Raw genomic sequence first — 115,343 nt, forward strand, 5'->3', positions numbered from 1 at the left:
AAAATAAAAATACCGCGCCAAGAAAAATAACTCAAGAAAAAACTCCCCAGTAAAGGAGAAACAATCGGAAAGATACCATTGATCGCCATCAACATGGCAATGAAACGAGTCAATTGAGTACCAGAAAATAAGTCTTTCGCAATTGCTCGTGTTAAAACCACCCCAGTGGAGCTAGCAATTCCTTGAATCAATCGTAATCCTAGAAATAACCAAATATTTGTTACAGATACTGATAATAAACAGGCAATAACAGAAATACCAATACCCCACAACAGTGGTTTCTTCCGCCCAATGCGGTCACTAATTGCACCAATAAATAATGGTCCAAATGCGAGTCCAGCTAAACACATGGTCAAACTTAACTGAACCATTGATGTCGGGATCCCGAAATCTGTTTCTAGCACTGGTAAAGCTGGTAAATAAGTATCAAGTAGCAAGGGACCATATGCGCTTAATGTACCAAGCAAGATAGATAACCACCATATTTTCTTTTTATTTTCAATCATTTCCTTTCACCTCAAAAAGAAAATAGCATGGAAAAATGGAAATATCAATAAAAAACCTAGTAAATTTTCACTTTTTTCAATAAAATGAGAACAATACTCATTTTAGATGTTTTGCCTTAAATAAAAAACGTCGAGATCTGATTGACCTCGTACGTTTTTCTTCATTAATATGACAACAATTACTTAGTTTGTTCATTTTTTTATGAAATAAACTTTTTAATTATTTTTCATTAGTCATCCTAAAATTTGATTATCCAAGATAATTGTTTGCTTTTCAGATGGCAGGTTTTCTGTTGCCCCCTTGATTCGTTCAAGGATGATCGTTGCCGCTGTCTCCCCAATTTTTTCTGTGGGTGGATTAATCGTGACTTGTGGTAAAATACTTTGCTCGCCTTCAGATAAATAGTCATAATGACCAAACAAAATATCTTTACCTACAGAAATACCTTGTTCATTAAAGCATTCTAAGGAACCAAGAGACATATTGTAATTGCTGACAAAAAGTGCCGTTACCTTTTTCGCCAATAATTCTTTTGTTCCTTGATAACCACTCCTTCTAGTATAATCTCCTTCATATATCTCTAGTTCTACTGTAGGTTGATTTTCGATTGCATCTTTCGCGCCTAACAGCCGTTCTTTTGCTGTGTAATCTGTTTGTGGAGCAGTGATATAACCAATCTTTTGATGTCCCTTAGCCATATAATCAGAGATCACTTTTGAGACACTTTCACGATCATTTAATAAAATGACATCTGCATTATTCAATGGATCTGGATAATTCAAAGAGACGATTGGAACATTGACTTGCGCTAATTTTTCCATGTCGATCCATTCTTCACTTGATAAAAAGACAATCAATCCATCAATGGAGTGTTTCAACAAATAATCAATTTTCTCATCCATTTGTTTTTCACTTTTCGAAAAACCACTAAGCAGTATACTATAGCCATTTGCTTCAGCAACTTTTTCAATGCCAGAAACAACTTCAGAGCCAAATCGGCTGGAAATACTATTCATCAGTAAGCCAATGGAAAAACTTCGATTATTTTTAAGACCTTTGGCAATAATATTTTCTTTATAGTCTAAAGCTTTAATCGCTGAAGTGATTTTTTCAACATTTGACTGCCTTAATTGTTGACCATTCAAATACCGCGACACTGTTCCTACTGAAACACCAGCAAGTTGAGCAACGTCTCTAATTGATGCCATTTTTTCCACTCCTACCAATCACAATTGACTTCTGCCTCTTGATCATCAATCATGATTTTTGCTTTTTTGGCGAAATGCCAGCAGTTGTCTGCACCTAAATATTGGAAATCTTCTGGAGACAACTCAAACATCACCGTTTTTTCTTCCTGCGCTTTTAATTCGTGTTTGCTGAAAGCTTTAAGCATCTTTTTACGCTGAATAACGGAACCTCCAAGAAGTTTGACAAATATAAGTGAACTGACTTTGCCAGCAATCGATCCTTTATTTTTAACTTTAACGGATACCGTTATTTTGTCAATATTTGTTTTGCATTGAAGCGCTGAATAAACAAATGGAGTATAGCTTAACCCTTCCCCAAAATCATGTAGTGGACTGCCACTTAGGTCATAATAATCCTCTTGTTTTGAGGCATCTCTCTGATAATAATAGACCGGCAACTGCTGACTATTTCTAGGATAAGTAATACTTAAACGACCACTCGGATTTGATTGTCCAAGTAATGTCTTCGCGATTGCTTTTCCTCCTTCTTGTCCTGGAAACCAACCAATCAAAACAGCATCAGACACTGCTTCAACTAAAGACAAGTCAGAAGGACGACCTTGGATCATTACTGAAACAAGCGGTTTTTCAAGTTTCGCAAGTTCAGTCAAGAGAACTTCTTGCTTGCCTCCTAAAGATAACGAGGCGACATCTACGTTTTCTCCAGAATCCATATTCACCCCTTTGGATGAGACCGCACCATTTTGTAAAAATTCCATGTCAAAGTTTCGCGCACTTGATCCACCTAAAACAGTGATAATTATATCAGCCCCTCTCGCTAGTTGAAGTGCTTCTTTGATTTTTGCTTCTTGTGACACTTCATTTCGGATCTCGCAACCTTCGGCATATGTGACAGTTGCTGAAGAAAACAACTTTTTGATTTCGCGATAAATCGTTTTTTCTAATTGCATTCCTGTTTGTGGGGCTGAATAGTCACCTAACAAGTGATATAAATTGTCTGCATTTGGTCCGATTACTGCAATTTTTTTGCCGTTTGGATTTAGCGGAAGGACACCATTGTTTTTAGTAAGAACTATGCTTTCTTCCGCCAATTGTTGATTTAGTTCTCTTGATTCTGTCCATAATTTTTTCCAGTGGCTCTTTGGATCTTTGATAAAAGGATCTTCAAATAACCCTAATAAAAATTTAATTGACAAAATGCGTCGTACAGCACGATCAAGCATTGCTTCGTCAATCACATTTTCTAAAATACCTTCTTCAATTCTAGTGTAAGTTTCATCCCATAAACTCAAATCAATCCCAGCAGTTAACGCATGACCTGCCGCTTCTGTTTGACTTTCATACACATCATTCAGACGATCTAGAGCAATCCCATCTGCCATGACTAATCCTTGAAAACCCATTTTTCCTCGTAGGTTTTGTTCAAACAATTCATGGTTCACATGACAAGGCACACCATCAATATCATTGTACGCAGCCATTACCCCAACAGCATTACGTGTACTTTTCAATAGCGGTGTATAAACATCTGCAAATTCTCGTCTGCCAATTGGAACAGTTCCAGAATTATGTCCCCCGAGAGCCTCTCCTTGTGCAATACAATGCTTTAAAACTACGCCAATTTGTTCTTTCGACCGATCAATGTCCATCACCCGTTGATCTAAGAAAGTTGTTTTATCAGAAATCAACGACCCTTGAAACCCTTCAACGATTGCTTCACTCATTCGCGCACTAAGAATCGGATCTTCCCCAAAGCATTCTTCTGACCTTCCCCAGCGTGGATCTTTTAATAAATCCAAAGTTGAAACCAAAGCTAAATGTACACCTTTTGCTGCTAATTCTTTTGCCATCAAGTGACTCGTCTGTTTAACAAGTTCTAAATTGAAACTGCTACCACGACCGATATTCGTAGGATAAGAAATGCTTTCAAGTCCTTGGTGTCCATGAGGACATTCTTCGACAATCAAAGCAGGAATCCCCCATCTAGAATGATCAATCACATATGCTTGAACCTGATTTGCTACTTTCCAGCTATCTTTTGCAGCAATGCCGTTTTTGTGATCGACTTTTGACCAAGGATCTGCACGAAATAACCCATAGAGCGCTCCGATTCCTCCACCCCATTGGACATGATTCTTAAATTTTTCGGTTAATTCAATTGTTTCTTGTTTTTTTTCATAACATTCCCATCCATAAAGATGTTGATTGACTTGCCCAACTTTTTCGCTAAGGTTCATTCGTGCTACTAAATCTTCTACACGTTCGCGAATAGTTAACTGTGCATTTTGATATGGATAATTACCCAAGTTCTCCCGCTCCTTCTTGTCTTGCTTTATTTGCAGCTAATACAAATGGTACAAATAAAAAGACGTCTAAAATAATCAATAAAACTGTCAAAATGGCTGCCTTAACATCGCCACCTGTTGCAATAAATGATTGGATAACTGGTGGTGTGATCCATGGGGCTGCAGCAACTGTTTTTTCAATCAAGCCAACACTTGTTGCAACATAAGCAATAACTAAATTGATAGATGGAATAAGTGCACAAGGAATCATGTAGATTGGATTCATTACGACTGGTAATCCAAACATCACAGGTTCAGTAATGTTGAACAAACACGTTGTCAAACCAAACTTAGCGATTTGTCGCTGTTCTTGTCGTTTTGAAACCCACAAAATCGCAATTACCAATGGTAAGATACAACCTCCACCACCAATCAATCCAAATGCATTCGTAAAAGGTTCGGTGATAATATTAGGAATTTCTTTTCCAGCAGAAAAAGCATCCATGTTTTCTTGAATCGATTGTAATAGTGGTGCTTGGCGAATTGGAGCCAAAATACTTGAACCATGCATCCCAAAAACCCAGAGGAAATCAGAGAAAAATTGTAAAAATAAAATACCAGGAACAGACAAGACAAAGGCTTTTAAAGGTGTTTGAATGGCTAATTCAATCAAACTTGGAAAATCAAGACCAGTAAACTTATCCAGTAGAAAAACAAAAATAGCAAATAAAAGAATAACTGCTGTTTCAGGAACTAACGAATTGAATGAAGTGGCAACTGCCGGTGGAACACCATCAGGCATTTTGATTTTTAACTTCTTGATTTTTGCTAGCTTCATAAATAATTCTGTCCCCACAATTGAAGCAATCATCGCTGTTGCTAAGCCAGAAGATGAAGTCAAACTTTGTAAAAATACACCAGTTGCTTCCGCTGTACTACCGTCCACCAAAGTAACATTGCTTTTCAACGGCATCAAAATAAACATAACAGCAACACTTAACACACCCGCGTGAACTGCGCTAAATGCTGGATCATTCATTTCACCAGATCGAATATAATGATTCGCTAAATTCCAGCCGATGTTGTAACACACAACAATCGCTAGAATGCTCATCGTACCATTATTGACGATTGAAGCTAGGTTGGCTAGAAAACTTAAGTCGATCCATTGTTGGACAAAAGCATTAGAAAAAATCAATGCATTCAATAAAACCATGACAGAGGCTGCCATCACGAGTGGCATCGTAATGATAAAACTGTCCCGAATTGCAAGTAAGTGACGCTGGCTGTTCATCTTAGAAACGATTGGTAATAACTTTTCAGATAACTTGTCTACAAAACTCATTAGTAAATCTCCCCCATTTAAATAAGTTGAACCGGTTCAACTTCACTATATCATGACTTTTCTTTTTTGCAATAGTTTTTTTGAAGGCGGATTCATTTTTTTGTTAAATAACTGTTTGCTCAGGCAATAAATCGTACAAAAAAAACAGTCAAAAGAATTAAAAAACTCTTGACCGTTTTATTTGCGATAATTGATTTTTAATTTCTATTATCAATCAACATAACCTTTTGTTCATTTCACGATTCAAATTTTCAAGCCAATCTTCTCATTTTTGTTCTTTTCAAAAATTCATCGCAAAAAGCAGCCACATTTGTCCTTATCACTTCAAAAAAATTTTTCCTGTTGACTATGCCTTCTTCAAGTAAATCAATCAATTCATATTGAACTTCCATCATGTCATAGACCAGTTACAAATTTCCACATATGGCTTTGGATTTTTTGAAAACAAATTGATAATCCGTTCTTATCAACAATCGCAATGCGTTCATTTTGAGAAATCGTTAATTCATCAATAGTTAAGATGCTTTTAGCAACATAATTTTTCAATATTTGTTAACTCAACAGCTAAGTTTTCCATTTTTTCCGTTCCCTTTATGAGGAAAAAGTGTATACAAAAAGAGGTAGCCATAAACCACCCCCTTGATTTCAATCAAAATGACCGAAGGAAAAAAGGATACATTCATCCCCGAAATCACATGTGCTTAAGACTTTTTTATTAACTAAGTGTTGTTAAAAAGTGCACTGCGCAATTTCATGGAAGCAGTTATCCTATTCTCCTTTACTTTTTTACTAAACTATTTCAATGATGACCTTCAAGCCTCAACTACTTGCTGATCATCCTTGAATCCAGTTTTTGCAAAAATCCATAATAGTAACAAAACAGCTACAGTTGATTGGATTCCCAACATTAAAATCAAATCAAAATGTAAAAAACCAACTACCGCAGCAAGAATCGATCCTACACCCAAGACATTCAGCATCAGATTCGCACTTTCTTTAAATGTTTGGATAGAAGAAAACCGGCTTTTTCGGGTCATCCATAAAAAGAGAGAAGCACCAAACAAAATCATGATCGTCATGACTAGTAAGATAAACCCTAAACTTAGACTGTAAGACAAGATAATCACTGGCCGATTGCTGAGATAAAATTGTTCTTCTATAAATCGTTCAAATTCTTGTGGTGTTTGACTCGTCGCTGGCGTAAAAGACGGCCCATAGTTCATCGTATAACTTCTTGTTTGCCCGTTATCTATTTGTTGAATATGCCACTGTGTTTTTTCAAAATTAATAAACGTACCCTTTTGTTGGACACTTTTTGGCAAATTCACACCCACGATTAATTCTTGGTTTTCAAAAATGACAGCTTCTTTCCCCTTTAATTCACCATTGACAACTTGTAAGTGAGAAAACTGTTCCGCACCTGCTTGATCTATCATCTGATTGACCGCTAAAAATTGTTGGCTTGGTATTGCAGTGATCTGATTTGCGTAATAAAGAGTGACTGGAATCGTCATAAAAGAGACTAAAAAGACTAATACTAAGAAAAATTTGGGCCATGAAAGTTCCTTTCGACCAGCAAACAAGCGTTTTGGTCCAGCTAGGCTAGCGAAATAATTAAATGGGAAAGTTTGCATTTCTGATACCTCCTATCCTTTGGTTCCTCCTGAAGTTAATCCTGTAACAAAGTTCTTTTGTAAGAAGAAGAATAACAAACAGATTGGTAAAGCAATCAAGATTGCTCCGGCCGCAAATAACGATACTCTTTGATTCGTTACATCAGAAATAAAGGTTTGTAACCCGACTGCTACTGTTTGGTTCTCAGGTGTACGTAATAAGAATTTTGATAGCATGAAATCACCAAATGGTCCCATGAATGCCCACAAGGCTTGAACGGCGATCATTGGTTTAACTAATGGCAAAACGATTTGAGCGAAAATTCGAAAATGCCCTGCGCCATCTAACTTCGCAGATTCATCAAGGTCAATGGGCACAGTATCAAAATAACCTTTCATCAGCCAAGTATTCATCGGAATCCCCCCACCAATGTAAATCATCGTTAAGAACCAATACTTGTCTAACGCATCTAGTAAGAATGCCATAACATAAAAAGCAGTCAAAGCGGCCATCGTTGGCACCATTTGAATAACTAAGAAAAACATCAAACTTGATTTACGACCAATAAAGCGATACCGACTATACGTATAACCTGCTAATGTTACCACCGTTACTTGTATCACCATTGTTAACACAGAAATAACCAGAGTATTTTTATACCAAGTGCCGTACAATGTTTCATTAAATAAACGTGAAAAATTATTCAACGTCCATTCACCAGATAAGTCCAAACTAAATGCAGCAATGTTCCCTGGTTTAAATGCTGTACTAGCAGTAATCAATAGTGGGTATAAAATAATGATTGAGAGCAAAATCAAGAAAGCATACGTAAAAAAGTGTGATACTCTTCGTTGAAATCTCGCACTAGAATTTATTTTTTTCATCTGCTAATCCCCCATATTGAACGCATTTGTTTTCTTAAAGACAAGCAAAGAAACACAAATTACCACAGCAGAAATAATCAAAGTGATTGCGGAAGCCATTGAATACTGTGGTGATGTCCCTGTTGTCAATTTATAGATCCAAGAGATCAAAATATCGGTTGAACCTGCGCCTCCACCGACACTACCCGGCCCACCATTATTAAATAGATAGATCATCGAGAAGTTATTGAAGTTTCCTGTATATTGAGTGATGAATGTTGGTGCTGCCACTAAGAAAATTGCAGGTAACGTTATATTTGAGAAACGTTTCCAAGCATTTGCCCCATCGATTTTTGCTGCTTCGTACAGATCCTCAGAGATTGATTGCAAGATTCCAGTTACCATAACATAGATGTATGGGAATCCTAACCAGCCTTGAACAAGGATAATTGCTACTTTTGTCCAATTTGGATCTGTTTTCCAAGAAATTGCACCGATATCAACAAAAGGTAGATTATTCAAAAATGGAATGACTTGCGTGTTGATCGCGCCAACACTGTCATTGAAAATGTTAGAGAAACTCATAATTGTAATAAAAGCAGGAACAGCCCATGGTAATAAGAAAATAATACCAAATACACGTTTAAATTTAATAAATTTTTGATGCGCAACTACAGCAGTCAGAACACCTAAGCTAATTTGCAGAGTCGTTGCACACAAAGTCCAGATGATAGTCCAACTGAAAACTGATAAAAAAGTATTTCGATAAGAACTTAAAAAGAAGATACTAAAGAAGTTTTTGAATCCCACCCAATCAATTAGACTTGCAGGAGGAATATGATTAAAATCGTAGTTTGTAAATGCGGTGAATAAAGTAACTAATACTGGAAAAATAATGGTGAAAATCATTAAAAGATACGCTGGTAAAGTCAACAAGTAAGGAAATCCCTCATCAGCAATTGTCAGCAATGTTTCTTTCATCGTTCTATTGATTTTCTGCCCATTTTTTCGCATAGTTGCAACACGGTGTGCATCATAAAGATTTAACGCATAAAAGAGAAAGAAAATGATCGTGATGATCAATTGTAATGTTCCTTCAATCAAAATAAATAACGAATGATCTTCTATAGGGATACTTCCCAGTGTTACTAATCCAACTAATGATTGAAAACCACCAAGGATCATTTGAATCACAAAAATAAGAAAAATACTGAAGAAGGTGACTCCCTTCGCTTTTTGTCCATTTGCTAGCTGACCTAAGCCAGGTATTAGTGAAAAAAGTGTCACTTTATTGACTTGAACTTCATTTTTCGTTCCAGACTGCTTCATCTAAAACGCCCCCTAATCATTTGATTCTAACTAGTTAAAGGGGACGTGACCTGAGCCACTATTCCCCTTCTCCTTTTTTGTCTAGCTTTGTGGAACTGTTAATATTTTTGTTCAATTGCCTCAGTAATTGTTTTCACTGCACTGTTCGCAGATTCTTTTGGTGTTTTAGCACCAGAAGCTGCATCAAACATTAAGTTTTCTGCCCCTGTCCAAACTTCAGCCATTTCTGGGATGTTTGGCATTGCTTGTGCTGTTTCATATTGTTCAATTACCGCAGTTGTCAATTCATCATTTTTGCCTTTAGCAGTTTCGCGTGCACTTTGGTTTGCAGGAATTTCATTGACCATTTCAAAGAATGTTTCTTGGTTTTCTTGATTCGTTACATAATCAAGCCATTTTTGAGCCACATCTTTGTTTTTTGCGTAGTTGCTAACAACCCAGCCTTTACCTCCACCAAATGGTTGGTAAGATTCCCCGTTATCTAATGTTGGAATTTTTGCTACGCCGTAGTTAACTTTACTTTCTTTATACGATTGTGCTTGCCAAGGTCCATCAATAATTGCTGCCGCTTTGTTTGAAGTAAACTGTTGTGTCACAAAGTCGCCAGCACTAGTCACATCTTGCATGCCTTTTGGCCAAACATTTTGGAACCAGTCCGTTGCATAAGTAATTCCTTCGACTGCACCAGCATTATTCAACCCGATATCTGAAGCATCCGTTCCATCTTCACCAAAAACATAACCACCATAACCTGCAAGTAGTCCATATGAATAATAGAAATCAGTCCATTTTGCTAAGAAACCAGTATTTTTTCCTGCTTCTGAATCAAAAGCAAACCGTTCATCTTTCGCAAGATCTTCGACTTCTTTAAATGTTGTTGGTGCTGCATCAATCAAATCTTTGTTGTAATACAAAACAAGTGTTTCAATTACGGCTGGTTCTCCGTAAATTTTGCCGTCATAAGTTACTTGTGCCTTATCTGTTTCATCATAATCTGCTTCATTTCCCAATTTCACTTCCGCCAAGTGACCTTGTTGCCCTAAAGCACCGATTCGGTCATAAGCAGCCATCATCACGTCTGGTCCTTTTCCTGCAGGACCATCGAGAGCTAACGCTTCTAGTTGATCAAACATGTCTTTTTCAACTAATTTTATTTTGACATCATTCTCTTTTTCAAACTTTCCTTTGATCTCATTCATGTAATCGGTATAACCTGAGTCAACAGAAATCGTTAGTGTTTTTTCATCATCTGCTGCTTTACTACTTGATTTCCCGCCACTGCCACAAGCAGCAAGTCCACCAATCACTCCGACTGAAAGCAAACCTAAACCTAACGTCTTCATCATTTTACTTTTCATTTTTTATTTCCCCCTGTATTTTATTTTTCAGTTTTCTTACTAAAATCATTATACTGTTATAAAAAATAATCATGCAACCGCTTTCTCTTTGTTACCGGTAACAAAATATCAGCAGCTAAGAATAAACCCATGTGGCTGAATCTCAATCTTTTCATCCTTCAAAGTATGAACACCTTGTGAAAAAAGTACATCACTTGGTTGTTCTAAGACATACACTTCTTCTGTTTCATTAAAAACAGCTTGGACTTTTTGTTGAGCAAGTTGTCGAGCAAATACAATAATCCCTTGTGTTTCAGGTGATATTTCCCATACAGTTTCTCCCTCAGACAAAATCAAATGCAACCGTTTGCGCAAATGGACAAGTTCTTTCATAAAGGCAAAAAGTTCCAAGTCTTGCTTTTCTTCGTCCCAAATCATACATTTCCGACAATCAGGATCATCATGTCCTGTTAAACCAATTTCTGTTCCATAGTAAATACAAGGTGAACCTTTTTGTAAAAACATGAACGTCATGACAGCTTTCAGCAACTCTTTATTTTCTTCACACATCGTGAGAATTCGCGCTGTGTCATGGGAATCCAATAAATTGAACGTTCCTTCATTGACTTGGTCTCGGTAAAGCATTTGTTGTTGATTCATTCCGCTAATCATTTGCGAAACACTGATTTTCTTTTTCACAAAATAATCTTTGATTGAATCTGTAAATGCATAATTCATTACTGCGTGAAATTCATCGCCTTGCAACCAAGCTTGTGAAGAATGCCAGATTTCACCCAAAATATAGATATCGGGTTTTGCCTCAGTGACTGCTGTATAGAATTTCTTCCAGAAGTGATGATCGACTTCATTTGCTACATCTAATCGCCAACCATCGATATCGAATTCTTCGATCCAATAAGTTGCGATCTTTAAAAGGTGTGCTTGAACCTCAGGATTTGCCGTATTTAACTTAGGCATATGCGGCGTAAACGCAAACGTATCATAAGAAAGTTGTTCTGCGGTTTCTGGCAACTCAGTTAAACGATAATTATCCACCGGAAAAGAATGGATATGGAACCAATCTTTATAAATCGATGCTTCACCATTCTTCACTACGTCTTGCCATTGCGGTGAATCATCGCCCATATGATTGAAAACAGCATCCAACATCACACGAATCCCTCGTTGATGTGCCTGTTCAATCAATGTTTTAAATAACTTTTTATCACCAAAATGAGGATCAATTTCTAAATAGTCAATCGTGTCATATTTGTGATTAGAGGTGGCTTTAAAAACTGGACAGAAGTAAATACCATTGATTCCTAAATCAACTAAATAATCCAGATGATCAATTACTCCTTGTAGATCACCACCAAAGAAATCATCCCGATCAGGTGCTTTACTTCCCCACGGTAATGTATTTTCTGGATCATTACTCGGGTCTCCATTAGCAAAACGTTCTGGAAAAATTTGATACCAAACAGTTTCTTTTACCCATTCTGGCACCTTGAAACGGTCAATCTCTTGAAAATAAGGCATTCTAAAGTACATGTTTGGTTCTGCTAAAAAGCGAGTTTGATAAGGAAATACTCCTTGATCCCCGTAAAAACATTCCGTTTCATCTTTACCAATCACATGAAAACCGTACTGGATTCTTTTAGTATCACTACGGACTTCAAGTTCCCAATAGTCATGCACATTGGTACTCAGTCCTTTTTTCATTGGCACTTCTTCTAAGTACCACTCTTTTGTTGTGAATGTGTACGGATCTCCTTTTATCACAAATACTTTTTCGATGTCATCTTTGCCAGTTCGAAGTCGCAAACGAAGTGCTTCTTTCGTGTACAAATAAGCAAATTCGCTTTCTGGACGATGATAAACTGCTGCAGTGTTCATGTATTTCCTCCTTTTTTACTTCTGAGATAATTTCACTATAAAAGAATCACTCACAAAAGACAACGCTTTCAAAAATGTTAACGATAACAAGTTCTCTTAGCACAAAAAAAGCACGAAAACAGCTCTTAGTTTTCGTGCATGCTTTTTATTGTTTGATTGAATAATGGAATGAATACGTTTGTTTCTGTTCACAAACCTCTTCGATTGCACGCCAATCTATCTCAATTCCTAAACCAACGCCTTGAGGAACAGCAATCCTTCCTTTTTCCATTTTTGCTGGTTCCTTAATGATGTCCTTAGCGTAATAACGATTGGCGGCGGAAATATCACCGGGAAAAGTAAAGCTAGTTTGACTAGCAAACTGTAAATTCAATGCTCTGCCAATGCCAGACTCAAACATTCCTCCAAGCCAAACGAGCAATTGATGCGTTTGACAAAAATCAACAATTCGTAAAGCTTCCGTGATGCCTCCCACGCGTGGAATCTTTAAATTAATTGCTCGACAACTTCCTAATGCATAGGCGGTTTTTACATCCTCTACTGTCCGAATATTTTCATCTAAACAAATTTTTGTCTGAAGTTGTTGCTGCAATCGGGCATGATCGACAAAATCTCTTTGATGAAAAGGTTGCTCAATCATCGCTAAATTTAATTGATCTAATTGTTTAAACAACTCTAAATCAGCTAATGTATACGCTGAATTTGCGTCTGCCATCAGTGTAACATCTGGGAAATTCTCACGAATAGCACTTAGCGGTACGATGTCATACCCCGGTTTGATTTTTACTTTGATGCGCTGATATCCTTGTTTAAGATAACTTGACACTTGTGCAATCAACTCTTCTGTCGTCGCATGAATCCCAACACTGACACCAACCGGAAGCGTTGACTTGTGACTACCAAAATAACTTTGTAAACTTCGCTGTTCACGTTTTGCAAATAGGTCCCAAACAGCCGTTTCTAATGCTGATTTTGCCATGAAATTTCCTTGAATAGTTTGAAACAAGGACCAAACATCTCCCGCCTTTTGCAAATCAGATTGAAATAGACGTGGCACTAATTGTTCTTCAATAAGCTGTCGATCCGCACCAATCGTTTCTTCGATGTAATCGGGTTGTTCAAAAGAAACCAACTCTCCGTATCCTCGATTGCCTAACTCATCTTCTAAAATCAAAAGGTCTAACGGTTTTGCTTCAAGTACACCGTAACTTGTTTGAAAAGGAGTAATTAAGGGGAGACATAGTTGATATCGCTCGATCTTCGTAATTTTCATCACATGTTCCTCACTAACCTTGCATTTTTCTTTCTTCTAACCACTGAGATAACTTGCTTGCAAAAGCTTGTGGCTGTTCGAGGTGCACGCAGTGACCGCTATCTGGAACAACTACCAATGTCGAATGTGGAAGCTGTTGACATAGCCTATTTCCGATAGCCAGAAATTTTGGATCTTGCTCCCCAACCACATATAGAACTGGCTGCTTCAGAGTCGCCAATTCCGACCAATAATTTTTTTGCACACCTGTCCCCATCAACCACAAACTCATTGCCAAACCAAATTTATTCTGACTCAATCGCTCATTTCGAATCTTTTTTTGTATTTTTTTTGGTAACTTTTTTTGACTAGAAAACAATGGAATATTTTGCCAAAAATCCACAAAATCAACGAGGGCCCCGCGCCATAATCGTAACGCTAATTTTTGGTCTGCCTCTTTTCGTTTTTTTCTTTCTCCTTCGTTGATTATTCCCGGAGTCCCCGCTTCTAAAATTACGCCGCAAAGATTATTTGGTTGCTCGATTGCCCAAACTAATGCGACTCTCGCCCCCATAGAATAGCCTAAAACATACCATTGTTTAATCTCTAACTCCTGTATCAACTGATTAAGGTCCTTCACTATTTCAGGCAGTTGATAACGCCACGGATGTACAAAAACACTTGACTCTCCATGCCCAAGCAAATCAATGAACAGAAAATTATATGCCGGATCTCGAAGCAACCGAAACGTTTGCTTTGTTCCAGTGAAACCATGTAAACAAACGACTGTCGCCTTTGAAGGATCATATTTTTGTTGCCAGCTATAAGCATAATTTACTCCACGAATAGTTTTATTCATTTATTTCACCGATTTTTTCTTGGTATTCAGCTATTATTTCTTGCCAAAGGTGCACCGGTTCATCTTGATTTCCAGCGACTTCAATCAATGTCCAACTATCAGTAACCCGGCTTTTCTCAATTGCACATTCAAACTCAGCTAAGGAAGTTGGTTTGACATATTGTCCATCGTACAAGTCAGCTACTTTGTCAAAATCTAATGAAAGTGGTGTTTCAAATAACGGAGTGAAATCTGTTTTATCTAGTTGTTTTTGTGGTAAAAAAGAAAAGATTCCACCACCATTATTATTGAGTAAGACAATCGTGACTGGCAACCGCAGTGAACGGATCATCTGTAATCCATTCATATCATGAAAAAGTGCCAAGTCACCAATCAATAAATAAGTCCGTTGCGTTGTAGCAGCTGAAATTCCGGCTGCCGTTGACACAATTCCATCAATCCCATTGATTCCACGATTACCAAATACTGAATAAGAAGTTGTGCTACTCATTGCGTAGCGATCGACGAAACGAATAGCATTACTATTGGATAAAAAAAGTTGTTCATTGGATTGAAGTAGTTCACTCAGCTTCAAACTGGCACTGCTTTCATTGAATCCTTGAATCAATTCCTCTTTTTGAAGTACGACTTGGGCTATTTTTTCAGCTTGCTTCCAACCTTTTAGCCAACTGGAATCCTTCTGTTTTTCCAATGAAGTCATAGCTAGAGCCGATTGGCAAAAAGCGGAAATTGTGAAAGGTAAAAAGTAATTAGTCACGTGTAATAGGTCTTGCCACTGTTCTTGCTCATCGACTAAAACGAAAGTCGTCGTCTCAATAGCTAGTTTTTGCAAATATAGCAAGACATTTTTCGTAACTGGTAACCGACCAAAACGAATCACTACTTCTGGCTGTTTCACCTTGTTGCTAGCAAAAATCAACTCAGCATGCTTCAAGTAGTTCTCGCTTTGTCTACCACAGGTTGCTAAATTAGTTAACGGATCACCAATGATTGGCCAACCTAATCCCTCAGCAAGCTGGATTAACATTTGTGCTTCTTTTACACTCACTTCATTTCCAACAATCAATAATCCATTTTTTTCGACCCATTTTGCAAGTTCAGGTACCGATTGGTCCACTGTTTCAGATTTCGTCAGTTTCTCACTTTTAAAAGATCGTTCTAACTGAAAGTCTAAATCTGGCAACAACGGCTCACGAAAAGGTAAATTAGCATGTACTGGTCCTACTGGTGTTTGCTGTGCAGTATACCCTAGCTGAATACCTTGCCAGTAACTATAACGTTGCATTGATTCCGAACCTTCCGGGACCGCTAACTCCACAAATTTTTTCACATGTGATCGATACAGTTCTTGTTGATTCATCGTCTGAGGTGCCCCCACTTCACGTAGCTCTGGTGGGCGATCTGCTGTTAAAACAACCAGCGAATGATTGGTCTCTTTAGCTTCACAAATTGCTGGATAATAGTTTGCTGCTGCTGTTCCAGATGTACATAGTAGCCCAACCAATTCTTTTGCCGCTCCTTTTGCCAAGCCTAAGGCAAAAAAGCCTGCAGAACGTTCATCAACATCAATGTAGCATGCAATTTCAGGATCGCGAAAAAGTAATAAAGCTAACGGAGTGGAGCGTGAACCCGGACTAATGACTACTTTTGTTAAACCACCATCTTTCAATCCTTGAATAAAGGCTAACAGATACCCCGTTGTTTCTTGTTTACTCGTCATTGCCCTTCACTCCTCTAATCATTGGTTGGAACTTCAACATTGTTTCTAATCGTTCTGCTTCTGGATCGGAATCATCAACAATTCCACATCCGGCATATAATAACCCCTGATTTCCGCTAAAAACTCCCGAACGAATCCCCACTGCAAACTCACCGATATCTTCGGTTAAGTCAAGCCAGCCAATTGGTGCGCCATAAAGTCCTCGTCCGGCAGTTTCTTTTTCAGCCAACCAATGTAAAGCATCTACCTTGGGTTCTCCACCTAAAGCTGGCGTTGGATGCAATTCTCGAACAACATCTAGTAAACTAACCTGTTCTTTTCTAGCACCCGTAACAGCCACAAATAAATGCTGAATATCTCGGTTTTTTAAAAGACTTTTATTTGAAACGAATAGCTCTCCTTGCGTAAAATTTTCTAGCTGTTTCTTAATTCGTTCTACTACCACTTGATGTTCATACGAATTCTTAGAGTCTTTTAAAAGTTTTTCGCTATTTTTTTGATCTTCTAACTGATTTTCCCCTCGTGGAATCGACCCTGCGATGCCAGCTGTTGCAAACATCGTTTTACTTGCTTCAACGAGTCGTTCAGGTGTTGCACCGACAAAAGTTTGCTGTTTCGCTTCCAATGCAAAAACATAAGTGTTGGGTTGTTGACGCAACAAATTCGCAACAATAGTTTCGAGTGCGATATGCTTTCCCTCAACTTCCATTTGGCGTGCCAAAACAACTTTTCTAAGCGTTGAATTCTTTTTTTTGATTTCCTCGACACTTTCAGAAACCAAGGAAACAAACGCGTCAACATTCCGTTCTTTCGTATTTAAACTCATGCTTGAAGATTCTCTAGGAAGATGTCTGAGTAATTCTACAACTTGATTTTCCAACGAATCAAAGCGTTTTTTTAGTTTTTTAAAAAACTCTTTTTTACATTCACCTTTTTCTTGATAACAAGTCAACGTGACTACGCAGAGATTTTTTCTTTGAGTAAACAAAATTTCAGGTAATACAAAATAACCTTTTTCGAGCTTTCCCCAAAATAATTCTTTTGCACCTTTCCGATCAAACGGAAATGCACCGAATAAAATAGGCGATTCTTTTCGTTCACTTACCAAACAAAACTTTTTTAAAAACTCTTTTTTAAATCGTTCAATCATTCCAAAGTCTGTTTCTTCTTCAAAAAACTGCTTCACAGCGCCCAATCCAATATAGCCTAAGCTATGGTCTGGTGTTTGCCAAAAAAAGCGCGCACCCTGATAGTGATCTGTTTTAGCAAATAACTGCTCAAATGTTTGTAAGGGCAATTCATAACTATAGCTAAAGTAGCTTTTATCAGTTGAAGAAATTTCATCTTGCCAATTACTTAAGTTGATTTTCAATATAATTCACTCTTTCTTCTGTCAGAAATAGTCGTTTCAACGGTTTGCCACTCGCCGTTTTTGGAATACGCGACACACTAAAAATTTCACTAGGATGTTTGAACCTTGCGAGTGGTTGTAAAAGACTTGTCAATTCCTCAGTTGTTAAAGTAACCTCTTCTTTCACTACTAAATAGGCTACTGGTCTTTGTCCCCAGCGGTCGTCTTTACGCCCTACCACTACTGCTTCTTTTATCCACTCACTCTGAAGCAATACAGCTTCGATTTCTGTTGGGTATATGTTTTCGCCACCTGAGATAATCAATTCACTCATCCGACTGTCCACATACAGAAAACCTTCTTCGTCCAGATGGCCTAAATCCCCCGTTCGGAACCAACCATCTTTCGTCCATGATACTTCCTCACGATAGTTTAAATAGTGACTAGCAATTGTCGGTCCCTTTAATAAAATTTCTCCAGTTGGTTGTTGGTCATATTTCATTTCAATTTTCAATTTGGTACCCATCAACGGCACACCAGCAGAACCTAATTTTTCTGATGCTTTTTCCGGTGATAAAGCAATCACTTGTGAACAAGTTTCCGTCATGCCATAAGACTGGATGACCAATAATTTTTTGGCTATACATTGACTTAGCGTGTCCCGATCAATTGGTCCACCACCCAACAACAATTTGGGAGCAGTAAGATATCCTTTTTCCGGAACAAGCGGTAAAAGGTCTTTTAGCATTGTTGTCACAACTGAAAGACAGATTTTTCGTCCTTCTAGTAACTCTTCATGGATTCTTTTTGGAGAAAAATTCGTATGTAAACGAACACTAATGCCTAACACTAATGAACGCAATAAGATTGCTAAACCACTAATATGATACAATGGCAAGCAACAAATCCAGCTGTCAGACTCAGTAAGTTTCATGTTCATCTTGGTTGCTAAAGCACTCGCACGATGGTTTGCAAATGTTTGTGGAACACCTTTTGGTTTTCCTGTCGTTCCAGACGTATACATAATAGAAGCAATTTTTTCCTCATCATAACCAGAATCATGATAGTCAATTTCGTCTACCGCGGGCAATTGTCCTGGACTTGGAAATTCAAGTAAAAAACCAGTGACAGAAATAGGGACATGTTCTGCGATTAGCCACGAGGTTTTAGCATCAGCTAATTGAAATGTGATTTCCTCCGACGTTAAATGTACATTTAGGAACTGAACTTCAAGACCTAACTCCCACAAAGCCAAAATTGTCAAATAGCATTGCACTGAATTTTGACTACAAAGAGCTACTCTTTTTACGTTTTCAGGTATTTTTTCTGAAAAATAAGTTGCGTATCTTTGGACAGATTGGTTTAATGCAGCAAAAGACCAACTTTTATTTTCAAAATAAAAAGCTGGTCTAGTTGGATGAAGCTGTGCTTGTTGCTGCAACCAACTCCTCGGATGCGGTTTATGGGAATTTAGGGAATTGATCAAAATCTGGTTCTCGTTTTTCTTTAAAGGCATCGCGGCCTTCTTGTGCTTCATCCATAGTGTAATAAAGTAACGTTGCGTCACCAGCAAGTTGTTGAATCCCAGCAAGGCCATCCGTATCAGCATTCATAGCAGCTTTAATCATGCGTAGTGCCAACGGACTTTTTTGTAACATTTCTTCTGCCCACTCAATTGTGACATCTTCCACATCAGCTAATGGAACCACGGTATTGATCCAATTCATTGCTAACGCTTCTTCAGCTGTGTATTGTTTGGTCATGAACCAGACTTCTTTTGCTTTTTTATGCCCAACAACCCGCGCTAAATAGCCAGCGCCATAGCCTCCGTCAAAACTACCAACATTCGGACCAGTTTGCCCGAATTTAGCATTATCAGCAGCAATCGTTAGATCACAAACCAGCTGCAACACATTTCCTCCACCAATCGACCAACCTTTAACCATTGCAATTACCGGTTTAGGAATCACGCGAATTAAGCGTTGTAAGTCAAGAACATTTAAACGTGGAACTTGATCATCACCGACGTAGCCCCCGTTTCCTCGAACTTTTTGGTCACCACCTGAACAAAATGCCTGATCTCCAGCTCCAGTTAAAATAATGACGCCGATGTCTTGACGTTCACGACTCATTGTAAAAGCATCCATCATTTCAAAAACAGTTTTCGGAGTGAACGCATTATGAACTTCTGGACGATTGATTGTAATCTTCGCGATTTTTCCATATTGTTCAAATAAAATTTCACTATATTCTTTAATTGTTTGCCATGTTCTCATGATTTTCCTCCTTTAATTCATCTTTTTTATTATACACAAGAACGAAAGAAAACGGTTAAAAATCCACGGAATTTTTAGTAATCTGTTATACTATGAAAAGAATGGAGTGATGCTTTTATGAATTTATTGGAACATTTACAAATAAAAACGCTAGAACTTTCTCCAGAAAAAGTTGTCTTAGCTTTAGACATCCACGCCATTCATTTGCAACCTTATGGCTATCTGCATGGCGGAATCAATGGTGTCCTGATTGAAACTGCTTGTAGCCTTGGCGCAAATCAACACTTAGAGGAACCTCATTTTGCTGTTGGTGTGGATCTGCAAGTAAATCATCTCAATAAAGCACAGACGGGTACTTTAACTGTCATTGCTGCGCCAGATAAAGTTGGACGTTCTTTACAAGTTTGGCAGGCAGAAATTTTTTTAGATCAACAAATAAAAACCGCAGTCGGACGTTGTACCTTAGCTGTCCAATAAAACAGGTGAAGCTTTCAAGTTATTTTTTGAAGAGCTTCACCTGTTTTTGTTTAGCAGAATGATTAATGGTTAACTATTACTGTTTGAACAGTTTGGTACATCACTAAAATGGCACAGAAAATCAATAAAATCCCCATAATTGCTGGTGCTGAATGTCCCAGTGAAACATATAGCTGTCCACCAATCAGCGGGCCGATAACTCTTGCTAACGATTGAATTGCTTGACTTCCACCCTGCACGCGTCCTTGCTCCTGTTGTGTCACTGCTTTAGATAATAAACCATTGAATGATGGTCCAAAAATTGAATCGCCAAAACCAAAAAGAAACATCCCGATAATGAATAGACTTGGTTGACGAAAGATTGCCGAACCGGCAATCAATAGATAACCAATGATTTCAGCCCCCATTCCTAAGATCACGATTTGATGGTCCGTGAGCCATTTTAATAGTCGAGGCATGATTACGCTTTGAGAAAAAATATCTTGGATACCAATTATTGAAAAAACTAAACCAATAACGGTTGGTTGCCAATGAAAAGCATCAATCGTAAATTGAGAGAATACCGCTTGAAACGCACCGTTTGGAATCCAAAGTAAAAAACCCGCGAACAATAGACGACTGACTTGTTTGATAGAAAGAATATTTTTTAACTGGATAAATGGATTTAGTCGACTAGCAGGAATTGTTGTTAAGCGATTTTTTTCTGCTAAACTTTCTGGCATAAAGAAGTACCCAAATAAAAAATTAAGAAATGTCACAAAAGCACCAGCAAACATCGGGATTGCATAACCAAAATGAGCAAGTAGGCCACCAATCGTTGGTCCGAATACCACACCAACACCAGTAGCGGCACTAATCCAACCAAAATATTTTGTTCGTTCCTCAGTTGGAGTAATGTCAGAAAAGTAGGCAAAAATCGTACCGATCGTTCCGCCTGTGAACCCTTCAATTATCCGACCAAGAAATAAAATCCAAAGTGCACCACCTAAACCAAATACTGTGTACCCGATTGATGAACCTAACAAACAAATCAGCAACACAACTCGTCGACCAAACCGGTCACTTAATGCACCTAATCCGGGAGCTGCTAGAAAAACACAGATAGCATAAACAGAAGTCAATGCTGTCACTACCAATGCCTGATTAGCTGGATTGCTGATATAAGGTTGAATTAAAAATGGAATCACGGGTGAAACAATCGTAAAACCCACACCTGAAAGAAAAACTGAGATCAAACCAAAAAGAAAAGCCTTTTGGTCGATTTGTTTACGTGTATCATTTGTATTTTGTTGATTAGAAAACATAAAAACTCCTTTGTTAAAACATTATATTGTGTCCTAGGCAACAAAATATTATTCTTTTTTTGTGTCCTTGTCAATAATTTTTGCGAAAAAAAAATAAAGCGAATGATTCGCTCTATTTTTTAAATCACGATCTTCACTCCTAAATTTACTTCTTATAAATCTAATTTTTCGATTTCCTGATTCAGGTGTTGGTCATATTTGACTAAAAACCGTGCTAATTCTTCATACTGTTGTTCCGTCACTTGATCAAAAATTGCTTGATCTCGTTTTTGAAATTCTTCATGTGTTCGCTCGTGCACATCAAAAACTGCTCGTCCCTTTTCTGTTAATTTGAAGTAAATTTCTTTCTTATTATCAGGTTTTTGGTAGCTTTCGATATACCCTTTTATCACTAATTTTTTAGTTATTTTACTAATCGCACTTCTTGTCATAAACAATGAACTAGCAAGCTTAGTTACATTTGAATCCTGATTCTTTCCAATGAACTCGATACAGTGGACTTCCGATGGTTGGTAGCCTTCTAAACGTTTCTCCATTGTTAATTTATTCAACCATGCCATTTTACTGAAAACATTTCTTGCTTTATCCATAACGGCTGCACTTGTTTCCTCTTTACCCATTTTTTGTCCTCCCGTATGCTTCTTCCTATTTAGTATAGTGATTTTTTGAAGTTGATTCAACTACCCCCACTGCTTTTCAAAGCGAAAGAATTATTCGTCATACCTAACAAAAAATATAAACGGTAGTTAACATTACACAAAAATTAGGTTATAATGAATTACTTAGAAGAACGATTAAAACAAACTGTGTTTAGGATGTGAATAGATGAAACAAACAAAAAAGTTTATTTGGACTTACATAAAAATTCTTTTTGCTTTATTCATTTTAGGCGTAAGTATCAACTTATTTTTAGGTCCGCACCACGTAGCGGCTGGCGGTGTTAGCGGACTAGGAATTTTATTTGAATCAGCTTTCGGCATGAACCGCGCTTTAGTTATTCTGGCTTTGAATAGTCTCATGTTAGTGCTTACCATTCTCTTTTTAGGTAAAAAATTATTTTTAAAAGTTCTTTTTGGTAGCATCGTCTTCCCACTTGTCATTGCCATCGTCCCAGAAACAATGGTGACTTCTGATCGCCTACTATCAGTTATTTTTGGTAGTGCTATTTTTGCCTTAGGTGTAGCAATTTTATACAACAACAATTCTTCTAGCGGCGGAACGACCATCCCTCCTTTGATTTTCAAAAAATATTTCCACTTGAATACGTCTATTGGTTTGCTGTTAACCGATGCTGTGGTAGTTTCTTTAAACTTACTTGTTTTTGGATTTGAAGAATTTCTTTATGCCATCCTTTCCATTGTTATTACTTCAATTGTTATGACTTATATCGAAACTGGTTTAAATCGTAAGAAATCAATTATGATCATGAGTGAGGATTCACTAGAAGAAATACGTGTTCGCTTAAGTGCAGAGATTGGACGTGGTTTGACTTTACTAGAAGCAAAAGGTGGCTATAACCGCAAGTCTAAAGAAGTCTTACTGATTGTCACAACGGATCAGGAATTCACTCGAATCAAACCATTGATCAAAGACATTGACCCCACTGCCTTCGTTATTGCAAGTAATGTCGCTGAAGTTACAGGTAGCGGGTTTACCTACCACCCGATTGAATGATCCCTTTTTATGCTTTTTTTAAGGTTTATTTCTTATTCTTAGGACATCCCAAAACTCCTAATTTTTTCCTTTCTTTTCTCAAAAAATAAGCAGAACTTATCTTTGGACTCAAAGTAAGTTCTGCTTATTTTGATTTCTGTTTAGCTAAATGATTTTCCATTGATAAATGTCGTATAAATATGTTCGTCTTCCGTAGATTCACCTTGGATCAATTGGATGATTTTTTCTGCTGCCAGCATTCCCCAACGATGTTTAGAATAAGAAATTGTTGCTAATGTTGGTGTCAAAAACTCTCCAATTTCGATATGGTCAAATCCAATTAGGCGGACATCTTTTCCTATTTCATACTGCGTTTCTTTGAAAAATTTATACACACCAACTGCCATTTCATCATTGAAAGCAAAAATATCAATTGGAAAATTTGGTTGGCTAGCTAAGATTTTCTTGGCTGCTTGATAACCAGAAGGCTCAGTAAAATCACCTTCAATTGTTTGATAATCAATACCAAATCGTTGTAGTTCTTTTGTGCTAGCGGCTAAACGCTGCTGACTATCATACGCTTTTGTTGAACCTGTAATCAAGTGAACAAATTTCGTCTGTTTCGCAACCATTTCACCGACTGCCAACGTTGCGCCACCTTTATTATCTAACAAGACTTTCCGAACGTGTTCATGAGAAAGTTTACGATCTAACACAACGATTGAATGCCCTCGCTGTGCAAACTGTAAAATCTCCTGTGAATCAAATGTCCAATCTAAAATAATCGCACCGTCAACCATTCGCTCTGGAATAAACAAATGAGATTTCTCTCCACTGCAAACAATCATCTCATAGTCATAAAAAGCTAAGCCTTTTTTGATACCATCTAATAATTCACCATAGAAACTGCCACCATAATCTGCTAAATAAACGCCGATAATATTCGTTTGTTGTCTTTTTAATGTACGAGCAGCCATATTAGGAACGTAGTTTAATTCATCCGCAATTGCTTTGATTCTTTCTCTCGTTTCTTCCGTCACCTTTTGGCTACCATTCAAAGCGTACGAAACAGTAGAGATGGACACTCCTGCTTTTTTTGCGATATCTTTAATTCCTACCATGTTGCTCATCTCCTAACAATAGATATCAATTCGATTTGTTGCTTGTAAATGTGCTAGAATCGCTTGGTTAGCTACTTTTAGTCCCCCGATTCGATAGGGATTCTCTTCATACTCGATTGGTAATTCTTGCTGGTTCAGTATCACTTTTGATTCATCTGAACCTAAATGGTAATGAATAGTAACTGGTTTTCCTAGTAATCGATAATGAAGGCTCAATTGGTCCAACTCAGTTGGCAGTACTGGATCGAAGGTAACACTCTGACTTGTTTCTCGAATGCCCAAAACACTTGAAATCAATTGACCTAAATAAATTCCTGGGCCACTTGAATAAATACGCCAACCACCTTTTACTGGCACACTTCCATCTTTCAGTTTACCAAAATTTGATTCCGCTTCATACCTTGTTTTGAAATCTCCGTCAGAACTACTGAAATAGACATTCGCTTGTCGTAATTTTGCATGCTTTACTTGATTCGTTAAGCCAATAGGATTAATAATGTTAAGCCCATGCCAAGTTTCTTCTGCCTTGCCTAATTTCGCCATGGCTTCTGTAAAACGAATGTGTGCATGTACATATTGCAATCCAATTTCTCTCCCAAAATTAGCAGATTGCTCCGCTCGTTTGAAGTTGGTACTTACGCCACCTTGATAAGCTGCTGGACGATTCATCAGACGAACACCATCAGGAAACTGTAAATGTTTTTTGATAATGGCTAAATGATGTTCCGCTTGTTCTGGTGTCAACAATTCAGCAATCATTCCCCTAGTCATTGGCAACAAACGATAATGGATGCCCGTCTTTTGGTCGTTTGGATGAATCATCAATTCTACCTCGTTCTGCGAATTCATTCGAACAAAGCCTGGCAACGTGTCTGTTGTAAACATATATGTTTCATAATCCTGTTTTATTTTAGCAACTAATTCACTCAAATGCTGACTATAAGGCTGATCAACCTCTCTCAGTAACAGACTCAGCTTGTTAAGTACTTGATAAGTCAGTGCCACTGTCCAGCTGCTTGCCATTGATTTTTTTAATTGATTATCAAACGGTTGTAGCGTATCATCCCAATCACCATCACCGTAACAAGACAAAGCTGTCCCTGGCAAAAAGTGGGATTCAATGTAGTCAATTTCTTTCTTGATGTGCTCCAATAATGTTGCTGTTTCGTTTGTTTTCAAAAAAGTTTTACGATCAGTATAAGGAATATTTTCAGTTAGAATATCCCAGTCACTCGTTTTATCCAAGTAATCTGCGACAACTTTCATTGGCCAAACAATAACATCCCCATGACTCTCATCTGCTTTTTGTGTTTCATAACGATCAAACATAAACCATTGAGGCCAGTTTCCATCATCAGAGAATTGGTTAGCATAAACTTTTTTGATAATGGATGCCACAACTTCTGGTCGATTCACAGCAAAGAAAAATTCAGTTGGTCCCTGCGAAACATCTCTGGTGCCCCATGCGGCTCCGCCATATTGTTCCAAACCATGTGGAGATAAATAATGGACTAACATATTATGAGTGTACCAGCGTGCGAGGATATTCATTTGATCTACCGCTTGCGTTTCGTGCGTCATTTCAAAGTGATTCAGCAACGATTCAATTGCTTCTGTATATTGTAGGTCTTGCGCTGAAAGAGTTGTTACTTTAGCTGGCTCAAATTCACCTGTCAAACTTGCCTCGATTTTAACTGTCACAGTTGCTTGATTTTCAATCAGAAAAATAGTTAGTTTCTGTTCCTCTTTTGGAAGGGCACAGAACAGTGATTCATCTGTCAACTGAAACGGTTGATCCAAAGTGAAGCGATAAGCGAGATCAGGGTAAGTTTGTTGTGTATCTGATTGTTCATTTCCTGTTACCGTCACCACTTGCTTATTCTGCTCCAGCTGGTAAGTTGGTCGTGCTTCATCGGCTCCCATTACCAGTTGGTTAGTAATCGCAAATGTATATTTTTTTCCTTTTTGACTATGGATCTCTGTTCGAACTTCACGGCCATCAACTATGGTATAGGTCGTAATAGTCAAGAGATCATCATTTAATTTATAGTACCAAGTAGCTGAATTCAACCCCATCTCAAATAAAGAAGGCATTGTCAGAATTTGCCACTCATCTCCCTGTTTCAAATAAATTCTTTGACCAGATTCCTTGATAACATTTAAAGCATTTCGGCTGTTGCTCATCAATTTATTCATTGTCGTATTCCCCAGTACCACTTGGGAATTAAAAATTCCTGGCATATATACAGTTGTGCTTAATAATGGTCGATCAACATCTAAGTCAGTACCACTTAATAAGATATGCCCATGTGTCCGCTCCATTGCTCGCTCTTTTGCTTTGGTAACGACATGATGATAATTGGTTGTAAAGAAAGACAACAATTGCTGGTTTTCTTGTTCAACTTGTTTTTTTACAGGAAAATAGGTCAAGATTTCTTCTTCGGTCATTGTTTCACCAACAATCGGGTCACCGAGATGTTTCGTTACTTCTTTTCCGTCAGATGCGGGAAATGTGTTGTCAAAGTTTAACGAATGGTAAGCGGTGATAACTTCATCTATTGAAAAAACTGGTTTTGTTACAGCCGTCACTTGATTTTCCAGTGTCCCACCGTAAAAAACAATCCTTTGACTTTCCTGATCCACGATTAAGCGCTCTGACTGTAACGCAACATAAGCAAATTCATATTGATAAACTTCATTTGCTAAAAATGGTTGAGTCAATGCTTCTGGCTGGTTTGTTTCTTTATAACTCTGTCCAAAAAATTGATAACCGTCTGTTGAAAAAGCAATAGCATTCGTTAAACTTCCAATTTCAACTAAAGGATAATCTGCTCCTTGGATTTGATTTTGGCGCGAAGAAATCGTGATTTTATCATCAATTTTGGTAATGTGGTGATCCAAGTATTGCGACATATATGCCTCGTTCGAACGAACTGCTCCCGGTAATGCATTCCCTAAATCTTGTCCATAAATCACATCTGCTTGTTGTCCTGTTCCTTGCAAAGTGACTTGCCAAAACCACAAACCAGTGTTTGCTACTTGAAAGTCCACTTGATAATTAACTCCTGCAAATTGACCTTTCCATGTCAATTGCTTCTCTTTTTGGAAAAACTGACTATTCGCATTCGAACCAATCATTGGCGTAAATAAAATGGTTTCTTCTTGATAAACTCTTAAATAAAGTTGAGTCAAACTACCATCCAAATAATTCCCCATTAGTTGGTTGATCATCATCTCATGACTTTTGATTTCTGCTAAATCACCTGTTGGCAGAAAAGAAAAACGGATATTTTTTTCTGTCAAATCAATCATTTTTTGTGTCATCATTTATTCTTCCTATCTATTTTTTTAAGTTGAAACGCACTGATGAAACTTCTCGGCTGTTTGGGCCAACCATTGCTTCAAACTCACCCGCATCACTGCTCGTTTCTTGGTTACTGTGTACATATCGTAAAAGCGACTCATCAATCGAAAAAGTTACTGTTTTCTCTTCAAAAGGTGCCAATCGTACTTTTTTGAACCCTTTCAACTCTTTGACTGGTCGAACAACTTCACCAACTAAATCACGAATATAGAGCTGGACCGTTTCTTCTCCCGCATAAACCGATTGGTTTTTGATCGCAACAGAAACCGTGAGCTCTGTTGTCGGTGTCAACTCATCACTAGTTAAAGAAATTTCTGAATAACGAAAATCGCTATAACTTAAGCCAAATCCAAAAGGATATTTTGCCTCATTTGAAACATCTAAATATTTTGAAACATATTTTTCATCAGGTGTGGTCTCAAATGGACGACCAGTGTTATCACAGTTATAATAAATCGGTACTTGACCAACTGTTTCAGGAAAAGACATGCTCAATCGCCCACTTGGATTATATTTTCCCCAAAGAATTTCTGCTAAAGCTCGTCCTCCTTCTGTCCCAGGGAACCAGGCTTCAATGATTCCTTTTGCTGCATCAATTCCTCGTAAATCCAAGGGACGACCATTATATAAAGTGACAACAACTTGGTCATTTACTTGCAAAACTTGTTGGAAAAAGGCTAATTGCGCTCTCGGTAAACGAATATCACTACGACTCGCTGCTTCGCCACTCATTTCTTCTAGTTCGCCTAATGCGATAACAACTTTATCTGCTTGTTTTGCTAACAATAAAGCCTCTTGAATCGCCACAGTCGTCGGTTCTAAATAGTCAAATACTTCGTTTCCAATTAACAATCTATTGCTTAAACTTGTGGCACCTTCGACTAGTGAAATGGCTTCTTCCGATTTTCCTTGCCAAGACCACGCGCCTAAAATTTTCTTAGAAGCAGCAGCTGGACCAACAACAGCGATGGTTTCCTCTTTTTTAAAAGGTAAGATGTCATCATTTTTCAATAACACCATTGATTTTTTAGCAATCTCACATGCGATTGCTCGATGTTCATTTGATAGAACGATTTCTTTTTCTTTTACTGGATCTGCACCACGAAATGGTTGTTCAAATAAACCTAACTCATTTTTCAATTCTAAAATTCGAACGACAGCTTCATCTAATAATTCGACCGGAACTTGACCTTCTTCAATCAACTCGCTTAAATAATTGCTATAGCAAGTCGTCATCATCTCAATGTCTACTCCAGCTATTAATGCTTGCTTGGCTGCTTCTTTCTCGTCTTTTGCTACGCCGTGCGGAATCAGTTCCTTGACCGCTCCCCAATCAGAAATCACAACACCTTGAAAATCAAATTCCTTCCTGAGAATTTCTCTAAACAACCACTTATTCCCTGTCGCTGGAATACCATCCACGGTGTTAAAAGAAGTCATTACTACCTTAGCCCCCGCTTCTAGTGCAGCTTGATACCCAGGAAGATAACTCTCTCTCAGTTGGCGTTCCGACATGTTCACTGTGTTATAATCACGGCCAGCAATTGCTGCTCCATAAGCTGCAAAATGTTTAACACAAGCAGCCACTCGGAAAAAGTCTTCTTTCAAATGCTCTCCTTGGTATCCTTTCACAAAACGTTCGGCAAAACGACTATTTAGAAATGAATCTTCTCCAGTTGATTCCATCACTCTACCCCAGCGAGGATCTCGAACTAAGTCAACCATTGGTGAAAAAGTCACGTGTAACCCAGACACAGCGGCTTCTTTTGCTGAAATCTCTGCCATCTTTTCAGCAGCATCCAGATCCCATGAACTCCCTAAACCTAATGGAATTGGGAAAATCGTTCGAAACCCGTGAATGATATCTGCCATCAAAATAGTAGGGATACCCAACCGATTTTTTTCTAAATATTTTTTTTGGATTCGGATGGCTTCTTCTGCACCCGAAACACCTAGTGTCGTCCCTGCATTGGCAATCGTTGTCTCGGTTAAACCTAAATCAGCCATTGGACCTGTTCGTTCTTCTGCGTTTTCTGAATAAAATTCAGCCGCTAATTGTAACAGTTGATCGATTTTTTCTTCTAACGTCATTTTTTTGAGTAAATCCAGAATCTCTTGTTGCTTCATACGTAAGCTCCTCTATTTATTACCAGACACATTGTACCCATCTAGAATATATTTTTGTAAAAACATAAAGATAATGATGATTGGCACGACCATAAAAGCAGAACCTGCCATTTGTAACGCATAATTGTTTGCATATTGTCCTTTTAATAACTGCAATCCAACTGATAACGTGTAGTATTTTTCATCACTTGCCATAATCAATGGCCATAAGAATGAGTTCCAACCACCAATAAACGTTGCAATTCCTTGAACAGCTAAGACGGGTTTAGAAATTGGTAAAATGATTCTCGTAAAAATAAACCATTCACTTGCTCCATCCAAACGCGCAGCTTCTAATAATTCATTTGAAATTGCCGACATGAACTGTCGGAACAAGAAAATACCATATGCGCCAACTAAACCGGGTAAGACGATCCCTGGCATCGTATTAGTTAAATTCATTGAATTCATAATTAAGTAAACGGGTATCATTGTCACTTGACCAGGAATCATCATCGTGGCTAACACTAGATAAAAAAGTGGTTCTCTGCCCTTAAACTTGTACTTAGCAAAACCAAAACCTGCCATGGCATTAAAAACCATTCCTAAAAAGGAAAAGGCGACAACAATCAGTGTATTTTTCAAATAGGTTGTAAAATCAAACGCATTGAACAATTCAATAAAGTTATCTAAACTAGCTTTTTCTGGAAAGATTTTGGGTGGAAATTGCATGATTTCCATATCCGTTTTTAAGGAAGATAACAACATCCAAATAAACGGCAGCATCCAAACTAGCGCACCAATTGCTAGAACCAGACCCATAACAAATTTTGCTCGTTGATTGCTTTGTAATTCTTTATTCATAACAGTCACACCTTTACAGTTGATTTTCAAAATTGCGTTTTTGCATTCTAAACTGGAATAAAGTAACTAGGATAATCACTGCAAACAAAATGAATGACCCTGCAGCAGCATAACCAAACTTACTGAATTGGAACCCATTACGATAAATGAATAACGCAACTGAAGTCGTGCTATCTAGTGGTCCACCATTCGTCATTACAAATGGTTCTTCAAAAAATTGAAGCCAGCCGATTAAAGTTGTCACCGTTACAAAGAAAGTTGAAAAACGTAATGATGGTATCGTGATATAAAAAATCTGGGCTTTTTTTGAAGCTCCGTCTAATGATGCTGCTTCATATAATTCTTTGGGAATCCCTTGAATTGCTGCCAAAAAGATCAACATGTTCGCTCCAACCGCTCGCCAAACCCCCAAGATGATCAAAGAGATTTTTGCGATTGTTGGATCTGTTAACCAAGGCACAGATGGCAAATGTACTAAAGACAGCAGATAGTTCAAGAAACCAAAACTTGGATTGTAAAGGTAACTAAACACCACTGCAACAGCGACCACGTTGGTAATTGCTGGCGTGTAAAAAATCATTCGAAAAGCTGAAAATATTTTATTTTTTCCAAAGTTAATCATCAATGCTAAACCTAATGACATGACAATGACCAATGGTACACCTAAAACAACATAAAAAATCGTGTTTTGAATGCTTTTTAAAAACACTGGATCGCTGATGATTTCTTGATAGTTATCGAATGAAACAAAATTGATTTTTGACCAATCAGCTAATCCTACCAAGCTCATATCAGTAAAACTAATAAAAAAAGCGACAAAAATCGGAATGATTGAAAAAAGCAAAAGTAAAAGAAGTGCAGGTGCAATAAATAAGTAAGGTGCTTTAAGTGTTCGACTTTTTTTCACTTTCAGGACTTCCTTTCTAGAATGGTGAAAGCCAACATGATTGCCAAAGTTGAGAAACAACCATTAGATTCTTTCGCCGGTTTAATTGAATAAATCGACCTGAGATCGCGACACGAGCTGCTGATCTCAGGCCAATAAACTATTTATTTAGTAAAGTTTCTGTTTCTTGATTAAATGAATCCATTTCTTTTTGAACATCTTGACCACCTAGGTAGATTTGTTCAAAATGCTTCAAATAGTTTTGTGCGATTTCTTCAAATTGTGTAATCAATGGCATTGGTTCTGAATTAAGTAATTGTTCGTTGAAAACACTGTAAATTGGATCATCTTTCAGTTCAGGATTTTCCCAAGTCTTTTTAGCTGTTGGAAGTGCATCTGTCAAATGCATCCACTCTAACTGATTATCTGGCTGTGCCATAAAGTTAATAAATTTCGCCGCGTCATCTTTTTTCTCTGAGTATTCAAAAATAGTTAAGTTTGAACCGCCCATAGATGAGGTATTGTTTTCTTTACTAGGTAATGGTGCAATTGCCCATTTTCCATCAATATCTGGAACAGTATCTTTCACTGTTTTTGCCATCCATGGCCCACTAATGAACATTGGAACCATTGCATCACCAGAAAATGTTTGACTGACATCTAAACCAAGATCTTGTTTAGGTGCATAGCCTTTTTGGATAAAATTGTTCAAGTATGCAACACTCTCAACAAATGGTGCTTGATCAAATTCTGGTTGGTCATCTTTAATCAAAGGTGAGCCATTTTGCCGTGCAAACATGAATCCTAGCGTTTGTTCCTTGGAATCAATGTTGATTCCATATTTATCTTCTCCACGTGCTGCTAATTTTTTCGCAGCATCCGTTAATTCTTCCCAAGTTTTCGGTGGCTCTTTATACCCCACTGACTCTAAGATATCTGTTCGATAAAATAAAACACGTGTTTCTGCTGCCCAAGGAATGCCATAAGACTTTCCATCAAATTGTGTCGTTTCTACAGAACCTTCATAAAAATTATCTGGATTCATTGCATCATACTTATCAATGTAACTTGACATATCAGCTAATGCACCAGCTTCTTGAAATTCAGGCATCCAAGTTGTTCCCATTTGTAAAACATCTGGACCACTCTTTGAAGCTACAGCCGTTAATAATTTGTCATGCGCATTTGACCATGGGATAGACTGAATTTTCACTTCAATCCCCGTTTCATCTGTAAATTTATCCGTCATTTTTGATAACTGCTTTACTTCATCCCCCATTCCCCAAATATTTAAAACTTCGCTATCTTTTGCTGAATTATTGCTTGAACCACATGCCGCCAATCCACCGAGTGCCATTACAGCTGTCAATCCTAATAAGCCAATTTTCTTTGATAGTTTCATTTTTTACTCCTCCATTTTTAGTGAAACGTTTCTACAGGGAGAAGTATACTAGCTTGTTTTTGATTTGTAAAGCGCTTTCTAAAATATTTTTTCCAGAAAAAAAGGATTGAATGCTCAATTTTTTTGATTATAATGAAAGCTGAATCATAAAATAGTATAAACTTTATTGATCAGCATCTAGAAACGTTTCACTAGAAAGGAGCTTTTTATGCATAAAAACAATAAAGATAACGTACCTTGGTGGCAGTCAGCAGTTTTTTATCAAATCTACCCAAAGAGTTTTCAAGACAGCAATCATGACGGAATTGGTGATATCAAAGGAATCATCTCTCGTCTCCCCTACTTACATCAACTAGGAATTGATGCTATTTGGTTATCACCTATTTATTCCTCTCCTAATGTTGATAATGGTTATGATATTGATAACTATTATGAAATTTTAGCTGAATTCGGAACAATGAAGGACGTTGAACAATTAATTGCTAAAGCGAAAACTTTTGGGATACAAATCATTATGGATTTAGTTGTTAATCATACGTCTGATCAGCATCCCTGGTTTTTAGAAGCAGAAAAAGGAAATAAAAAGTATCAAGATTATTATGTTTGGCAGAAAGAACCACCTAATGATCTTCAGTCTTTTTTTGGTGGGACAGCTTGGGCATTCAACGAAAAGCAAAATCGTTATTACTTACATCTATTTTCAAAAAATCAGCCAGATTTAAATTGGGAAAATCCTAATATGCGAGAAGATATTTGGAAAATGATGCGTTTTTGGATCGACAAAGGAATTGGTGGTTTTCGATTAGATGTCATTGATTTAATTGGAAAACAACCTGAAAAAGAAATCTTAGGTGACGGACCAAACTTACACATCTATCTCCAAGAAATGTATCATGAGGCCTTAAAAGAAAAAGATTTAGTCACTATTGGCGAGACAGGAAGTGTGACTCCTGAAACGGCACCATTATATACGGCACCAGAAAGAAACGAACTTTCCATGGTCTTTCAATTCCAACACATGGCATTAGATGAGCAGACCGGACGCTCAAAGTGGGCACTCAAAAAGTTAAGTATTCCTGAACTAAAAAAGGTACTTTCAAAATGGCAAACAGCTCTGCCTGAAAATGCTTGGAATAGTTTATTTTGGAGCAATCACGACCAGCCTCGGATTTTGTCTCGTTGGGGCGATGAAAACTATTCTTTAGAGAGCGGGAAAATGTTAGCAATCCTACTCCACCTGATGCGCGGGACGCCATTTATTTATCAAGGCGAAGAAATCGGTATGACGAATTTCCCGATTTATTCCGCCAAACAAATTCAAGATATCGAAAGTCAAAATTTTTATCAAGATCAACAAAAAGCAGGGATAGCTAAAGAAAAGATTTTTGAATCAATCAATACCAAAGGTCGTGACAATGCGCGCACACCTATGCAGTGGGACGATACGATCTTTGGAGGATTCTCACCTGTTTCTCCTTGGTATCCAATCAATCCTAATCACAAGCAAATCAATGTTGCAGCAAATTTAAAAAATCCTGATTCACTTTTCTATACGTATCAAAAACTGATTCTTTTGCGTAAAAAAAATCCGATTATTATTTGGGGAAGCTATGAGTTATTAAATACTGCTCCTACAATTTTTGCCTATAAAAGAAGTTATAAACAAGAGACTTGGTTAGTCTGTGCAAATTTTTCGGATCAAGAGACCTTCTATTCCTTTTCTGGAAAACCAGAAACAACAATTATTAGTAATTACAATGTGACATATTCTTCAATTGACAACCTTAACTTACGTCCATACGAAACTTTTGTTGTAAAACTTAAACCTTGAACACTCTGCTATTTTTCTATTTACGATTTTAGTAACTAGAAAAATAGCCGTTTTTATTTATAGCAAAATACTTTCAAAAGTAACCGCTAACCATCCTTTTTATTTTGTCATTTTAATTTACCAAATAACTGTTTGATTATCAGAGATAATATAGTAAAATCATTTAATAAAAAAGTTATTTTAAGTTCAAATTTAAATAACTTTCACATGACAAAGTGGCGACTATCGCTACCTGCCAATAAGTGGGAGCAAAAATTATTTAGGAGGAAAAAATGAAAAAGAAAAACGGGATAACTTGGTTGTTTTGGGGGATTGGAATGATTTTATTCATTCAATCAGTAATCAATAGGGAGATAACCACTTCGATGACACTTGGTATCTTACTCTTCGCATTAGCTGGTTGGCAATTAAAACAAATGCCAAGAGGTCAGCGAAAAAAATGGTTGCTTCCCATCATCTTTTCTCTTTCACTGATTATTGGTGCATGTGGAACCGGATCGGCTGTAACTACAGAAACTACCAGTAGTTCGACTCACATAACCAAGTCATCAAAAACAAGTGAATCATCAACGAAAGATACCACCGAGATTTCAAAAGAAAAGGCTAAGCAAAAAGAACTAGAAAAATTAACCAAACATGCACAACAAGAAGTTGAAAAAGCGGAAAAAGAACCAACCAGAGAGCAACTAAAAGTTGCGCTAGCAGCGATTGAAAAAATTCCCGGTGGAAGCAGTACATTAACTGAACGAGCAAATAAGGTTGAACAGACTATCGCCACTGCAGAAAAAAAGGCGGAAGAAGAAAAACGCGTTGCTGAGGAAAAGGCCGCAGAAGCTAAACGTGTCGCTGAAGAACAACGAGTTGCCGAAGAAAAAGCTGCCGCTGAAGCCAAACGTGTCGCTGAGGAACAGGCTGCTGCGGAAGCTAAGCGGATTGCAGAGGAACAAGCAGAACAAGCCAGAATTGCTGAGGAACAAGCTGCCGCTGCTCAAGCTGCTGCTCAACAAAATCAAAATCAGCAAATGGTTTATATTGCGCCTGACTCTGGTCGAAAATATCATTACGATCCAAATTGTCGAGGTCTAAATAATGCAAATTCGGTTGTAAGTATTCCACTGTCTGAAGCACAAGGTTCATATGGGTTATGTGGTTTTGAAGACTAGAAATTAAAATTGAACCACACGTTTTGCGCGTGGTTTTTGCATTCTTTACGAGTAAAACGAGCAAAAGTCTTCACGAATAGAAGCAAAAAAATCCTAGGACTATCTTGTCCTAGGATTTTTCTATTCCTTCCCTATGTGCTTGACTGATAACAGCGTTCCTATTTTCACCCAAATTACTCATTTAAAAAGGTGGTGATTGCTGCTTGATTCATTTGATTATCAATAACCAAAACACTTCCCGCATACTCACTGTTTCCATAGTCCCATGAACCTTCAACGGGCACACTTAATCGATCAATACCTGTTGCGCCACGACCAATCGAAAGTAAATGAGTTGCTAAAAATGTTGCAGTAACATCTGTTGAAGTATAACCAATTGCCTTCCCAGCCGCATAAGGTGCTCGAAGCAGGTTGATTGGATTTTTTAATTGACTGAAAATCGCATTCATCACCTGTTGCTGACGTCTGACACGACCAAAGTCCCCTTCTTCATCCATTCGAAAACGTGCATACTGCAATAAAACATGCCCGTCCATTTTTTGGACCCCTTTTTTGATATCGACACCATCAAGATTCAGGTCTTTCTCAGCATCTAGTTTCACGCCAAACATAAATAAAGCATCAATTACTTTTTCAAATGATTGGAAATCGACTTTTGCGTAATATTGACACTCGATTCCAAAGTTTTCTGCTAACGTTTGCCGAACTAACTCTGCACCGCCATAGGCATAAGCAGAATTAATTTTGTTTTGGCCTACACCAGGAATGTTAACAAAGCTGTCCCGCATAAATGAAACAAGTTTAGGTTTGTGAGCTGGTCCTCTTAACTGTAAAACCATGATCGTATCTGCGCGTCCAGCATCTTCACCCCTTGTGTCACTTCCCAAAATCAGGATATTTTTCGCACCGTTTTCAGACTGAACACCGTTGAAGGTCTCAACTGGCGCATTGGCTAAACTACTATCATGCTCAGCCATAAATTTTCCAGCAAAAAAAGAAATCCCTGAATAAAGTAGAACAAGAATGAAAAGGCCAAGAAGTATTTTCTTCCATGAACGTTTTTTTCGTCCTTTTGGCAGTTGCTGTGATGATTTCTTTTTCCGGAAAAACTTCTTTTTCTCAGTTGGTTGCTGATTAAGTTGCTCATATTCATTGTATTCATCAAACGGTCGGTTCAACTGATTGTTTGATGGATCAAAATCATTCGAAAATGACGGATTATTTTGTTTTTGTCCTATAGGTTGATCTGACTCTCGCTGAATATCCTGCTTTCGTTGACGGCGAGCGAAGAGATTGTCTGTGTGGTTCTTTAAGGATTTTCCTTTATTTTTTTTATTGTGACGGTCCATTCGACTCATCGTATTTCCTCCTAATTACCTAGTGATAGCTCAAGGATACGTTACCTAACAATAAAAAGCATGCTACTTAAGTCCAATTTAATAAAAAATAACGATTTTTTCTTTGAAATACTGCTTTTTTCAGTCGATTTCTTAAAAAAAGGGAGAACAAAACAAGTTCTTGTTTTCCTCTACCTTTTTTACTGGATATTATCTGATTATCGATGATCATGCTAAAGTTTCTACTTAACAGTATGTTAAGATCTCCGACACGATTTCTTGTGGTGATTTGTTCGTCGTCTCAATTTGCAGTGTGGCGACTTCTTGATACAATGCTTTTCTAGTCTGATATAGCGCTGAGAATTCAGCAACTGTTTTCTGTCGTGCCAAAGGTCGCACATTTTTTTGGTCATGAATAACTCTTTGATAAAGTTCAACAGTTGATGCTTCCAAAAAAATAACCGTTGCACCATTTTTTAGCAGTGTTCGATTCATTTGATTTAAAATAATCCCACCACCAGTAGAAATCACTTGTGCTTTTGAATCTATCAATTGTTCTTCAAGTAGCAGTGTCTCAGCTTGACGAAAGCGTGCTTCGCCCTGTTTTTCAAAATATTGTGCAATCGTCGTCGCATATTTTTGCTCGAACAGTTCATCTAAGTCCACTAAAGAAATAGAAAGTTTTTCTGCTAAAAGTGTGCCAATCGTGGTTTTCCCCGAGCCCATAAAACCAACTAACACAATTGGATTATTCATCTGTCACACCTTGGACTAACTTGGCTAAATCACTAAAGAACTGAGGATATGAAATGGCCACCGCTTCCGCTTCAGCTAGTTCGATTTCGCCATCTTCAACTAACAAAGCAGCAATTTGGAGCATCATACCAATTCGATGATCTTTATGACTGGAAACTTGTTGATTTTTTTGGGAAATTTGGAGCGGTGTTGGCCCCTCAATGATGAGCCCATCTTCTGTCGGTTGGATTTTTGCACCCAATTTTGTTAATTCTGTTGCCACTGCATCAATTCGATTGGTTTCTTTCACTTTTAATTCTTCGGCATCATAAATTCGGGTTGTTCCTTTTGCTTGTGAAGCAAGTAACGCAATCACAGGTAGTTCATCAATTAGTCGTGGAATGATTGCTCCTCCGATATCGATACCGTGAAGTTCAGAGGTTTTCACCTGAATTGTTGCTGATTGATTAATAGGATCTTCTTCCGTTAGCTTGATTTGGCCATTCATTTGTTTAACTACATCTAAAATGCCTGTTCGAGTTGGGTTGATGCCGACATTCGTTAGTGTAATTTCACTTTCTGGACACAACAAACCTGCAACAATAAAAAACGCAGCCGAAGAAATGTCACCTGGAATGATTACTTCACAACCTGCTAATTTTTGCGGTCCAACAAGTGTGATCTCTTTGCCTGACTGCTGAATTCGTCCACCAAACTGTTGGATCATTTCTTCTGTATGATTTCTAGAAGGTGTTTTTTCAACAATCTTTGTCGTACCCTTTGCCTGTAAACTCCCAAATAAGATAGCTGATTTCACTTGAGCACTTGCAACGGGCATTTCATATGTGATTGGTATTAGTTGATTGGTAGGTTCAATTTTCAGAGGTAATAGCTCTTTCTCCGTCGTCCCAGTTATTCGAGCGTTCATCTGCACCAGTGGATCAATGATTCGATTCATTGGTCGTTTACTCAATGAGGCATCTCCAATTAACGTTGACGAGAATGCCGCACCAGCTAGAATTCCCGAAACAAGCCGAACCGTTGTTCCTGAATTTCCACAATCAAGCGGACTGGTACTTGGACGCAATCCTTCGATTCCTTTTCCCTTGATATGAATCGTTTGATTTGCTTCCTCAGTTATTTCGACCCCTAAGCTTCGAAATAGCTGCAACGTGGAAAGACAATCTTGTGCTCGCAAAAAATTATGAATAACGGTTTCTCCATAACTGATTGCACCAAACATAATGCTTCGATGAGAAATTGATTTATCTGCAGGTACTTGTAAAGTCCCTCGGAGCTTCGTCTGATTTGTCAGTAACTTCATCTTTTGTTTCACTTCCTAACATAACTAAAATACTTGTTCCCATTAAAACTGAGCAATTCGTTCACGGTACAAGTCAACAGCTTCTTTTAATTCTGTACAAGTATCTGCAGAAAATTTTGTTAAAAATGCTTTCGCTAACTCTGTTGCTACGACGCTTTCGCAAATAACACTAGCTGCGGGAACAGCTGTCGTGTCAGAACGCTCAACACTTGCATGGTACGCTTCTTTTGATTGGATATCGACACTTTGCAATGGACGATACAATGTTGGAATTGGTTTCATTACACCTTGTAGGATAATCGTTTCACCATTAGTCATGCCACCTTCGAAACCACCTAAGTTATCAGACTGGCGAGTAAAACCCCGCGCTTCATTCCAAGTGATTTCATCCATGACTTTTGATCCGGGCAAGTTTGCCATGTCAAAGCCCAAACCAAACTGAACGCCTTTAAACGCATTGATACTCATCACTGCTTGGGCGATTTTCGCATCTAGTTTTTCATCCCAATGAACGTAGCTCCCTAACCCAGCTGGCACATTTGCGACTAACACTTCAACCACGCCGCCCAAAGTATCTCCAGCTTTTTTCGTCTGATCAATTAACTCTTTCATCGCCGTTTCAACTTTTGGATCAGTTACGCGTAATTCCGAATTCTCTGAACGTTCTTTGATTTCTTTTACAGTCAAGTTATTCGGCAACTCGCAGACCAAACCTCCAAGCGCTAACACGTGTCCAGCAACCGAGACGTCTAGCTCCTGAAGCAATTGTTTACAAACGGCACCAATCGCTACTCGCATTGCTGTTTCCCGCGCAGATGAACGTTCCAAAACATTTCGTAAATCACGATGTCCGTACTTCATCCCTCCCACAAGATCTGCATGTCCTGGTCGAGGTCGAGTCACTTGTCGAAGGGTTGCATCCTTTTTGGCAACTTGTTCAGGCGACATCACAGTTTGCCAATTTTTCCAGTCTTTATTCTCAATAACTAATGTCACTGGGGAGCCGAGTGTATACCCATGACGAACTCCTGAAGTAATTTTTACTCGATCCTTTTCTATTTTCATTCTTCCGCCGCGACCATAACCAACCTGACGTCTTGCCAATTCCAGATTAATTTCATCAACAGATAAAGAAAGACCTGCTGGCAATCCTTCGATAATCGCGGTTAATTCTAACCCATGCGATTCTCCGGCTGTCAAAAAACGCATCTCATTTCTCCTCCTTCTTCAAATAATCCAGTAATTCATTTAAGGGTGTCGGTAAAATCGTTGCTTCACCAATTTTATTTAGCACAACTAATTTCACTAGATTCCCTCGTGCTTTTTTATCGTGAGTGATTGCTTCAAATAACGCATGTTCTGACCATTCAGTTGTTTCTTCAGGAAGTTTAAATTTTCGTACCATTTTACGCAAACTTTCAGTTGTTCCTTTTTTTGTTAAGCCTTTTTTTTCCGCGACGCTGGTTAACTGAATCATTCCGATTGCAACAGCTTCTCCATGAGTAATTTTTCCATAACCAGCAGTTTTTTCAACAGCATGACCGATTGTATGACCGAAGTTAAGGAGTAGTCGTTGTCCATTGTCAAATTCATCTGCTTCGACTACCGCTTTTTTAATCGCCAAACAAGCTTCAATTATTTGTTCAGATTGATGAACTATTTCCTCACGCCCATTTATATTCACTAAAGTTTTCCATAAATTTTCGTCCGCAATTGCGGCATATTTGATCACTTCTGCAAGTCCTTCACTCACTCTTCTTGGTGATAACGTCGACAACGTATCCGGATCAATCAATACCCCTTCTGGTTGCCAAAATGCACCAATGATGTTTTTGGCATACGAGGTATTCACTGCTGTCTTGCCACCAATACTACTATCTACTTGAGCAAGTAAAGTCGTCGGGATTTGTAAAAAATGAATCCCCCGCATAAATGTTGCTGCAACAAATCCTGCTAAGTCACCAACTACACCACCGCCTAAAGCAATGATGCCATCACTTCTAGTAAATTGTTTTTCCGTTAATAATTGAAATAGTTTTTCTGCTTGATAGAATGTTTTACTTGCTTCACCCGGCTCGATCACAGCTTTGCTCACTGTGTAACCTGCGTTAGATAACTGTTCACTCACTGTCTGAGCATAAAGTGAATCAACGTTTTTATCTGTTATCAAGCAAATTTTTTGCGGTGACCACAAGGCACTCACCCATTGACCAACTCTCGATAGTGATCCTTTTTCAATAACGATTTCATAAGAATGTTCTGGTAGCTCTACTTGGATACTCATGTTCACACCTGCATTTCCTTTGTCATTAGCTCTTTTATTCACGAATGTCTTTCATTGCTTTTTCTAAAATATGCACTTCTTCCATCATCTTCAGGTACGTTTTTTCGTTCAAGGACTGTGGACCATCTGACCACGCATTAACCGGATCAGGGTGGATTTCAACAATCATGCCATCTGCACCTGCAGCAACACCTGCTCGAGCCATTGGAGGAACCAAATCCCAAACACCAGTTCCATGACTTGGATCAACAATGATTGGAAAATGACTAAGTTTTTTGATCAAAGGGACTGCACTTAAGTCAAATGTATTCCGCGTTGCCGTTTCATACGTTCGAATACCTCTTTCAATAAAAATAATCTGGTTATTGTTTTGGACAGCAATATATTCTGCTGCATTGAGCCATTCATTAATGGTTCCAGAAATCCCTCGTTTTAATCCAATTGGCATCCCTGTTTTTCCAACAGCCTCAAGTAAACGGAAATTTTGCATATTTCTTGCGCCAATTTGTAAAATATCACTATAGTGTGCCACCATTTCAATATGAGCTTCGTCCATTACTTCAGTGATTACTTGCATATCAAATTCATCGGCCGCTTGGCGAATGTATTTCAACCCTTCTTCTTCTAACCCTTGGAACGCATAAGGGGAGGTCCTTGGTTTGAATGCTCCACCACGCAAAATTTTTGCACCGCCTGCTTTCGCCATCCGAGCTGTTTCACGAATTTGATCTAAGCCTTCGATAGAACATGGACCTGCCATGGTAACAAAAGAACCATCCCCGATTTTTACCCCATTCACATCCACAACTGTATCTTGTGGATGAAATTCACGTGAAGTCAATTTATACGTATTTGTAATGCGAACAATTTCTTCTACTCCATCATATCGCTGAAAAGCCACATCTTGAATTTTTCTAGTGTCACCCACTAACCCAACGATTGGTTGCTCATTTCCACGATTCATTTGAACAGCTAAGCCTTCTTCTTTCACACGATTCACGACTTGTGAAATTTGTTCATCTGTTGCATCTTGTTTCATAATAATAATCATTTCTTTTTCCCCTTTATTCAAATAAATCTTTCATGATATCGAGTGGCATTTCGTGATTCGTCCATAACTGAAAAGCCGTTGCACCTTGATATAATAGCATACCTAAGCCATTAAAGGCAGGTGCACCTCGTTTTTCTGCTTCTTTTAATAATTGAGTTTTTTTTGGTAAATAAATTAAATCAATCACAAATAAGTTTTCATGTAAATAGCCAGCATTCGCTAAAGGCGATTGTCCTTCTTTTGCACCCATACCAATATCCGTTGCATTCACTAATAATTCACTTGTCTGTAGATCATATTCGAGTTGTTCCTCATCTGCATAATCAACTACCCGCACGATTGCACTCGTCTGCTCGCCGATTTTTTCAAACTCCTGTTTAACCATTAAAAATCGTTCATTGTTTCTTTTATATAAAACAACCTCTCTAGCACCTTCAAGAGCAGCTTGTACCGTGATTGCTTTAGCCGCACCACCAGCTCCTAGAATAGTTATTTTTTTATCTTTTATCTTAAATTTTGCTGTTTCTTCCATTGCTTTCACAAAGCCAATACCATCTGTGTTATACCCAATCAATTGCCCATTTTGATTAACGATCGTGTTAATTGCACCAATCAGCTGTGCTTCTTGACTTAATTCATCAACGTAAGCGATAGCTGCCGTTTTGTTAGGCATCGATAAATTCACACCTAACATATCCAAGGTTCGAATACTTTCAATTGCTCGTGCCAGATTTGTTTGATCTACTTTAAAAGCTAAATATACCGCGTCAACTCCGCACGATCGAAAGCCACGATTATGCATCCGCGGTGATAAACTATGTTCTGCTGGATTCGCAAAAAAACCTGCAAGTTTTGTTTTACCAGAAATCACGCTTTATCCTCCTTACTGTTTCAAATTACTACTAATTTATTCTTCTCTATTATTCGTAGTGAAGCAAAAAAAGCCACTTAGTGTTCTCGTACTAAACAAAAAGTACAGTAAACGACTACGTGGCAAGATGTCTTGAATTATTCACAAAACGAAAAGCATCCCATGAAACTTATTTAATTTTCACTCAAAGTGTAACCTCACGAAACGCCTAAACTGTCTTAGATTGTACTAAGTATAGGACGAATGAAAGGAGCTTGTCAATTCCTTTTTCACTCTGTCTCACTAACTAAAAAGAGGCAAGGATAATTGGAACTCCTAATCTCTTTCTTTTCATTCTATTTCGTTAAACTAGGATCAAAAGTACAAAAGTTTGAACAAGATTCCACAGTTTCGTAGACAATGACGATGTGATTTTTTTATTTCTGGCCCCTTTTCATGCTAACAATTTGATAGAATCTTCTTTTTAATCAAGAACTTCCTCAAAAAATTGTAACAAATCACTCATTGATAAATTTTCTTTTTCTTGCGCATTCAAATCTTGAACTATTCGTCCCTTTTGTAACACAATCAACCGATTTCCGTAATTTAGCGCATCTTCCATTCGATGAGTGATCATCAAACAAGTTAATTTTTGTTCCGTGATTCGACGGTTCGTTAATTCCATTAATGATTTTGCTGTTTTAGGATCTAAAGCTGTTGTGTGTTCATCCAATAATAATAGCTCTGGTACTCGAATCGTCGCCATTAATAAACTTAACGCTTGACGCTGTCCGCCAGAAAGTTCACCTGCTGGCGTATCTAAATGGGTTTCTAGCCCATTGCCAACTTCTTCACATAATTGATAGAAAAATTCTTTTTGTTTCTTTAAATTTCGTAGTTGTAACGGACGTTTTTGTCCACGTTTTTGCGCTAATAATAAATTTTCAGCAACAGTCATTCGTGGTGCTGTTCCCATTTTAGGATCTTGAAACACACGTGCCAGAAATGCTGCACGTTTTTCTTCAGAATCTTTTGTAATCACTCGATCTTTAAACAAAATGCTTCCTTGAGAAAGTTGTAGCGTACCCGCAATCGTATTGAACAGGGTACTTTTTCCTGCTCCATTTCCGCCTAAGACAGTAATAAAATCTCCTTCGTTGATTGAGAGATTGATTTCTTCAAGCAAAACTTTATTTTCATTCAGTCCATTATTTACAACTTTTTTTCCATTTTTGATGGTTAAGATTGCTGCCATTTATTTTGCCTCCTTCTCAAAACCAGTTTTTAGATTCAATGCTTTTTTCACTTGTGGAATCATCAAGCAAAACGCAAGGATGATTGCTGAAAATAATTTCAAGTAAGTTGTATCAAAACCTAACTTAATGACAATCAAAATCAATAATTGATAAATAATACTACCAACAACAATTGCAATCAACCGTTCCGCCAATGTTAATTCCTGAAAAATCACTTCACCAATAATGATTGAAGCAAGTCCTATAACAATTACACCAATTCCCTTATTCACATCTGCATATCCATCATTTTGAGCAATCAATGCACCAGAAAGAGCAATCACTCCATTGGATAACGTTAAGCCTAAAATTTTCATCCGATCTGTTTTGATTCCCAAAGAGCGAGCCATCGTTTCGTTATCACCTGTTGCAATATAACCTTGACCTAAATCTGTATTGAAGAAAAACAGTAAAATAGAGATAATCACACCTAACGCAATCAAACCCAACAAAACTGTATCAAAATAATTTGGTAAGTGGAGTTTTTGGAAACTATCTTGTAAAATTGGACGATTCAACAAGGATAGATTAGGAGTCTTCATCACATATAAAATCACTGAATTTAAACCTGACATCACTAGAATTCCAGCAAGAATAACAGGAATCTTTCCTTTTGTATAAAGTAAACCCGTTACCAATCCAGCAATCATTCCCGCTCCCACGCCTAAAAGTGTAGCAAAAATCGGTGCGATTCCATTCGTTATCGCGGTCACACAAACCGCTGCACCTAATGGAAATGACCCTTCCGTTGTCATATCAGGAAAATCAAGAATTCGATAAGTCATAAAAATGCCCAGACCCAAAATTGCCCAAAGCATTCCTTGTGAAATAGATGATACGATCATTTGTTTTCCTCCTTTGAGCTTTCCGTTGATTTCGTTACTTCTTGCGTCACGTTTTTAGCTTTTTCTTTTACTTCTTCAGGAATCGTAATACCTAGGCGATCGGCTTGCTCTTGATTAATGATGATATCGCCTTGATTGAAGGTGTAAACAGGTGTCGTTGCTGCTTCACTTTTCCCTAATGCAAGTTTCGCTGCCATTTTGCCACTTTGAACACCTAATTGATATTGATTGATTCCAATTGTTGCCAAGCCACCTTGCTCAACCATTGTATCAACTGATGGGATAACAGGGATTTGCGCTTTATCTGCTTCCTTGATTACTGTTTGCATCGCGTTAGCAATCGTGTTATCCAAAGGTATATAGATAACATCAACAGATTGACTCATGACTTGAACTGTCTGTGCAATCTCATTGGTTGAAGGCACTGCATATTTTGTCACAGTTAACCCAGCTTTTTTGGCAGCATCTTCGGCTTGTGCAACTTGATACTTAGAATTATCTTCCGATGACGCATAAAGGATCCCGATTCTTTTGGCTTGTGGTAACAAAGTTGTTGCTAGTTGGATTTGAGCACTTACAGGTGGCTGATCAGAAACACCAGTCACATTTTTCCCAGGTTTATCTAATGACTCAACTAATCCTGCCCCAACTGGATCTGTTACAGCACCCAATACTACTGGAATATCGCTTGTAGTATTTGCTAACGCTTGTGCTGCAGGCGTTGCAATTCCAATCAATGCCGCTGGATTTGCTTGAACAAGTTGTTGGCTCATCGTTGCTAATTTACTTTGATCAGCTTGACCATTTTGAAAGTTTATTTTAAGGTTCTCTCCTTCCACCAAGCCTTCTTCTTTCAATCCATCTTTGATTCCACGATAAATTTCATCTAATGCTGGATGACTGACATATTGTAAAACACCGATTTCTTTTACTTCCGTTGTTGTGGGCGTTCCATTTTTGGTTTCACCCATTTTTTCGTAGATAAAACTACCGACTAAGTAGATTCCCAGTAGCGCTACGACCGCTATCAATCGTTTATTTTTCATTTTCTCCTCCTGTTAATAACTAGTTATTTTTGCTATGAACGATAACAATGTATCGATAAATTGTCTTATTATTAAGCAAACCCAACAAAAAAAGGACAATTCCTGTTACGGCATTGTCCTTAGTACACAAAAAACCGCATAGAAGTCTCTATGCGGTAGTCAAATTTCTTGTCTAGCATAGATACAAACTTTAGATTGTTCTCTAAAAAGTCGTATCTATGGGAAAGTTCGCCATCAATACAACTCATCTACGCCAGTTACGCCATGCATAATTGTTTCCTAGTAAAGCTTGGTCTGATAAGTTCATTGTGGTTCACCCTTTCGTCAAATATTTGATTTAAGTCTAATTGAAATTTTTTTATTCGTCAATAGAAATATTCACATTGTGTAAATTATTGTGTTGAGTCTGTTGTCATTTCAAGTTCAAGCTTTTTAATATTTGCTAATGGAAGACGATTTAATTCCGGTACTAATTCGTTTGAAACATCTGTGATGCCATCTGCGCCAATCACGACTCGGTTCGTCTCTTTACCTCCATCAAAAAAGATAAATGTTATTTGCTCCCTATTGATCCCATACTCTTTTTCTTCTTTGGCTACGTCATAGACGAGAGGGTAAAAATAAATTTGGCGATTCAATTCTTCCATTTTTTTTGAATCATTTAAAATAGTCAAGACTTGTTCATAGTTTTTGCCTTTTGGTACGCAAAACATGACTGATATCGCTTTGCTATCAGTGATTGTTTGCTTGGCATTACTGTAATCAAACCTTTTGACTTTATCAGAGGTAATCGTTGAATAGACCAAACTATCTACTTGATCTGCCTTGATTTTCTCAGGTAAGAAAATCATTGATCCTGCTAACAACACTGCTAAAAAAAGTAGGCCACCAACACGCCAAAAATATTTGACTGGATTTTCTGCAAATGCATCAGCAAATTCTATCCAGCTTTCTTGTATTTTTTCTTTTATTTCTCCCCAGATAACAAACACCTCGTTTCTTCTCCTTCGATGTTACTTATTCATTTTCTTTATTATACCTAATAAATAAGTATTTTGACGAAAAAATTCGTATCTTTACTCGAAACTTTTTCTATTTATACAAAATATAAGTTCTTTTTCATAAGTCAATCACTAGAAGTTTTCAATGAAAAAGACGAAATCGTTACTAACGTTACACCGTCATTGGTCTTTCTGATTGTTTTTCGTTATAATGAAACTAATTATGAAAAGAAAAGAGGAAGAACTATGTCCTTTGATGGTGTTTTTACCCACGCAATGGTTAGTGAGTTGCGTGATACCTTATTATCTGGTCGAATTTCTAAAATTCACCAACCTTATGAAAATGAAATCATTTTAGTTATTCGCTCTCGCGGAGCCAATCACCGCTTGCTATTATCTGCTCATCCTAGCTATGCACGAATTCAGATTACGCAAATTGATTATCAGAATCCTGATACGCCTCCTAACTTTGTAATGATGTTAAGAAAACATCTTGACGGTGCTTTGTTGGAAACAATCGAACAGGTTGAAAATGACCGTGTCATTCATTTTCATTTTACAAAACGAGATGAACTAGGTGATCTACAAAATATTGTTTTGATTGTTGAGCTGATGGGTCGGCATAGCACAATTGTGTTAGTCAATCGTGAAACCGGGAAAATTCTAGATGCTATCAAACATATCGGAAGCTCTCAAAATACTTATCGTTCACTGATTCCCGGTGTCACTTATGTTGCCCCACCGAAACAAGAACAATTAAATCCATTTTCAGCAGAAAAAGAAAAAATCTTTCAACGTCTTTCTCAGTTAGAACTAACACCAAAAATTTTACAGCAACATTTTCAAGGACTTGGTTTTGATACAGCGCAAGAATTAGCAAGTCGTTTAACTGAACAACCCAATAAAAAAATGGTTGTTTGGGAAAACTTTTTTCAGCAGTTAGATACTAAACTTTCTCCTACTCTTTATGAAGCAAAAAATAAAGAATTCTTTACACCTATTTCCTATCAATCAATCGAAACAACTGCGGATCAAGTAACAAATTATTCAACCTTGAGTGCTTTGCTTGATGGCTTTTATCACGATAAGGCAGAAAAAGACCGCGCCAAACAGCAAGGTAGCGAATTGATCCGTAAAATGGAAAATGAACGTAAACGAAATCAAAATAAATTAAAAAAACGTGAACAAACATTAAAAGATTCCGAAAACGCGGAAGATTTTCGTCGTAATGGCGAACTACTGACCACTTTTATGACTCAAGTCCCACGTGGTGCAACAGAAGTCACCTTGCCGAATTACTACGAAGCAGATCAACCTTTGACCATTAAACTTGACCCTGCATTAACACCTAATCAAAACGCACAAAAGTATTTCCATCGTTATCAGAAACTAAAGAATGCTGTTAAACTAATTGGTCAACAAATCCAAGAAGCAAAAGACGAAATTCAATATCTCGATTCCGTTTTAGCCCAACTTGAAATTGCAGGTCCCATGGATATTGAGGCAATCAAAGAAGAATTAACTGATCAAGGATACTTTAAAAAGAAATCTGCTAAAAAACAGAAGAAAAAGAAACCTTCTCAACCAGATGTCTATTTTGCTGAAGATGGTACTCAGATTCTCGTTGGAAAAAATAACTTGCAAAATGATTTATTAACAATGAAAACTGCTAAAAAAACCGATTATTGGCTCCACGCAAAAAATATTCCAGGCTCACATGTGATTATCAAAAGTAACGATCCTTCTGATGAAACGATTACACAAGCTGCAGAATTAGCTGCTTACTTTTCAAAATATCGTTATTCAGCACAAGTTCCTGTAGACTTGGTTCAAGTGAAACATATCCGTAAGCCAAATGGTTCTAAACCCGGATTCGTTATTTATGAAAATCAAAAAACGATTATCGTGACTCCTGTTGAAGAAGCAATAATAAAAATGAAAAAACAATAGTAAAAAGCCGAGACGATGAATGGTCTCGGCTTTTTACTGGCTAAAATATTAACGAAATTATTTTTTGTGTGTTCCTTCATTCATCAACAAATTTGTTAATCTGTGAATAAAATGCTGTGCTTCTACACTTAGCGTACGTTTGCCAGAATGAATAACACAGAGTTGATTTGGTTGACTATCTGCTAATGGAATAAGCTTTATTTGGTCTTTGATGCCACCAATAACAATTCCTGATCCAGAAGCATAAGCATCTGTTTCTAATACCAAGTTCATCAGCGTGCCACGATCACTGGTATAAACAACGGATTCTTGTGCAGGAATCTCAATTAGATCTTCATAAAAATAGGGGAAATTATTACCATCTTGAGTAAAACGAACTTGAGGATATGCTAACAACTCTTTTTTATGGATTTCTGCTTGTTTTGCTAATGGGTGTCCTTGTCTCAAAAAAATATGCGTGGAAAATGTATGAATCGTTCTGGCAACTAGCTCACCTTGCTGTAAATAACGCATGATCCCAGCTTGATTTTTTTCATTCATGTATAGTACGCCTACTTCACTGTGCTGTTCTCTTACTTCTTCAATCACTTTTGCAGTCGTCGTTTCCATGATTCTGAATTGTTTGATTTCTTGATTGAATTCTGTCATCATTTTTGCAATCAATGGTCCCAAAAAGTCATAATGCTGAGAAGCTACTGAAAACATTTCACGTGTTTCACTAGTTTGATAATAACTTTCAAGTGATTCTAATTGAAGTAAAATTTTTTCAGCACGTTGCAGGAAATCTTGTCCTGCTTCAGTTAAGTATGCTCCTCGATTTGTGCGAGTAAACAAATTGATCCCTAATTCTGTCTCTAATTCTTTGATTCCTGTAGACAAGCTAGGTTGTGAAACAAATAACTTCTTAGCCGCTTCTCGAAAACTACCATTATTCGCAACAGCAATCACGTACTTCATTTGTTGAATATTCATGTATTTGACCCCTCAAAATAGTCAATTTTACGATCATTAAGCGCTTGGAGCGGACGATTGTTAGGCTGTGCATACTGCCCTTCAAATGGCGTCAAGAATTCTTGATTTAATTGGCCAACTTGATCCATAACAAACCACTGGATAGGTCCTGCAGTTGGTGGTGTAGTTAATGAGCCAACATAATGATAGTGGCTCTTCTTTTCAGGGAAAAACACAACTGGATTCATCCAATGTTCATGTGCAGCTAAATCCCAGCGTTCTTCATGATTGCGATCATAAAACCAACCATCCTCGCTTCGCAGCTCATACATGACTCCAACAACCAAGTTTTCTTGACGATGATTCGTGTGGACAAAATGAAATTCAATGTCTTCATGTTTCCCATTTATAATGTGCTCAGAAGGCAGATGGAAATGGATATCTGTCAAATAAAATTTTTCACCTTGATATTCGACATAACTGATTTGGTCAAATGGTACTAAGTGGATCGTGTTTTTAAATTCTTTATCTGTGAATTTTTGACATTGATAGTGAAAAGAAATCGTTTCTTTCACATCACTTACTTCTTGACAAGTAACAAGCGGGATGGGTGATTGCAAGGAAAACTCTGCTCCTTTCGCAAACCAATCGCATAAACTTGCCCAATTCTCTGGTCCTCGCTCGCCCGAGTAGCCCCATTCAACATCCATATTTTTTTTCAACGCTTACGTCCTCCTGAGTCTTTTCATAAAAGTTAGTTCGTTCGTTTTTTTCTTTGTAAAGCGGCGGAAATATCTGCTAAAAACTCTTCTTTTCCAAAAAATTCTTGGTTCAACAATTCTGGAAAGATAAAATCAAAGAAATAGTTTACGCTTGGTCGATGATCGAATTCTTTAATGGTTAAAATCGATTCAATAAACATTTCGCGATAAACTTTTTCAGGATTATTCTTGCTGATTTCATCAAATGATTCATAAAGCAAATCCACTTTGTCCGCGATTGCGAGCAACTCTCCTTCAATCGTGTCATCTTTTCCTTCAAATAATCGACGACGATAAATTTCTTGAAATTCTGTTGGGATTTCTTGATTGATAAATTCATCAGTCATTTTTTCTTCAACTGTGTGTAGCATCCCACGTAGTTCTTTATTTGCATACTTTACAGGTGTTTTGATGTCACCAATAAAGCGTTCTGTGTAATCGTGATTCAATGATTTTTCATATAACAGTTTCCAATCAATCGCCTGCCCATTGGCTTCTTCGATATCACCTAAAACTTGTGCGATTGATGCTACTCGAAACGAATGTGCAGCTACCGTGTGTTCAGTGTGCTTGAAGAAGCCAGGCGCACGAATAATTTTTTCTAAATTGTTTAATCCTAAAAGATATTCATTTAAGCCCATGTTGCCATCTCTCCTCCATACTTTTCCAACAATCATAGCATTTACTCTTTATATCATGCAATTACAAAGAACTAAAACTACCAGTTTTTAACTTTTATTTATCACAAGTTTTACAAAATGTATTTGTACCATTATTTTAGAATAAGAGATACCGATTAAAGAATTTGTTTCAATTTTTATTGATTTGTTTCGTTTTGATTTGAGTTGTTTTCACTTTTCGGAATAAATATATTCCTCTCTTTGGATAACACCTTTTTACTGTTTGTCATGTGCAGCGATTTTAATTAGTTGATCAAGATTGGGTGTTTTCGTACCCGTTTCTTTTTTGAACGCTTCAAAGGAACAAATAATCAACTCGATTTCTGCATAACTACCTTGAGCAGATGCCATCAATGGTGTGGCAAACATTCGTTTCAAACCAATCTTTGTCAGAAATTTATTTCCCAATAAATTTTTCTGAATCTTTGGTACTATTGGATACCCATTTTCTTCTAAGACAGTAAATGCTTCTTTAAAAGCTAAAGCTGTTATAGAAAATATATGATTCATTTCTTGTTTATTTTTCATTTTTTGTCGATAAATAAGATCTAAGCTATTCAGCACCATAATCAATGCCGCATGACTTTTTAGCCAATCAAATAAGGTAGGATCTGATTGCCATTGATAATTCGTTTGAGCAAAAATTTGCTTTAAAAGTTGGGGCATTAGGGAATCATCGGGATCAAGGTAGACTTTCATTTTGCCTCCATTGAAACGTAAAATCATAATTAAGTTTCCTTCCCTTGTTCCACCAGTATTTTGAAAACCAAAAAAGACTTGTTTAGCTGGATCTTTTTGAACGATTTTTTCTTTTAAAATTTCTGGATTCATTTGATTACCAACAAAAATCACTCTTTGACTGTGATTCGCAGCAATTGATTCAATCACAGAATCAAAATCATTGTATTTCATTGTGACAAAAATCAAATCATACTTATCTGTTGGCTCTAGTCTTGAGATTATTTTGATTGTATCTACTGTTCTTTTCATCTGAATAACGTGTTTTAACTCAAGTCCATTTGTTTCTAGCTGTTCCTTCGTCTTTCCTCTAGCAAGGATCGTTACTTCATTCTCTTTATTTTTAGTAAGAATATGTGTAAGATAACTTCCTTGAATGCCTGCACCATAAATTAATAGCTTCATTTTTTCTCCTTTATGAACACCTGTTTATAAATCAACGAACATCCAGTATAATAAACAGACTGGCATCAGCAATCAATCATCAAAAATGATAATATGAAATCAAACCAATTATTGAACGATTTCAGTTACCGACAGACGGAGCAAAACTCTAATATAAAAGACGACAACACTATGAAAATAGTTGTTATCGTCTTTTTATTAAGCATTCCAGTTTTCTGGATCTTTTTTCCAACTTTTTAGCAAATCCAATTCTTCTTCATTGATGTAATTTGCTTCACGTGCTGTTTCAATTAATGTTGAATAATTAGTTAATGTGATCAAAGGTATCTTTGCTTGGGAAAAATTCGTTAATCCTTTGGATAATTCATAAGTAAAAATTGCTGCTACACCTAGCACATTGGCACCTTCACGTGTTGCTGCTTCACAAGCTTCTAACACGCTGCCACCGGTTGAAATCAAATCTTCAATGACAACCATTTTTTGACCTTCGAAAATTCGACCTTCGATTTGATTTCCTTTGCCATGATCTTTTGCTTTGCTGCGAATGTAAACCATTGGTAAATCAAGGATATCTGCAACCCAAGCAGCGTGCGGGATACCTGCTGTTGCTGTTCCAGCAATTACTTCGACTTCTGGAAATTCTGCTTTGATTTTTTTGGCTAAACCATTTGCAATTTCCTGGCGAACCTTAGGATAACTCATCGTGATACGATTATCACAATAAATTGGGCTTTTCAATCCACTTGCCCAAGTAAATGGTTGTGTTGGGTTCAAGAATACTGCTTCAATTTCTAGTAAGTCTTTTGCAATCAATGTTTCAACAGTCATTAGTGTTCGCTCCATTCGTTTTTTATTGTTTGGTAAGCTTCGTAAGGATTTTCTGCTTGTGTAATTGGACGCCCAACTACGATAAAGTTTGCACCAATTTCTCGTGCCCGCTTTGGCGTCACCACTCGCGTTTGATCGCCAATATCTGCACCTTGTGGTCGGATACCGGGTGTCAAACAGACAAATTCAGCAGTTGTAGCATCTTTGATTTTAGTTACTTCCAGTGCGGAAGAGACGACACCATCTAACCCTGCTTCCTGTGCGCAAGTCGCGTAATGGATCACGCTTTCTTCTAAGGGTACTTCAATCAGTTGATCATGATGCATTTCTTCTTCACTTGTCGAAGTCAGCTGAGTGATTGCTAATAATAATGGTCGTTGTTTCCCTTCTGGTGTTCCTGATACTAACCCACGCATCGCAGCTTCCATCATTCGGATTCCTCCGGCGGCATGTACACAAGTGATATCAACGCCTAGCTTCGCTAAACCACGCATTGCTTTTTCAACTGTATTGGGAATATCATGTAATTTCAAATCTAAAAATACCTCGTGTCCTAATTCTTTTAACCAACGGACAATCGCTGGCCCTTCTTGATAAAAGAGTTCCATTCCAATTTTAACAAATAGTTTTTCCTCCTCGGGAAATAATTGTAAAAATTGTTCTACTTCGTTTCGGTTTGAAAAGTCTAAAGCAACAATCGGTCGCTGATTCATTGTTGGCGCTCCTCTCTAACTTCTTGAATAAGTTGTTCCAATGATGAAATACCTAGTTCAGCCATTCGCTGAGGTAAAGCATCAATCAATTTTGGGCAAATATATGGATCTGTAAAATTGGCCGTTCCAACTGCGACTGCACTTGCACCCGCCATAATCATTTCTAATACATCATCAACCGTCTGAACACCACCCATACCAATAATCGGCAGTTTAGAAACACCTGCGACTTGATGAATCAAGCGAATAGCAACTGGTTTAATTGCTGGGCCAGAAAGACCGCCTGTTTGATTCGCTAAAATCGGTTTTCTTGTCTTTAAATCGATACGCATTCCTAAGAGTGTGTTAATCATGGTAAACCCGTCTGCTCCACCTGCTTCAATCGCTAAAGCAATGGGAACGATATCAGTAACGTTGGGCGATAATTTGACATAGATCGGAACCTTAGCAACTTTCTTTACCGCCTGTGTCAGCTGAAAAGCGACATCAGGATCTGTACCAAACGCAATACCTCCGTGCTTTACGTTTGGGCAAGAAATGTTCAATTCGATTGCTTTTACATTAGGTGCGTCACCAATTTTCCCGCAGACTTCCACATAATCTTCTTCGCACGCCCCTGCTACATTGGCAATAATTGGTAGGTCAGGATATTTTTCTAATTCAGGCAATAGCTCATTCATCACAGTTTCTAGTCCTGGATTTTGTAAGCCGATTGCATTCAGCATACCTGATGGGGTTTCAGCAACACGAGGTGTCGGATTACCAAATCTAGCTTTAGGTGTCGTTGCCTTAACCATGATTGAGCCCAATTGATTCAAATCATAATACTGCCCATACTCTTTTCCAAAACCGAAACAGCCACTGGCAGGCATAATTGGATTTTTCAATTCAAGTCCTGGTATTTTTACTGCTAATGATGGTAATGTCATAGAATCACCTCTCCCGCTTTGAAAATCGGACCTTCATCACAGACTTTCACACTTTTTGTTTCGTCTTCTGCCTTATGACACACACATGCATAACAAGCACCGATTCCACACGCCATGCGTGATTCTAAAGAAAGTTGAACATTAGGATGGGTATGGAAAAAATGCTCAACCGCTTTTAACATTCCGTTTGCACCACAAGCAAATACTGCATCTGGTTTCTTATTTTCTTCCGCTAATAAAAGATTGCCTACATTTCCTTTAACGCCTGCTGAACCATCATCTGTTGCGATTTTTGTTTCTCCCAGTTGCCGGAATTTTTCTTCGTCATACATGACATCCGCTGACGCAAAACCTAAAAAGTGTTTGACCTTGACACCTTTTGCTTTCAGTTGATGAGATAATTCATATAATGGCGGAATTCCGATACCGCCGCCAATGATAAATGCACAATCCCCAGCTTTTAAGCCCGTTAAGTCAAACCCGTTTCCAAGCGGCCCCATCACATCTAGCGTATCGCCTGCCGTCAACGTTGAAAATGATTTGGTTCCGTCACCTTCTACACGATAAATGATTCGACAAGTATTCGTGCTTGGATCGATTTTATTTAAACTAATTGGTCTGCGTAATAACAAGTCGGCTCTAGGAACACGGATATGAATAAATTGACCCGGACGCTTCATCTCTTGAACTAGTTCACCCTTTAGTGTCAGCTCGAAAATTCGTGGTGCTAACTGATTTTGTTGAATGATTTCCATAACTTCTTGTTTCATATCCACACTCCTATACTTATCGACTCTGTTAAAACTTATTGCTGAACTTTTTTGTACTCAACCTTTTTCACAAAACAGCTCCTCAGAGCAACGCACAACTAGTCAGAAACGATCAAAATGATTCTATTCGTTGTCAATTACTTCTTCGGAGCTAAGTGAATGAGGCGAACCGTTTTTAAATTGCTTTTGTTGAGAACGCCCGTGACTCCATCACTCGGACGATTGCGTCTGCTGTATCAAGTGACGTAAAGAGTGGTACGCCGTGTTCGACTGATTCGCGTCGAATAATAAAGCCATCTTTTGACGCATTCCCGCGGTCTTTATCAATCGTGTTCACAACTACTTGTGCTTTTCCTGTCCGAATGATATCGACTACATTTTCTTCTGTTGTTGTTTCTGAAATTTTTGCTACTGTCGTAACGATTAACCCGTTGTTCCGGAAAAATTCTGCTGTGTGTTTCGTACCTAATAAGCTGTAACCAATCTCTGCAAAGCGTTTAGCTAAGCCTAATGCTTCTTCTTTTGTTTCGTCTGCAATCGTAAAGAGAACTGCACCATAGTCTGGCAGATTTAAACCAGCTGCTCGGAAAGCTTTATACAAAGCTTTATCTAAGTTTCGATCAGATCCCATGACCTCACCAGTTGATTTCATTTCTGGTCCTAAGTATGTGTCGACCTTTTGTAACTTCGTAAATGAGAAGACAGGTGCTTTGACATGGACATCTTCGGTTTCTGGATAAAGACCTGTTTCATAACCTAATTCCCGCAAACTTTGACCCAAAATAGCTTTGGTTGCTACTTGTGCCATTGGAATCCCAGTTACTTTACTTAAAAATGGTACGGTACGGCTTGCACGGGGATTGACTTCGATCACATAAACTTTTTCTTCATGGATAACAAATTGGATATTCATCATCCCGATACAGTTTAGTCCTAACGCTAATCGTTTCGTGTAATCTTCAATTGTTGCTTTGATTTCTTCTGATAAGGTTTGTGGTGGGTACACTGCCATTGAGTCACCTGAATGGACCCCAGCACGCTCAATATGTTCCATAATTCCGGGAATCAGGACAGTTTCTCCATCACAGATTGCATCAACTTCGCATTCACCGCCTATTAAGTAACGATCAATCAAAACAGGATGCTCAGGTGAGGCTTTCACAGCATGTTCCATATAATCCTCTAAGTCACGCTGATTTTCTACAATCTCCATCGCCCGTCCGCCGAGCACATAACTCGGACGAACTAAAACAGGATAACCAATCATCGTTGCGATTTTTACAGCTTCTTCCTTGCTTGTCGCTGTGTCTCCTAGTGGTTGCGGAATCTTTAGTTCTTGTAACGCTTGTTCAAATAAATCACGATTTTCTGCTCGATCCAAATCTTCAATCGTTGTTCCTAAAATTTTCACACCAGCCTTTGCTAGTGGCTCACCTAAATTGATTGCCGTTTGTCCACCAAACTGAACGATAACGCCAATTGGTTGCTCTAACTCAATTACATTCATCACATCTTCAAAAGTCAGTGGTTCAAAATATAGCTTGTCTGAAACGGAGAAATCTGTGGAAACTGTTTCTGGATTGCTATTCATAATAATGGCTTCATATCCTGCTTGTTGGATTGCTTTTACTGAATGAACCGTTGCATAGTCAAACTCCACCCCTTGACCAATCCGAATGGGACCAGATCCAAGTACTAAAACAGAAGGTTTGCCTGAGCGGCTACTTTCATTTTCAAATTCGTACGAGCTATAAAAATAAGGCGTGTTCGATTCAAATTCAGCTGCACAAGTGTCTACCATTTTGTAGACGGGCAACAATTGGTTTTCTTTTCGAAGTTCACGAATTTTTTCTGGTGTTGTCTGCCATAACTGTGCAATTTTTTTGTCTGTAAAACCGTTTTTCTTTGCTAATTTCAACAGTCTTAAATTAGAAGGTTCTTCTTGTAATTGGGCTTCAATTTCAATGATATGAAGTAGTTTATCTAAGAAAAAGAGATCAATCTTTGTTAACTCAGCGATTTCTTCGATTGGGTAACCCCGGCGTAAAGCCTCAGCAACATAAAACAGACGATCATCTTGTGCTCGAACCATTTTTTCAATTAGCTGATCTTCATTCACGTTTACCAGTTCTGGAAGCTCAAGGTGATGTGTCCCGATTTCAAGAGAACGAACGGCTTTGAGCAGTGACTCTTCGATGTTACGACCAATTGCCATGACTTCACCTGTTGCTTTCATTTGTGTTCCCAATACGCGTTCTCCATTTTCAAATTTATCAAATGGCCAACGTGGGATTTTTGCAACCACATAGTCTAAAGCTGGTTCGAATTCTGCATAAGTTGTTCCAGTTACTGGATTTTTCATTTCATCTAAAGTCAAACCCAATGCAATTTTTGCCGCTAATTTTGCAATAGGATAACCCGTCGCTTTACTTGCTAGTGCAGAAGATCGTGAAACGCGTGGATTGACTTCGATCACATAATAATTGAAGCTATGTGGATCAAGAGCAAGCTGGACGTTACAACCACCTTCAATTTTCAATGCGCGAATAATCGAAAGTGAAGCATCGCGCAATATTTGATATTCATGATCAGATAATGTTTGGCTTGGTGCGAAAACAATGGAATCGCCTGTGTGGATACCCACTGGATCAAAGTTTTCCATGTTACAAACAACAATTGCATTATCAGCTGAATCACGCATGACCTCGTATTCGATTTCTTTGTACCCAGCAATACTGCGTTCGATCAAGCATTGCGTAACTGGTGATAAACTTAAGCCATTTTCTGCAGTCATTCGCAATTCTTCTTCATTTTCACACATTCCACCACCTGTACCTCCAAGGGTAAACGCAGGTCGGACAATGATTGGATAGCCAATTTTATTTGCAAAAGCAACGGCATCCTCAACCGTTGTCACGATTTCTGATTCGGGAATCGGCTGCTTTAAGTCTTCCATTAATTTTTTGAACAAATCTCGGTCTTCTGCTTGGTCGATTGCTGAAAGCTTCGTACCCAGAAGTTCAATATGAAGTTCCTCTAAAATTCCTGATTCAGCTAATTCCATCGCCATGTTCAAACCTGTTTGTCCACCTAGTGTTGGAAGCAGTGCATCTGGACGTTCTTTTCTTAAAATGCGTGAAACAAATTCTAATGTTATTGGTTCGATGTAGACTTGATCTGCAATTTCTTGATCTGTCATAATCGTTGCAGGATTTGAGTTGACTAAAACAACCTCATAGCCTTCTTCTTTTAGTGCAAGACAAGCTTGCGTTCCAGCATAATCAAATTCGGCTGCTTGACCGATGATGATTGGCCCCGAGCCAATCACCATGATTTTTTTGATATCTGTCCGTTTTGGCATTCTTATTGCTCCCTTCCTGCATCCATCATTTCCATAAATTCATCAAATAAGTGTAGTGCATCGTGTGGTCCTGGTGCTGCATCAGGGTGAAATTGCACACTAAAAGCAGGGTAATCGCGATGGCGAATCCCTTCCACTGTTCCATCGTTCACTTCAATATGAGTGACCATTAGTTTATTCAGATCAATCGTGTTTTCATTAACAGCATAGCCATGGTTCTGTGAAGTAAAATCAATTCTCCCTGTCGCAATTTCTCGTACTGGATGATTTAATCCTCGATGACCAAATTTCATTTTATACGTGTCTGCACCATTAGCTAGTGCAAACAATTGGTGCCCTAAACAAATACCAAAAATTGGTACTTTTCCTTGTATTTCTTGAATCATCTTGATTGCTTCAGGCACATCTTTCGGATCGCCTGGTCCATTTGTCAGCATCACACCATCGGGAGCAAGTTCAAGAATCGTTTTTGCTTCAGTATTATAAGGCATGACTGTTAAATTACAATTTCGTTTACTTAATTCGCGCAAGATACTATGTTTCAACCCAAAATCAATGACAACCACATTTCTCCCCGTTCCAGGACTTGGATAAGGTTTGTTGGTTGACACTTGCTGGACTTGATTCGTTGCTAAAACAGTCGCTTTTAATTGATCAAATGCGTGTTCAAAGCTATCACCTGCATCAACAATACTTGCTTTCATCGTTCCAACTTCACGAATTTTCCGCGTTAAAGCTCTTGTATCGATTCCCGAGATTCCCGGAATCCCTTTTTGTTTCAAAAACGCATCTAACGTCATTTGATTGCGCCAGTTTGAAGCCACTCGCGCATGTTCTTTCACGACAACACCCTTACAAGTCGGCGAAATCGACTCGTAATCATCTCGGTTCACACCATAATTTCCGACCATTGGATAAGTGAAGGTAATGATTTGACCATTAAAACTTTGGTCTGTAATCGTTTCTTGATACCCAGTCATACTTGTCGTGAAAACAATTTCACCAAAAACATTTGCATCTGCTCCAAAGGCTTGTCCTTCAAATACAGTTCCATCTTCTAAAATCAGTAATCGATCCATACTGCTCCTAGACCTCCTTTTGCCAAGCAATTTTTCCGTCAACGAATGTCAACAATGTTTCCCCTTTGACCGTCCAATCAACGAATGGTGTATTCTCACCTTTTGACAAGAAGTCTTCTTTCGCAATTTTATACTCGTGTTCGATATCAAACACTGCAATATCTGCCGGCGCACCAATGGTTAGTGTACCAGCGTTCAAGTTAAAAATCGCTGCTGGTTTAACCGCTAGCCAGCCAATGACTTGTTCTAGTGTAAAAATACCAGTTTCAACAAAATGAGTATAAATCAACTGAAAGGCTGTTTCGCTTCCAACGATTCCAAATGGCGATTTCAAGAAGCTTTGACTCTTTTCTTCTAGACCATGAGGGGCATGATCTGTCGCGATACAATCAATTGTTCCATCAAGTAATCCTTCAATCAGTGCTTCGCGATCTTCGCGCCCACGTAGCGGCGGATTCATCTTCCAAAAACCAAAATCTTCTGGAATATCCTCATCAATCAGAAGCAAATGGTGTGGCGAAACTTCAGCTGTGACATGAACACCAGCCTTTTTCGCGTCGCGGATGATCCGAACACTTTCTTTGGTTGAGACATGACAGACGTGGTAATGGACACCTGTTTCTTCCGCTAAAATTAAGTCTCTCGCAATTTGTGAAGATTCAGTTGCACTTAAAATTCCCGGCAAATCCAATTCTTCGGCTTTTTCGCCCGCATGCATGACGCCGCCGAATAATAAGGACTCATCTTCAGTATGGGCAACCAGTGCTTTATTATTTTTTGCAGCTTCTTTCATTGCTAGATACATCGTGCCTGCCGTCTGTACACCAACACCATCATTGGTGAACGCAAAAGCACCTGCGTCAATCAGCGCCTCTTGATCGACTAAAACTTCACTTCGGAGTTTTTCAGTAATTGGTGCATACTGTAAAACTTTCACTACTGCATCTCGCTTGATGATTTCATAGACTTGGCTTAGTTTTTCAGCAGTATCAGGTACAGGATCTAGGTTAGGCATTGCACACACTGTAGTAAATCCACCATGTGCTGCTGCTTTTGTTCCTGCTTCAATCGTTTCTTTATACGTAAAACCAGGCTCTCTTAAATGAACATGTACGTCGACAAGTCCTGGTGTGATGAGTTGTCCTTTTGCGTCAAACACTTCATCAAATTCAGTCTCAGAAAATCCCGTACCAATTGCTTTGATTTTTCCTTCTTCAATCCAAATTTCTGCAGGTGTTGTTTCATTTTTTCGTGTAATGATTTGACCGTTTTTAATGAGTGTTTTCATGTCTTCGTCCTCCTACTTTTACGCTTTTCCGTTTAGTACTGCCTCTAGAATTGCCATTCTGACAAATACGCCATTGCTCATTTGTTGAACAATTCGTGACTGTAATCCCTCAACTAATGAATCGGCTAGTTCAACGTCACGATTGACGGGTGCTGGGTGCATGATAATTGCATGTTTTTGCATTTTCTTCGCCCGTTCAACAGTTAAACCATGTTCTTGGTGATAGCTTTCTTTTGAGAAACTTTCTTTTCCATCATGACGCTCATGCTGTACTCGGAGCATCATCATTACATCTACCTGGTCGAGTAATTCATCCAATGGCAAGTAGTGCCCGTAAACTTCAAATTCATTGTCATACCATTCTTCTGGCCCAGAGAAGAAAACTTGTGCACCTAGGCGTTTCAACATTTGCATGTTTGATTTTGCGACACGTGAATGTGTGATGTCACCAACGATAGCTACTTTCAATCCGTCAAAATGGCCAAATTCTTCGTAAATCGTCATCAAATCTAGTAAGCATTGTGTTGGATGCTGTCCACTTCCATCTCCACCGTTGATAATCGAACATTGAATCGTTTTACTTTGAATCAAGTCTTCATAGTAGTTTTCATCTCCATGACGGATGACTGCAACATCTACTCCTAATGCGGACATTGTCAAAACCGTATCGTAAAGTGTTTCTCCTTTTGAAACTGAGCTTGTGCTTGCTTCAAACTCGATTACTTCTAATCCCAGCTTTTTCTCAGCTACATCAAAACTTTTATGTGTTCTTGTACTATTTTCAAAAAATAAGTTAGTTGCAAAATATTGGCTCTTTTGTGGTGTCCATTTTGCCCCTTGTTTGAACTCTTGCCCGCGACGAATCAAGCCCATAACTTCTTGGTCTGTTAGTGCTTCAACGGTTAATAAATGTTTTAAACTGATACGTTCTGATTGGATGATCATGAATGTTCCTCCTAGTTTTCTTCGCTACGTGAAGTTTCTGGTAAGATAAGATTTAAAATGATACCAAGGACAGTTGCTAATGCCATTGCTGATAACGTGAATGTTCCTACTTGGAAGACTAAGCCTCCGATACCGACAACCAAGATGACTGCTGCAATCAATAAGTTTTTCTTTTTATCAAAATCTACTTTGTTCTCAATCAAGATTTTCATCCCGCTAGCTGCGATAACTCCAAACAAGATAAAACTGATTCCTGAAATAACAGGTCCAGGGATGCTCAAGATCAAGGCACTCAGTTTCCCGACAAATCCTAAGATGACTGCGAAGAATGCTGCTCCACCAATCACAAATACGCTGTGCACTCGTGTGATTGCTAACACGCCAATGTTTTCTCCATAACTTGTAACTGGAGGGCCACCGACAAATGCTGCAACGATTTGTGCTAAACCGTCACCCATCAATGTTTTATGCAAACCAGGCTCTTCAAAGAAGTTTCTGCGTGTTAATTTGTTCAGTACCATCAAGTGACCGATATGCTCTGTCATCGTAACAAATGCGATTGGCGCCATTGTTGTAATTGCACCTAAGTATAGTTTTGGTTCATATTGAACAAATGGAATTTCAAAGTTTGGTAAAGCAAACCAGGCCGCATCTGCGATTGGTTGCGTATCAACAATCCCAAAGAGTAAGGCAACAATGTAGCCACTTACGATTCCTAACAAAATTGGAATCAATCCAAGAAATCCGCGTAAGAACATGTTGAAGAAAATCGTCAAACCTAACGTGATTAGCGCTACAGCAATGTATTTAAAATCGTAATTGCCATCGTTGTACATTGCATTATTTGCGGCATTTGCTGCCAATCCCAATCCGATAACCATGATTACTGGCCCAACAACGATTGGTGGTAAGATTCGATCAAGCCATGCTGCACCGATTTTTTTGATGATCAACGCGACGATCAAGTAAACTAATCCAGTAGTGATTGCCCCTTGCGCAATCGCTGGGTAACCATCTGTTTTCATCAACATTTGCATCGCTGCAATGAAGGCGAAGCTACTTCCTAAGTAAGCTGGAATTTTTCCCTTCGTTGTAAACAAGTAAACCAGTGTTCCTAGTCCTGAACTGACTAACGCAATCCCTGGGTCGATCCCGACTAAAATCGGTACTAAAACTGTTGCGCCAAACATCGTGAATAAATGCTGTAAACTCAACCCAACCCAATGGCCTAATTTTGGACGGTCATGAATGTCTAATACGACACTATCATTATGAAATTCTTTTTTCTCTGACATATCTCTTCCCCTATTCTTCCTCTTTTAAAATCATGATACGATCTTGTCCATCAAGCTCTTGCATCTCTACCAGAATTTCTTCTGCTTTTGATGTTGGAATGTTTTTGCCAACATAGTCTGCTCGAATCGGTAGTTCGCGATGGCCACGATCGACTAGGACAGCTAATGAAATTTTTCTTGGTCGACCTAAGTCCATGATTGCATCCATTGCTGCTCGAATCGTGCGACCGGTGTAAAGCACGTCATCAATCAAGATAACTTCTTTTCCTTCTAAGGAAACTGGCACATCTGATGAATGTAGTTCAGGTCCTTCTGCCAGTTCTTTTTTGTCATCACGATACAAAGTGATATCCAACTCACCAACTGGAACTTCGATGTCTTCCAACTGTTTCAATCGTTCGGCAATCCGAGCAGCAATATAAATCCCTCGTGTTTTGATTCCCACTAAAACGATATCTTCGATGCTGTGATTTCTTTCAATGATTTCATAAGTAATTCGTGTCAACGCTCGTTTCATTGTTACTTGATCGACTACTTCTTTGGTTTGCATGATGTTTCCCTCCATTTTTTTGCATAAAAAAACTCCTGCCCTAAGAGGACAGGAGGTATGTTTAGACTGATTGTACAATTTGGTACGTTCATAGATAGCTGATACAGTTACACTGTTAGCTATACTTCGTCTTGAGCATCTCTCATATAGCGCACCATATGGTCGATTACTCACACCCTTCTTAGCCTCACGGGACTAAACTTAAAGGATTACTATTTAATTTTCGTTTAAGCTTTTCGTTGTTAATACTATACCGTTGCTAACATAAAAAATCAATGACTTTTTCTTAATTTTTCTAAAGTTTTTTCAAACACTTCAGGAAGTGGTGCTTCAAAGACCATTTCTTGACCTGTGACAGGATGTGTGAACCCTAGCATTTGTGCATGGAGGAACTGACCATTTCCTGGTAAAGTTTTCTTTGGTCCATATACAGGATCACCTGCCAAGGGAAAACCAATATATTGCATGTGTACGCGAATTTGGTGTGTACGTCCTGTTTCTAATTTTAGCTCAACCAAAGTAAATCCTTCAAAACGTTCTAGTACAGTAAAATGCGTAACAGCAGATTTTCCATCTTCACGAACAGCTTGCATCTTACGATTGACTTTTGACCGACCAATCGGTGCATTGATTGTTCCCTTATCGTGTGAAATTTCACCATGAACCAATGCGACATATTTACGTAAAGAAGTCTTGTCTTTTAATTGTTTAGCCAATGATTCATGTGCTTGGTCATTCTTAGCTACCATCAACAAACCAGAAGTATCTTTGTCAATTCGATGGACGATCCCGGGACGAATCACACCATTGATGGAAGACAAATCTTTGACATGATACATCAATGCATTCACCAAAGTTCCATGGCTGTGCCCAGCTGAAGGGTGGACCACCATACCTTGTGGCTTATTGATAACTGCCACATCTTCGTCCTCATAAACAATTGCTAACGGAATGTCTTCCGCAATGACATCTAGCGTTTCCGGTTCAGGAATCGCTACAAAAAGCTCATCCTTTGCTTTCACCTTATAATTTGCCTTAACTGGTTGACCATTTACAGCAACCACGCCTTCTTTTAACCAAAGTTGGATTTGAGAACGACTATAATCAGGAAATAATCCCGTTAAAACTTTGTCAATCCGCCCTGTTTCTTGTTCAATTTTTGCTCTTAATTCTGTCATTTTTTCACTTGATCCTTTTCATCTAAAATAATATATATCAATATGCAAATCACACCACAAACTAATGAAATATCTGCGACATTGAATATTGGGAAATTCATAAAATCTGTTTGGAACATATCTACTACATAACCTAAACGAACACGATCAATAAAGTTTCCAATCGCGCCAGCTAAGATCAATGCCAAACCAGTCATAAACCAGCGGCTACCTGTCTGCCGATTTTTGATCATTAGATACATGATTGCTATAACAGCAACGACTGTCACCACAGTAAAGAACCACATCTTTCCTTCTAGCATACTCCACGCGGCTCCCGTATTCCGAATATGATTCAGCGATAAAACACCAGGAATCATTGATTGTGTTTCTCCTAATGCTAAGTTACTTGTAATCCACCATTTGACCCATTGATCTACTGCAATCAAAGCGCCACTAACTATCCAATATATAATTAACACACGATCAATCCTTTTCTACTTGTTTAAAAATATCTTTTGGTCGAATAATCCCTAATAGATTACCATCAGGGTTTCCATCTTTTGTAATCAATACCGCTTCCAGTGTACCTTGTTCACGAAACATCAACTCAACTTCGTAGATCTTCGTGTTTGCAGAAACAAATTGATAGTTTGTATATTTCCCATCACCAATAATCAAATCTTTGGCTTGCTTTCGCGTTAAGTCAATCACTCCCTGTTGGCTTTCTTTCGCCAACCAAAACCCAATCGCTCGTAAAGTGATCAATGCTTCAAATTTTCCCTTGTTATACAGTGGAAATTGTGAATAGCGTTTTTGAGCAATCGTCTCTAACAAATCAAGTAAAGGAATATTTTTATCAAAACCAGTCACTTTCTTCGCAAACTTTGGTAACACCGTAGCTGGACGGATCAATGCCTCCTCAATGACTTGAATCTTATCAACTGCCCAGTCATTTGGCTCTGCAATGACAAAGTCTTCAGAAATTCTTTCGTGAACAATTGCGTTTCTTAATTGCGCCATTTGAAATAAATCTTCTTCATATTTACGCACCATCGACCCTTTTTTGCGAGCCAATCGGCGGACTAATTCGGTAAAGCCCATATTACGCGTGTTCCCCATTTCTTCACGCATCCATTTCTCAATACGATTGAAGCTACTTAAAAATACATCAGAGTTACTCATACTCACTAGTGTCCTCCTTGATGACATAAGCTTGGTTTTTAATGAAGAAAAAGAAGCCAATCATGCCAATGACAGCTACCAAGCTATAGAATAGATTACTAAAATAAATGGCACTCAAACTCGTGAAGAAAAAAAGTACCGGATACAATTGCAATAGAAGTAAGTTCATCGTAATAACATACGCATCTTTCGGCAATGCTATTTGATAAACTGCACTTTTTAACCAAAAAAACGATACTTGCATCGTTAGTGGAGCGGCTACCTCTACTTCCACACTGTCTTGCTGATTTAAGTAAATAGATTTTCCATTAATTTGTAGTCGAATAGAACTTCCCATTCCATAAAAACCAGTTTTTCTGGTGAATTTTATTTTCATAATGCCCCTCCTATTATGCTTTAGTATAACTTAAAACTCAACAATGAAAAAGAAAAAGAAGGCCTGACAAAACTTTTGTCATACCTTCCACTTTTTTGAATCATTCATTGAATATTAAAACAAACCGATGACTTCTCCTTGATTTGTTACGTCCATATTTAACGCTGCAGGTTTTTTTGGCAATCCCGGCATCGTCATCACATCACCCGTGAGCGCTACTAAAAAACCAGCTCCCAATTTTGGAACAAATTCTCGAATCGTAATCGTAAAATCAGTTGGTGCTCCAAGCAACGTTGGATCATCTGAAAATGAATACTGCGTTTTTGCCATACAGACTGGTAAGTCACTCCACCCATTTTTTTCAAACTCCTCGATTTGTTTCTGTGCTTTTTTACTAAATTGAACACCTCGACCACCATAAATCTTTTTGACGATTGTCTCTGCCTTCTCCATAATCGTCGCAGTTGATTGATACAACGGTTGATAGTCAGCTGTTTGTTCAGCAATTAGGTCTACTACAGCTTTCGCCAAATCCACACCACCAAGTGCTCCTTGTTCCCATACACTGACACGTTTAGCTAAGATACCTTGGTTTTCACATAACTCCTCTAGCAAAGCAAATTCCGCTTTCGTATCCGTAACAAACTCATTGATTGCTACAATCACAGGAATATCGTACAAACGCATATTTTCAATGTGGCGTTTCAAATTAACAAATCCAGCCTTCAAAGCAGATAAATCCTCTTCAAGTAATTCTGACTTTTGTTTGCCTCCGTGCATTTTTAACGCACGAATCGTTGCAACAATTACAATTGCATCTGGTGCTTTCTTCAAATTAGGAACTTTGATATCAAGAAACTTCTCCGCACCCAAATCCGCACCAAATCCTGCTTCCGTAACCACATAATCAGCTAATTTCAAAGCTGTTTTAGTCGCTAAAATACTATTACATCCATGGGCAATATTGGCAAACGGTCCCCCATGAATAAACGCAGGTGTTCCATAAATCGTTTGAACTAAATTTGGTTTTAACGCATCTTTTAGCAGTAAAGCTAAAGCTCCCTCTACTTTTAAGTCACCTGCAGTGACAGGTTCTTTGTCAAAAGTATAACCAATAACGATACGCGATAGTCGCGCCTTTAAGTCATCTAAGTCAGTGGCTAAACACAAAATTGCCATGATTTCACTGGCTACAGTAATATCAAAGCCATCTTCTCTTGGTACACCTTGGATTGGTCCACCTAAACCGACAATCACCTGCCGTAACTCGCGATCATTCAAGTCAACCACTCGTTTCCAAATCACACGTCTGGCATCAATCTGTAATTCATTTCCTTGATGGATATGGTTGTCTAAAAAAGCTGACAGTGCATTATTCGCACTTGTAATAGCGTGCATATCGCCAGTAAAGTGTAGATTGATATCTTCCATTGGTAAAACTTGTGCGTAACCACCGCCAGCTGCCCCACCTTTAATCCCCATGACGGGTCCTAACGAAGGTTCTCTTAAAGCGATTGCTGCCTGCTTATTGATCTGATTTAGTGCATCTCCTAAGCCAACTGTAACAGTTGACTTTCCTTCCCCCGCAGGAGTTGGATTAATTGATGTGACCAAAATCAATTTGCCATCCTGCTTTTCTTTTAGCCCCTCAATTGCCGAAAAATTTATTTTTGCTTTGTAATTTCCATACAGTTCCAAGTCTTCATAGCCAAGATTCACTTTATCTGCTATCTCAACAATCGGTTTTAAGTCAGTTTCCTGTGAAATTTGTAAATCACTCTTCATCAAACTACCCCTTTACACGAACTTTAATTCAATTTAAACACTTTTTGTTAAGTTATTTTTATTATACACGTTTTCAATTGAAATAAAAAGATAGAATAGATATCTCTTTCATTTATTTGACGTACTTATAAATACTCTTTATAATGTGGCTATGGTAGATTTTAAGAAAGGTCGTGAGTGCTTTGACCCAAGGAATCGTGAAATGGTTTGACAATAAAAAAGGATACGGGTTTATCAGTTATGATGAAACGGAGGAAATTTTTGTCCATTTTACCGCAATCGAGGAAGAGGGCTTTAAGAGTCTGGAAGAAAACCAAGCAGTGGAGTTTAAGATTATTGAAGGCAATCGTGGAACACAAGCAGCTCATGTTAAAAAATTAAGCTAGTTGAGACTATTTATAAGTAAATCTACAAAATAAATGAATAAAAAAATCACAGTTGAGACATTTTTTGTCTCAACTTTTTTATTATTTTAGCGAACTAAAAAGGAGTTGCAGACAAAAATCCTCAACTCCTTCTTCTCATTTGTTTATGAGCACTATTTGATCTGCTCTTTCTATTTATCTTTTCGTGACTGTTTCACAAACACTTCTTGTGAAGCCCCTGTAAAATAATTACGAACAGACACTTGATCTTTTGCACGTAATAAATAGATTGTCGGCTCTAACTCATCTGCTAACTTCAACTCTAAACCATGATCATGTGGAGCAACCTTTTCAACTTGCTGTAACGTTATTTTTTTGTCTTTCCAAAAAGCAGCATAGCGAATTTTGATTGAATTTTTTTCTAATACAAATGAACGACGTAACCCTAACAATAAAAACACAGCAAAAATGCCCATGACTACATTGCTTTTCCAATAAGGTCTCGTATTTTCAAGAGACAAAATCAAGCTGAAAAAGAAAATAATCAACGTCAATGACCAATAGATGATCGACTGTGCCAGTTCTGGTTGCCAGCGAATAATTTTTTTCATTGTCTAACCTCGCATGATAAGTAATAATGCTATAATCATATCATAACACTATTTTATTTTAAAAAGGAGATATTCATGTTACGAGTATACATTGATGCTTCAACAAAAGGCAACCCTGGGCCAAGTGGTGGCGGTATCATAATTCTTGGAGAAAACCGGTATGAACAGTTAGCTGTTCCTCTTTCTGATGGTTCAAATCACGAAGCAGAATTCGAAGTCTTTTTAAAAACTTTAGAGATTTTAAAGGAAAAGACTTTGAATACTGAAACGATTTTTTGTTATTCGGATAGTAAAACCTTAGTTTCCACCATTGATAAAAATTTTACAACGAACGACTTATTTCAACCCTACTTGTCAGCAATCCAAAGACTTCTTCCAGAATTTTCATTGTTTCTTTTACAATGGATTCCTGAAAGTAAAAATAAAGGCGCTGATAACCTAGCACGACAAGCATTGAAAAAACAACTCAAACAGATAAAAAAATAAACCGAAAACCATGAAATCTAACAAGTTTCATCGTTTTCGGTCTTTTAATAAACTTTTCTTGTTTGCCAAAATAACTTCTCAAACTAACTCTTCAGTAATCTATTTTATTTCAAGAAAATAAGTAAACCTATTTTGAACATCTACTCACTAGCTTGTCAGAGCTATACACTTGGGCTACAAACCTTATCTTCGGTGACTCCCCAAGCAACTCCTTCCAAATATGCCTACATTTCGCGAAATTTTATTCTTATTTTTTGGAGTTTAGCACTTCGATCACAATAAATAATTATGATCGAAAGTTATCTCAACCTGATACTTGCCAATTTTTTGCTTGACTTGCTCTCGAATGATTTCTTCCAATTTCTCGTCAGAAAAGTGACATTGTTGAGGAACAACCACATCAAATTGCAAAATTTTCCCTTCTTTTACCACGCGAAAATCATGAATTTTAAGTCCTTCTGCCGTAGTTGCAACGATTTCACGCAATGTTTGCAATATTGCTAAATAACGTTCATTACTCACTGGAACAGGATCTAAATGACAAACCAAATCAACTGCTAAACGTTCTTTGAAATCTTTTTCGATTCGATCAACAATTCGATGTGCCTGATTCAAGTCTAAACTATCATCTACCTCAATATGAACCGATGCAAATCGTTTACTTGGTCCATAATTGTGTACTAACAAATCATGATACCCCAAAATTTGGTCGTAATTATTCAGTGAAGCTTCCATTTCTTCGATTTCCTCTGTTGTAGGTCGACTGCCCATTAATTCATAGACAAAGTCACGGACCATCATTCCACCGCTATACAGAATATAGAGGGCTAACGCAAATCCGATGTAGCCATCAATTCTCCACCCAGTCAACCACTCAACGCCTGCTGAAATCAAAACTGCTAACGTTGTGAATACATCATTGTAACTATCCGTTGAAGTTGCCCGTAAAGCATTCGAATCAATTTTTGTTGCAATTCGACTGTACATTTTTCCTTGAATGAACTTCAAACCAATTGAAAAAATCAAGACTAAAAAGACAACTGGGGTCAAAATAATATTTTCTGGATGAATAATTTTTTGAAAAGAAGATTCTAAAAATGTAAAGCCCACATAAGAAATAATAATTGACACAAATAATCCACTAATATATTCAAATCGTTCATGGCCATATGGATGCTCATTATCTGCTGGTTTAGCTGCAATCTTAAAACCAACCAAAGTCAATACAGAGGACGCAGTATCCGACAAACTGTTGATTGCATCTGCCATGATTGACACACTACCTGATAAGATCCCAATCATAAATTTGGAAACAAATAAAATCAAATTGGAAATCAAACCCAAAACGCCTGCTAAGATTCCTTGCTTCGTCCGTTCTTTGCTCGTTGCTTTTTCTGCTGTTTGTTTTCTTGTCACATGCTTACTCCCTTATCTAAAAAGATATGCTCTCATTCGTCTTGCTTATTCTGGTTTCAAAGGGGTCGCAGCAAAGAGTGCTTTAGCAATAAGTGGCGTAATAACCCCTGCACCAATCGCTTCAGGAATCCCATTGATCCCCGCAACCCCAATCAAAGTCTTAAACAAAAGTGATGTATCCACACCATATGCATTGGCAGTTGCACTCGTATAAAAGATACCCATGAAGCCTAAAACAAGCAAAGTATTTGTTAAGGAACCAAGTACTCCTGCTGTAGCAGCACCTATCACCACTGATTGTTTTTTTCGATAAATCCAATGAAAGACAACACCTGCTACCAAACCAACAAGCACCCGTGGCACTACTGAAATGATTGGATTTGTAAAGACTAACGTATCAAAAGGCGTTGTTGGCATGGCAAAAGCACGAACTATGGTTGCAATTCCCCAAAACAAACCAATCAGCATGCCATCTTTAGGTCCTAACACAACAGCTGCAACAATAACTGTAATATGGATGATTGTCAAACTAATGAAACCTAATGGAATAAATCCCAGCCAAGGAACCATTGCTTGAACAATAATGATTGCCAATAAGACTGCACGTAATACTAAACGAAATGTTTTATTTCTACTATTCATTTCCAAACCCCACCTTTTTCTTTTCATCGTAAAAAGTTCTTACTCATTCGTCAACTATTTACGTTTATCTTAAAATAGACACAAAAAAACAAGCGGACTTGGAATGACTATTTTCCAATAGCATCCCAAGTCTTGCTCATGTTTAAACGGTAAATTTTAACAAATGATTATTGGTTAAGCAACCAATTTTTTGCTTCAGCTAATGCATCTGGAATACCTGCTGGATTTTTCCCTCCAGCTTGTGCCATGTCCGGACGACCTCCGCCACCACCGCCAACTTTCGGTGCGATTGCTTTGATCAAGTCGCCTGCTTTTAGCCCAGCTTCATTTGCTTCCTTCGACATAGCAACTAACAAACTAACTTTTTCTTCTTGTTCATTTGCCAAAACAAGAATATCAGAGATTGCTTTTTGTTTCCATTGATCTGCTAGTTGACGTAATTGGTTCATATCTTTCACTTTTACTTGTGAAGCAATCAACGTTTTTCCAGCAACCGTTTCTGGGTCTTTGAAAATGTCTCCCGCTTGTTGATTAGCTAATTTACTTGCTAATTTTTCATTTTCTTTTTGTAATTCACGTAATTGTTGTTGTAACTGTTCTGCTTTTGTAACGACTTCTTTTAATTGAGGTGATTTGACAATTGCTGCAACTTCTTTTAATTGTTTTTCTTCACCTTCTAGTAGTTCGTAAGCCTCTTTACTTGTAACAGCTTCGATACGGCGAACGCCTGCGCCGATTCCTGATTCAGAAACAATTTTGAAAATACCAATGTCTTCTGTATTTGACACGTGTGTCCCACCACAAAGTTCGATTGACCATTCACCAATATTGACGACACGAACTTCACGACCATATTTTTCACCGAATAAGGCCATTGCACCCATGTTTTTTGCTGTGTCAATATCTGTTTCAATTGTTTGAACTGGAATAGCTTCCCAGATTTTTTCATTAACAATTCGTTCCATTTGAGCTAGTTCATCTGCTGTGATTTGGCCAAAATGAGTGAAGTCAAAACGTAAGTGTCCCGGAGCAACTAATGAACCCGCTTGGTTTGCGTGTTCACCTAAAGTTTCTTTTAACGCTTTATGCAATAAGTGAGTCGCCGTATGATTTTTAATGATTCGATTACGCATTGGTTCGTTGATTGCTAAATGATAGATTGCACCTTCTTGCATTGGTGATTTGACTGTTACTGTATGCATAAATTGACCATTTGGTGCCTTTTGAACATCTGTAACCGTAGCAACTACTTCTTTTGCATCATTTAATATCCAACCTTGGTCAGCCACTTGTCCACCCATTTCGGCATAGAAAGGTGTTTCAGCAAAAATCAATTGAGCAACACCTTCTGTTACTTCACTTAGTAATTCTTCGTCTTGAACGATCACTAGCAATTTACTATCTGCCTCAACTTCTGTATAACCAATAAATTTACTATCCACTTTGATATCTGTTAATAATGCAGATTGGACGCCCATTGATTTTTCCGTGCTTCTTGCAGAACGGGCACGTTCTCTTTGTGCTTCCATTTCTTTTTCAAAACCAGCATGATCGACTTTTAGCCCCTCGTCTTCTGCTACTTCTTCCGTTAATTCTACTGGGAAACCATAAGTGTCATAAAGTTTGAAGATATCTTTACCAGCTAAAGTTGTTCCTTTTGCTGATTTTACATCTTCAATCACTTGGTTTAAGATATCTAAACCTTCATTGATTGTTTCATTAAAGCGTTCTTCTTCTGTACGAATTACTTTTTCAATAAATTCTTTTTGTTGTAAAACTTCTGGATAGTAGCTAACCATGATTTCACCAACAACTGGAACTAATTTATACAAGAAAGCTTGATTGATTCCCAATTTTTTTCCATGCATAACGGCACGACGTAATAAACGACGTAATACATAACCGCGTCCTTCATTTGAAGGTAGTGCGCCATCTCCAATCGCAAAAGATAACGCACGAATGTGGTCAGCAATTACTTTATAAGAGATATCTGTTGTTGGATTTTCGCCATACTTCACTTGGTTACTTAATTTTTCAACAGCGTGAATGATGGGCATAAATAAATCTGTCTCAAAGTTAGTTGGTGCATCTTGAACGATAGAAACCATCCGTTCTAAGCCCATGCCCGTATCAATGTTTTTATGTGGTAATGGTTCAAATGTGTTATCTGGTTTATGGTTAAATTCAGAAAATACCAAGTTCCAGATTTCTAAATAACGTTCATTTTCGCCACCAGGATAATTTTCTGGATCATCTTCGGCTAAATCGTTATATGATTCACCACGGTCATAAAAGATTTCTGTATCGGGACCACAAGGACCGGCACCAATATCCCAGAAGTTATCTTCTACATCGATAATGTGGTCCATTGGTAAGCCCACTTCTTCATGCCAAATACGTTTTGCTTCAGTATCTTTTGGATAAACGGTAACATATAACTTTTCAGGATCAAAAGCCATCCATTCAGGGCTTGTCAAAAATTCCCATGCCCAGTGGATTGCTTCTTCTTTGAAATAATCTCCGATAGAAAAGTTTCCTAGCATTTCAAACATCGTATGATGACGCGCAGTTTTTCCGACATTTTCAATATCATTTGTTCGAATTGATTTTTGTGCATTAGTGATTCTTGGATTTTCTGGAACAACTGAACCATCAAAATATTTTTTTAATGTTGCTACTCCTGAATTGATCCATAACAAAGTTGGATCATTAACTGGTACTAATGAGGCACTTGGCTCAATTGTGTGTCCTTTTGATTGGAAAAAATCTAAAAACATTTGGCGAACTTGTGCACTACTTAATTGTTTCATTCCATTACCTTCTCTCATTGTTTTTCAATACAAAAAACACCATTACAGCCAAGGACGAAAACTCGCGGTACCACCTTGGTTGCAATGATGTTTGATCATTACCTCTTAAACTCGATAACGCTGAGTTGCGTTGATATTTCTATCAAAAGAAAAAAGGGAGCAATTTGATTGGCAACTATTCTTTTTTCAGCCTAGAAAGAATTTTCTGTGAGTCCCTAAAAACAAATCATGTCCTTTTTTGTACTCGTTAAGTATACGCACTTCGCGGTTGTCTGTCAATAATGCTTTTCTATTTTGCCTCTTTTTGCTTTTCTTCGTTTGTGTTACGCTGAATAAAAAAGTTGATTGAAGGAGAAGCTTTATGAACGTATTTTTTGGCAATGAAACTTGGATTCAAGCAGCAAGCTTTACGCTTCGCTATGAAGTCTTTGTCTTAGAACAGAACATTCCACCTGAATGGGAGTTTGATGTACTCGATACCAGTCAAAGAAATTATTTTTTACTTCTCGATGATCAAATCCCTGTTGCAACCTTACGTTATCAACTGAAAAACGAAACATGTTTTCAACCTGACCGTTTTTGTGTAGCAAAAGCCTATCGCAAACAAGGAATTGGACGTTCACTTTTGTTCAAAGCAGAACAATTTGCCAAAAATAATGGCTGCTGTTTAAGCTATTTAGTCGCTGAACTAACAGCACAATCTTTTTATGAACATTGTGGATATAATTCCTGTACGTCTCCTTTTGAAGAAGATGGTATTCTTTGTATCGGTATGGAAAAAATTTTATGATTGGTTAACTCAATAACAACATAAAAAAAGTGAACCAAAACAAAACGACGTTTTGTTTTGGTTCACTTTTTCATTATCCATCAAAGAGCTACCGAACTTTTTGGTATGATCATACCTCTATATTTCTTTGCAACACGCTAAGTAAGTTGTGCGTACACTCTTTTGTTTCTTGAAGTTTCCAACGCTAATCGTTCATTAAACACTCAGTTGGAAAAATTGATTTTGATGAACTTATTTGTGAGAATTTTTTTTGTTTTTTCGGGCTGTTCGTGACTGTTGACGACGTTCGATTTTACGTTCTTGTTTGTTCTTTTCAGCAATCGCCCAATCGATTTTCTTCTTGTATCCAGGTTTGATTTTTTTCTTTTTCTTTTTCACTAAACCAATCAAAGTTGGATCTAACGTGTCTTTTGATTTTTCACGTTTTGTTCGACGATTTCGGTCATAGGTTTTCACGATTTCGCCATCTTTGATTTCTTTTGGCTCAAATTTTACGCCTAAAGTTTCCAACGTATCGATTGCTTGTTCATCACTTGGCGAGTAAAGTGTGATTGCTGTTCCTTTAAGTCCATTTCTTCCTGTTCGACCGACGCGGTGAATAAAGAAATCTGTATCTTCAGGAATCTCTGCATTGATCACATGTGAGACTCCTTCAATGTCGATTCCACGTGCAGCAAGATCGGTTGCTACCACATATTGAAATTCTAGATCTTGCACTTGGCGCATGACACGTTTACGTTCGCGAGGCGTAATGCCACCATGAATTTTCGCAACTTTTAACCCTTTTTTCTTCAAGTAATCTGCAATTTCATCAACATGTTGTTTCGTATTTGCAAATACAATTGCTAAATAGGGATGACCAATTGTCAATAATTGGTAGATCATTTTGTTTTTGTCTTTGCCTTTTGTCGACATCACCCAGTTTTCGATATCTTCTGAAATAATTGCTTTTGGCTTGATTTCTTCGATAACAGGGTTTTGCATATATTTACGTAAAAACGGACGTAGTTTTTCTGGAATTGTTGCTGAGAATACTAAAAATTGAACTTTTTCAGGTAAACGACCTGCGATTTGATCGACTTCGTTTAAGAATCCCATATCCAATGTCATATCAGCTTCATCCACAACAAACGCAAATGCTGTATGGATTTTTAACGCTTGTTCGTTCATCATGTCTAGAATACGCCCCGGTGTTCCAACCACGACATGCGGTTGTTGGTGACGTAAACGATCCAGTTGGCGTTGCTTATCCGTTCCACCAACAAAATTGCTGACACGAATTTCTGGCACTGAAAATTGTGCAAGCTGATTAGCTGCTTTATAAATTTGTGCAGCTAGCTCACGACTTGGAGCAGTAATGACTACTTGGACTTCTTCCTTTGTAGCATCAATTTTATTAAATAGGGGTAATAAAAATGTATGTGTTTTTCCAGAACCTGTTTGTGATTGACCGACAATATTTTTTCCTTTGGCAATCAGTGGAATCAATTTTTCTTGTACTTCCGTTGGTTGTTCAAAGCCTTTTGCTGTCAATGCTTCGTTAATAAATGGTTGAAAGTTGAATTTATCAAAATTACTCATCTGTGCACCTCTTCTCTTTAATTTTTCACGACTTTGGCATTATAACACAGCCACATCTTTTTTGCTCTCTTATTCTAAAACAAGGGACCGTGCTTTTTCTACCATCTCTTGTCAGACATTTTCAGTTCATTTATTTTTGATCGTACTGATTGTATAGGTGTGACTAGCTTTCTCATAAAACAAGACACTTTTTTTCCTGATAAATGAAAGCACAAGATTCAAGACAAAGATTCCTTGTGCAAACAACAAGCCCATAAAAACAAAAATCGCACTCATCTGTAATACACCCGTTGATTGCTCCATGATTTGTTGCGCAAATTGGACTCCCCAACTCAAACCATAAAACAGGAAGTAAAGATAGCTGTAACGTATCAGCAATGCCTTAAAAGAAACTCGTTCTTTTTGTTCTTCCACAACTTGGATACGTACAACTTTTTTTCCAAGTGTCTTACCATTTGTTAGATAAGTCAAAACGATAAAATACAAGAACACTTCTAAGAAAATCCATTTACTGTTCGTTGTAACGACATCTTTTTTGAACATTAATTGTAACAAAATGGAAATGACACTATCTACTATGCCCAAAAATGCCCAATCAATCAAATAAGCAACCAGCCTTCTCGTTAAGGACACTTTCCGACCTTTTTCATAAGATATCTCATCCATTCTCGCTCTTGTCGGCAACATGAAGGTAAAAATCGGTGCCACAAGATAGCCCAATGCTCCGCCCAACGTATTGTGAAGCAAATCATTCACATCAAACAAGCGATACGGTCTAGGATAAATAAAATATAGTCCACTTAATTGCGTAAGCTCAAAAAATAAGGATAAACAAAAGCTAGCAATTATTGTTTTCACAAAAGATAATCTAAAATAATATCTGAGATAAATCCCAAATGGTACAAGCAATAAGATATTAAACACTGGTTCTAAAAAAACACTTTGTTTCATCGCCGCTAAATAAGTACTTGGGTCATGGATGTTTAAGACCGTTTGACTCCAAAAATGGCGCCATGAAGCAAACAATTCTAGCTCCATCTTAGGTCCTGTCATCTGGGCTACCGTTTCCCTTGCTGGTAATGGCAAAATGACTAAAAAGTATGCACACAATAAGTAAAATACAAAAGAATAGAGAATAATTCCTCGGGATAAAAGAAATGTGCCGTATTTACGGTATTCATAAATAAAGAAGACCGAAGAAATTGCTAATGCTAAAAAAGGAAATACTAATAACGCAAACCGAATTGGTTCGATGTAACTTGCCATAACAACCCACCACACTTTTTATATATTTTCTTGATTTTCAATGTATAGTTTATCAATCGCTTCAATGCTTAAGCAAGCACGACGCTATTATTTCTCAATTCAATCAATTTGAAGTATCATAAATGATATATGAGGAGGTGTCGAAGTGCTGAATTTCTATTTTGTCTTTGGAGTTCCGATTTTTTTATTCGTACTGTATTTAGGTTTTGCGTATCTACGAAAGAAAACCAAAATCCATTATCTAGGTTTTATTTTGTTGATTATCTCCGGCTTTATGTTCGTTTTTAATCTACAAACATGGCAACAAGCCGCCACCGAGATGCAGAACATTTCGTCACAAACACTTTCCGCACAAATTGGCTATCCAGTTTATCTAATCTGGGTACCAATCATTGTAGCTGGTTGCTTATTTCTCTTAAATCTGTTTCGTGGCTATCGTCGCTTAACAAATTTTAAGAGTAAAAACACTTAGCTTTTTCCTAACATAATACTACAACGATAGTTGTGGTATTTTGTTTTCGTATACAAGTTTACATAATAAATAATTAGTTAACTTCTTTCATTGATCCAGTGAGTCGCTTGTATTTTCCCACTCTTGATAAAATTCTTTTAAAAAATCACGCATAAATTGTTCACGACGTTGCGCTTCAGTTTTTCCATAAACGGTATTCATTTGTGCAGGCAATAAAAATAACTTTTCATAAAAATGATTGATAACGGTAGAACCTTTACGATAATCGGCTTTGCTCGCATAGATTTGTGGCAGTATCTCAGGATCATGAATGGGATGTCCATGTCCCCCTCCAAAATAAGCTGTTCGCAAAATCCCGATTGCGCCTAAAGCGTCCAGTCGGTCTGCATCTTGAACAATTTTTCCTTCTATCGTTAGTTCTTCCGCATTTTCTCCAAGACTTTTAGAAAAGGACATATTTTCAATAATAGCAAAAATTGAGGTGATTTGATGCTTGGTCAAATCAATTTTTTTTAAAAAAGCAACTAATTCTTTTTTCGCTTGTTCTTCATTAGATACCACTTTATCATCAATCGTGTCATGAAGATAAGCTGCTGCCAAGGTGATTCCTCGATTAGCAGTTGGCTCCGTCGCTAAAATATCTGTTGCTAACTGAACCACTCGCTTCGTGTGATCTTCTCCATGACCTGTTTGATCGTTTTTCAATTGATTGAAACTATACGCAGCTATCTTTTTTAATTTCTCGTCCATTACTTCACTCCTTCACTTCGTTTTGACAAATCCATCCAACAGAAAAAGTCTGGAACAAATGAAGCAATGTTCCAGACTTCCAGTTTTAGTTTACTTGATATACATTGAAGTATAGATCTCGCATATATTCAATCAAATAATTAGGATTTAATGATTCACCCGTAGCATCCTGAATCAACTGGTTTGGTTTTCTTGAAGCGCCATATTGGTGAATATGTGTCTCCATCCACTTCTTGATTGGTGAATAATCATCTGAAGCTAAAACTTCATCAATCGACAATTCTTTTTCTAATGCATGTAATAGCTGGGCTGCATACATATATCCCAGAGCATATGAAGGGAAATAACCAAAACTTGCACCCGACCAGTGAACATCTTGGAGAATTCCTTCGAGGTCATTCGTTGGTCGAACACCCAAATATTCTTCGTATTTTTGGTTCCAAACTTCTGGAAGTTCAGCAATTGCTAAATTTTCGTTGAAAATCATTTTTTCAATTTCGTAGCGAATAATAATATGCAGCGGATAAGTTAAGCTATCTGCTTCAATTCGGATCAAACTTGCTTGTGTGCGCTTCAATGAACGATAGAAATCAGTAAATTCAACATCCGCAAACGTCCCTTCTGCACATTCTTGGAAAAAAGGATATTGTTTTTCCCAGAAGCTTCGATTGCTTCCGATAATAATTTCGTTGAATAAAGATTGTGATTCATGGATACCCATTGATGCACCTTGATAAACTGGTGTATATGCATATTTATCGTCAATATCTTGTTCATACATTCCGTGACCTGCTTCATGAATGACACCAAAAACAGCCATTTGAAAATCATATTCATTCCAACGAGTTGTGATTCGTGCATCATCGGGATTGATTCCGGTCATAAATGGATGAATCGTATCGTCTAAACGTCCTCGGCTAAATTCATATCCTAGTTGTTCGATAACGCCCACAACAAATCGTTTTTGTTGTTCTTTCGTCATTTTACGTGAAAGAAAGCTAGTTTCAGGTTCTGTTCCTTTTTCACTTATTTCTTGACGAATCGACATGATTCCATCTTTTAATTGTGCAAATACTTTGTCTAGAATTTCAACAGTCATACCTGGTTCATACTGGTTTAACAGCACATCATACGGCGTCTTTTCATCTTTCTGCCAATAAGGAATCAATTCTTTAGTTAATTCAATATTTTGTGTCAACGCCGATTCAAAATCAGCAAACTGTTTTGTTTCTCGTGATTTTTGCCATTGTCCATGCGCAGAAGAAATTGCTGCGCTATATTTTGTCATCAATTCTTTAGGCACGTTATGTTCTAGTTCGAAGTCTTCCTTCACTTTTCGATACGCAGCTTGTCCTACTTCAGATAATTCTTCTGGATGCTCGCCAAAATAAGCAAGTGCTTCCTCGATTTTAGGTCCTACTTTTTTTTCAAAGTAAAGACTGTACAAGTAACTATCAACAGCACTACGGTATTCACTGGCTTTTTCAGGCATCCCTGTCTGTGTATCCCAGTCCAAAATTCCTAATGCTTGTTGCAAAAGATTAATTTCTTTTAATTCTTGTAAAAATTCTGTTTCTTTCATCTGTCATTCCTCCAAAAATCCAAATTTAAAAACAAATCCTAGTCTTCTTTTTTCACACGTGGGGGACGTGTTCCCCAGTACTGGAACAAATCCGTGCGTAAAGCACCGTTATATAATTTACGTTTTTTCGTTGCTTTTTGTCCGTAATATTCTTCAAACGCTAAATCACTGGTCAAGATATATTTACTCCACGTTTTCAGTGGTCTAAATACGTCACCCATTTCTTGATACAGTTTACGAACTGTTTCTTCTTCGCCCAATCGTTCTCCGTATGGTGGATTAGCAACGATTACGCCATATTCTTTATCCGTTTTGAAGTCTTTCAATGCTTGTTGCTTAAAGGTAATGGAATCTCCCAAGCCAATTTCCTCAGCATTTGCTTTGGCGATTTCAATCATTCGTCCATTGATATCTGAACCCGTAATGTCTAGTTCTACATCGTAATCAGCTTGTTCTTCTGCAGCAGCCCGGACTTCTTCCATGACATTATTATCAAACCATTCCCATGATTCACAAGCAAACTCTCGGTTAAATCCGGGTGCTATGTTATGCCCAATCAAGGCTGCTTCAATACAAATAGTTCCAGAACCACAAACAGGATCATAAAAAGGACGATCTTTTCGCCAAGTTGTTAACGCTACTAATGCTGCAGCCATGTTTTCTTTTAATGGTGCACCACCTTTTTCTAAACGGTAGCCGCGTTTAAATAGACTTGGTCCTGTTGTATCTAAAGTAATCATCACATGGTCTTTCAACAAAGCAACTTCTAGTTGAAAATGAGCACCTGTTTCTGTCAACGGCACAGAAGCTGGACGATGATAATACGTACGCAAACGATCAACGATTGCTTTCTTAGTGATTGCTTGGCAATCTGGTGTACTATATAACTTTGATTTAATTGATTTTCCAGCAACTGGAAATTCTGCATCTAAAGGTAAAAAGTCTTCCCATGGCAAAGCTTTCACATTTTCAAATAATTCATCAAACGTAAATGCGTCGAACTCGCCGACGACGATTTTGACACGGTCTGCTGTACGCAACCATAGGTTAGTTGTTGCGATTGTTTCCATTGTGCCTTCAAAACGAGCTCGCCCATTTTCTACTTGACAATCAATTCCTAAATCACGTAGCTCTTTTCCAACCAGCGCTTCTAAACCACTTGCGGCAGTTGCTACAAGGTTAAATTTTCTATTTTTGTCCATACTAGTCTCCTTATTTATAAAAAAAACCTTCACAACATCGTTGGAAGGTATTCCCTGATTATTGCGATTTTCTGTAAGCCATGTTTTGTCCTTTATTCCTCCAGGGAGAAGAAATAAAGGGGTAACCATCTATCTGCAGTTTAACTGCCCTTTTGCCTTGTTCTGATTCCTAGCAAAAAGCGCCCCTACCATTGTTTGGGTTGCTCGCTCGAGGGGTTTACCGCGTTCCACCGAATAAGTTTCCCGATTCGCTTCGTCACTGTGGCACTTTCAAGGATACTAAAGCATAGCCGAAGCCTTAGCTCGTTTTCCTGCCGTTACTCCTAAGAGTACCTTAGCTTATCTTTTCGCTAAGCACGAACACTACAGACATCACAGTCTGTGCGAGCATGGACTTTCCTCAGCCTGATCAAGTCAGACCGCGATTACCCGAAAATCGCAAAAAATTCACTAATTAAAATTGACGTGTTTTTTCGTTGTCATCACTTGCATCTGCATTTGTATAGTTGCCTGCATTAGGTTGTGCAGAAGCAGATGGTGTTGCTTGGTCAAGTTTTTTTCCAAAAACTTCACGTTCAAGATTTGATAAACGTTTTAAGATATCAAAGTTTGTTACTGCCGTACTCTTAGGTGCTTCTGTTGGTTGCACACGAGTTTGTGTTCCTTGTGTTTTTGATAGTTGAGCAACTTTTGCACTCAAACGATCATTTTCTTCTTGTAAAGCAAGGAGTTCTTTGCTGTATGCTTCATAATCTTTAATGATATTGTCCAAAAATTCGTCAACTTCAATTGGATCGTATCCACGCATTTTGGTTTTGAATTCTTGTTGTAAAATGTCTTTTGGACTATAAATCAAATTCGCCATATTTACACCTCTATTTAATTCTCATTTACATTATAACTTTTCTACTTTTCCCATTGTATCGGAAAAATAACTATAAATCAAACACTATCTCCTTTTATTCCACAGAATTTTGTAAATCATCCATGCTAATCAAACGAATTTCATAAGGTTTATTCTCTTGAAATTTTCTTGCATCGCGCAAAAAATAATCTGTCTTTCCAATGTATTCAGGGTCATAGATCAACAAAGTCCCTTCTGTATGTGTAAGTAGAAATTGTGTATGATTTTTTAATTGATTAGGATTTTTATAAGGTAAATGACTGACCGACTCAATGTAGTCCGCTACTTGTTCCGCTAGCATTTTCTTTTCCTGATTTGTTTCGTTCCAATTACTGCCAAACTCAGCAAATGGATAAATAATTCCTAAATGTAATTCAGGATACTCTTGCTTCAATTCAGCTACAACCTCAGTCGCCCATAACTCAACACCAAGGTTGCCACTGCTGATCACCCACTCTAATCCTTCTTCAACTAGTTGGCGAATTTCTTTTTTTAAAACATTTTTAATAACTTTGATTTTTGGATCCTTTTCCTGAAAAATACCCAGTTCGAAGCTTCGATAGCCTGAAACATAGATTACTTTCAATTGATTCACCACCTGATTCCTTTTCTTTCTTTACTTTTTTTTGCTATAATGTGCGCAGGAGTGTGATTAAATATGGTCTTACGCTACCCTAATGGCCAACCTTATTCTAAGGATGCCTCTTCAAAACCAAAAATTCAAGGAAAAAAAACTTCTTCCACTGTTTTTGGTAACCGAGGTATGTCATTTGAAGAAGCTATCAATGAGAGCAACAGCTTTTATCTATCAAAAAATTTGGCAGTCATACACAAGAAGCCAACCCCTATTCAAATCGTTAAAGTCGATTACCCTCGAAGAAGTGCCGCAGTGATTAAAGAAGCTTACTTTACTCAAGCTTCGACAACTGATTACAACGGTGTTTATCGAGGTTTCTATTTGGATTTTGAAGCAAAAGAAACAAAAAATAAAACATCTTTCCCATTCAATAACTTTCACGAGCATCAAATCAAACATATGGAGTCTTGTATAAAGCAAGATGGTATCTGTTTTGTTTTATTATGGTTTTCTAGTCTAAAACGTTGCTTCTATTTAAGTAGTACCCATCTGATTGACTATTGGTATCAACAAACTGATGGTGGTAGAAAGTCTTTACCACTTTCATTAATTGAAGAACTTGGAATAGAAATCACACCTGGTTTCTTACCTCGCGTCCCTTATCTTGATGCAGTCGATCAGTATCTATCATTATCAAAAGGAGAAAAGCACTAATGGCAAATGAACAAACGAGAGCATCGCGAAGAAAAACAAGTCCTCCCCAGAAAAAAGGAACAAAATCAACTTCCCGCAATGGCTCTGGTAAGCAAAAAAACGGAAAAAATTTAATTGTCAAAATCTTACTCGGCATTGTTTTCATTGGCTGTGTCTTATTTCTATCTGGTGTTGGTCTATTTTGGTTTTATGCAAAAGACGCCCCTGCCTTAACAGATAAAAACTTAGATGCCACTGTCTCGTCAAAACTATATACTTCAACAGGAGAGCTATTTGAAGATCTTGGGGCAGAAAAACGCGAAAAGATCACTGCCAGCGAACTACCACAACAATTACAAGATGCCATCGTTTCCGTTGAGGATCGTCGTTTCTATAAACATATCGGTGTCGATCCTGTCCGCATCCTTGGTTCTGCGCTGTCAAACTTCACGTCTGGCGGACTGCAAGGTGGAAGTACTTTAACTCAGCAATTGATCAAACTTTCCTTCTTCTCAACAAAAGCAGAAGACCAGACGTTAAAGAGAAAAGCACAAGAAGCTTGGATGGCTGTCAAGTTAGAACAAGAAAAATCCAAAGAAGAAATTTTGACTTATTATGTCAATAAAGTCTATATGGCAAATGGTTTTTATGGCATGGAAACAGCCGCAGAAATGTACTTTGGAAAAAGATTACCTGAACTATCCTTAGCACAAACTGCACTTCTTGCTGGGATGCCTCAAGCACCTTCAGCTTATGATCCATATACTTATCCTGAACAAGCAAAAAAACGTCGCGATATCGTTCTTTATACAATGCTACAAAACGAAAAAATCACTCAAGCAGAATATGATCAGGCAGTAAATGTCCCTGTCACGGACGGTCTACAAGAATTATCTTCTGGTGATGATAATACGAAAATCGTCGATAACTATGTAAAAGAAGTCATTAACGAAATTGAAGAAAAAACAGATAAAAACGTCTATACTGATGGTCTTGATATTTACACAAACCTTGATTTAGATGCACAAAAACAACTATACAATATTGTAAATACCGACCAATATGTTGCTTATCCTGACGATCAAATGCAAGTTGCTTCCACATTGATCGATGCAAAGACAGGACAAGTCAAAGCACAAATCGGCGCTCGAAAAGTTGCCGAAGATGTCACACTTGGAAACAACTTAGCGGTCAACACGTCACGTGATTTTGGTTCAACGATGAAACCAATTACGGATTATGCACCTGCCTTTGAATACCTAAAGTATTCTACTGGAAAAACGATTTCCGATGCTCCGTATAACTACGAAGGAACGACTACCCCTGTTATGAACTGGGATAACCGCTACATGGGGACAATCACTTTGAGACAAGCACTATATGACTCACGGAATATACCAGCAGTTAAACTATTCAACGAAGTTGGTGCCGACAAAGTTGCTTCTTTCTTAAGTGGCGTTGGTATTAATTATCGTACGATTCATCAATCAAATGCCATTTCAAGTAACACAGAAGATCAGGACGGAACAAAATATGGTGCTTCTTCCTTAAAAATGGCAGCGGCCTACGCAGCTTTAGCAAATGGTGGGACTTACTACAAACCACAATATGTCAATAAAGTGATCTATCAGGATGGGACAGAAGAAACTTTTGAGCCTGAAGGTACCAGAGCAATGTCTGAAGAAACTGCCTACATGGTGACTGATATCTTGAAAGACACCTTGACAAAAGGAACAGGAACGAACGCTCAAATTCCAGGTTTATATCAGGCTGGTAAGACTGGGACATCTAACTATACAGATGATGAATATGCAAAAATCGGACGTTCTTCCGGTGTCTATCCCGATATTTTGTTTGCTGGCTATACACCAAACTATGCAATTTCTGTTTGGACGGGCTATAATGAGAAAATGACGCCAGTTACTGATGCATCATCGCATGTTGCTTCTGATGTATATCGAGAATTGATGCAGTATGTTTCTGCAAATGTTTCAAATGATGATTGGACCATGCCGAGCGATTTGATTCGAGTAAACAATGAACTTTATTATAAAGATCAATATACTGTCCCAAGTTACAGTGTACCAAGAAAATCGAATGTCCCAACTTCTAGTTCAACAGTTGAGCCAAAGTCGAGTACTACTTCAACGACCACCGTTGAATCAAGAACAGCTATTTCCACTACAGTTGAAAGTAGCTCTTCTAGCTCTTCAGAAGAACCAGTGCCTTCAACTTCAAGTAGTTCTTCAACAGTTGAAGTTGAAACACCACCAGAAACATCTTCAACTGCTCCGCCAACTAGCAATACTGAAAACGCCGCTCGCTCTGAAAAAGCTAGTTCGAGTTCATAATTTGCTACTGATAACTAATTAAGCAGCTTAAAACACAAAAAGGTCAGGACATTATTTTGTCCTGACCTTTTCTTTCATTCGTATTTTTCCATCTTGGCACATCGGTAACAACGGACAACCTTCACACTTTGGATTTCTCGCTGTACAGTGATAACGACCAAAAAAGATCATGGTATGATGTGTTTTCACCCAAAGATCTTCTGGCACTTTTCGCATCAAAGTTTCTTCCACCTCGAGTACACTTGCATTTAATTTACAAATTCGCAATCGTTTAGACACTCGCTCAACATGTGTATCAACGGCAATAGCTGGAATTCCAAAAGCATCCCCTAAGACAACATCGGCTGTCTTGCGTCCTACTCCAGGTAAAGACATCAGTTTTTCCCGTGTATTAGGGACTTCCCCATCGAAACGTTCCAACAACTGTTCTGCACATGCTTTGATATTCTTTGCTTTGTTTCGGTATAAACCAATCGTTTTGATTTTTGGAATAATTTCTTCGACAGAAGCTTGCGCTAATGTTTCTGGATCAGGGAATGCTTCAAATAATCTCGGTGTTGCTTTATTTACTGAAACATCTGTTGCTTGGGCACTCAAAATCACAGCAATCAATAATTCAAAAGGGTTTTTATGAACGAGCTCCCCATGTGCATCTGGAAACATCTTATACATTTCTTCAATTGCTAACATTGTGTTTTCTTTACTTAGCATCTTGTCTTCCTCATCATTTTCTACTTTGTTTCGTTTCTCAGTTCTTCTTCTAACCAATTTGTCAAAGAAACCTTAGGTAATTCTTCTGATTGTGCAGACTGTTCTACTTCTTTTTGCAACAGTTGCTGTTTACGTCGTTTTTGTTCTTCCTCGACTTGTTGTTTTGTTCGTAAATTTTTTCGTTCCCAAGACAACAAAATTCGATCGATATAGTTAAAGCTATACGCTTGGTTCAATACTGCTTCACGCAAAGCCAGCTTTAGTACTTCCGGTTGATAGTGATCTTCCTCTAGCCATTGTCCAATTCGCTGGAATTCGATTGAAGACAACGGCCGACCAAATTCTTGCTCAAATAAACGATAAACCGATTGAATTTCTTGCTCTTGTTGATTTTCTTTGGCTTTTGATGCTTGACTATCTAAATACTTTTCCAGTCTTTCATACAATGGAAGTAAATTATATTGATCCGCTTTTTTACCATCAACAGTGATTGTTTCGATTACGAGAAAACCACCACCGACCAATCGATTTAAAATTTGATAAACTTGATCTGATTTCAACCCCATGTTGATTGCTATCAGTTGTAAATCTGGAAAGAAGTCCCCTTCTTGTTGCTTCATGTGTAACTGTAAAATAAAAAGAAATTCTTCTGATTCAAGGCCCATTTTCCGATAATTTACGAATAACAAATTAGAAATTGTTGTCTGTCCTGATTGTAGATATTTGGTTAAACTTAGCATGTTCTTTTCCTCCACTTCAAAATCAGTATACGGAAAAAGCGCAAGTGAAGCAAGCTGGCCTCATTGATTTTGATTTGATTTCGTCATAAACAAACGAAAGAAAGCATCAGAAATCTAAGGTAAAGATTCCTAGTGCTTTCTTTCTCTCAGCCATTTTTCATCACTTAACAAGGTGATTGATTCATGCTTTTTTACAGATTAATTGCCTCACCACCAGTTACGCCATAAATTTGGGCTGTAACATAACTTGCTTTATTTGAAGCTAAAAATACATACACTGAAGCTAACTCAGCTGGCTGACCTGCACGTTCTAAAAGACTATCTTGTCCAAATTCTGGAATAGCTTCGCTCGGCTGTCCTTCGTCAAGCTGTAGAGGTGTCCAAATGGGTCCAGGAGCGACAGCGTTCACACGAATTCCTTTCGGCGCTAACTGTTTGGCTAAGCCAATCGTAAAATTCGCAATAGCGGCTTTAGTTGCTGCGTAATCAAGTAGATGTTCGCTTGGGTTTGTTGCCTGTACAGAAGTTGTATTAACAATGGCTCCTCCAGCTGGAAGATGAGGTACCGCTTCTTTAACTAAAGAAAACATGGCGATGATATTTACCATAAAAGTATCTTTTACTTGTTGCATAGGCAATTCTTCAATGGACGAAGAAGAAATTTGTTGTCCAGCATTTAGAATTAATGTATCAATGCCACCTAATTCAGCTACTGTTTGGCGAATGATTTCCTTAGGTGCTTGCTCATCACGCAAATCAAAAGGCAACAGGACTACTTTGCGACCCGCATTCTCAATCAACCTTGCTACTTCGTTCGCATCCGCTTCTTCTCCAGGTAAAAATTGTAATGCGATATCTGCCCCCTCTCTTGCAAACGCAATCGCAGCAGCACGTCCAATCCCAGAATCCCCACCAGTAATCAACACGCGCCGATTTTCTAATTGATTGGATCCTTTGTAAGTTTCCTCACCGCAATCTGGAACAGGCTTCATATTTTGTTGTAGGGCTGGTGTATTTTGGTCTTGTTTTGGAAATTTTTCCGTATGGTATAATTTTCGTGGATCTACTAATTTTGGTTCAGTCATGCTATTCCTCCTCATATTAAAACAAATTTTCCTTCAAAACAGCAACTCATACTTAACTATTTCGTATAGTCTTTTCTCAATAAATGCAATGCAACTGCAGCGGTTGCTACAGCAGAACCAATAAGAACTAAGAAAAAACCCAACTCAGAACTTTTACCTGGCAAACCGCCAGTGTTCATCCCCCAGATTCCAGCAATCATTGCTGGGACTGAAATCACTAACGTTGCAGAATCAAGATATTTCATTAAATGGTTCAAGTGATTGTCCATCATACCGCTGAAAAGATTTCCGATACTTTCAAGCAAATCCCGATAAATCGAAATCATTTTTTCAGTCTGTCTTTGCCTTAGTTTGACATCGTAAAGCAACTGATCATCAGCTAATTTCTCTGCAAAATCATTCACCTCCCATAATTCATCAAGTGTCTCTTTTTGATCTCTTAATGTGTGATCAATGTAAACAATGGTTCGTTCTAAATCAGCTTGCTTGTAAAGCTCTTCATTTTCAGTTGTCCTACGTGCCCCTTCATCTAATGAGTCGATTTCTTGCTTCATTTTCTGTAATTCTTTAACGAAATGGGTATAACTGTTCAAAATCGTATAAGCAATGATCTTCTCAAATGAATCAAGCTTTTTCTGGTGTTTGTCAATTAGATTCTTAATAAAAATCGTTTCAGTTTCTACACAAGTAATCAAAAGATCATCCGACACCACAAAAGAAATTGGTGTCAAACGTTCTTCGATTTTTGTACGATTACTGGAAAGGTTTAACAATACAAGTGAAAATGCATTCTTCAACTTCGTTCCAGGGAGATATTCCACTCTTGAAATCGCTTCAGGATAAGAAATACCAATAAAAATATCTTGCGGTAATTGATAATGTTGTGTGATTTTTTCAATCTCGTTTACATCTTTATTATTCACGATTATCCAATTACACTTTGTTTCATCTGAATCTGTCACCTGTTTTTCTTTATCAACAAAGTAATACGCTGGCATTCTTTTTCCTCCTTCACATTCCACGTATTTCAACGCATCGCTCAAATTAGGCTGTTTGTTTTTAATCTATTTATCATCTATCTATCATTATGATAACTGTTTCACTTTTTTTATTCAAAGAATTCGATTAACTATCGTTTGTCAATTAAAAATCCTATTGATTCATCAATCATTTCATTTTCCATTTAGAATCTTCTCCGTTATTCTTAAATTAAAAGAATTTAGATTTATTCCATTCATCTTTCGTTAAAAGGAGAATAAAAAATGTTAGTTATCATCGATATGCAAAACCACATTCTTGATCCAACAAGTAAATTTTACGTTCCCACTGCGACTCACTTAGTTCAACCTATTGCTCAAAGGTTAGAAAAAGCACGAAAAACGAACGAATACGTTTTGTTTACACGAGACATACCTGTTGAAAAGAAGGGAAAAGCAGAGGAAACGAATGACCTTCAACTGATATCCGCTTTAGCACCTTTAGAAAAGGAACAAGTAATCAAAAAATATTATTTTACGATTCCTCCTGAAAAATTAGTTGAAATAAAGGATAATTTTTTTACAGACAAACAGGAAGAAAAAAGAATCGAGGTCGTGGGAGTAGAAACGCATCTATGTATTCTGGCAAATGTACTTGCTTTACAAAGCGCATTTCCAGAAGCTGAATTTACAATCAACCAACACTTAGTTGCTAGTAAAGAACAACAAACAGCAATCTTTGATCTGCTAAGGCATTTTAATATTTCAATTTTTGAATAAAAGAGTTCGATCTTAGTAAAAATAAAAAGACCTCATGAAATAATTCACGAGGTCTTTTGCATTTATTGTTCAGATTATTCTTCCGTTTCTAAAACATAGGGCTCGCCTTCATACGTATAACTTGTATTCAAGGTACCATCATTTTCATCCGAATATACGCGACGGCTAAAAGGGAAACAATGGCTCTTTCCATCCACAGCTTCTTCTTTTGGCAAGGTGAAACGATCTGCTTGCGTTCGATTCAATTCTTCAATCACTTGATCTGCTAATTGATCAATCGTCACATTATTTTGTTTGGCAAATTTTTGATAATCTTTTAAAAATACTTCTTGCTGGTTAAAGTATTCTTTTTCCATCTGACATCCCTCCAATTTAAACTCCTAGTTTATTTTCACAAAAAATCGGCTAGATTACAACTAATTATACTTTTAAAGCATACAAACTTTCACAGAATAAAAAGACACACCAACAGTCAGGTAACTCATTGTTGGCGTGTCTCTTCACTTTTTATTTATTTTCTGCAATCTCAGCTAAAGCTGCTTGTGCAAGTAAATTCAAGTAATTCCAAGGACGATCAAAGTGTGGTTGGAAGAAGAAATCAGATAGTGCTAGATCTTCCACTGTCATTTTATTTTGTACTGCAAGTGACAATGTATTTGCAGATTGAGTGACATCATATTTTGACATAAATTGTGCGCCCACAATACGATTTGTCCCCTTTTCATAAACTAATTCCATTAAAACTTTTTCAGTTGTTGGCATAAATTCTGGACGATAGTTATCTTCAAATAAGGTTGCTTGAACGTCCAAATTATTTAATGGTGCACTTTCAGTGGTTACACCAGTTGAGCCGATGGTCCAACCGAATAAATACAAGCCTGATGTTCCTTGTGTTCCACGATAATGCATTTTATTTTCTGTTAAGTTGTACCCAATCAATAATCCTTGGCGAACAGCATTTGTTGCCAACGGAATATAGTTTTGAGTATTTGACGGGTTATAGTGAACAACTGCTGAGTCACCAGCTGCAAAAATATCAGGGTTGCTTGTTTGCATATATTCATTGACCTTGATTGCACCATTTGGTAGTGTGTCAACTTTTCCAGCAACTAACTCTGTATTTGGTTTAAAACCAACGCACAAGATCACCATGTCTGCATCAAATGTTTCGCTAGGTGTTTTAACTTGTTTTACTTTACCTGCTTCATCTGGGATAAACTCTGATACATTTTCACCTAAAGCTAAAGTTACTCCACGATCCACCAATTCTTTTTCCAAAACATCGGTGAATGGTTTATCCAAATATTTATTTAAAATACGATCTAAGCCATCAATCAAAGTGACTTGTTTTCCAGATTCAACAAAAGCTTCAACCAATTCGATTCCAATATAGCCTCCACCAACGATTACGACGCGTTTTGCATCTTTGGCTTGTGCAATAATTTCATTTGCTTGGTTGTAGTTTTTACATAGTAAAATATTTTCAGATTCGATTCCTTTAATTGGCGGAATAATTGGCCATGACCCTGTTGTCACAACTAATTTATCATAAGAAACTGTTTCAACTTCACCCGTTTTTAAATCTTCCGCAGTTACAGTTTTATTTTCTGTATCAACATCTGTGACGTTGTGTTCCATTTTAACTGTCGCACCTAACCCAGCAAGTTCGTCTGGATTTGAATAAAACAACCCTGCAGGATCTTTAACTACGCCTCCGACATACAATGCAATCCCACATGATAAGAATGAGATATTGTCATTACGTTCATAAATTGTTACTTCTGCCTCTGGATGATTGTTTAAAATACTTTTTACAGCTGCTGTTCCAGCATGGGTGCAGCCAATTACAACTACTTTCATGGTAATCCCTCTTCCTACTAAACTTTTTGTCTTTTGACAATGCTAACTATAGCAAAAATAAAACGGATTCAGAAATTTTATGCTTGTGAATTCACAAGTGAAAATCCGCTTACTTTTTAGAAGGAAACAGCAAAAAAACCTGTTAAAAAAAGCTTCATACAGTGGTCGTTTAGGCTTGCGAAAAAAACGGATTGTGAAAGTGTAAAAAAATAAACAACTATTTCATCCAGAATTTAGATAAAATAGTTGTTTATTGCTTTCTTTTTCACCAAGTACTACAAAATAGATTCGTTACGTTCTCTTTTTGGGATAACCTTTTCATTAAACAGACTCATTTGCTTGTGCTTGTTGACACTCTGGACATAAGCCATACAGTTCAAGGCGATGTTCATTGATCTCAAAATCAGTCAAACGGCTGGCAGCCATCTCAACATCTTCAAGACCAGGGTAATGAAAGTCCACGATTTTCCCACAGTTTTGACAAATCACATGATAATGACGTGTCGAAGTAAAGTCAAAACGACTTGATGCATCTCCGTAATTCATTTCCTGTACAAAACCAATAGATGTAAATAACCGAAGATTGTTATAAACTGTTGCGACACTCATATTTGGAAAACGGTGTTCTAACGCTTTATAGATTTCATCAGCTGTCGGATGAGAATGATGTTCGATTAAATACTCTAAAATTGCATATCTTTGAGGTGTGATCCGAATATTTTCATGCTTTAGTTTTTCGATTGCCTCGTCTACCAATTTGTTGCCCACATTGACACCTCCTACGTGATCGTTCACGTATTATCATACTATTTTTATTTTTCAAAATCTACATTTCATGAAGATAAAATTAAAATTCATGTTTTTCTATGCAAAATGTTAAAGTTAACCTAAAGATCAGCAAAGTATATAAAAGAGGCCAAGACACCTGCTCGTCTTGACCTCCTTACTGTCGTTGATTTTAATCTTCTTGATACAATGCAGTTGATAGGTAACGTTCACCATTATCTGGTACAATAACTAAAACTTTTTTCCCTTTACCCAATTCTTTCGCAATTTTTAAACCAGCTGCAATTGCAGCACCTGAAGAAATTCCCACCAAAAAGCCTTCTTGACGACCGACTTCTCTTGAAGTTTCCATTGCTTCCTCACCGGTGATTGGCAAAACTTCATCGTAAACTTTCGTATCCAGTGTATCCGGTATAAATCCCGTTCCGATTCCTTGAATTTTGTGAGGACCAGCTGGTTTTCCTTCTAAAACTGCTGACTCAGCAGGTTCAACGCCAATAACTTTTATTTCAGGATAGACACGTTTTAATTCATGACCAGCACCAGTGATTGTTCCCCCTGTTCCAATTCCTGAAACAAAAGCATCTAACCCAGCCACTCCAAAAGCAGCCTGAATTTCAGGACCAGTAGTCTTTTCATGGATTTCAGGATTGGCTGGATTTTCAAACTGAAGTGGTAAGAAATAATTATGTTCTTTAGCTAAACGTTCTGCTTCTCTGATGGAACCAGAAATACCGTCAGCACCAGGTGTTAAAATTAATTCAGCCCCGTAAGCTTTCATTAGCAAGCGACGTTCCATACTCATTGTTTCAGGCATTACGATAATCACTCGATAACCCTTAGCTGCCCCAACCATCGCTAAACCAATTCCTGTATTACCAGAAGTTGGTTCAATAATCGTGTCACCAGGTTTCAACCTTCCGTCTTGTTCTGCTTTTTCAATCATACTTAAGGCGATCCGATCTTTCACGCTGCCCCCTGGATTGAAGAATTCTAATTTAACATAAACTTCTGCAGAATCCTCTGGAACTATTTTGTTTAATTTAACGATTGGTGTTTCTCCAATCAAATCAGTAATTGCTTGATAGATTTGTGGCATGAAACTCTCTCCCTTCGACCTGTCTTTACTTCTTTATCATAATACAATCAGATACTATCTGGCGAATAATTCGTCTTAAAACAGGCGACAAAAAAGTAGTTTAGACAAAATATCTAAACTACTTTTTAAGAAATTTCGTGTCAAAAAATTAGTAACTTAAACGATTAAACAGATAGCTCTTGTCCAACCATTAATGAATAATCACTTAATCCGTTCTTTGCCATCAACTCATCGATAGACATCCCAAATTTTTGTGCAATCCCCCATAGTGAATCACCAGAGACAACTGTATATGTTTGACCAGTGCCAGTTGACTGAGTATTTCCACCATAAGTTGTTGATTGCGTTGTAGATGAAGTTGTCGTTGTGGTTGTGGTTGTTGTCGTGCTTGAAACAGAAACAGTTGATGGTGTATCAAAACGTGTTAAGTTGTATGTGCTGATCAATGAATTTAATTTTTCTCCATAAGTTGGATCAGTAGCATATCGGCCTGTCAAATAAGCCGTAGCATCATAAACACTGGTTGTGTTACTTTTCCAAGCTCCTGAGTAGTGATAGTCGCCAGTTGAAAAACTAGTTGACCGTAACACATTCGCATGGTCTTGGAATGATTCCCAATAAGAAGAATATTTACGGAATGGTTCATTCATTGTCACCCATTGACCATTTAAATATTCTTTTGTTGGCATATAAACAACAGCACCATTATAACTTCCCTTAACACCAAATAGATTATAGTTTGGTGCACTTGCTAATCCAGATGTTCCATAAGCACTTTCAAGCAATGCTTGCGCAATCATCACAGAAGCATATAAATCATTGTTGGCGGCAACTTCTGATGCAGACCAACCAATTTGGTTAATAAAAGACTGAGGATCAGTTGTCGTTTGGTTTGTACCTTGTTCATCTGCATGTGCACTTTGTGGTGCTGCTGTAACCATCATCGGCCCAACCAAAAGACTTGTTCCCATTAATGGAGCAATGGCTTTTTTATTAATCACCATAGGTTTCTTCGTCTTATGATGACGGGCGCTACGGGTTTTCAGCTCTTGCATTCGTATTCCTCCTCAAAATAAAAAAACTTTAAATAAAAGTTTTCTCCTTAAAACAAACTTAATTAAGTAAATTATACGTTTATTTTGACAAAATCTCAATTTATTCTGGACGTTTTCTGCTTATGTAACACAATTGTAATGTAAAAGAAATCAAACAGTAACTTTACTTCCAATAAAACAAGCCGGGAATTTCTCCCAGCTTGTTCTTATTTTAATTAAATTATTTTATTCTTATAATTCTTCGTAAGTTTTCACAACGTTTTCGACTGTAAAACCAAATTCTTCAAGAATAATATTTCCTGGAGCTGATGCACCAAAGTGATTAATGGTGATTGTTGTTCCTTCTGCCCCAACATAACGTTCCCACCCAAATGGTGCAGCTGCTTCGATTGCGACACGTTTAGTTACCGATTTTGGCAGAACACTCTCTTTGTATTCGGAAGATTGTGCTTCAAACAAGTCAAAGCTTGGCATTGAAACGACAGAAACGTCTTTACCATTTTCAGCTAAAACTTTTTGTGCTTTAACTGCTAAATCAACTTCAGAACCAGTTGCAATCAAGATACCTTCTGGTGTTTCACCTTGTGCTGGAGAAAGTACGTAAGCACCTTTTTTCACCATGTCATCGGCCTTTTCTTTTGTTGACGGAAGAACTGGTAAGTTTTGACGACTTAACACTAAAATAGTTGGTGTTTCTGTTGATTCCATCGCAATTTTCCAAGCAGCACGCGTTTCATTACCATCAGCTGGACGTACAACATGTACACCTGGCATACAACGAACAGAAGCAAGTTGTTCGATTGGTTCATGTGTTGGACCGTCTTCACCCACTGCGACTGAATCATGTGTTAATACATAAATAACTGGTGCTTTTTGAATGGAAGCAAGACGAATAGCTGGACGTAAATAATCTGTGAATACAAAGAATGTTCCACCATAAATACGTGTACCACCGTGTAATTGGATTCCGTTCATCGCTGTTGCCATGGCAAATTCACGAACACCGAACCAGATGTTTCGTCCTTCATAATTCCCTGGTTCAAAATCAGTTTCAGTAGCAACCATTGTGTTGTTTGAGCCAGATAAATCAGCAGAACCACCCCATAAGCTAGGAACTGCTTTTGAAATTGCTTGGATCATATCTTTACTTGATACACGACTTGCTTGGCTGTGACCTTCATCATAACTTGGCATCTCAGCATCCCAGTTTTCTGGTAATTTTCCAGCAAACGCATCTTCAAATTGTTGTGCTAATTCTGGATAAGCGTTTTTGTAATTAGCAAATTTTTCATTCCATTGTGCTTCTGCTTTTTCGCCCTCTTCGACCATTTTTTCATGGAAACGAATAGCTACTTCTTCAGGCACTGTGAAATCTGGGTAATCCCAACCATACACTTCTTTTGCCATCTTGATTCCTTCATCACCAATCGGTGCGCCATGGACAGAAGATGTTCCTTCGTTAGGTGAGCCATAACCGATAACTGTTTTCACTTCAATTAGTGTTGGTTTTTCAGTTTCCTTTTTAGCTGCTTCAATTGCGTTAGAGATAGCTTCTAAATCATTTCCATCTTTCACTAGGATATGTTGCCAGCCATACGCTTCGTAGCGAGCGCCAACGTTTTCTGTGAAGGCTTTTGAAGTTGGGCCATCAAGTGAAATATCATTTGAATCATATAAAACAATTAATTTTCCTAATTTCATGTGTCCAGCCATAGAACTTGCTTCTTGAGACACACCTTCCATTAAATCGCCGTCACCACATAAAGCATAAGTATAATGATCAACAATATTAAAGTTTTCTTTATTATAAGTTGCTGCAAGGTGTGCCTCTGCCATTGCCATACCAACAGCCATGCCGATTCCTTGACCTAGTGGACCAGTTGTTGCTTCAACGCCATCTGTATGATGGACTTCTGGATGTCCTGGTGTTTTTGATCCCCATTGACGGAATTGTTTCAAGTCATCAATTGTTACTTGATAGCCAGATAAGTGGAGTAAACTGTACAACATAGCTGAACCATGCCCAGCAGAAAGTACAAAACGGTCACGATCTACCCAATTTCTCGAAGTAACAGGATTTACTTTTAAATGTTTTGTCCAAAGTGCATATGCCATCGGTGCAGCACCCATCGGTAAGCCTGGATGACCTGAGTTTGCTTTTTGTACAGCTTCAATACTTAATGTACGGATTGTGTTAACGCCTAGTTGATCAATTTTGTCGAACAAAAGAACCCCTCCAATTTAGGTTTTTTTTACTGTAATTCATTTCATGCTCATTTTAGCGGATACAGTTCAAAAAATCAATGCTTTTTTGGTATTTTTTACCAAAAACCACACTAACGGTCATGTAACCCTTTTTCTTTTTGAATTTCTTTTAATTTATCTGGTGTCACATCATTACCTTCTGGATCAACGATTTTCATTCCTTCAATATGATGTCTCATGCCAGAGCGAAAAGCTGTCAAATATTCTTCTCTCAATAAAATCTGTTCTTTTTCTTCTTCTTTTGAAAGTCCTTCAGCTTTTTTCTTTTTGGCTAATTCATTAATACGTGCAATTTTTTCAGGTGATAACATTATCAGCCCTCCTTTTTTCTCTTCTTATATTATATAAAAAAACCAAAAAAAACAACTAGCGATCTCTATTTACATACGAACATTTGTTTGAAACAGCGCTTTTTATGTGGTATTATTTAATTATTAAGTGAAAGAAGGTGTACTTTGTGGCCCGACAAACTGAAACACGACAAATCGAAGTCTTACGTTATATCCACGAACAAGTGACCCGTAAAGGATACCCACCAACTGTTCGTGAGATTGGTGAAGCTGTTAACCTTTCTTCAACATCAACTGTCCATGGACATTTAGCACGATTAGAAAAAAAAGGATTCATTTTACGTGACCCGACAAAGCCACGAGCAATCGAACTAACTGATTTAGGGTTAGATCAAATTGGGATCAAACCATCTACTATTCCAATGCTCGGAGTAGTCACAGCTGGTGAGCCGATTCTTGCAGTTGAAGATGCCTCCGACTTTTTTCCTGTTCCACCAAATTTAACTTCAGAAGAAGGCAGCTTATTCATGCTGACCATTCGTGGTGAAAGTATGATCAATGCAGGAATTTTAGACGGGGATAACGTCATCGTTCGAAAGCAAGAAAGTGCTAAAAACGGCGATATCGTCATTGCTATGACAACAGAAAATGAAGCGACTTGCAAAAGATTCTATAAAGAAAAAAACCATTTCCGTTTACAACCTGAAAATGACTTATTAGAACCAATCATTTTAGATGAGGTCTCTATCTTAGGTTTAGTAGTTGGTCTCTATCGTAGCCACATTTATTAATATAATTAAACCAAAGAATTGCAGTAAAACTTCTGCAATTCTTTTTTTATTGATCTTACCTCTTTACAAACCGAACAAACATTCGTATAATGATTTTACGAACGAATGTTCGCATAAATAAATGAGGTGAGAATTCATGAAATCAATTAGACGTATTGGCTTGGTATTACTGGTTTTATTCTTAGGTATTTTGATTGGCAATTTTGGGATCCAACCGGCATTGATTATTTTTCTTCCGTTATTCACATTATGGTTCATGTTGTGGGACGAAAAAAAATATCGTCAAGCCGAACAGCGTAGGCTTCATGAAGAACATTTCTATCATGAACATTACTTACGCTCTCGGCAATCTTGAAAGAAAAATAAAGGTAATTAATCGTTCGTTACAATCATCTATTGGCTATTATACTGAAGGCAATTGCTTGTCCTTTACTTTGACTAATCCAAAGTATTCATTCAATAAGAACTATTATTCCCCTATCAAAAAAGACGATCAAAATTTTGATCGTCTTTTTGCATTTCTTAATTAGTTGACTCTTTTTTTAATTCCCATGAAGCATCACTACCTGGTACAGATTGTGTCCACCATTTAGCAAGATATTGTTTGCCATTGTAATTTACAAGATCTCCTGCAACATATGTCCCGCCTTGATAATAATCTACACTCCCGTCCTCATTTTTTATTATTTCTTTTTCCCAAACTTGTGCAGATCCTGGAGTATCCCCTTTTGTCCACCATTTAGCCGTATAAGTTGCTCCTTGATAGGTAACTTTGTCTCCTTTCACGTAAATCGTTGTTGAGGAATAGTTAGGTACATTTTCTTTTTCTTTGACTGTTACAGTAATTGTTTGCGTTGTCTTTTCACCTTTGCTGTCAGCAACTGTATATGTAAGATCATTTGTTCCAACTTTTGAAGTGTCGACATTTCCTGTCACAACTATTTTTGATGTTAGGTCACCATCTTCTTGATCGTTCGCTGTTACGCCAGCTAGTTTATCAAAGGTTGCACCAACTTCAATGATTTGATCTTTCAAACCAGAAAAAATTGGTTTCGTATTCGCATTAGGGTCCACTACTGTAATCGTCCGAATCTTTTCTGAATGGTTTTTCTGACTGTCTACCACAGAATAAGTTATTTGGTATTCACCAGCCTTTGAAGAATCCACCGTTCCAGTCGTCGTGATTTTAGCCGTTAGATCTCCATCTTCCTGATCAATCGCAGTCACGCCCGCTAAAGCATCAAAGGAATCATTCAACTCAATTGTTTCATTTGTTGCTCCTTTGATTACTGGTGCTTGGTCTCTTATGCCTGCCTCTCCGTCAAATTCACCCATAATTTTTGAAAATTCATAGGTTTCTTGTTCGAGTCCAGTATTTTTTAAATCTTCATTCAAATCATTGTCCCGATTCAACGACCAGAAAGAAAGCATGCCAATTTGTTTTTCATTTGCATATGCTAACAAGGCTTTAGCATCAGATTGAGTAAACGTTTCGTTTGCTTGACTTGATTTTCCTACCCACGGCGTCAAACCAATTTTCTGATATACTTGCGCGTCTGTCAGGTCTTGATTGGCATCACTATAAATTCGTTTTAATTGTCCAGCTAAGCTTTCTGATGCTTGTTCAACATATGTATAGTATGTATTTGTTGGCCCTGTAACAAATGCAGGTCCAAAACACATTGTCATGATATTCACACCATGAACCTCAACCTTTTTCTGAACAGCATCTTGTAGCACATTGTATGCGTCATTGTCTGTCCCTTCACCTACTAAACCAGTCGGTAAAACAGGGAACGTATACCAAACGTCAGGTGCTTCATCACCCAGCTTATCTTGCATGATTTTGATTGCATCATTATTTCTTTGCCAAGCTTCTTTATCACGTACATGGGCACCTTCGATATCGAAATCGATTGTTGTTAATCCGTAATGTTCGACAATTTCAATGTATTTATTCGCAAGTTCTTCAGCATTATCATAGACATCTTGAAGCGGCGTGCCGTTTTCTCCACCAAATGAAACTAACACATCCCCTCCTTGTGCGCGGAATTCTTTGATTTGTTTAGCAAATGCAGTGACAACTGAACCGTTTGTTCCGGTACCATCTACATTATAGTACCCGCCAAAAGAAGCCGTCTTAGGATTACTTGGATCTGATACAATAAATCCGATATTTGCATAACTGATCTGTGATTTCTTCACTTCTTGACCAAGAGGATACAATCCTTGATACCCGTTTTCTCCGTTGTACCATAAACCGCCATCAATATATGGTGCAAAAACCTTTTCGCCCCATTTCACACCTTGTCCCGCATCGACACCTGCATAAGGAGTATTAGGATCAACATCAGGATCAATCGTCGGTTCAAATGGATTAGCAGTGACCCCTGCATTAAGAGTAACTGAACCATCTGAAGCTATTGTCCCTACCTCTTCCCAACCAGTTGAAGTTGCTTCGCCTGATCCCGGCGCTACATCTGTCTCCCCATTCTTCCACCAAGTTGCTGCATAAATTTTACCATTGTGTTTGACTTGTTTTCCCGTTGTGTCAGAACTTCCAAATTCTGTTAACTTTGTGACCTTTGACCATTCCAACCAGTCCTCTTCTGTTAAACTTGTTGTTAATTTTGAACTTGTTTTTTCTTCAGCACGAACTTGGATGATTGGTTGGATTGTTGATATAGCAAGACCACCTAACATCAGTCCACAAACGAGTGGCGATGCTACCTTTTTTAGCAACTGTTCTTTTTTCAACGATAATCATTTCCTTTCAATAAACTATTTTACAAATTATGTTCGATGAATGTTTACGCATATTTTGAACCCGGGTTTCAAAATATGCGTGAAACAACATCTGTTGTGAATACTAATAGACTCATGCATACCAAGCAACCCCCAAATAATGTCAGTAATTCGACATGTTCAGAGTGTTTTCGTTGCTCAAAATTGTTTTATTGGAAAGATTTCATTATTGTAAATGCTCTCTTTAAAGACAATTTTCAATAAATTAGTTCAATTATCATTCGTTAGAGGGATCTTCTAGTAATACACTTTTTTATCCCTGCAAAATAATGGGCATTTATCTGTTTTTTTCACTGTTCGTAAAAGCACATATTCTTCTTATTTAGAATTTAGCGTGAACTTATTAAGAAAAATTCTCAACAACTTTCATCTATGATTACTTTTAATAAGCGTTTTTGACAAAAATCGAATAAAAAAAAAGAGAGATTCCTAGAACAGTGTTGTTATCATATACACGTTATTTATATACGTAGAAAAATAGCTTAACAGCGTTTTTTTTAACATTTACTCAATAAAAAAATCTTCAGAAAAGACCAGACACTATGTCTTAGCCATTTCTGAAGATCCACTTAATTTTTATTAGTATTCCATCAAAGTGATGATGTCATAACCTTCAATTTTATCGCGACCATGTAAGTCCATCAATTCAATCAGGAATGCACAACCAACAACTACGCCACCTAATTTTTCAATTAGTTCAATCGTTGCTTTGATCGTACCACCAGTTGCTAACAAATCATCACAAATCAGTACACGTTGACCTGGTTGAATCGCATCTTTGTGCAAAGTCAATGTATCTGTACCATATTCTAGGTCATAAGTTACTTCGATCGTTTCACGAGGTAATTTCCCTTTTTTACGAACTGGTGCAAAACCCACGCCCAACTCATACGCTACTGGACAGCCTACAATGAATCCGCGTGCTTCAGGTCCCACCACCATGTCAATTCGTTTTTCCTTTGCATAATCGACAATTTGTTTTGTTGCTTCACGATACGCATCTCCATCTGCCATTAACGGTGAGATATCACGAAAAACGATTCCTTTTGACGGATAGTCCGGAATACTGGCAATATAATCTCTTAAATCCACTGTTTGTTTCCTCCTAGGTTGTTAGCCATTTCTTAATGGTAGGAATATCACTTAATAGTAAGAATTCCTCAACTTTAATTTTCTTTAGTCGCTGTTGATACAGAGTGCTTTCAGTCAACGGGTGACTTTCTGGATGGGCGACTTTTTGTAAAACACCATCGTCTATTGTAACAAATTTCAATTCAAAAAACACCTGAATCATAAAAATTAATAATTTTTCTGGAATTTTCAAATACTGAGCGACTGCTTTTGTCTTATAACGAATATCAACTTTATCTTGTGTTTTAATAAACTGGAACAAACGAGCATATTGTTCTCTAGAGCCTACTCCATTCAGATAAGCTTCTTGTGAAGAGATCCCTAATAAATAAACTCGGCTAAACGTTCCTGCATTAAAAACAGCTTTCAACTCATCAAGTTCAGTTGGACAATCCACTAACACAAGTGATTCTGGTTGATTCGTCTCCACCCAACGCTTCATCTGATCCATTTTTTCAAAGATAACTACTTGCTCGCGAATACTTGGCGAAACTTGTTTTTTAACTGCTTCATCAAAAGCTAGATAACATGCTTTTTCTGGTAACGCCTCTTGATCTCGAAATCGTTTTGCACGCCAATCAAATACTTGCAGCCCTTTGACCTCAAAATCAGAAACCAACAGTTGCACCTTTTTTTGACCATTCCATTCATTCACGGAGAGTTTGCCAACAATATCAAGTGAATCATTCAACAGTTCACTTTCCTGAGAGCCAAACCCAAAGGCAACTGCATCCAGCTGTTCACCCTCATCTGTTAAAACAAATTTCAAATGTTGTTGATTTGCACCAATCTTTTTCACTTGTTTGGCTGTCACCTGTTGAAATAAAAACTGTGGCACAGGATTATCTGTCCCAAAAGGTGCTAATAATTTCAGCTCATCTAACAATGTCAAAGAAGCATCTTTAGGTGAAAGCACCTCATCAATTTGCATTGTTGGTCCCTTTGTTAGATCAATCTTGTTTTCTTTTACATACTCATTCATTTTTTCTTGTAACACTTCAAGATTTTCTTGAGGCATAGTTAAACCAACAGCTGCATGATGTCCACCAAAATAGGTAAATAAATCTCTTGTTTGGCTCAACATTTCATAAAGATTCAAAGCTTCTACGCTGCGACCTGAACCTTTGGCAGTTCCATCTTCTTTTAAAGTCAGTACGATAGTTGGCTTACCTGTCTCATTCATGATTTTACCTGCCACGATTCCCAAGACTCCTTCATGCCAACCGCTATTCGCTAATAAATGGATACTGTTAGCAGGATTTACCATAGCTAATGCTTCCTGTGTGATTTCTTCAACAATACTTTTTCGTTCTTCATTGATTTCATTTAATTTTTTTGCTTGTGTGTGTGCAACTTCTTCATCAAAGGTCGCCATCAGTTCAACAGCTGGATTAGGATCGCCCATTCGACCAATTGCATTCAAGCGCGGTGCAATCGAAAAACCAATCGTCATTTCATCAGCATCTTTCATTTTCGCGCCACTTTCAGCAAACAATGCTTGTAACCCAATTCTTTCTGAATGACGAATTGCATCAATGCCTAGTGAGACCAAACTACGATTTTCCCCAGTTAGCGACACTAGATCAGCGACTGTCCCAATTGCAACCAGATCTAAAAATTCTGCTGGTGCTTCTTCCAACAAAGCTGTTGCTACTTTGAAAGCCACACCTACGCCTGCTAAATCTGTAAATGGATAGTTTCCATCTGGATGTCGTGGATGGACGATGGCAAAAGCATCTGGTAACACAGCTGGCATTTCATGATGATCAGTTACAATAACGTCAACTCCAACACTTTGAGCATAAGCAATTGCTTCATTTCCAGCAACGCCGTTATCAACTGTGACAATCAATTGTGTCCCTTGACTGATTTTCTCTTTGTAGACCGCTTGATTTGGGCCGTAGCCATGTTCAAAACGATTAGGTAAGAAAGCTTCTACTTCGGCTCCTAGTAATTCAAGTGTTTCTTTCATGATTGTCGTACTTGTGATTCCATCGGCATCGTAATCGCCATAAACTAGAATTTTTTCGCCACTGATAACTGCTTCTTGGATTCTATTGATTGCTTTATCCATGTCATGCATCAAATAAGGATCATGTAATTCTTGTTCTTTTGGATGTAAAAACTGTTTGATTTCTTGTTCTTCCTGATATCCGCGCTGCCAAAGCATTCTGCCAATAAAAGGAGATAAGTTATGGTTATTGATTAGCTGAAAAAAAGCCTCAGAAGGTTCTCCGGTACTTAATTTCCAATCATAATTTGCTTGCTTCACTGTCTCACTCCTAACTTAGTTATTATAGCAAACGAAAACGACAAAAAGAAGAGGGGGAAAAGAACGTTGTAGCTCCAAGCGGTCAGCTTAAAAAAATAATGAGCAACTGGCAAAAATAGCTTTTCATATTTTAGACAATTGAGAATTATTTCAAGGAGTTACTTGGGGAACACCGTGAATAAGGTTGCAGCTCAAGCGGTCAGCTACAAAAGATAAGGGGTCAATCTTTCTTTACTCATTTCTTGGATAAATACCTCTCTCATTTAGTAACTATTAGACTTCCGCTATACAGGGACAAAAGAAAAAGGCGTACGATATCATCGTACTCCTTTTCTAGTTTACCGGTTAGTCAAAATAATTGAAGCTTTGTTGTGGCGATTGCGCACGATCTTCTTTAGCATTGCCAGTCTCTTCTAATTGGCTGATTTCCACTGTTTTTGCTTGTAGTTCTGCTTGGTAAGCAGCTTCTAGCTCTGCTCGTTCGTTGCGAAACTCTCGTTGTTGTTCTTCTTTTGCTGCTTCAATTTTTTGTTGTAAATTAGTTTGATGCTCTGCAAGTTCCTGTGTCAAGTTTTTGATTTCTTTTTTTTGTTGCCACAAACTAGCCGAAGCTGTTAAAAAGACGATCAAAGCACCAATCAGTGCTGAACCAATAATAACTAAAATCAATGGTGCTGAAAATGAAGCGAAGCCAAGACTCACTGGAACTTGTTCAATATTGAATACTGCAAATAAAACAATTACTAATACTAAAATAAAACCTAAAATCACACTACTTTGTTTTTTCATTTTTCCACCTACTTTTTGTTAAAAATTCCTCCAGCTAAGTAATCTCCAATATGCGGGAAAAGCATATAGAATTTGGCTGCAATTTCCATCACAACAGGCTGGTTGATTTCACGTTTTGGATGACTCATACTCCGCACAATTTGTTTAGCTAACTTAGTTGGATCCAATACAATTTGTCCTAAGTTTGCTAAATATTCTCCACTTGGATCTGCTTTATCGAAAAATTCTGTAGCAATTGGTCCTGGATTAACTGTCGTGACTGTAACCCCTAATGGTTTTAATTCCAATCTTAATGCATTTGAAAAACCAATCACAGCAAACTTAGTTGCAGAGTAAATCGTTGATTTGGCTGTAGCCATTTTCCCTGCCATTGATGCTAGATTAATGATGTGGCCACTTTTTCTTTCTGCCATATCGATGGCGAATTTTTGTGTCAAGACCATCATACCTAACACATTAACTTCAAACATATCATAAGCTTTGCCTAAATCAAATTGCAGAAAATCTTCGAAGATACCAAAGCCAGCATTATTGACCAAAACATCCACTCGTCCGACTTCCGTCATTACTTTTTCATACAAACTTTCTACACTTTCTGGATTGCTAACATCAACTTGAAAAGCATACGCTTCTTTTCCACTTAATTCTTGGCACTTTGTTTTTACTTCTCCAATCAATTGAATCCGTCGAGCACAAGTAACCACAATCGCTCCTTGTCTTGCCGCTTCGTAACAGATTTCTGCACCTAATCCCGCAGATCCGCCAGTTACTAGTACCACTTTATTTGCTAATTTCATGACAATTCCTCCTCATCTCTAAATGGAATCTCAATCACATCAAAATCTTTCATGATCGTTGTATTTGGGAAAATTTCTCGTGCTTCCTTTTCCAGCTCTAAGGCCGCTTTACCAACATATCGAGCGCTAATATGCGTCAACAATAATCGTGCAGTCTTTGCTTCCGTGGCAACTTCTGCTGCTTGATGAGAAGTTGAGTGAAAATAATTATGCGCCATTTTTGCTTCATTTTTGTTAAAGGTACTTTCATGAACCAATACGTCACTGTTTTTAGCAAGTTCAATAGCACTAGCCGTTTTTCTTGTATCACCTAAAATCGTTACGATTCGTCCTTTTTTATCTGGACCAACAAATTCTTTGCCATTAATTATTGCCCCATCTTCTAATCGAACTGTTTCGCCACGTTTCAACTGGCCATAAATCGGACCAGCAGGCACACCTAATTCTTTCAGGCGTTCTACTTGCAGCTCACCCTTATGATCCTGTTCGACAACACGATATCCGTAACTATCGATTCCATGATTTAATTTCTTTGTGTATACTGCAAATTGTTGATCTTTAAAAATAGGTTCATTCTCACGAACTTCAATAAATTTCAACGGATAACTTAAACGAGTTTGTGAAACAGATAGAGCCGTCTTAACAAACTGTTCTACCCCTTTGGGACCATAGATTTCCAATGGAGTATCTCCACCTTGGAATGAGCGACTACTAATCAAACCTGGCAAACCAAAAATATGATCCCCATGTAAATGTGTAATAAAGATTTTTTCGATTTTTCTTGGACGAATATTTGTACGCAAAATTTGCATTTGTGTGCCTTCACCACAATCAAATAACCAAATTTCATTGCGTTCATCTAATAATTTTAACGCGATACTTGTTACATTTCGCTGCTTTGCAGGCACTCCTGCACCTGTCCCTAAAAATTGTAATTCCATAATCTACCTGACTTTCTGTGAGTTCCCTCTAATTTTAGGGGAAAATCAACGGATAAGCAACCGAAAAAGACAGAGAAACGTGCCTAAAATACACTTTTCTCTGCCAGAATTTACTTTTTTCATCAGAATTACCCAACCAAAAAAGAAAACGGAACTTATTCTTGTGAATTGCCCTTATCTATTGGTTGATTTTCAACTGGTGGATGTTTTTCACTCCAAGTTTTTTGTGCTGCTTCTTTCGTACTACGTTCAATTTCTTTCGCATCCGCTACATCTTTTTCGACCTCATCATAATCTAATCGTGTGATTTCACCACCAAGTTCCATCATAACTAATTGGTTCAATGGGCGATTGTCTTCTTCTTCAGCAATCAAAATCAGACCTGTAGCACCCTCGCCAATTTTATCACCAACAAAGTCAAAAACGGTTTGCGCGTTTTGAATCTCTTTTGCATCTTGGGTTGCTCCAATCATTCCACCTGCAAACCAACCAAGTAAAATACCGAGCGGACCGCCTAAAATACCAACGAGCATACCGATCATGCCACCTTTTGAAGATTTATTACTTCCGGTAAAGTCGATAAAGTCTTCTACTTTAAATTGATGTGTGCCATTTGGATCATGACTGATGACAGCCATTTGTTCCCCCTTAATTTGTCGAGTAGCATGAAGCTTTTTGATTTCAGAAAAGGCTTGATAAGCTTGACTCTCCACATCAAAATTTAAAATAATCACTCGTTTGTTCATTTGACTCACTCCTTACTTTTTACGTTCCTTTCATTTTACCTTTGATTGAGTTAGAAATAAAATAAAAACCTCTAAACGAAAGCGCTTATTTCAATATAAAAAAAACAAAAGAGAGGGGACAAAATTTTTGTCCCCTCTCTTACTTATTTTATTCAACAAATTCAAATTCAAATTCGCCAATGCGAACAATATCTCCATCTTTCGCACCACGAGCACGTAATGCTTCGTCCACACCCATTCCACGTAATTGACGTGCAAAACGCATAACTGTTTCGTCGTGATCGAAATTCGTCATTTGGAATAATTTTTCGATTTTCTCACCCGTCAATACCCAAGTTGCATCTGGTTCACGATCAATTTTGAATTCTGGTCCTTCTGGTGTAAATCCATAATGAACTGTTTCTTCCTCGATTTCTTCATCATAAAGAGGAAATTCTGGTGTTACTTCTAATAAATCAGCAGTTGCATTCAATAATGCATCCAGTCCTTTACGAGTCACACCAGAAATTGGAAATACTGGAATATCATCTGCAAATTCATCTGCTTTTTCTTTATTCAATTGCTCTTTGAATTTCACCAAATTTTCTTCTGCATCTGGCATATCCATTTTATTCGCAACAATCAACTGTGGACGTTCTAATAAACGCAAATTATAAGTAGATAATTCATGATTGATTGCTAGATAATCTTCGTAAGGGTCGCGTCCTTCCATTCCGCTCATATCGATCACATGTAAAATAACACGGGTACGTTCAATATGCCGTAAGAATTGCGTTCCTAGCCCAACACCTTGTGAAGCTCCTTCAATTAATCCTGGTAAGTCAGCTGCCGCAAAGCTACGACCATCAGTCGTTGTTACCATTCCAAGATTAGGAACTAACGTAGTAAAGTGATAAGCACCGATTTTTGGTCGTGCAGAAGAGATAACTGAAAGTAATGTAGATTTTCCGACTGAAGGAAAACCAACTAAACCAACATCGGCTAAGACTTTTAATTCCAATTCAATTTTACGCTCTTGTCCTGGCTCACCATTTTCTGCGATTTCCGGTGCAGGGTTTCGTGGTGAAGCAAAGCGAATATTTCCGCGACCGCCACGTCCACCTTTTGCAACTACCAAAGTTTGACCGTTTTCAATCAAATCGCCTAGTAAAGCGCCTGTTTCTGCATCACGTACAGTTGTTCCTTGAGGGACTTTAACATATGTGTCATCTGAACCTCGGCCATGCATCCCCTTGCTCATTCCATTTTCACCTGGTTGTGCTTTAAAATGACGATTAAAACGAAAGTCCATCAATGTGCGCAAGCCTTCATCAACCACTAAAATAACATCGCCACCGTGACCACCATCACCACCAGCTGGTCCGCCATCAGGAACATACTTTTCTCTACGAAAAGCAACCATTCCGTCGCCGCCCTTACCAGCTTTCACATCGATTGTCACTTGATCTAAAAACATGGACATATTCTCGTCCTCCTATTGTATTTATTTATTTAAATTTCTCGACTACCTGAATTTCCACAATAAACAAAAGTCCTATTTATTTTAGCGATGAAATCATGTTTTGTCTATCTTTTCAGCCAAAACTTTGCTATCTCTTACCAATTTTTGTATTTTTAGCAAATCCATTTGGAAGTTTCAGAAAAATCAAGTGAAAAGATAAATTTTTTGACAAATTCTAATTTTAGTAGCAAACTTAAATCGTATTAAGAGAGGTTGCGGCACTTTCACAGCCTAAATTAAAGGAGGAACTTTTGATTATGACAGTAAAAGTAGGTATTAATGGATTCGGACGTATTGGACGCTTAGCGTATCGTCGTATCAAAGAAGTATCTGATGACATCGAAGTAGTTGCAATCAACGATTTAACAAGTCCAACTATGTTAGCACAATTATTGCAATTCGATTCAACACATGGTACTTATCCTGGAACAGTTACTGCTACAGAAGACTCAATCGTGGTTGATGGTGAAGCAACTCGTGTTTATGCTGAACCTGATGCAAGTAAAATCCCTTGGGTAAAAGAAAATGGAGTAGACATCGTACTAGAATGTACTGGTTTTTATACTTCAGAAGAAAAAGCACAAGCTCACTTAGATGCAGGCGTTAAACGCGTTGTGATCTCTGCTCCAGCTGGCGCAATGAAAACAATCGTTTATAACGTAAACGACGACACTTTAGATGCAAATGATAAAATCATCTCTGCTGGATCATGTACAACAAACTGCTTGGCACCAATGGCTTATTTCTTAAATAATGAATTTGGTATCGAAGTTGGTACAATGACAACTGTTCATGCTTATACTTCAACACAAATGTTATTAGATGGACCAGTAAAAGGCGGAAATTTACGTGCTGCTCGTTCTGCTGCTGACAACACAATCCCTCACTCAACTGGTGCTGCAAAAGCAATCGGCTTAGTTATCCCTGAATTGAATGGTAAATTACAAGGTCATGCTCAACGTGTCCCTGTTGTTGATGGTTCATTAACAGAATTAGTATCAATCTTAAAAACAAAAGTAACTGCGGATGAAGTCAATGAAGCAATTAAAAAACATACAATTGACAACCCATCATTTGGTTATGATGATCGCGAAATCGTTTCTGGTGACGTAATCGGAACAACTCAAGGTTCAATCTTCGATCCAACACAAACAGAAGTAACTTCAGCTGGTGATTACCAACTTGTTAAAACTGTTGCTTGGTACGATAACGAATATGGATTCACTTGCCAAATGATTCGTTTGTTAGAAAAATTCGCTAACTTATAAGAAATTTTTCACTAAAAATTTCTTGCGACACTAAAAAGAAGCTGAGACAAATGTCTCGGCTTCTTTTTTATAGTTAGTATCACGAAGTTCCTGTTTCACCTTCACACGCTTAAAAGTACTTCGCTAGAAAGTCTTTTACTACTTGCTGGTATTTATCTGGATCTACAGAGTAAGCTTTCGCATGTTCTGCGCCCTTTACGACATATTTTTCTTTTGGTGCGTTGGTCGCTTCATAAACTTCATTTAACATTTTAAATGGAACAAAGGTATCTTCGTCACCGTGAATAAAGAGCATTGGCGTCTCATTTTTCTTCAATTGTTTGACTGCACTTGCTTCATTAAAAGAGTAACCTGCTCGAACTTTCGTCATTAAACTAGTAGCAGGCATCAATGGAAATGCGGGTAGATTAAACATATCTGCTAATTGATATGAAAGCTCCTCATTTACAGAAGAATAGCCACAGTCCTCAATAATTGCTTTCACATTATCAGGTAGTTGTTCTCCGCTGGTCATCATGACTGTTGCCCCACCCATGCTGATTCCATAAAGAGCGATTTCTTCTTGTTTGCCATTTGTTTCAAGAACTTTGTTGATCCACTTTACATAGTCTTTTCTTTCTGGCCAACCAAATCCAATATAATTCCCTTCACTTTTCCCATGTCCTCGTGCATCTGGAAGTAGGACATTGTAGCCTAGATCATGGAAAATTTTAGCGTAGTTTGCCATCGTTTCCGCATCACCCATATAGCCATGCGCTGCAATCACTGTCTGATTACTTGGTTTAGCTGCAGGAAGATAAATGGCAGAAAGTTTTAGTTGATCCTCTGATTTAATGGTCCAATACGTGCGGTTTTCTTTTGCTTTGAACCAGGTTTGCGTTGCAGTTTCTTCTGCCGTTTTTGTAGTACCAGGTGTATCTTCGCCGATAAAATCTTTTGGTGCTGGAACGATCGCATAATTATAAAAATAATTCGCTGCAAAAATTAACCCAATCGTGAATAGTAGGATCACGCCAATACTAATTTTTACCCAAAGTTTCATATTTTTCATCTTTCTCCTATCATTTAAATTAAAAATAAATCACGAAACGAACAAATTTAGTTCTAAGTATAATCAATGTCTGTGCCTGATGCAAATCGATTTGACAAACAAAAAAGGACCAAGACAATTTCAAGTCCTGATCCTTTTGGAAGTGCGTAATGATAAAAACATATTTTGAAAGGCTGTTTGATTCTTTTAATTTATTGCTTGAAGTTTAACGCTTGGAACCACAACCCTTTTCTACGGTGTTCCCAAAACAACTCCTCCATATAGCTTGCATCCACTTTAAAATATGAAAAGCTATTTTGAGTATCTGTTCGCTATCTCGTCGGAGCTGAGCGTTTTGCACCACAACCTTATTTCATATTTTCAATCAATTTAAAGCTTGACCATGGTTTCAAGAAATCAAGCAAGAATAATTCATCTGCTGAAATTCGGCCGACCACATTCACTCGTCCATCATTTTTCATTTCTTTCAGAGCAATTTGTGTTTCACCTTTATATTGACCGTAGCCAACATTATCAATCAAAACATCTCCGTGAGTCATATCACGAGTATTATGAGCTGGGAAAGGTTTCTCTTTGTAATAAATACGTGTCATTGTCGAACGTAAAATATACTCTGAACGGTCTCCTCGGTAACTGTGTAAGTTATCAAATAGACAAATCCGTTCGTCTTCTGTAATTCCTTCTTCTACATCGACTTTTAGCGTTGGGTAATCTGCGTTGAAGGCTTCTGCCATTGCTTTTAACTCTTCTTCACTTGCATAGGCGTTCCCAACAGAAATATCATCGATCAAACCAGTCAACATCAAATGTTTTACTTGTGTTGAAATTTCTAAGTCACGATGGTCTTCTAATGAACACAAACCATCCTGTGTTGGCCATGGACCGAACGTTGCAACTTGTGAATTCACAAAAGCCATTGTATTCAAATTATATTTTCTGAATTTTTCTGAGCAATAAACAAAGTGATCGTAACTTAAACCAGAATAGCGATGTGGATAAAAGTTATGTGACCCCAATAAATTATTTGTATTTGGTGAATAACTCATGATGTTATCCACGTAGTTTGTTCCAGAGCTCATATTGATTTCAATTTTGATTCCATATGGGTTACGTGTCATCTTTGCTTCTTCTGCACCCGTGAAACCAATATCTAAACGTACACCATATGCACCCATTTCATCAAAAAATGATAAGTCATCATAAGAGATCTCAAGTTGTTCAAATAAGGCAGGATTAATATCCACCATTACTTCCATTCCTAAGCTATTCGCATAGTCGACTACTTTTGTAAATTCGGCTAATACTTGCTCTTTGTCATCGTTCACTTGCAGCAAGCTTGTAAATACGCGTTTAAATCCATATTTGTGTGCTAGATCTAAATATGCTTTATCCTTTTCAAATGTTGAGCGTTCTGGGTAAATCGAAACTCCAAGTTTTCCCATAATCCTATTGCCTCCTAGCGGTTTGCTTTTTTGTATCCACTTACATTATAACAAACATGATACAAATGGTCTACACCTTTTGCTACTGCTTCAAAAAGAAAATTACTTTCCAATTTTCATTAGGTTTTTGCTCAAG

The 115,343-nt window shown here is 37.8% G+C and carries 101 protein-coding genes and 1 other RNA gene (1 of these 102 cut by a window edge); 15 read left to right on the plus strand and 87 right to left on the minus strand.

The features are described 5' to 3' along the window. The 16 genes from AC4BD1_RS06590 to menB all read right to left on the minus strand — a co-directional run. Positions 1 to 506, minus strand: the start of a protein-coding gene (locus tag AC4BD1_RS06590) for a multidrug effflux MFS transporter (RefSeq protein WP_490485350.1). Its footprint begins 727 nt before the window's first position; the window shows 506 of its 1,233 coding nt (coding positions 1-506); its start codon is at positions 504 to 506; its stop codon lies off the left edge, out of view. Positions 507 to 740: 234 nt separating this feature from the next. Beyond that, positions 741 to 1,715: a LacI family DNA-binding transcriptional regulator gene (locus AC4BD1_RS06595; RefSeq protein ID WP_206908043.1), complete on the minus strand. Its 975-nt coding sequence runs from the start codon at positions 1,713 to 1,715 to the stop codon at positions 741 to 743. An 11-nt stretch (positions 1,716 to 1,726) separates the two neighbouring features. Further along, entirely contained in the window at positions 1,727 to 4,021 is a 2,295-nt protein-coding gene (locus AC4BD1_RS06600; protein ID WP_490485351.1) for a glycoside hydrolase family 3 N-terminal domain-containing protein, read from the minus strand. Beyond that, on the minus strand, positions 4,014 to 5,345 hold the full coding sequence (locus AC4BD1_RS06605) for a PTS sugar transporter subunit IIC (protein WP_206898031.1): 1,332 nt from the start codon (positions 5,343 to 5,345) through the stop codon (positions 4,014 to 4,016). Before AC4BD1_RS06605 ends, AC4BD1_RS06600 begins: the two co-directional genes overlap by 8 nt. A gap of 251 nt (positions 5,346 to 5,596) precedes the next feature. Then, positions 5,597 to 5,740 (minus strand): DUF1048 domain-containing protein, encoded by a 144-nt coding sequence (locus AC4BD1_RS06610; protein ID WP_490485352.1) that lies wholly within the window; start codon positions 5,738 to 5,740, stop codon positions 5,597 to 5,599. Positions 5,741 to 6,157: 417 nt separating this feature from the next. After that, on the minus strand, positions 6,158 to 6,979 hold the full coding sequence (locus tag AC4BD1_RS06615) for a maltodextrose utilization protein MalA (protein ID WP_490466109.1): 822 nt from the start codon (positions 6,977 to 6,979) through the stop codon (positions 6,158 to 6,160). A 12-nt stretch (positions 6,980 to 6,991) separates the two neighbouring features. Next, a complete protein-coding gene (locus AC4BD1_RS06620) occupies positions 6,992 to 7,843 on the minus strand; it encodes a sugar ABC transporter permease (protein WP_206908049.1) in 852 nt (283 codons plus the stop codon). A 3-nt stretch (positions 7,844 to 7,846) separates the two neighbouring features. Continuing rightward, entirely contained in the window at positions 7,847 to 9,151 is a 1,305-nt protein-coding gene (locus tag AC4BD1_RS06625) for a carbohydrate ABC transporter permease (protein ID WP_490466110.1), read from the minus strand. A gap of 98 nt (positions 9,152 to 9,249) precedes the next feature. Then, positions 9,250 to 10,509, minus strand: a complete 1,260-nt coding sequence (locus AC4BD1_RS06630; protein WP_490466111.1) for an extracellular solute-binding protein — start codon at positions 10,507 to 10,509, stop codon at positions 9,250 to 9,252. A 108-nt stretch (positions 10,510 to 10,617) separates the two neighbouring features. Further along, positions 10,618 to 12,384, minus strand: a complete 1,767-nt coding sequence (locus AC4BD1_RS06635) for a glycoside hydrolase family 13 protein (protein ID WP_490485353.1) — start codon at positions 12,382 to 12,384, stop codon at positions 10,618 to 10,620. Between the two features lie 145 nt (positions 12,385 to 12,529). Beyond that, positions 12,530 to 13,657 (minus strand): o-succinylbenzoate synthase, encoded by a 1,128-nt coding sequence (gene menC / locus AC4BD1_RS06640; protein ID WP_490485354.1) that lies wholly within the window; start codon positions 13,655 to 13,657, stop codon positions 12,530 to 12,532. Between the two features lie 13 nt (positions 13,658 to 13,670). Next, positions 13,671 to 14,495, minus strand: coding sequence for a 2-succinyl-6-hydroxy-2,4-cyclohexadiene-1-carboxylate synthase (gene menH, locus AC4BD1_RS06645; RefSeq protein ID WP_490485355.1), 825 nt, complete (start codon positions 14,493 to 14,495; stop codon positions 13,671 to 13,673). Further along, positions 14,488 to 16,215 (minus strand): 2-succinyl-5-enolpyruvyl-6-hydroxy-3-cyclohexene-1-carboxylic-acid synthase, encoded by a 1,728-nt coding sequence (menD, locus tag AC4BD1_RS06650; protein ID WP_490485356.1) that lies wholly within the window; start codon positions 16,213 to 16,215, stop codon positions 14,488 to 14,490. The genes menH and menD overlap by 8 nt, the downstream gene beginning before the upstream one ends. After that, positions 16,205 to 17,587 carry an isochorismate synthase gene (locus tag AC4BD1_RS06655; RefSeq protein WP_490485357.1) on the minus strand — a complete coding sequence of 461 codons (1,383 nt, stop codon included), beginning with the start codon at positions 17,585 to 17,587 and terminating at the stop codon, positions 16,205 to 16,207. The genes menD and AC4BD1_RS06655 overlap by 11 nt, the downstream gene beginning before the upstream one ends. After that, a complete protein-coding gene (menE, locus tag AC4BD1_RS06660) occupies positions 17,568 to 19,082 on the minus strand; it encodes an o-succinylbenzoate--CoA ligase (protein WP_490485358.1) in 1,515 nt (504 codons plus the stop codon). Before menE ends, AC4BD1_RS06655 begins: the two co-directional genes overlap by 20 nt. Beyond that, the gene (gene menB, locus AC4BD1_RS06665; RefSeq protein WP_490485359.1) at positions 19,027 to 19,842 is read right to left on the minus strand and encodes a 1,4-dihydroxy-2-naphthoyl-CoA synthase; all 816 of its coding nucleotides are present in this window, start codon (positions 19,840 to 19,842) and stop codon (positions 19,027 to 19,029) included. Before menB ends, menE begins: the two co-directional genes overlap by 56 nt. Positions 19,843 to 19,959: 117 nt before the next feature. On the opposite strand from menB, the gene AC4BD1_RS06670 reads away from it, so the two are divergent. Further along, the gene (locus tag AC4BD1_RS06670) at positions 19,960 to 20,319 is read left to right on the plus strand and encodes a PaaI family thioesterase (RefSeq protein ID WP_206908064.1); all 360 of its coding nucleotides are present in this window, start codon (positions 19,960 to 19,962) and stop codon (positions 20,317 to 20,319) included. Between the two features lie 62 nt (positions 20,320 to 20,381). Here the strand turns inward: AC4BD1_RS06670 and AC4BD1_RS06675 are convergent, their stop codons facing one another. Both AC4BD1_RS06675 and AC4BD1_RS06680 read right to left on the minus strand, forming a co-directional pair. Beyond that, positions 20,382 to 21,623 carry an MFS transporter gene (locus AC4BD1_RS06675; RefSeq protein ID WP_490485360.1) on the minus strand — a complete coding sequence of 414 codons (1,242 nt, stop codon included), beginning with the start codon at positions 21,621 to 21,623 and terminating at the stop codon, positions 20,382 to 20,384. 152 nt (positions 21,624 to 21,775) lie between these two features. Continuing rightward, positions 21,776 to 22,243: a MarR family winged helix-turn-helix transcriptional regulator gene (locus tag AC4BD1_RS06680; RefSeq protein ID WP_490485361.1), complete on the minus strand. Its 468-nt coding sequence runs from the start codon at positions 22,241 to 22,243 to the stop codon at positions 21,776 to 21,778. Positions 22,244 to 22,448: 205 nt separating this feature from the next. Here AC4BD1_RS06680 and AC4BD1_RS06685 point away from each other — a divergent pair, with 205 nt between their 5' ends. Further along, positions 22,449 to 23,297, plus strand: a complete 849-nt coding sequence (locus AC4BD1_RS06685) for a YitT family protein (protein WP_490485362.1) — start codon at positions 22,449 to 22,451, stop codon at positions 23,295 to 23,297. Positions 23,298 to 23,437: 140 nt separating this feature from the next. Here the strand turns inward: AC4BD1_RS06685 and AC4BD1_RS06690 are convergent, their stop codons facing one another. The 6 genes from AC4BD1_RS06690 to AC4BD1_RS06715 form a co-directional block, all read right to left on the minus strand. After that, on the minus strand, positions 23,438 to 24,397 hold the full coding sequence (locus AC4BD1_RS06690) for a LacI family DNA-binding transcriptional regulator (RefSeq protein ID WP_206908079.1): 960 nt from the start codon (positions 24,395 to 24,397) through the stop codon (positions 23,438 to 23,440). A gap of 12 nt (positions 24,398 to 24,409) precedes the next feature. Beyond that, a complete protein-coding gene (locus tag AC4BD1_RS06695; protein WP_490486023.1) occupies positions 24,410 to 27,721 on the minus strand; it encodes a GH36-type glycosyl hydrolase domain-containing protein in 3,312 nt (1,103 codons plus the stop codon). 16 nt (positions 27,722 to 27,737) lie between these two features. Beyond that, the gene (bglX, locus tag AC4BD1_RS06700; RefSeq protein WP_490485363.1) at positions 27,738 to 29,888 is read right to left on the minus strand and encodes a beta-glucosidase BglX; all 2,151 of its coding nucleotides are present in this window, start codon (positions 29,886 to 29,888) and stop codon (positions 27,738 to 27,740) included. A gap of 12 nt (positions 29,889 to 29,900) precedes the next feature. Beyond that, positions 29,901 to 30,731, minus strand: a complete 831-nt coding sequence (locus AC4BD1_RS06705; protein WP_206898053.1) for a carbohydrate ABC transporter permease — start codon at positions 30,729 to 30,731, stop codon at positions 29,901 to 29,903. Positions 30,732 to 30,744: 13 nt separating this feature from the next. Then, positions 30,745 to 31,638 carry an ABC transporter permease subunit gene (locus AC4BD1_RS06710; RefSeq protein WP_206908083.1) on the minus strand — a complete coding sequence of 298 codons (894 nt, stop codon included), beginning with the start codon at positions 31,636 to 31,638 and terminating at the stop codon, positions 30,745 to 30,747. Between the two features lie 139 nt (positions 31,639 to 31,777). Then, positions 31,778 to 33,019, minus strand: coding sequence for a sugar ABC transporter substrate-binding protein (locus tag AC4BD1_RS06715; protein WP_490485364.1), 1,242 nt, complete (start codon positions 33,017 to 33,019; stop codon positions 31,778 to 31,780). A gap of 208 nt (positions 33,020 to 33,227) precedes the next feature. Here AC4BD1_RS06715 and AC4BD1_RS06720 point away from each other — a divergent pair, with 208 nt between their 5' ends. Then, positions 33,228 to 34,850, plus strand: a complete 1,623-nt coding sequence (locus AC4BD1_RS06720) for a glycoside hydrolase family 13 protein (protein WP_490485365.1) — start codon at positions 33,228 to 33,230, stop codon at positions 34,848 to 34,850. A gap of 272 nt (positions 34,851 to 35,122) precedes the next feature. Next, entirely contained in the window at positions 35,123 to 36,013 is an 891-nt protein-coding gene (locus tag AC4BD1_RS06725) for a hypothetical protein (RefSeq protein ID WP_490485366.1), read from the plus strand. Between the two features lie 173 nt (positions 36,014 to 36,186). Here the strand turns inward: AC4BD1_RS06725 and AC4BD1_RS06730 are convergent, their stop codons facing one another. The 11 genes from AC4BD1_RS06730 to AC4BD1_RS06780 form a co-directional block, all read right to left on the minus strand. Beyond that, entirely contained in the window at positions 36,187 to 37,371 is a 1,185-nt protein-coding gene (locus AC4BD1_RS06730; protein ID WP_490466124.1) for an LCP family protein, read from the minus strand. A gap of 225 nt (positions 37,372 to 37,596) precedes the next feature. Continuing rightward, positions 37,597 to 38,106, minus strand: coding sequence for a shikimate kinase (locus AC4BD1_RS06735; RefSeq protein WP_206908091.1), 510 nt, complete (start codon positions 38,104 to 38,106; stop codon positions 37,597 to 37,599). Beyond that, complete coding sequence (gene aroA, locus AC4BD1_RS06740; protein ID WP_490485367.1) at positions 38,099 to 39,409, minus strand: 3-phosphoshikimate 1-carboxyvinyltransferase; 1,311 nt, start codon at positions 39,407 to 39,409, stop codon at positions 38,099 to 38,101. The genes AC4BD1_RS06735 and aroA overlap by 8 nt, the downstream gene beginning before the upstream one ends. A 42-nt stretch (positions 39,410 to 39,451) precedes the next feature. After that, on the minus strand, positions 39,452 to 40,618 hold the full coding sequence (gene aroC, locus AC4BD1_RS06745; protein WP_206908102.1) for a chorismate synthase: 1,167 nt from the start codon (positions 40,616 to 40,618) through the stop codon (positions 39,452 to 39,454). Between the two features lies 1 nt (position 40,619). Then, the gene (gene aroB, locus AC4BD1_RS06750) at positions 40,620 to 41,693 is read right to left on the minus strand and encodes a 3-dehydroquinate synthase (RefSeq protein ID WP_490486024.1); all 1,074 of its coding nucleotides are present in this window, start codon (positions 41,691 to 41,693) and stop codon (positions 40,620 to 40,622) included. Between the two features lie 34 nt (positions 41,694 to 41,727). Next, positions 41,728 to 42,744 (minus strand): 3-deoxy-7-phosphoheptulonate synthase, encoded by a 1,017-nt coding sequence (aroF, locus tag AC4BD1_RS06755; protein WP_206908104.1) that lies wholly within the window; start codon positions 42,742 to 42,744, stop codon positions 41,728 to 41,730. A gap of 13 nt (positions 42,745 to 42,757) precedes the next feature. Continuing rightward, positions 42,758 to 43,615, minus strand: coding sequence for a shikimate dehydrogenase (locus AC4BD1_RS06760; protein WP_490485368.1), 858 nt, complete (start codon positions 43,613 to 43,615; stop codon positions 42,758 to 42,760). Between the two features lie 463 nt (positions 43,616 to 44,078). Next, positions 44,079 to 44,849 (minus strand): ABC transporter ATP-binding protein, encoded by a 771-nt coding sequence (locus AC4BD1_RS06765; protein WP_490485369.1) that lies wholly within the window; start codon positions 44,847 to 44,849, stop codon positions 44,079 to 44,081. Further along, positions 44,850 to 45,734: an ABC transporter permease gene (locus tag AC4BD1_RS06770; RefSeq protein WP_206899028.1), complete on the minus strand. Its 885-nt coding sequence runs from the start codon at positions 45,732 to 45,734 to the stop codon at positions 44,850 to 44,852. Next, positions 45,731 to 46,780: a tryptophan ABC transporter substrate-binding protein gene (gene trpX / locus AC4BD1_RS06775; RefSeq protein ID WP_490466127.1), complete on the minus strand. Its 1,050-nt coding sequence runs from the start codon at positions 46,778 to 46,780 to the stop codon at positions 45,731 to 45,733. The genes AC4BD1_RS06770 and trpX overlap by 4 nt, the downstream gene beginning before the upstream one ends. Positions 46,781 to 47,172: 392 nt before the next feature. Continuing rightward, a complete protein-coding gene (locus AC4BD1_RS06780; protein ID WP_206908123.1) occupies positions 47,173 to 47,772 on the minus strand; it encodes a hypothetical protein in 600 nt (199 codons plus the stop codon). Positions 47,773 to 48,027: 255 nt separating this feature from the next. On the opposite strand from AC4BD1_RS06780, the gene efbA reads away from it, so the two are divergent. Further along, positions 48,028 to 49,731, plus strand: coding sequence for a fibronectin-binding protein EfbA (gene efbA / locus AC4BD1_RS06785; protein WP_490485370.1), 1,704 nt, complete (start codon positions 48,028 to 48,030; stop codon positions 49,729 to 49,731). A 57-nt stretch (positions 49,732 to 49,788) separates the two neighbouring features. On the opposite strand, the gene AC4BD1_RS06790 is transcribed toward efbA, so the two are convergent. The 19 genes from AC4BD1_RS06790 to AC4BD1_RS06880 all read right to left on the minus strand — a co-directional run bounded on the left by AC4BD1_RS06790 (position 49,789) and on the right by AC4BD1_RS06880 (position 69,527). After that, positions 49,789 to 50,703, minus strand: coding sequence for a LysR family transcriptional regulator (locus tag AC4BD1_RS06790; RefSeq protein WP_206908153.1), 915 nt, complete (start codon positions 50,701 to 50,703; stop codon positions 49,789 to 49,791). Then, positions 50,700 to 51,404, minus strand: coding sequence for a carbonic anhydrase family protein (locus AC4BD1_RS06795; RefSeq protein ID WP_490485371.1), 705 nt, complete (start codon positions 51,402 to 51,404; stop codon positions 50,700 to 50,702). The genes AC4BD1_RS06790 and AC4BD1_RS06795 overlap by 4 nt, the downstream gene beginning before the upstream one ends. Positions 51,405 to 51,436: 32 nt before the next feature. After that, the gene (locus AC4BD1_RS06800) at positions 51,437 to 52,084 is read right to left on the minus strand and encodes a YfbR-like 5'-deoxynucleotidase (RefSeq protein ID WP_206908157.1); all 648 of its coding nucleotides are present in this window, start codon (positions 52,082 to 52,084) and stop codon (positions 51,437 to 51,439) included. A gap of 255 nt (positions 52,085 to 52,339) precedes the next feature. Continuing rightward, a complete protein-coding gene (locus tag AC4BD1_RS06805; RefSeq protein WP_490485372.1) occupies positions 52,340 to 53,266 on the minus strand; it encodes a ketopantoate reductase family protein in 927 nt (308 codons plus the stop codon). Positions 53,267 to 53,464: 198 nt separating this feature from the next. Next, positions 53,465 to 54,094, minus strand: a complete 630-nt coding sequence (gene pyrE / locus AC4BD1_RS06810) for an orotate phosphoribosyltransferase (protein WP_206908168.1) — start codon at positions 54,092 to 54,094, stop codon at positions 53,465 to 53,467. Further along, on the minus strand, positions 54,094 to 54,807 hold the full coding sequence (gene pyrF, locus AC4BD1_RS06815; protein WP_490466133.1) for an orotidine-5'-phosphate decarboxylase: 714 nt from the start codon (positions 54,805 to 54,807) through the stop codon (positions 54,094 to 54,096). The genes pyrE and pyrF overlap by 1 nt, the downstream gene beginning before the upstream one ends. After that, entirely contained in the window at positions 54,804 to 55,736 is a 933-nt protein-coding gene (locus AC4BD1_RS06820) for a dihydroorotate dehydrogenase (RefSeq protein ID WP_206908188.1), read from the minus strand. Before AC4BD1_RS06820 ends, pyrF begins: the two co-directional genes overlap by 4 nt. Continuing rightward, positions 55,733 to 56,506, minus strand: a complete 774-nt coding sequence (locus AC4BD1_RS06825; protein WP_490485373.1) for a dihydroorotate dehydrogenase electron transfer subunit — start codon at positions 56,504 to 56,506, stop codon at positions 55,733 to 55,735. The genes AC4BD1_RS06820 and AC4BD1_RS06825 overlap by 4 nt, the downstream gene beginning before the upstream one ends. Positions 56,507 to 56,681: 175 nt before the next feature. Further along, on the minus strand, positions 56,682 to 59,867 hold the full coding sequence (carB, locus tag AC4BD1_RS06830; RefSeq protein WP_490485374.1) for a carbamoyl-phosphate synthase large subunit: 3,186 nt from the start codon (positions 59,865 to 59,867) through the stop codon (positions 56,682 to 56,684). Positions 59,868 to 59,869: 2 nt separating this feature from the next. Further along, entirely contained in the window at positions 59,870 to 60,946 is a 1,077-nt protein-coding gene (locus tag AC4BD1_RS06835) for a carbamoyl phosphate synthase small subunit (RefSeq protein ID WP_490485375.1), read from the minus strand. 7 nt (positions 60,947 to 60,953) lie between these two features. Then, entirely contained in the window at positions 60,954 to 62,234 is a 1,281-nt protein-coding gene (pyrC, locus tag AC4BD1_RS06840; protein ID WP_206908209.1) for a dihydroorotase, read from the minus strand. 18 nt (positions 62,235 to 62,252) lie between these two features. Then, positions 62,253 to 63,179: an aspartate carbamoyltransferase catalytic subunit gene (locus AC4BD1_RS06845; protein WP_067482255.1), complete on the minus strand. Its 927-nt coding sequence runs from the start codon at positions 63,177 to 63,179 to the stop codon at positions 62,253 to 62,255. A gap of 11 nt (positions 63,180 to 63,190) precedes the next feature. After that, positions 63,191 to 64,474 (minus strand): solute carrier family 23 protein, encoded by a 1,284-nt coding sequence (locus AC4BD1_RS06850; RefSeq protein WP_206908215.1) that lies wholly within the window; start codon positions 64,472 to 64,474, stop codon positions 63,191 to 63,193. 10 nt (positions 64,475 to 64,484) lie between these two features. Further along, positions 64,485 to 65,024, minus strand: coding sequence for a bifunctional pyr operon transcriptional regulator/uracil phosphoribosyltransferase PyrR (gene pyrR, locus AC4BD1_RS06855; protein WP_067482259.1), 540 nt, complete (start codon positions 65,022 to 65,024; stop codon positions 64,485 to 64,487). Between the two features lie 272 nt (positions 65,025 to 65,296). Continuing rightward, positions 65,297 to 66,202, minus strand: a complete 906-nt coding sequence (locus AC4BD1_RS06860; RefSeq protein ID WP_490485376.1) for an RluA family pseudouridine synthase — start codon at positions 66,200 to 66,202, stop codon at positions 65,297 to 65,299. Next, on the minus strand, positions 66,199 to 66,663 hold the full coding sequence (gene lspA / locus AC4BD1_RS06865; protein WP_490485377.1) for a signal peptidase II: 465 nt from the start codon (positions 66,661 to 66,663) through the stop codon (positions 66,199 to 66,201). Before lspA ends, AC4BD1_RS06860 begins: the two co-directional genes overlap by 4 nt. A 4-nt stretch (positions 66,664 to 66,667) precedes the next feature. Further along, the gene (locus tag AC4BD1_RS06870) at positions 66,668 to 67,366 is read right to left on the minus strand and encodes a CBS domain-containing protein (protein ID WP_490467301.1); all 699 of its coding nucleotides are present in this window, start codon (positions 67,364 to 67,366) and stop codon (positions 66,668 to 66,670) included. Then, positions 67,359 to 67,742: a hypothetical protein gene (locus tag AC4BD1_RS06875; protein ID WP_206908223.1), complete on the minus strand. Its 384-nt coding sequence runs from the start codon at positions 67,740 to 67,742 to the stop codon at positions 67,359 to 67,361. The genes AC4BD1_RS06870 and AC4BD1_RS06875 overlap by 8 nt, the downstream gene beginning before the upstream one ends. A 114-nt stretch (positions 67,743 to 67,856) precedes the next feature. Further along, positions 67,857 to 69,527: a formate--tetrahydrofolate ligase gene (locus AC4BD1_RS06880; RefSeq protein ID WP_490466138.1), complete on the minus strand. Its 1,671-nt coding sequence runs from the start codon at positions 69,525 to 69,527 to the stop codon at positions 67,857 to 67,859. Between the two features lie 182 nt (positions 69,528 to 69,709). On the opposite strand from AC4BD1_RS06880, the gene AC4BD1_RS06885 reads away from it, so the two are divergent. Further along, entirely contained in the window at positions 69,710 to 69,913 is a 204-nt protein-coding gene (locus AC4BD1_RS06885) for a cold-shock protein (RefSeq protein ID WP_206899050.1), read from the plus strand. A gap of 170 nt (positions 69,914 to 70,083) precedes the next feature. On the opposite strand, the gene AC4BD1_RS06890 is transcribed toward AC4BD1_RS06885, so the two are convergent. Continuing rightward, positions 70,084 to 70,503, minus strand: a complete 420-nt coding sequence (locus tag AC4BD1_RS06890) for an EbsA family protein (protein WP_206908230.1) — start codon at positions 70,501 to 70,503, stop codon at positions 70,084 to 70,086. Positions 70,504 to 70,578: 75 nt separating this feature from the next. On the opposite strand from AC4BD1_RS06890, the gene AC4BD1_RS06895 reads away from it, so the two are divergent. Next, positions 70,579 to 70,989 carry a ribonuclease HI family protein gene (locus tag AC4BD1_RS06895; RefSeq protein ID WP_206908231.1) on the plus strand — a complete coding sequence of 137 codons (411 nt, stop codon included), beginning with the start codon at positions 70,579 to 70,581 and terminating at the stop codon, positions 70,987 to 70,989. 273 nt (positions 70,990 to 71,262) lie between these two features. Here AC4BD1_RS06895 and AC4BD1_RS06900 read toward each other — a convergent pair whose 3' ends face one another. The 3 genes from AC4BD1_RS06900 to alaS all read right to left on the minus strand — a co-directional run bounded on the left by AC4BD1_RS06900 (position 71,263) and on the right by alaS (position 75,857). Continuing rightward, positions 71,263 to 72,405, minus strand: a complete 1,143-nt coding sequence (locus AC4BD1_RS06900) for a cation diffusion facilitator family transporter (RefSeq protein WP_490485378.1) — start codon at positions 72,403 to 72,405, stop codon at positions 71,263 to 71,265. A gap of 45 nt (positions 72,406 to 72,450) precedes the next feature. Continuing rightward, a complete protein-coding gene (locus AC4BD1_RS06905; RefSeq protein ID WP_206908240.1) occupies positions 72,451 to 73,047 on the minus strand; it encodes an ECF transporter S component in 597 nt (198 codons plus the stop codon). 167 nt (positions 73,048 to 73,214) lie between these two features. Next, a complete protein-coding gene (gene alaS, locus AC4BD1_RS06910) occupies positions 73,215 to 75,857 on the minus strand; it encodes an alanine--tRNA ligase (RefSeq protein ID WP_490485379.1) in 2,643 nt (880 codons plus the stop codon). A gap of 361 nt (positions 75,858 to 76,218) precedes the next feature. Between alaS and AC4BD1_RS06915 the strand changes: the two genes are divergently transcribed. Further along, a complete protein-coding gene (locus AC4BD1_RS06915) occupies positions 76,219 to 76,647 on the plus strand; it encodes a GNAT family N-acetyltransferase (protein WP_490466140.1) in 429 nt (142 codons plus the stop codon). 231 nt (positions 76,648 to 76,878) lie between these two features. On the opposite strand, the gene AC4BD1_RS06920 is transcribed toward AC4BD1_RS06915, so the two are convergent. Beyond that, positions 76,879 to 78,228, minus strand: a complete 1,350-nt coding sequence (locus AC4BD1_RS06920; protein WP_206908844.1) for a DEAD/DEAH box helicase — start codon at positions 78,226 to 78,228, stop codon at positions 76,879 to 76,881. Positions 78,229 to 78,354: 126 nt separating this feature from the next. Continuing rightward, positions 78,355 to 79,494, minus strand: coding sequence for a VanZ family protein (locus AC4BD1_RS06925; RefSeq protein ID WP_490466141.1), 1,140 nt, complete (start codon positions 79,492 to 79,494; stop codon positions 78,355 to 78,357). Between the two features lie 145 nt (positions 79,495 to 79,639). Here AC4BD1_RS06925 and AC4BD1_RS06930 point away from each other — a divergent pair, with 145 nt between their 5' ends. Beyond that, the gene (locus tag AC4BD1_RS06930) at positions 79,640 to 79,966 is read left to right on the plus strand and encodes a hypothetical protein (RefSeq protein WP_206908840.1); all 327 of its coding nucleotides are present in this window, start codon (positions 79,640 to 79,642) and stop codon (positions 79,964 to 79,966) included. Positions 79,967 to 80,053: 87 nt separating this feature from the next. Here the strand turns inward: AC4BD1_RS06930 and AC4BD1_RS06935 are convergent, their stop codons facing one another. From AC4BD1_RS06935 to AC4BD1_RS06960, 6 genes are all read right to left on the minus strand, one after another. Next, a complete protein-coding gene (locus tag AC4BD1_RS06935; RefSeq protein WP_490466142.1) occupies positions 80,054 to 80,716 on the minus strand; it encodes an HD domain-containing protein in 663 nt (220 codons plus the stop codon). Positions 80,717 to 80,801: 85 nt separating this feature from the next. Continuing rightward, a complete protein-coding gene (locus tag AC4BD1_RS06940; protein WP_490485380.1) occupies positions 80,802 to 82,298 on the minus strand; it encodes a carboxypeptidase M32 in 1,497 nt (498 codons plus the stop codon). Between the two features lie 38 nt (positions 82,299 to 82,336). Beyond that, positions 82,337 to 83,500, minus strand: a complete 1,164-nt coding sequence (locus AC4BD1_RS06945) for a THUMP domain-containing class I SAM-dependent RNA methyltransferase (RefSeq protein ID WP_206908834.1) — start codon at positions 83,498 to 83,500, stop codon at positions 82,337 to 82,339. A 69-nt stretch (positions 83,501 to 83,569) separates the two neighbouring features. Next, positions 83,570 to 83,937: RNase P RNA component class B (gene rnpB, locus AC4BD1_RS06950), an RNA gene on the minus strand. Between the two features lie 17 nt (positions 83,938 to 83,954). Further along, positions 83,955 to 84,365 (minus strand): cell division regulator GpsB, encoded by a 411-nt coding sequence (gene gpsB, locus AC4BD1_RS06955; RefSeq protein WP_206908832.1) that lies wholly within the window; start codon positions 84,363 to 84,365, stop codon positions 83,955 to 83,957. A 94-nt stretch (positions 84,366 to 84,459) separates the two neighbouring features. Continuing rightward, positions 84,460 to 84,999 carry an SLOG family protein gene (locus AC4BD1_RS06960; protein ID WP_206908830.1) on the minus strand — a complete coding sequence of 180 codons (540 nt, stop codon included), beginning with the start codon at positions 84,997 to 84,999 and terminating at the stop codon, positions 84,460 to 84,462. A 63-nt stretch (positions 85,000 to 85,062) separates the two neighbouring features. On the opposite strand from AC4BD1_RS06960, the gene recU reads away from it, so the two are divergent. Both recU and AC4BD1_RS06970 read left to right on the plus strand, forming a co-directional pair. Then, positions 85,063 to 85,695 (plus strand): Holliday junction resolvase RecU, encoded by a 633-nt coding sequence (gene recU, locus AC4BD1_RS06965; RefSeq protein WP_206908828.1) that lies wholly within the window; start codon positions 85,063 to 85,065, stop codon positions 85,693 to 85,695. After that, positions 85,695 to 88,025: a PBP1A family penicillin-binding protein gene (locus AC4BD1_RS06970; RefSeq protein ID WP_490485381.1), complete on the plus strand. Its 2,331-nt coding sequence runs from the start codon at positions 85,695 to 85,697 to the stop codon at positions 88,023 to 88,025. The genes recU and AC4BD1_RS06970 overlap by 1 nt, the downstream gene beginning before the upstream one ends. A gap of 51 nt (positions 88,026 to 88,076) precedes the next feature. Here the strand turns inward: AC4BD1_RS06970 and nth are convergent, their stop codons facing one another. From nth to AC4BD1_RS06990, 4 genes are all read right to left on the minus strand, one after another. Further along, entirely contained in the window at positions 88,077 to 88,736 is a 660-nt protein-coding gene (gene nth / locus AC4BD1_RS06975; RefSeq protein WP_490485382.1) for an endonuclease III, read from the minus strand. Between the two features lie 20 nt (positions 88,737 to 88,756). Next, on the minus strand, positions 88,757 to 89,476 hold the full coding sequence (locus AC4BD1_RS06980; RefSeq protein ID WP_206908822.1) for a DnaD domain protein: 720 nt from the start codon (positions 89,474 to 89,476) through the stop codon (positions 88,757 to 88,759). A 191-nt stretch (positions 89,477 to 89,667) separates the two neighbouring features. Then, positions 89,668 to 90,561: an SDR family oxidoreductase gene (locus AC4BD1_RS06985; protein WP_490466146.1), complete on the minus strand. Its 894-nt coding sequence runs from the start codon at positions 90,559 to 90,561 to the stop codon at positions 89,668 to 89,670. 56 nt (positions 90,562 to 90,617) lie between these two features. Next, entirely contained in the window at positions 90,618 to 91,559 is a 942-nt protein-coding gene (locus AC4BD1_RS06990) for a magnesium transporter CorA family protein (RefSeq protein WP_490466147.1), read from the minus strand. 264 nt (positions 91,560 to 91,823) lie between these two features. Here AC4BD1_RS06990 and AC4BD1_RS06995 point away from each other — a divergent pair, with 264 nt between their 5' ends. Next, positions 91,824 to 92,318 (plus strand): isochorismatase family protein, encoded by a 495-nt coding sequence (locus AC4BD1_RS06995; RefSeq protein WP_490485383.1) that lies wholly within the window; start codon positions 91,824 to 91,826, stop codon positions 92,316 to 92,318. A gap of 74 nt (positions 92,319 to 92,392) precedes the next feature. Here the strand turns inward: AC4BD1_RS06995 and AC4BD1_RS07000 are convergent, their stop codons facing one another. The 7 genes from AC4BD1_RS07000 to AC4BD1_RS07030 all read right to left on the minus strand — a co-directional run bounded on the left by AC4BD1_RS07000 (position 92,393) and on the right by AC4BD1_RS07030 (position 99,694). Further along, positions 92,393 to 92,674 carry a DUF5960 family protein gene (locus AC4BD1_RS07000; RefSeq protein WP_490466148.1) on the minus strand — a complete coding sequence of 94 codons (282 nt, stop codon included), beginning with the start codon at positions 92,672 to 92,674 and terminating at the stop codon, positions 92,393 to 92,395. Between the two features lie 151 nt (positions 92,675 to 92,825). Further along, positions 92,826 to 94,178, minus strand: a complete 1,353-nt coding sequence (locus tag AC4BD1_RS07005) for an NADH oxidase (protein WP_206908811.1) — start codon at positions 94,176 to 94,178, stop codon at positions 92,826 to 92,828. 321 nt (positions 94,179 to 94,499) lie between these two features. Further along, positions 94,500 to 94,946, minus strand: coding sequence for a transcriptional repressor (locus AC4BD1_RS07010; RefSeq protein WP_206908809.1), 447 nt, complete (start codon positions 94,944 to 94,946; stop codon positions 94,500 to 94,502). Between the two features lie 190 nt (positions 94,947 to 95,136). Then, on the minus strand, positions 95,137 to 96,063 hold the full coding sequence (gene cysK / locus AC4BD1_RS07015) for a cysteine synthase A (RefSeq protein WP_206908807.1): 927 nt from the start codon (positions 96,061 to 96,063) through the stop codon (positions 95,137 to 95,139). Positions 96,064 to 96,227: 164 nt separating this feature from the next. After that, positions 96,228 to 97,118, minus strand: coding sequence for a glucosaminidase domain-containing protein (locus AC4BD1_RS07020; protein WP_490466149.1), 891 nt, complete (start codon positions 97,116 to 97,118; stop codon positions 96,228 to 96,230). 231 nt (positions 97,119 to 97,349) lie between these two features. Then, a complete protein-coding gene (gene tkt / locus AC4BD1_RS07025; protein WP_490485384.1) occupies positions 97,350 to 99,344 on the minus strand; it encodes a transketolase in 1,995 nt (664 codons plus the stop codon). A gap of 110 nt (positions 99,345 to 99,454) precedes the next feature. Then, positions 99,455 to 99,694, minus strand: coding sequence for a DUF896 family protein (locus AC4BD1_RS07030; protein WP_067482326.1), 240 nt, complete (start codon positions 99,692 to 99,694; stop codon positions 99,455 to 99,457). 146 nt (positions 99,695 to 99,840) lie between these two features. On the opposite strand from AC4BD1_RS07030, the gene lexA reads away from it, so the two are divergent. Beyond that, on the plus strand, positions 99,841 to 100,464 hold the full coding sequence (gene lexA / locus AC4BD1_RS07035; protein ID WP_490485385.1) for a transcriptional repressor LexA: 624 nt from the start codon (positions 99,841 to 99,843) through the stop codon (positions 100,462 to 100,464). Between the two features lie 136 nt (positions 100,465 to 100,600). Next, positions 100,601 to 100,819: a hypothetical protein gene (locus tag AC4BD1_RS07040; RefSeq protein ID WP_067482330.1), complete on the plus strand. Its 219-nt coding sequence runs from the start codon at positions 100,601 to 100,603 to the stop codon at positions 100,817 to 100,819. A gap of 167 nt (positions 100,820 to 100,986) precedes the next feature. Here AC4BD1_RS07040 and AC4BD1_RS07045 read toward each other — a convergent pair whose 3' ends face one another. From AC4BD1_RS07045 to obgE, 8 genes are all read right to left on the minus strand, one after another. Beyond that, complete coding sequence (locus tag AC4BD1_RS07045; RefSeq protein WP_206908799.1) at positions 100,987 to 103,221, minus strand: immunoglobulin-like domain-containing protein; 2,235 nt, start codon at positions 103,219 to 103,221, stop codon at positions 100,987 to 100,989. Between the two features lie 627 nt (positions 103,222 to 103,848). Then, positions 103,849 to 104,361, minus strand: a complete 513-nt coding sequence (locus AC4BD1_RS07050) for an adenine phosphoribosyltransferase (RefSeq protein WP_206899078.1) — start codon at positions 104,359 to 104,361, stop codon at positions 103,849 to 103,851. A 13-nt stretch (positions 104,362 to 104,374) separates the two neighbouring features. Then, positions 104,375 to 106,672 (minus strand): single-stranded-DNA-specific exonuclease RecJ, encoded by a 2,298-nt coding sequence (gene recJ, locus AC4BD1_RS07055; RefSeq protein ID WP_490466152.1) that lies wholly within the window; start codon positions 106,670 to 106,672, stop codon positions 104,375 to 104,377. A gap of 345 nt (positions 106,673 to 107,017) precedes the next feature. Then, on the minus strand, positions 107,018 to 107,461 hold the full coding sequence (locus tag AC4BD1_RS07060; protein ID WP_206908795.1) for a LapA family protein: 444 nt from the start codon (positions 107,459 to 107,461) through the stop codon (positions 107,018 to 107,020). Positions 107,462 to 107,469: 8 nt separating this feature from the next. Continuing rightward, positions 107,470 to 108,258: an SDR family NAD(P)-dependent oxidoreductase gene (locus tag AC4BD1_RS07065; RefSeq protein WP_490485386.1), complete on the minus strand. Its 789-nt coding sequence runs from the start codon at positions 108,256 to 108,258 to the stop codon at positions 107,470 to 107,472. Further along, positions 108,255 to 109,199, minus strand: coding sequence for a ribonuclease Z (gene rnz / locus AC4BD1_RS07070; protein ID WP_490485387.1), 945 nt, complete (start codon positions 109,197 to 109,199; stop codon positions 108,255 to 108,257). The genes AC4BD1_RS07065 and rnz overlap by 4 nt, the downstream gene beginning before the upstream one ends. Before the next feature lie 155 nt (positions 109,200 to 109,354). Then, positions 109,355 to 109,945, minus strand: coding sequence for a DUF1269 domain-containing protein (locus AC4BD1_RS07075; protein ID WP_206908790.1), 591 nt, complete (start codon positions 109,943 to 109,945; stop codon positions 109,355 to 109,357). Between the two features lie 148 nt (positions 109,946 to 110,093). After that, on the minus strand, positions 110,094 to 111,407 hold the full coding sequence (gene obgE, locus AC4BD1_RS07080) for a GTPase ObgE (RefSeq protein WP_277988512.1): 1,314 nt from the start codon (positions 111,405 to 111,407) through the stop codon (positions 110,094 to 110,096). A 296-nt stretch (positions 111,408 to 111,703) separates the two neighbouring features. Here obgE and gap point away from each other — a divergent pair, with 296 nt between their 5' ends. Beyond that, entirely contained in the window at positions 111,704 to 112,714 is a 1,011-nt protein-coding gene (gene gap / locus AC4BD1_RS07085; RefSeq protein WP_206899084.1) for a type I glyceraldehyde-3-phosphate dehydrogenase, read from the plus strand. 109 nt (positions 112,715 to 112,823) lie between these two features. Here gap and AC4BD1_RS07090 read toward each other — a convergent pair whose 3' ends face one another. Continuing rightward, on the minus strand, positions 112,824 to 113,756 hold the full coding sequence (locus AC4BD1_RS07090) for an alpha/beta hydrolase (protein ID WP_206908788.1): 933 nt from the start codon (positions 113,754 to 113,756) through the stop codon (positions 112,824 to 112,826). Positions 113,757 to 114,112: 356 nt separating this feature from the next. Then, positions 114,113 to 115,207 (minus strand): DUF871 domain-containing protein, encoded by a 1,095-nt coding sequence (locus tag AC4BD1_RS07095; RefSeq protein ID WP_490485388.1) that lies wholly within the window; start codon positions 115,205 to 115,207, stop codon positions 114,113 to 114,115. Positions 115,208 to 115,343 lie beyond the last annotated feature (136 nt).

The sequence above is a fragment of the Enterococcus sp. DJ147D b genome (assembly GCF_058216655.1).

Bases quoted from the DNA above. Each gene is read 5' to 3' on its own strand.
- AC4BD1_RS06820 (WP_206908188.1), bottom strand. From the start codon at position 55,736: ATGACATTACCATCATTAGCAGTAAAAATACCAGGACTTGAATTGAAA.
- AC4BD1_RS06940 (WP_490485380.1), bottom strand. From the start codon at position 82,298: ATGAAAGAAACAGAATTTTTACAAGAATTAAAAGAAATTAATCTTTTG.
- AC4BD1_RS06610 (WP_490485352.1), bottom strand. From the start codon at position 5,740: ATGATGGAAGTTCAATATGAATTGATTGATTTACTTGAAGAAGGCATA.
- AC4BD1_RS06675 (WP_490485360.1), bottom strand. From the start codon at position 21,623: ATGTTTTCTAATCAACAAAATACAAATGATACACGTAAACAAATCGAC.
- AC4BD1_RS06870 (WP_490467301.1), bottom strand. From the start codon at position 67,366: ATGAGTAACTCTGATGTATTTTTAAGTAGCTTCAATCGTATTGAGAAA.
- AC4BD1_RS06875 (WP_206908223.1), bottom strand. From the start codon at position 67,742: ATGAAAATAAAATTCACCAGAAAAACTGGTTTTTATGGAATGGGAAGT.
- AC4BD1_RS06935 (WP_490466142.1), bottom strand. From the start codon at position 80,716: ATGGACGAGAAATTAAAAAAGATAGCTGCGTATAGTTTCAATCAATTG.
- gap (WP_206899084.1), top strand. From the start codon at position 111,704: ATGACAGTAAAAGTAGGTATTAATGGATTCGGACGTATTGGACGCTTA.
- AC4BD1_RS06735 (WP_206908091.1), bottom strand. From the start codon at position 38,106: ATGAATAATCCAATTGTGTTAGTTGGTTTTATGGGCTCGGGGAAAACC.
- aroF (WP_206908104.1), bottom strand. From the start codon at position 42,744: ATGATTATTATTATGAAACAAGATGCAACAGATGAACAAATTTCACAA.
- aroA (WP_490485367.1), bottom strand. From the start codon at position 39,409: ATGAAGTTACTGACAAATCAGACGAAGCTCCGAGGGACTTTACAAGTA.
- bglX (WP_490485363.1), bottom strand. From the start codon at position 29,888: ATGAAGCAACAAGAGATTCTGGATTTACTCAAAAAAATGACGTTAGAA.
- AC4BD1_RS06635 (WP_490485353.1), bottom strand. From the start codon at position 12,384: ATGAACACTGCAGCAGTTTATCATCGTCCAGAAAGCGAATTTGCTTAT.
- AC4BD1_RS06625 (WP_490466110.1), bottom strand. From the start codon at position 9,151: ATGAAGCAGTCTGGAACGAAAAATGAAGTTCAAGTCAATAAAGTGACA.
- AC4BD1_RS06630 (WP_490466111.1), bottom strand. From the start codon at position 10,509: ATGAAAAGTAAAATGATGAAGACGTTAGGTTTAGGTTTGCTTTCAGTC.
- AC4BD1_RS07000 (WP_490466148.1), bottom strand. From the start codon at position 92,674: ATGGAAAAAGAATACTTTAACCAGCAAGAAGTATTTTTAAAAGATTAT.
- menH (WP_490485355.1), bottom strand. From the start codon at position 14,495: ATGAATAAAACTATTCGTGGAGTAAATTATGCTTATAGCTGGCAACAA.
- AC4BD1_RS06920 (WP_206908844.1), bottom strand. From the start codon at position 78,228: ATGAGTAATTTTGATAAATTCAACTTTCAACCATTTATTAACGAAGCA.
- AC4BD1_RS06990 (WP_490466147.1), bottom strand. From the start codon at position 91,559: ATGCCAGCGTATTACTTTGTTGATAAAGAAAAACAGGTGACAGATTCA.
- trpX (WP_490466127.1), bottom strand. From the start codon at position 46,780: ATGAAAAATAAACGATTGATAGCGGTCGTAGCGCTACTGGGAATCTAC.
- AC4BD1_RS06915 (WP_490466140.1), top strand. From the start codon at position 76,219: ATGAACGTATTTTTTGGCAATGAAACTTGGATTCAAGCAGCAAGCTTT.
- AC4BD1_RS06670 (WP_206908064.1), top strand. From the start codon at position 19,960: ATGAATTTATTGGAACATTTACAAATAAAAACGCTAGAACTTTCTCCA.
- menE (WP_490485358.1), bottom strand. From the start codon at position 19,082: ATGCCTTTAAAGAAAAACGAGAACCAGATTTTGATCAATTCCCTAAAT.
- AC4BD1_RS07060 (WP_206908795.1), bottom strand. From the start codon at position 107,461: ATGAAAAAACAAAGTAGTGTGATTTTAGGTTTTATTTTAGTATTAGTA.
- cysK (WP_206908807.1), bottom strand. From the start codon at position 96,063: ATGCCACAAATCTATCAAGCAATTACTGATTTGATTGGAGAAACACCA.
- AC4BD1_RS06825 (WP_490485373.1), bottom strand. From the start codon at position 56,506: ATGAAACAAGAAGTTATGGAAATCATTCAACAAAATCAGTTAGCACCA.
- AC4BD1_RS06705 (WP_206898053.1), bottom strand. From the start codon at position 30,731: ATGAATAAAGAATTACAAAGCAATCAACGAGCAAAATTTGTTATGGGT.
- AC4BD1_RS06730 (WP_490466124.1), bottom strand. From the start codon at position 37,371: ATGAGTCGAATGGACCGTCACAATAAAAAAAATAAAGGAAAATCCTTA.
- recU (WP_206908828.1), top strand. From the start codon at position 85,063: ATGGTCTTACGCTACCCTAATGGCCAACCTTATTCTAAGGATGCCTCT.
- efbA (WP_490485370.1), top strand. From the start codon at position 48,028: ATGTCCTTTGATGGTGTTTTTACCCACGCAATGGTTAGTGAGTTGCGT.
- AC4BD1_RS07040 (WP_067482330.1), top strand. From the start codon at position 100,601: ATGAAATCAATTAGACGTATTGGCTTGGTATTACTGGTTTTATTCTTA.
- nth (WP_490485382.1), bottom strand. From the start codon at position 88,736: ATGCTAAGTAAAGAAAACACAATGTTAGCAATTGAAGAAATGTATAAG.
- carB (WP_490485374.1), bottom strand. From the start codon at position 59,867: ATGCCAAAACGGACAGATATCAAAAAAATCATGGTGATTGGCTCGGGG.
- obgE (WP_277988512.1), bottom strand. From the start codon at position 111,407: ATGTCCATGTTTTTAGATCAAGTGACAATCGATGTGAAAGCTGGTAAG.
- AC4BD1_RS07090 (WP_206908788.1), bottom strand. From the start codon at position 113,756: ATGAAACTTTGGGTAAAAATTAGTATTGGCGTGATCCTACTATTCACG.
- menD (WP_490485356.1), bottom strand. From the start codon at position 16,215: ATGACGAGTAAACAAGAAACAACGGGGTATCTGTTAGCCTTTATTCAA.
- AC4BD1_RS07005 (WP_206908811.1), bottom strand. From the start codon at position 94,178: ATGAAAGTAGTTGTAATTGGCTGCACCCATGCTGGAACAGCAGCTGTA.
- AC4BD1_RS06970 (WP_490485381.1), top strand. From the start codon at position 85,695: ATGGCAAATGAACAAACGAGAGCATCGCGAAGAAAAACAAGTCCTCCC.
- gpsB (WP_206908832.1), bottom strand. From the start codon at position 84,365: ATGGCGAATTTGATTTATAGTCCAAAAGACATTTTACAACAAGAATTC.
- AC4BD1_RS07095 (WP_490485388.1), bottom strand. From the start codon at position 115,207: ATGGGAAAACTTGGAGTTTCGATTTACCCAGAACGCTCAACATTTGAA.
- AC4BD1_RS06690 (WP_206908079.1), bottom strand. From the start codon at position 24,397: ATGGTAGGAATTAAAGATATCGCAAAAAAAGCAGGAGTGTCCATCTCT.
- AC4BD1_RS06945 (WP_206908834.1), bottom strand. From the start codon at position 83,500: ATGGACAAAAATAGAAAATTTAACCTTGTAGCAACTGCCGCAAGTGGT.
- AC4BD1_RS06605 (WP_206898031.1), bottom strand. From the start codon at position 5,345: ATGAGTTTTGTAGACAAGTTATCTGAAAAGTTATTACCAATCGTTTCT.
- AC4BD1_RS06980 (WP_206908822.1), bottom strand. From the start codon at position 89,476: ATGCTAAGTTTAACCAAATATCTACAATCAGGACAGACAACAATTTCT.
- aroB (WP_490486024.1), bottom strand. From the start codon at position 41,693: ATGAGTATCCAAGTAGAGCTACCAGAACATTCTTATGAAATCGTTATT.
- aroC (WP_206908102.1), bottom strand. From the start codon at position 40,618: ATGCGTTTTTTGACAGCCGGAGAATCGCATGGGTTAGAATTAACCGCG.
- AC4BD1_RS07065 (WP_490485386.1), bottom strand. From the start codon at position 108,258: ATGAAATTAGCAAATAAAGTGGTACTAGTAACTGGCGGATCTGCGGGA.
- AC4BD1_RS06890 (WP_206908230.1), bottom strand. From the start codon at position 70,503: ATGAAAAAAATTATTCGCTGGCAACCAGAACTGGCACAGTCGATCATC.
- AC4BD1_RS06790 (WP_206908153.1), bottom strand. From the start codon at position 50,703: ATGAATATTCAACAAATGAAGTACGTGATTGCTGTTGCGAATAATGGT.
- AC4BD1_RS06695 (WP_490486023.1), bottom strand. From the start codon at position 27,721: ATGACACAAAAAATGATTGATTTGACAGAAAAAAATATCCGTTTTTCT.
- AC4BD1_RS06850 (WP_206908215.1), bottom strand. From the start codon at position 64,474: ATGTCAGAGAAAAAAGAATTTCATAATGATAGTGTCGTATTAGACATT.
- AC4BD1_RS06725 (WP_490485366.1), top strand. From the start codon at position 35,123: ATGAAAAAGAAAAACGGGATAACTTGGTTGTTTTGGGGGATTGGAATG.
- AC4BD1_RS06720 (WP_490485365.1), top strand. From the start codon at position 33,228: ATGCATAAAAACAATAAAGATAACGTACCTTGGTGGCAGTCAGCAGTT.
- AC4BD1_RS06995 (WP_490485383.1), top strand. From the start codon at position 91,824: ATGTTAGTTATCATCGATATGCAAAACCACATTCTTGATCCAACAAGT.
- rnz (WP_490485387.1), bottom strand. From the start codon at position 109,199: ATGGAATTACAATTTTTAGGGACAGGTGCAGGAGTGCCTGCAAAGCAG.
- AC4BD1_RS06595 (WP_206908043.1), bottom strand. From the start codon at position 1,715: ATGGCATCAATTAGAGACGTTGCTCAACTTGCTGGTGTTTCAGTAGGA.
- AC4BD1_RS06620 (WP_206908049.1), bottom strand. From the start codon at position 7,843: ATGAAAAAAATAAATTCTAGTGCGAGATTTCAACGAAGAGTATCACAC.
- AC4BD1_RS06800 (WP_206908157.1), bottom strand. From the start codon at position 52,084: ATGGGCTTAAATGAATATCTTTTAGGATTAAACAATTTAGAAAAAATT.
- pyrC (WP_206908209.1), bottom strand. From the start codon at position 62,234: ATGAAAACACTCATTAAAAACGGTCAAATCATTACACGAAAAAATGAA.
- AC4BD1_RS06905 (WP_206908240.1), bottom strand. From the start codon at position 73,047: ATGAATAGTAGAAATAAAACATTTCGTTTAGTATTACGTGCAGTCTTA.
- menC (WP_490485354.1), bottom strand. From the start codon at position 13,657: ATGAAAATTACGAAGATCGAGCGATATCAACTATGTCTCCCCTTAATT.
- AC4BD1_RS06685 (WP_490485362.1), top strand. From the start codon at position 22,449: ATGAAACAAACAAAAAAGTTTATTTGGACTTACATAAAAATTCTTTTT.
- AC4BD1_RS06715 (WP_490485364.1), bottom strand. From the start codon at position 33,019: ATGAAACTATCAAAGAAAATTGGCTTATTAGGATTGACAGCTGTAATG.
- pyrE (WP_206908168.1), bottom strand. From the start codon at position 54,094: ATGACTGTTGAAACATTGATTGCAAAAGACTTACTAGAAATTGAAGCA.
- AC4BD1_RS06680 (WP_490485361.1), bottom strand. From the start codon at position 22,243: ATGGGTAAAGAGGAAACAAGTGCAGCCGTTATGGATAAAGCAAGAAAT.
- alaS (WP_490485379.1), bottom strand. From the start codon at position 75,857: ATGAAACAATTAAGTAGTGCACAAGTTCGCCAAATGTTTTTAGATTTT.
- AC4BD1_RS06765 (WP_490485369.1), bottom strand. From the start codon at position 44,849: ATGGCAGCAATCTTAACCATCAAAAATGGAAAAAAAGTTGTAAATAAT.
- AC4BD1_RS06835 (WP_490485375.1), bottom strand. From the start codon at position 60,946: ATGGATCGATTACTGATTTTAGAAGATGGAACTGTATTTGAAGGACAA.
- AC4BD1_RS06925 (WP_490466141.1), bottom strand. From the start codon at position 79,494: ATGGCAAGTTACATCGAACCAATTCGGTTTGCGTTATTAGTATTTCCT.
- AC4BD1_RS06770 (WP_206899028.1), bottom strand. From the start codon at position 45,734: ATGATCGTATCATCTATTTCACAAGGAATGCTTTGGGCAATTTTGGGT.
- AC4BD1_RS06805 (WP_490485372.1), bottom strand. From the start codon at position 53,266: ATGAAGCTATTAATTTATGGTGCAGGCATTCAAGGAAGTTATCTTACA.
- AC4BD1_RS07030 (WP_067482326.1), bottom strand. From the start codon at position 99,694: ATGTTATCACCTGAAAAAATTGCACGTATTAATGAATTAGCCAAAAAG.
- menB (WP_490485359.1), bottom strand. From the start codon at position 19,842: ATGAGAACATGGCAAACAATTAAAGAATATAGTGAAATTTTATTTGAA.
- AC4BD1_RS07020 (WP_490466149.1), bottom strand. From the start codon at position 97,118: ATGCAAGAGCTGAAAACCCGTAGCGCCCGTCATCATAAGACGAAGAAA.
- AC4BD1_RS06880 (WP_490466138.1), bottom strand. From the start codon at position 69,527: ATGAAGAGTGATTTACAAATTTCACAGGAAACTGACTTAAAACCGATT.
- pyrF (WP_490466133.1), bottom strand. From the start codon at position 54,807: ATGAATCAGCGACCGATTGTTGCTTTAGACTTTTCAAACCGAAACGAA.
- AC4BD1_RS06985 (WP_490466146.1), bottom strand. From the start codon at position 90,561: ATGACTGAACCAAAATTAGTAGATCCACGAAAATTATACCATACGGAA.
- pyrR (WP_067482259.1), bottom strand. From the start codon at position 65,024: ATGCAAACCAAAGAAGTAGTCGATCAAGTAACAATGAAACGAGCGTTG.
- AC4BD1_RS06845 (WP_067482255.1), bottom strand. From the start codon at position 63,179: ATGATCATCCAATCAGAACGTATCAGTTTAAAACATTTATTAACCGTT.
- AC4BD1_RS06860 (WP_490485376.1), bottom strand. From the start codon at position 66,202: ATGACAGAATTAAGAGCAAAAATTGAACAAGAAACAGGGCGGATTGAC.
- AC4BD1_RS07075 (WP_206908790.1), bottom strand. From the start codon at position 109,945: ATGAACAAACGAGTGATTATTTTAAATTTTGATGTGGAGAGTCAAGCT.
- AC4BD1_RS06615 (WP_490466109.1), bottom strand. From the start codon at position 6,979: ATGCAAACTTTCCCATTTAATTATTTCGCTAGCCTAGCTGGACCAAAA.
- AC4BD1_RS06895 (WP_206908231.1), top strand. From the start codon at position 70,579: ATGTTACGAGTATACATTGATGCTTCAACAAAAGGCAACCCTGGGCCA.